Genomic DNA, 115,343 nt, shown 5'->3' on the forward strand with positions numbered 1-115,343 from the left:
GAGTCTATATTATATTCGTATTGAAATTCAATTACAAAATCTTGGAAACTTCCTTACAAAGCCATTCCAGCAATTCACGATCTTCGCTTGTGAATGGGTCAACTGTATGAGAATCAATATCAATTTGACCAATATTTATTCCGTCTTTAAAAATAGGAACCACTATTTCTGCTTTTGTATCGATTGAACAGCTTAAATAGTTGCTTTCTTCATGCACATCAGGAACTACGAATGTTTCATTGGAAACCGCAACCTGACCGCAAATTCCTTTTCCGTAAGGAATAATGGTATGATCGGTAGGAGCTCCCACGTAAGGGCCTAGGATCAGTTCCTCTTTATCTCCGTTTTTGAAATAGAAACCTGTCCAGTTGAAGTAAGAAATCTCCTGGTCCAATAGGTGGCATACTTTTTCAAGTTTTTCTTCTGTATTATGCTTAGGACTTTCAAGAATTGAGGAAAGTCTTTTCTTTAATTCTGACATTGTATATATTTTTTAAGAGAATTGTTTTAACGAAAGTTCTTCTTTATATCCAAACATTCCGCGCTCTTTGATCATTTCTGCAACTCCTTCCGGAACTTGGCTTTCCCAGCCTTTCACACAACATGCTATTTTTCTCAGTATTTCTCTGGAATAAATTTCCAGGAACTCCGGATTATAGTTCGTAATATCTACAATACGATTGTTGTGTTTGAAATATTTGTATAATTCTTTCAGGTTTTCTTCTACTTTCAGGTTTGAAGAATCCAGTAACTGGTGCGTTTCAGGATCTTTATAAGGATACAGATACACTCTCATTCCGTTTCTGAAAAACTTCCCGAATGCTTCAAGAATTCCTCCAGACATGTTTTTATAGTATTTCTCGTCAAATACCATCAATAGGTTATTTACCCCCATTGCGACTCCGATATCCCCACTTGTGTAAGAAGCGAAATAATCGATCAGTCTGTAGTACTCAGAGAAATTTGAAATAATAACTGTGTATCCCAATTTACCCAAAATATCTACTCTATCCAGGAAATCCCTTTCATCAATATCTCCGTCTGCTCTCAGATTGGAGATCGTGATTTCGATAAGAACTTCTGTTTCTTCATGGGTACAGATTGCATCTTTCAAAAACATATCCATACCGTTTTTAAGCATATCAATGTTTACTTTCGTTACCGGTCTGAAACTTCCTCTTACCGCGAAAATATTTTTCTTGTACAAAACATCTGCCGGAAGCATATTATTCCCCTCTGAATTGAAGATCACCGCATCGGTCATTCCATTTTTCACCAATTGAAGAGACATCAGTCTGTTATCAACATAGGCAAAAGCAGGTCCGCTGAAGTCTATCATATCAATTTCAAGGTTGTCTTTTGCAATATCGTCGTATAGAGATTCTACTAAAGTTCTTGGATTGTCAAAGTAATTGAAAGCCCCGAAAATAAGGTTTACCCCAAGGTTTCCTAAAGTTTCCTGTTGAAGGGTAGCATCATTTTCTTTGAATTTTACATGGATTACGATCTCATTGTAATCTTCATTTTCTTTGGTCTGAAAACGGATTCCTACCCAGCCGTGGCCTTTTACAGTTTTGTCAAAATTGATGGTTGTTACCGTATTGGCGTAAGAAAAGAATTTTCTATCGGGATTATTATCTCTGGAAATTCTCTCTTCAATCAAAGCGACTTCATATCGAAGCATTTTGCGAAGCCTGTTTTGGGTAACGTACCTGTTTTTTACTTCTTTTCCGTAGATGGCATCACTAAAATCCTTGTCATAGGCAGACATTGCCTTTGCAATCGTACCGGAAGCTCCCCCTGCTCTAAAAAAGTGGCGAACAGTCTCCTGCCCTGCTCCAATTTCTGCGAAAGTACCATAAATAGCAGGATCTAGATTAATTGTTAATGCTTTTTGTTTAGGAGTTAGTTTCTGATACATTAGGACGTGAAATTTTTCGTAAATTTACCAAAATTAAACCAACCTCAAAAGAAAATGAAGTTGAAATTTTTAGGAACTGGTACTTCTCAAGGTGTACCCGTTATAGGCTGTACATGTGAAGTATGTACTTCCGAAAATCCAAAAGACAAACGTTTGCGCTCTTCCGTGATGATAACTACGGAAGAAAATAAAAAAATACTGATCGACTGTGGTCCGGATTTCAGACAGCAAATGCTTACCAACCACGAACATAACGTAGATATTGCGTTGATTACTCATGAGCATAATGACCATGTAATCGGGTTGGATGATATGCGTCCACTGATTTTTAAAAGTGGAAAAGATGTTCCACTCTACTGCTATTCAAGAGTTGCTCATGAAATAAAAAACAGATTTCCTTACGCCTTTGCTGATGTAAGATATCCCGGAGCGCCCGCTTTTGAGCTTCATGAGATTGAAAACAAACCGTTTCATGTTCTCGATACAGAAATCACTCCTGTGGAGGTAATTCACTATAAAATTACCGTTTTCGGATATAAGTTTAAAAACCTTGCTTACATCACAGATGCCGGCTTTATTTCAGAAACGGAAAAGGAGAAACTGAAGAATCTGGATGTTCTGATATTAAACTGCATCAGGAAATTTGATCCTCACCCTGCCCATTTTATCCTTCCGGATGTGATCAGGTTGTTTGAGGAACTAAAACCTAAGCAATTATTTCTCACTCACATCAGCCATCATTTGGGACTGCATGATGTTGAAGATAAGGAGCTTCCTGCCGGAATACACCTTGCCTACGATGGTTTGGAACTTAATTTTTAAAAAAAATCTTCAAAAAGCTTTTGAAGATTGAAAAAAGTTTATATATTTGCACACCAATTTGAAACAAACATTACGTTTGGACTCAACATCAAGCCCAGGTGGCGGAATTGGTAGACGCGCTGGTCTCAAACACCAGTTCTTAGGAGTACCGGTTCGATCCCGGTCCTGGGTACAAAAAGCCTCTGAAATCATTTGATTTTCAGAGGTTTTTCTTTTTAGATGGTCAAAAAAAAAGACTTAATTTAAATCAATTGCAAATTAAGGGACTAGCGATTATTTAGTTATATCCATACTTTAGCAGAATCAATAAAAACTCATTACACCTTTACAAAAGTTCAGGTAAAATAATGACATTCAACATTCTGTTTTCTCAAATTTGGCAGCTGGTCATCATAAATGGAAACTCCAAAAGCTTCTCTTACCCTACTCTATTCTCATTTTACTTCTGTAGATATTATTGTATAAAAATGCAGTATTTCTACGTATCGTATAAATTTCAAAATTAGAATAAATTTGTGCTCTTGATTTACAGATACTTACTGAAATACATTTTCTAAAAACACAATTCAATTAAAAATAATTACAAGAAAATTAAAAACTAAATAACCAGCGCCATGAAAATCAAACAATTTTATTCCCTGATCGCATTATCAAGCATAGCAGTGATTGCACATGCACAGGTGGGGATTAATACACCCAATCCACAAGCCACTTTAGATGTTACCGGATCTACAAATACAAGCATGAAAGATGGTATTCTGCCTCCTAGAATTTCTAAACAACAGTTAGCAGATAAGGATCCGGGAACTTACGGAATTGCACAAACAGGAGCCTTCGTTTATATCACAGACATCACTGATCCTATCGGTGTACCCCCACCTCCAAGTGTAGCAGAGGTTGGCAGTATTCATAATATTGGATATTACTATTTTACCGGATTCCAATGGGTTCCCTTTTCAATGAACCTTTATAATATAGACGGGAGTCTTTCAGGAAACAGAGTGGTGACACAAGATGCCCATTCTCTGGCATTCACTACGACGGCTATTAACGGTTTTTCAGTTGGCGGATCTACGTTTTCTGTGGATGGGGCCAATGACAGAATAGGAATAGGAACTGCTGCTCCTCAGACAAAATTTCACGTAGTTTCTACTCTTCCAAGTTTAAACCGATATAATCTGATTGATGCTACAGCCGGAACAAACCAATACGGAATTGTAGCTTTAAGAAACACTTCTCCTTTGGCTACAGGAAATTATTCGTTGCTTGGTTTTACCAATAACGGACCTTCTTCGGGAGGAGCCAATTGGGCAGTAGGATCTGTCCGTACAGGGGCAACACTCACTAATGGTTCAGAAGAGCATTTCTATATTGGAAACTCTGTTGGTGGAGGTTTAGTCGAAAGAATGAGAATCAATCCTATATCAGGAAATATTGGAATCGGGACTTCCGCTGCAACCAATAAACTTCATATCAATGCTATCAACCCTATAAGACTTGAAGGGCTGCAGGGATCTTCAGGAACTGCAGGAACTTTAACAATAAACGGTACCGGCGTTGTACAATTACAAAACTCAGCGACCATCAGTGCTGCAAGAGGTACCGGAACAGTGTCGATTACATTAAACAATACTTTTACCAATACGGTCCCTTCAGCTAAAAATTTTGACAATCTTAATGAAATGATGGGAAATACTTTCATAGCGTCTTCTACGGGATTGTATAAGGTTGATTTTAGCATTAATTATCCTCAAAGAGCAGCATCAGAAGATGGTGGGGACGGCTATTTAGGATATGCTCAGATCAGTTTGGACGGAGTTCAGCAGTCATTTACCAATACCAAAGTTACTTTACCTGAAGCCACCGGAGCTGCATCATTCGTTACCTGTATTAATTCTACTTTAGTAAAAATGAACGCAGGCCAGGCTCTTTCATTTCAAGCCTTATCTTTCGGGTCAACACCAAATTCAACGAATATTCTAGCTCCTTTTACAATTAATGTAGTTCGTATTGATTAATCATTCAAATTAAATAAAACAGGTAAAAAGTTCCCATTTACCTATTACTAAGTAAATTCTATCAACACAAATAAAAAAGTAAGAACACTTGCGCTTTGTAAGTGTTCTTATTTCTTTATATAAATAATCTGTGTAAATAGAAATACCCTTTTACATGGACAAAATAAAATTTACTTCTCATTCATCTCTTTAGTCTAGTCCTTTCAAAACCCTCTCAAGCTCAAGATCCTTTTTCTTAATAATATCATCATCAGAATACTTTATATATTCATTGATTCTTACTCCTACTTTCTGGGTTTGGGAACCATCGTAATAGAAAATACCATTTCCAGTAAATTCAAGATCATAGCCTCCGGGAAGTTTTATCGTTTTGATATCACCATCTGCTCCTGCTGTTCTTTGACCAATAGTTTTGGCCTGAGGGAAAATATTCTGAAGATTCATTGTATTCCACTCACTCATGCTAAGGGTTTCTGGATTGACGATTATAAAAACTTTTCCTTTATAAGGATGAATGGTTTTATTTTTAAAATCAGGATAGTAAGTTCCACCTCCTTCATAACTGATGGGAATATAAGTTCCAATATTTTTTGGATTGGGTTTATAGTATTTCCCAAAACGGTTTTCCACAGGGGAGAAATACTTGTAGACAGAATGAAATACAAAACCACCCCAGTCCGGATATCCTCTCATATCAAAGACCATAGCCTTTTTCGATGATGCTTCTTTGAAAATAGAATCCATATGCTCATCCAGCTTATCATCAGGAATATTATTGATGAAAGCAAAAACATCATGTATTTTAAAGTAGACAATATCTTTATGCTCTATTTTATACTGCTGCTGCAAACGGATTTTGTTCTGGATATATTCCGTCACGATGGCTAGCTGTTGTTTATTTGAAAAATTTACAAATTCTGTGTCTGCAAGATAGGTTTTACTATCCTTTGACTGTATCTCTAAATTTTTACGAGCCAGATCATCAGGCCAGATCAGATTTTTCTGAAAATCCGAAATCAGATACAAAAACGTTTCAGGGTTGGACGTGGAAAATAGTTCTCTCTTTTCTTTAATAATCTCACGGATGCTTTTACCATTGACCTTCGTTATTCTATCTCCCACATGGATATTCGCTTTGGAACAGATTTCTGGTAAAAGAATATGGGTAATCAATATATGATCATTCATGATCACATAGTCGAAAGGAGGAAAATACAATCTGTGGAAAATTGCATTTTTATAATTCAGCTGATCATAAAATCTGAAAGAATGGGTGTCTTCCATTTTAGAAACCACTTTTGCCAAAATGATCTCAAAGTCTTTTCTTGAAGTACAACGGATAGTCTGATCCACCAAATCCGAGAAATAGGTTTCAGCATTTTTATCCATAAGATACTTGTGGGGATACAAATAGTCAATAGTTCCCTGTAGCTTTGCTAATGCCAGCAAGCGGTAAGCTAATGGCAGATTTTCATCTTTTTTGAATTCGTTTGTTTTAGAATCAGCTATTTTATCTTTATTTTCAACCTCAGCAATGAACCTATGATGATAGATATCATTCAATAATGTCCTATTTTCCGAGCTGATCTTTTTATTTTTTTGATACCATTTGAAATTCTGGTTGATAGACAGAATATCTTTTGGATTATCAGTAATTGGAGTGCTAGAAAACTTATTATTCAGATTTCCTGACAAAAGAGTAATGATTGAACTTTCATTTGTTTTTTCATTCACTTTCCCAACAGTTTCCAAAAACAGACTGTCAGCATCTTTTTTGCCGCCAGCAATATCAGGGTGATAATATTTTATGAAATTCCAAGTCTTCATAAAATAGGTATAGTTATCTTTTTGGCCGTAAATCGTCGCATGAATAGCCATCACAAAAAACACTATAAAAATATTCTTCATTTACTTGAATTTGTGATGTAAAATACACTTTTAAAAGAATATTTTTCACATTTAGTTTGAATTTTATTGCAACCATTTTAATTCACTTAGTCTTTCGTCAACCGTTTTTTATACTGTGGTGCAATAAATTTCTCAATTTCTTTCCATTTGAAAGAAACTGAATATCCAGGATAACCGCTATTGGTTCTGTTTTTCTGATCATAAAAAATAAAGTCTATGCATGTTATATTCCCTGCTACACCTGTATCTATTTTGTATTGACTGAGATTTTTTATCGGAAAGGACATGTCATTATTTTCTTTATTTTTTTTGCGACACAGCTGCAGAAGTATCTTTTTGTTTATGAATAAGTTTTCTCCAACTTCTGTATCATTCTTTTCATCAAAGAAATAATAGATTGTATCTTCCCACGGGGAACCATAAGACTGAATGTGTACTGATATGTTCAGCAATCCATTTTTATTCAAAAAAATCTTATATTTTTCAAATCCAAATTGGTTGTCCCGTAACGAGTTTGTTGAAATTAAGTTTTTTAAAGTATCTTTTTTTGCATTCAATCTTTTCTCCGGACTATCGAAAAAAGTACCATTAAAAAGGTCATAGCTTTTCTGAATTTTCTTATAAATTCCGGTATTCTTAGTGTCTATTTTTAATTCCTGCAACTCAAAACATTCTTTAGAAATACAGACCGAATCTTTTAATATAGAGACCTTTTGAGCATATGAAGATAGGCTAAACAAAAAAATAAATAATATATTGAATAGGTATTTTATCATTTTTTAATAGTTCTATCAAAAACATCTCTTCTGTTAACATTGATACAAATAGAATTTCATCAAAATATCACCTTACCATCATTAATCCATCTATTTTTGAAAATAAAATTCTGTTTAAAATTTATTCAAGATTTTGTTTTGAACATTTTACCAAATATTTCTTGTTATCCAACAACTTTTCTTGAACATTGTCAAAGCTATTTTTTTTCAAAGAAAAATTCATATTTTTCGGTACTTTATACTGACAAATTTCTGTCATTAATCTTTCGCTTAAAGGATTGGTTCGGGAACTTAAAATATCAATCAAAAACCAATCTTTTTTTAACTTATCATAACTAAAACTTAATAAATCAAAATCAAGGTACTTTGGTGCATAAGTAAATTTAACAGTAATAATATTTTTCACTATTTTGAAATGCAAACTTCCTGCTTCAGCATTATAATTAGAGAAAAAAAATATTGAATCTTTCTTATTTCCAGATGATTTACCGTACTCAAAAATTAACTTATTTGTAAGTGAATCTTTATAAATAATATCCTGTTTTTGATCTAAATTCAAATCCTTTTTTGCAATAATCTGATATTGTGCATTGCTAAGCAAAGGAATTAGCACAAGCCAAATTATGTTACTTTTTTTTAGAAATACACAATTCATCATATTTAAAAAATAATTTTAGATTTTTCGTAAATTCTTTTCTTTCTTTCATTCCATAAGGATTTTTTACTTTTCCATTTATACATTGTGACACCTTTAAAACATCATCCTTATCTGCAACAAGATTAATATTTTCTCCTGTTGGTACTGTTTTCCCAAGATTCTCCCAAAACCATCCTGCTGAATCAAAAGCAAAATGTAAATTACTTGCAATAAGCGAGGCAGAGTCTACATCTATGATTTCAATAACTTTTTCTTTAATCGGTTTTCCTTTTGTATTTAAAACCTTCTTACCTTTATCATCAATTTTATCCTTATAATAAATATATTTCTCTTTGTAAAGAGGCTTCCGATCAAATAGCTCATCTATTTTCTTGTTATTTAATAGTCCTGGTTCTTTTTCTAAAACATATGAGAAATATTTTTTTTGAGTTTTTCTCCAAGTTAGCTGGATTATTCCCCTACCTTTATATCTTGGACCATCGCCCTCAACAGTATGTTCCATTCCCTTTGCGTCACTATGATTTCCTGGATTATATTTCTTACCAGAAGAATATTCTAATGTAGTGCCATATCTTGATGATTCATGATAAGATTGTGCTAAAAAATGAATTTTCCTAATACAAGTGTTAATATTATGCTTTTTCATCATACTATTAAGTTCTTCACATAATCTTTTATAAGTCTTATCAGATTCAGGTAATGTACAGTTCTCATCATAAAACAAGGAAGTTGTCTTTATCTTCTCTGTTTCTCTAAGCTTCTTAATAATTGTTTTTATATCATCTTCTGTAAAATCTCTATTACAAAAACACTTTTTATCATCCTTCTGCTCTGGCACCGGAGCCCCCTTTGGATCAATACTTTCCGGAGCATTTACCTGCCCGGAGGTTACAAATTCTATTTTGCCTGTTTCGGGAGGTATATTTCCCGGCATTTTACCTGTTCCCGGTAAAGTAGACTTTTTTAGCAGCACATAATTTTCCTGAACTTTTGCAGTTCCAAAATCCTGCCATTCTGTAAGGGAAATCATCTGAAAACCATCATCAAAGATAAAGTTGGGTATTTGTTTTTCTACAACAGTTCCTGTAAGTTTATCCTGTGTTGTCGGTACATTATTTAATACTTTAAATTTTCCCAAATGGGCATTGAATTTTATTCTGGCACCGTCTATTGCCAATAATAAACCTTCGTCTTTATTATCTTTCTCCTCATTTTCAGCACGTTTCTCCTCCATCTTCTGCTTATTATCAGACTTCATTTTGTCAGTATCCTGTGCCGTATTTTGAGTTTGAGTTTCCGGAGCATTTCCTTCTCCTTCGTTATTTAACCTATCCATAATAATGAATGTTTTAAATGAAAATTCTGTTTCTTTATTTCTATAAAACCTTCTTCATATTGGTTTCCTTTGCAGATAAATATTCCTTTGAAATCATCTATTTCTGATTGTTCTAAGTTTTGGGCAGAGACTTTTAAAATCATTTTCTCACCATCCTTTTCAGGAGTCATAATTTCTGTAAATCCGTCCGGAGATATTCTTTTTCTTTTGGTATCGAATGACTCCAGCAAACCGTTGAAGAGCAAACCGAACATATTATAACCTGTCAGAAAATCAATCAGCTTTGCTTCATCTTCTAATATACTGCTGATCTGATTGAAATAATTATCTATAGCTTCACCTTTATGTGTTTTTGATAATTCAGATTGAATTTTGCCCCATCTTAACCGTAGGAAAAGCAGATTATCTACTGCGGTAATATTGCCTTCGTTATCAACCCTGCATTCCAGTTCATCAAACAGATAACTTATTTTTTTTATAAATTTTCCCAGGGCAGTATCCTGATCCGAAAAATCGAACTCAACCACCAGAATCTGAAACTTATGATCTTCTTTATTTTTTCCAAGATAATACACTTCAATCTGCCGGGCATAGCTTTTTGTAATAGCATAAACCGGATTTCTTTGCTCCTTTACAATGGTTTCAAGCCTATATATTTTCTGATGAAGATTTTCAAGTAGCGTAAACATTATTTCAGGGGATATACTATTCTTTCATAATTACTATTGGGATCCATTCCCATCCAATCTCTGTTTGCCGACCAATGAAGATATTTGTTACGCATAATTCTCAATAAGGTCTGAGGATGATAGGCGGTAACCACAACTTCCTGCAGTGTTTTTGTTTTAATTTTATTACCGTCTTTATCAATCACTTCATCAGGTATGGGCGCTTGTACCGGTTCTGGATTTTCCAATCTTTCTCTTGCTCTTTCCTGTTTTTCTTTTTCAACTACCTCATCTGTTTTGAAATTCCATTTTTTACCATCTTCAAAGACATAATGGTGCAAAAGATCTTTTGCTGAAGGCAGATATTGGTCGTGTTCTATAGAATAGCTTATTTCTGTTTTTGCAATCATCTGATGGTCATAATGGTTTTTACCTTGTTCTTCCATGAAATGGAGCGGAATATAGCTGTATTCTTTCCTCAGGAAACGGATTCCTGTGATTTTACGGTATACACTTCCCATCGTAATAACATTGAGGAAACTATTGTTAATTTCAATTTGGTCCTTATTATACCAATGTTCATCAATCAATTGCTGTCTGCGCTTGTTTAAGAACCATACCGGTTTATGATTAGACGTTTCTATTTCATCTACTGTTTCTTTTCCGTTTTCATAAGCTCCGCCGATATCACAATGTACTCCCGGAAATTCTTTTTCAATACTGCCCGGAAAGCTGGTTAATGAGAAATTTTCCCGATGTTCATTGCCTGCTGTAAAATGAACTGCTTTAGAATAAGGTCCAGGATTCAGCAACTGTAACTGTTCGACATCATCTCCAAAATTGTAACTAGACCCTAACGTAGAATGCTTCATTCCTTCCCATCCCACACGTCTCAATCCTCCCATATCACCATATTCTTCATAAGAAGATACGGTATCATACGCCCCAATAAAACGTACATACAGTTCTAGCTCTTCCAATTCTTCTTTGGTCACTACATCTTTACTTAAAAGATAATATCCCAGAAAACCAAATTTCGGAAGCTTTCCATCAATAAGATAATTAGGATCTACCTCTATTTTATCCTTATCTATCCACATATCTCCATATTCGGGAATCGTAATCGGCCCTTCGGAAGAATCCATCTGCGTATATCCTACTATCTTACGGGATTTTTTTATCTCAACATCTACTGTTCTTTTTTTACCATTGACTTCGTAAGCAAAATTCCTTGCGGCTGCAGCTCCACGGCTGAATCCGAAAGTATCTATATATATTTTTGTAAATTGTTTATCCGCATTTAAGCTATCTCTGATTATTACTTTAATTCTATCCGCCAGCTTTTCACATCCTTTTCTTACTTTTCCTCTTACCCCTGTGATACCAGATCCATATTGGAAGCCGTCATCTACATCTCTGCGGTTATCCAGCGTCCCAATACCTTCTATATAAATAGCATAATTAGTCTGTTCACAACACTTATACAATCTGGCAACATTGGTAAAGTCGTTGCTAAAACTATTATCAACCCCCATTCTATCTAAACGGCTCCTGTGAATCCCTTTAAGATACTGCTCATATTCGGAACCGGCATCTGGCTTTTTTTTATCATCTAAATCATCATACTCATCTTCCTGTTTTTCAGTCGTATCTTCTATCGCTTTTTCTTTTCGTAAAATTTCCTCTTCAGAATCCGTGCTTTCAATTTTGTTTTTGCCATCCTTATATTTTTGGCGGAGCTCAGTATTTTTAAGATTATTCAAAGTTCCGTCAAAGAAAACACCTACCTCCAAATGCAGTTCGTCAATAGGAGGTGCATAATTTCCAGTATTGTACACAAATGTTTTTCCCATAATCCTAAATTTGAGGCTTCTCTTAATTTTTCTTTTTCGACTTAAATATTTCTAATTTATCTGTCTTAATAAAAGCTTCTTTCCCATTTTCCCCTTTTAGCTTTACCGTAAAAAAGCTAAACGCCTCATTCACTTTTATGACTAATTCTGCTTTGGTACTTTTGGGATTATCTCCAAAAACACTGTTAAAAGCATCAAAGCTGGATTTTTCGTCCAAATTACATGCTGCTCCGTATCTATTATTATCTTTATCTAATACTGACATTGAGATTGAACCAGGGATTGTTCTAAAGTCATACTCTGACAAAGGATTTTTTGCAGCATCAAATTGTTCTTTTTCACCATTTATCATAGTAATCCCAACATCTCTTAGCGGGTTTAATTTTGCATTTTCCGGGAGTTCAAAAACGGCTTTCCAACTAAACCTTGTTCTATAAACATCCCATAAACCAAATGGTATAGGCTTTCCTTTGTTTTCTTCCTGTATCTTTTTTGGAATAATCTGTTCTCTTGAGTGTACCATTTCCAAATAATCTTTGCGCCAAAATCGGTTTTCATGACTGTCGAGCTTAGCAATTTCTGATTCCGGAATGGTTACTTTTTTACCCTGATATCTCCCTATTTCTTTTTGCCAGCCAATTCCAGCCACCCAAACAACGACCACTCCTCCGGGTGCCATCCCTACAGCAATAACATCGTAGTTTAAATGTTGTCCTTTCCCGCTTGCTCCTTTTATTTCAAACCCTTTGCTAAAATATTTTCTTACCATTTCGGTATCAATATCTGTATCTATCTGGTAAAACTGATTTTCCATATAAGACATCCAGATAAAATCTAACCGCTTTGGCAAGCTTTTGAAACCATTACTCATGCCATTATTAATGGATCCCCAACCATGATTTCCAGGTACTATCCCAAAACTTAATCCTACCCATTCTCCGCCTTCACACTCTATTCCTCCTTTATATACTTCCATAGGATATCCTAAGGGGGCAGAAGTTCCTTCAGTCCATTCGTATTTTGTCATAGTTTTAGTTTTTTGATGTTCTTTCTTTTCCTGACACGAGATCTGGGTGAAAAATAAAACGCTTAACAGGTATTTTATTATTTTATTCATTATTAATATCTTACAACCTTAAAAAAATTACGGGTCATTACTTCTACACCGCTAATAAAGATGAAAAAAGGGAAATCAACAATTTTTTCAGCATCCTTATCCTTTGTTCACTTTAGCATCTATTTTACCCAGCATTTTGGCTACCCCTGAACTCTGGAGTAAAATATCTCCGTTTTTCGCTTTATGAGTAGTTGTTGAAGTGGTTTCTTTAAGATCACCTGTCACATTGATCGTTTTATTTTCGTTGACCGTCTGCTTATAGTTTTTTGAGGAAAACTTATGATCATTGATAATATTAATGGCATTATCATTTCCTACACTTGTTTTCATATCCTTTCCTACATTGATCGCGAGATCTTCTCCTACATTAAAGGTCATATTCTTAGGAGCAGTAACGGTAATATTTCCTTTTCCATCCATAAAATAATTGTTCCCACTTGGATCTATAATGTTTACACTTCCTTCGGTATCATTCATTAAAATTCGGATTCCGCTTCTTGTTTGTATTGATTTCAAATGGTTATCTACCCCACCTCCCAAAGCAGTCTCTCCATGAAACATTCCTCCCATTACGAAAGGACGGTCCGGATGATGGTGAACAAAACCTACCATCACCTGATCTCCCACCTCTGGTATTGCTACATAGCCTCTGTTTTGAGTGATTTGATCTGTACCTCCCGCATCTGGGGACATCATTCTGATAAAATTGGTTGTATCATGCAGCTGCCAGTCGAATCTTACAGTAATCCTGCCCTGCCCCAGCGGATCAGTATTAGAAATTACTGTGGCGATCTGCGGCTGTGCAATGGGCATGGTAAAATCGGGGGTTGGAATATATCCCGTGTCTGAAGCAATGGCTTCAAATCTTCCTGTGTAACGTCCCAGAGTATCCACTTCATGGATTACTTCTGTCATCATCAGCTTGGTGAAATAAGCGGTTTTATTGGTATCGGTTCTCCGCATATTGATATCAGCAACACATCCGGGATATAAAAACGGAATAGTAGTTCCTCCGGAAACAGTAAAAACCTCTACAGCCTTGCTGCCGGCAGTACTCGTTTGGGAAATGACTACATCCATATCGGTTGCTGCTTTCATAGGAGCTACCTGCAATGAAGGTGTTTTGAATATTCCTTCATTATTTTTATAAGCGGTTTGGGCAAGGTTGCCAACATGTTTTATAGGGGTATCCCCGGAAATCAGTTTCGTATTGGAGCTGCTGTTATATCCATAAAAATGGGGTTTGATGTGTACTGCTTTCAGTTCTACACTCACATCAGAAACATTGCTTCCGTATATTAATTCAAGGGATTTGTTCTGAGGGGGCATATTCCCGAAATGCAGTATTTCACCGTCATAGTAAAACTGCTCGCCATAGGCTTCTGCCATTCTGCAGAGGTAATTGTAGTGGGTCTCATTATACTGGGCGCTGTAGAGAATCTGGGAAGATGCTTTTGCATTCACCTTTACATCAAACTTACTGCTTTCTATTCCCTGTTTGATAACCTCCTCAGCAATAATACCCATATTGACCGGTTTATCACCGCCAAAACTTTGAGTATGCAGTGCAGCATCCAATAAAATAGTAGGACTGTACCCTTTCAGTACAATATTTCCAAGATTATGATTTTCCTGACTGAATCCTACTTTTGTAATGACTCCTACAAAGGTTCTTTCCGGACTTCCTTCTACGTTTTTATATTTAAAAACAACAGTTAATCGTTTTCCTAAAAACTGCTGAGCCTCTTCCAGATCATGATTTTGTACCCCGTCTAGAGTATCATGGGCTAATGTAAGTTCAAAATTATGGTGTTTCTTTACGCTTTGCTGTAAACGGAAATGCTTGAAGTGCTTTATCATCTTGCCTTCAATCACAATATCCAGTTTCACCACACGGTTGATTCCAGGAATATGATTCTCCGAAATCTTCTCGGAATTCGAAATGTTTTTATTCATATTATGTAGAGTGTTTGGTGATCGTTTTATTTTGAAAAAAATCTAAAAATAAATGGCTTTCCTATAAAGTTATCAATTTTTCACAATATAAAATTCACATTATCAGCTTTATTTTTTAATCTTAGTGTAATCATCATTCCTTATTATAGGAAACAATCATTGACGAAAAAACAGAATAGCGATCCTTTTGACGGATGTACCATTCTGTTTTTATAGGTGGGAATGTTAAAGGATTTTATCCCTGAGATCCAGGCCAAGCTCCGTCATAAGATGAATTTCCAAGCTCGATCTGTTCTGCACTTATCACAAAACTGATGTACATACTGTTTTCATCTACAGCATCGAAATCTACTTCATGCTGGATGACATAACCGTTTGTCCATTTCAATGTCGTTAAAGTACCTTCTTCGTGAGATTTGTTGAAAGTTACCTCTCCTACTGTAGGCTTGTATTTTCCGTTCAATAAACTTTCAAGAATGTCAGATTTTTCAGTAGCTTCTACTGTAATCTTAAGAAGTGCATTGGAAGGATCTGATGCTACACGTCCTGATACATCTGTAGCTCTTGATACGCTATAGTTCAGTTTTAACAGCTTTTGTCCTTCGCCGTTGTTGAATTTTAAGATTCCTCTTGAATTTCTTTCTGCCATGATGGTAAATTTTAATCGTTAAATATTTATGATTTGATGTTTGTTATATCACCAAATTTAGAAGTATTGATCATAACAAAATAAAATTTAAGCATAAATCTGAAAAAGTGTAGTACTTTTACGACTAACACTTGTTAGGCAAAATACAATCTGTAAATCAAAACATTACCATTAACAAAGCAAAAAACCGAGCTATTAAAATAGAGAAAAAACCACCTATTTTTCAAACAAGGAGATGTTTTATTCAGAAGAATACTGTTACAATTTTTAGGCTAAATTTACTCCAAAAACACGTCCTACAAGAGCTGTAATTCCCATGGCAACGGTTCCCCAGAAACAAATTCTTAACACCGCTATTTTAATACTGGAACCTCCTGCTTTGGCAGAAACAGCTCCTAAAAGCATTAAAAATATGATCGAAATCCATATTGAAAGTATACCATCAGTTTAATAGGAGCTAAAAGAGAAACAGTAAACGGCAATAATGCCCCCACTGCAAATGAACTGAACGAAGCCATTGCTGCCTGTAAAGGTTTTGCCTGTGTGATTTCATTAATTCCCAATTCATCGCGGGCATGCGCTCCCAATGCATCATGTTCTGTAAGTTCAATGGCCACCTGCATAGCAGTTTCTTTAGTACAACCACGATTCTCATATACTTTGGCAAGTTCCTTAAGCTCTATTTCCGGCATTTGTTCAAGCTCATATTTTTCACGAAGCAGATCTGCTTTCTCTGTGTCTTCCTGTGAGCTTACAGAAACATATTCACCCGCCGCCATAGACATTGCTCCGGCAATCATACCTGCCAGTGCGGCAAGAATAATGATGTGACGTTCCGGAGCTGCCGCAGCAACCCCGATAACAATACTTGTGGTAGACAATAACCCGTCATTTGCGCCCAGTACAGCCTCCCGAAGCCAGCCTATCCTGTTTACATAATGTTTCTCCAGCTGATGATGCATAACTTTTGTTTTGGTAATAGGCTAAAGTTACCAAATGTTTCATCAAGAATCATTTTAAATTAATGGTGTTTTGACCGCTTTAGCTTATAGCCGATACAGGGTATTCGTTTTTGAATCTGATAAAATCTTCTAATGAATATTCAGGGCATGCTCCTTCCTGTGAGGTAATAAATGCTCCGAGAGAAACTGCCTGAGCCATCATTTCATGAACCGTGCTTCCTTTTTCTAATTTTTTGGAAAGAAATCCTGCTAAGAATGAATCTCCGCTCCCCACTGTATCTTTTACTGTAACTGGTATGGTAGGATACAGATAAAAATCATCGCCTTGAGCGTATAAGGCACCTTTACTTCCTTTTGAGACCATAATTTCCTTAAGATCAAACTTATCCTGCAGATATTTTATGCTGTCTTCTTCGGTGGTATAATCTTTTCCTAAAAAATCCAGCATCATTCGCATTTCTGCTTTATTGAATTTGGCAAGATGTGTTTTGTGAAGTAAATCTTTTATCATTCCGACCTCATAATACGGTTCTCTGAGGTTGATATCAAAAACATTATAATCGCTGAGTTCAAGCAATTGGAATAATGTGTTTCTGGATTTTTCATTTCGGGCTGCCAATGTTCCGAATACGAAAGCATCTGTTGTTTTGAGGATTTCCTTGTTTTTTACAGTTGTTTCAATAAAATCCCATGCTACCCCCTCCACAATATCATAATGAGCATCGTTATTTTCATCCACTGTAGCAATTACTGTACTGGTGGGATACGCCGTATTGACCTGAACAAGATCTACAGGAATATTCCAGTTGTTCATTTTATCCAAAAGGTCATGCCCGAGCTTATCATCACCGACACTGCTTATCATATTGACCTCTACCCCCATTTTGGAAAGGTGATAAGCCACATTAAAAGGGGCACCTCCCATTCTTCGCTGCTCTCCCGGAAAAATATCCCAGAGCACTTCACCAAAACAGACTGCTTTATTTTTTTATGTTCCATTATATAAAAGTAATTAAATGTATTGAGTTTTTTAAAGGTTTAGTATTTTGAATTTCCTTGCTTCAGAATGAATAAGCCTGCACAGAGAACTGAAGAAATGCATTATTGTTGACCGGATTCCACATTCCCCAAATCCCGATGGGAATTTTATAGCCTTCAATGGTAAAGCTTTTTGAAATGATAAGACTTATTTCATTGAATCCTGATTCTTTAGCAAAGAAATTATTCTTTTCACCATGGCTGTCTAAAGTAAAAGCATAACCTATTCTTCCTCTTACTTCAAGATCATTCTTTCTGTACACTGGATATTCTCCCGAAACAAAAGATGAATATTTATTCCCTGTATTTTCGCTGTTTCTGTCTCTTCCGAAAACCACAGTATTCCAACTGAGCACCAGAGGAAATTTATCGCTTATGGCATAATAAGATCTTAGGTCCCAAAAACGTCCGGTTTCTTTCCCAGAATAGTTAAAAAATTCCTTGTTGTTATAGGTCGCACCGGGTGAAAAGTTATAAATATCCCATAATTCCAGTGTAAGATGCTTGTTTTTGTATCCTACATAGTTATTGAATTCTTTATAGGAGCCATCAAAATTGCCACCCGCCCAGAATCCGGCGTAAAAGTTCTTATAATCAAGATGCAGGTCTCCGGTATAAATAAATCCTGCAGAGACTTCAATTCCTCGCCACAAATGGCTGTTCCGAAGCTGTAACGCAGAATGTAGTTCCTGTGCACCTAAACAAGTTCCAATGACGGAAGACAAAAGCAAAAAGTAGTTTTCTAACATGATTCAAGTGTTTTTTAAGGCAGTAAGTATCCTGTATCCAGCAATAGTCTACAGGATAGTTACATTGATTAAAAGAAAAATATATGATTAGTGAATGAGGTCTTTTTCTCTTATACGCGATCCAAACAACGCGTAAGTCAACATCAGTAATTCACAAATTACCGTAAGCCACCACGTCCATCTCCACGAGCCTAAAATATCTGCCAAACCTCCCTGAATAAGGGTAAATACCGCTCCACCAAATACGGCAGAAATAAAAATACCGGACGCTTTTGAAGTGTACTTGTTCAATCCTTTTATGGAAAGCGTGTAAATACAGCTCCACATGGATGAATGCAGAAGACCGATGGCGACAAGAAACCATAGATTTTGAGTAACCATAGACGTTACCGCAAGCACTGTGGCCAATATTGTGGTGGTTATCAACTGATTTCTTGCAGAAATATTACTGAAGAAACTGGATATTGCTCTTCCTACAAGAAAACCTCCCCAATACAACGTAGATAATAGGGCATGAATTCCCAGATCCATTCCTCCGACAATGATATCTGTTTTTCCGAAAAATGTAATAGGATGACCGGAATCTACCAATTCAAAAGCATACAGATTAATATTAGCGCCTATGGCAACTTCGGTTCCTACATAAAAAAAGATAGCCACCACTCCCAATACAAAATGCCTGAATGACCAGACGCTCCTGTCGAGCTTTTCCTCTCCTACGGCCCTTGTATGAGCAAGATCAGGAAGGTTAAGTCTTTTCGTAATTATCATCACGGTAAGTATACAGATGATGAGTACAGAAAGCGGAAGCAGCAACTGTCTGATTTCTATATTTTCAATGGAAATTCCGCTGAACATGACTACCGTGACAAAAAAGGGTGCAGAAGTAGTTCCGATAGAATTGATCGCTGTCAGAATATTCAGGCGCTGTACCGGCTGTGTCCCTTTAAGCTCGTATGAAGCTGCATAAGGATTTACAACCACCTGAATGATGGCTGCTGAGGTCCCCATTAAATAAGAACCGATAACAAAAACGATAAATCCAACAGGAATAACGGCATCTTTTATACTGAATTTCAGATCGGGATAATGATCCCCAACCCATGATGAACACAGATACATGAAAAGACCGGAAATCATAAAGAAAAGCCCTCGTAAAATCGTATTTTTATATCCAAAGGCATTTACCCATCTGCTTCCCAGTGTTCCATTCAGAAGATATCCTAAAAAGAAGAAAAAGGAAATCAAAGTAGTAAATGTGTTTTTAAGACTGCCTGCATGGCTCAGAAAAGTAAATTTCAGAGGTGCCTGCAGCTGCTCATTCACTGTGGTCAGAAAACCTACAATAAAGTAAATAAAGGTTATGATCGCAAACGGCAGTATAGGATTGTTTGTCTTATTGTCTGAAGAGGTTATACCTGGATTGATCTGCATGGCCTAGTTATTTTATGATTGATTGTAAAACCGAGGCGGTTCCTGAGTTTTTTATGTCTTCTACAAAACTGTTGTATAATTTTATGAACTGTTCAGAGGTTTTTAACTGAACTCCTTTAAAAGCTGACAATTCCAGGAAGTCCTGTGGATTTTCACTGGCAATAAGTTTCTTGTCGGTCTCCGTAATCCAGGGTTCTGCTGTTTCAAAAGTATTTCCCTGATCATCTGTTTTATATTTAAGATAATGTCTGTAGGAAGCGATAAGAAAAGCCGTTCTGGTAAGGTCTTTCGCTCCTTTTATCATTTTATCAAGATTAGGAATGATATATACCGGAAATTTTGAAATCCCATCGAAACACAAACGGCTTACCTGATCACTTACACTGTGATTGGCAAATCTTTCGATCAATATTTGTTTATATTTTTCCAGGTCTGTATTTTCTGGGGCAGGAACAAAAGGGGTAATGTCTGTATCCATAAAATCCCTGATGAATTTCACAAGATTTTTGTCTTCCATTGCCTGATCCACTTTACGATAACCCATTAAGAATGCCGGATAAGATAATAAAGTATGGGAAGCATTCAGCAGGCTTAGTTTCATATTTTCAAATGCGGTTACATCATTCGTGAATTCTACGCCTACCCTTTCCCATGCCGGTCGTCCTGCGATAAAGTTCTCTTCTATAACCCATTGTGTAAAGTCTTCACAATATACAGGAGCGCGGTCATCTGTATCATTCCGTTTATTTAACCTTTCAATATCTTCCGGAGTTGTGGCGGGTGTAATACGATCCACCATACTATTTGGGAAGGTTACATTTTCCTTTACCCACGCTGCCAGTTCTGCATCCTGAGCTTCTATAAATGATGTAAAAGCTCTTTTTGCTGTATTTCCGTTATGCTGAAGATTATCACATGAAAGTAGAGTCAATGCAGCTCCATTTTGTGTTTTTCTTTGGCGCAACCCTTCTGCAACAAAGCCAAAAACAGTTTCAGGGTGGGAAGGATTCTTCAGATCATGCTGGATTTTTTCATCACCAAGTACAAACTCTCCAGTCTCTTTATCAAGATTATAACCCCCTTCTGTAATTGTCAATGTGATGATTTTAATAGAAGGGTCTGCTATTTTCGCGATTACAGCCTCCGGATCTTCTATTCCCCAGATCAGCTCCTTTAAAGAGCCTATTTTATAAACCTCATCTTTTCCATTTCTGCCACAAATAGTAAGAGAATACTGAAGATTCTGAGCTCTTAAATTCTTTACGATTTTTTCATCTGACGGTAGCAGACATACTCCACAAATTCCCCAATCTCCCTGCCCTTCTTCATTGAGCAGCATATTGGTATAAAACTGCTGGTGAGCTCTGTGAAAGTTCCCTACTCCGATATGTAAAATTCCTGTGCGGATTTTCGATACATCATAATTGTAATAAATCATACTCATAAACATAAAATTGTTATCATATTAACCAATTCGTTAAAACTATATTAACAAATGATTAACAGGATACTTTTTTTGCAAAATTCAAATTGGGAACGTTCCCAAAAATCAGGGAACGTTCCCAATTGACTATTTTTTTATTATTTTTAGCCAAAAAACAAGGCTGATGAGACGTATTACGATTAAAGATCTGTCCAAATTTTTGTCATTATCCACCTCTACCATCTCCAGAGCGCTGCTTCATGATAAAAATGTGAATGAAGAAACAAGAAAAAGGGTATTGGATGCTGCGGAAAAATTGGGCTATAAACCGAACCTTACAGCTTTGAATTTACAATCCGGACAATCCCGGACAATAGGGTTTGTGGTACCGGAAATGATTACTCCTTTTTCTTCGAGTGTTCTCAAAGGAATTCAGAATATTCTTTATCCGCTGGGATATCGTATTATCATCACCCAATCTGATGAAGATCCTCTTATAGAAAGGAAAAACCTTCAGCTTATGGAAGAATTTAATGTGGATGCTATTATTATTAATCTCTGTCATGAAACCCACAATAATGATCTCTATCAAAACATTATGGATCAGGGAACTCCTTTAATATTCTTTGACAGAATTCCCCACAAGTCTTTGGATGTATCGAAGGTAATTATTGATGATTCTATTAAAGCTTCATTGATGGTGGAATACTTGATAAAGACAGGAAGAAAAAGAATTGTCCATATTATGGGGCCTTCCACAATCCGAAATGCTGTAGAAAGAGTAAACGGTTATAAACGCATTCTCATGAAATACAATATTTTTGATGAAAACCTGATTATTCAGACGGATGGAATGACTTTCGAACATGGAAAAAAAGCAGTTAAGCAACTATTAAATAAGAATATAGAGTTTGACAGTATTTTTGCTTTTAGTGATACCTTAGCCATGGGAGCGATGAATTTTCTTCTTGAACAAAAAGTAAGAATACCTGAGGAAATATCTATAGCAAGCTTTTCGGGCACGGAGTTATCATCTATGGTATATCCTCAGCTGACCAGCGTACAGCAGCCTTTGGAAAAAATGGGTGAAGAAGCTGCAAAACTGGCATTGGAAAAAATAAAAAACAGCACAGCCCCAAGCCAATCTATTCTGATGGATGCAGAATTGGTTTATAGGGCTTCTACCTAGCCGTATTTCAATTTTCAATATGGTAAATTGACTGTTATTTAAAAAAGAAAAAAATTCATAAACTCCTTTAAATCAATTAATAAATTCTCAATACTGTACCATCCTGTTCAGAAAATCCTATTTTCTTATCTTTGCAGCAATGAATTTATTATATATCAACTGGGACATTAATCCCGAAATCGTCAATATTTTAGGACTTCCTATAAAATATTACGGCTTGCTTTTCCTTGCCGGACTTGTTTTATCATTAAATATTTTAAAAAGAATTTATAAAAAAGAAGGGCTTAGTTCACAGGCCCACGAAGCTTTGTTCTCCTATGCGCTTATAGGAATTCTGGTGGGAGCCAGATTGGGACATTGTCTTTTTTATGATTTCGATTATTACTCCCAGCATCCGATTGAGGTATTTTTACCCATTCAGAAAGGCGCAGATGGAATCTATCATTTTACCGGTTTTGCAGGACTTGCCAGCCACGGTGGTGGTATCGGATTGGTCATTATGCTTCTTTTGTATGCAAGAAAATTTTCTATCCCGTTCATGACGGTATTGGATGCGATAGCCATTGTACTTCCTTTGGCTGGTACTTTTATCAGGCTGGCGAACCTTATGAATTCGGAAATTATAGGAATTCCTACAGATGTTCCATGGGCGTTTGTATTTCGTCAGGTGGATGATCTACCCAGACATCCTGCACAGCTCTATGAGGCCATTTCTTATGCTGTTATCTTTTTCATTATTTACTTTATTTATAAGAAAAATATTTTCAAAATCGGAAGAGGATTTTATTTCGGTATTAGTATTTTATTAATCTTCATCATGAGAATCCTGATTGAATTCATCAAAGTAGACCAGGTAGAATTCGAACACGGAATGAGCCTGAATATGGGCCAGCTTCTCAGTATTCCTTTTGTTCTGCTTGGATTATTCTTTATTATCAAAAGTATATTGGAAAAAGGAAAGGTTAAAACCACTTAATTTTCTTATTCCTTTAAAAATAAAAAACTCACTGAAAGCTATTTTCAGTGAGTTTTTTTTATTCTATCTTACAATATATTATCTGGTTGTATATCCTCCATTGGCAAAGATCGTCTGCCCTGTGATCCACCATCCGTCTGTTACCAGGAATTCTATCAGCGGAGCAATATCTTTGATATCTGTAAGCCCTCCTAATGCTGATGCTGATTTATGATAAGCCACGGCATCATCACTTTCCTGCCCGTAGAAGAAAGGGGTATCCATTGGACCCGGCGCTACTGCAGTCACAGAAATTCCTCTTGCTCCAAATTCTTTGGAAGCAGCTCTTGTAAAATGCTCCACCGGAGCTTTGGCTCCTGCGTAGGTGGAATATAAGCCGGTATAAGCCGCCAGCAATGAAGTAACAATCGTACAGATTTTCCCTTGATCGTTCAGTTTTTTACCGGCTTCCTGCAAAAAGAAGTAGGCTGATTTTGAATTGACATTGAACATCGTGTCATATTCTTCTTCTGTAGTTTCTGCAAATGGCTTTTTCAATACCATTCCTACTGTATTGATGGCAATATCCACGCCTCCGAAACGGGAAATTGTTTCATCAAAGAACTTCGTGATATTATCTACCTTGGTAAGGTCTCCCTGGAACAAAAACGCCTCTGCGCCTAATGCCTGTACCTCAGCAAGTGTTTTTTCACTTTCTGCCTTAGAGCTTTCACTGTTATAATGGATCGCCAGTTTTGCTCCTTTTGCTGCAAAATCTCTGCTTAATAATCCTCCCAGGTTTTTACCTCCTCCGGCAATCAAAACTACTTTTCCTTTTACATTTTGTGTTGACATTCTTCTTATTTTTAAATGTTTATGAGACAAAGATGGATAATAAAAGTCATCCCAACATGGTGAAATTTTCGGAAATTCCATTAAAATCAAAAATAAATAGGGACCTTATTTTTACTTCATCTGTATAAATTGAAATAAAAAACATTTATATTTTTAAGTAAACAGTATTTTTTCAATAGAGGGCTATTTACCAAATAGATACGGATTGAGATACTCCTTTTTTATTAAACAAGCTGATATAATTCCCAAATCCGCACCAATTTTAGGCATAACATTTGATGCGTACCCATCCGTATTATACACCACTTCATTTTTATAATATATTTTTTTATAATCCTCAGCTTTCTGGGGATTTTTTTATAGACTGACTAAATATTTTTTTATGCTCTTAGACTCAGAGCATAAAACGTACTACAAAAACCATTTCTGATAATCAATCATTTAAAACCGGATTATTCATTTTATTGTTGTATATTTGTACATTATTAACTAAGTCATCACTTTGTTTTCTGTAACGACCTGAATATTTTTATTCAGTCTTTGCTTTCTGAGCAGTCATATTTTTAACTTTTATTTTTCTATTAAGAACAAATACTTGTCGGAATTGTAAGCTCTGTATGATTGGAAAACTCCAAAACAGGAAACATCGGCAGGCTTTATAAGGTCTACAACGGACCAGATTGAACCAATTAATTTATAGAAACTAAATACTAAAAATAATTTATGGCAGATTCTTTTTCTAAAAAGGAAAATTTCAAGAAAAAAATTCAAAAGCAAAAAGAAAAGGCGCTAAGACGCGAAGATCGTAAGACGAACAACAACAAAGGTGCGGAGGATGTCTACATGTATGTAGATGAATTCGGAAGATTAACTTCTACTCCACCTGAACAAAGACAGGAAGTAAACCTTGATGATATTCAATTGGGAGCAGCTCCTATTATTGAGGAAGATCCAAGAAAAACTGGAATTGTTACTTTCCTTAGTGAAAAAGGGTATGGCTTCATCACTGAAGACAATAGCAAAGAAAATATCTTCTTCCACAACAACAACTGTGTGGAGCCGGTAAAAAAAGGAAACAAAGTATCTTTCGAAAAAGAGAAGTCTCCTAAAGGATTTTCAGCTGTTGAAATCCAGATTGTTAAATAATATTTACATCTAAATAACTCTGCCTATAAAGCAGATTTATTTTAAGAAACATAGAAAGAGACTGTCCTAAAGACAGTCTCTTTTTTGTTGATTACCTTACCATTCCAAAAATACACAGAACTTGATTACAATGTAAGAGGTAAAATAAAAGAAGCCATCTAAAAAGACAGCTTCTTTCATCGTAAAAAAAAGTAAAAAATTAATCCAGTTTCCCTCCCAGTGCTTTAAACAGCAGGACGTTATTTCTGGTATTCTGGTGCTGAAACTGTAATAGATCCAGTTCAGCAGTAAGTTTGCTCTTTTGAGAGTTGATCAGTTCAAAATAATTGGCGTATCCTGTCAGATACAGATCATTGGAAACCTCTACCCCGCGGTCAAGAAAACCTACTTCTTCTGATTTCAGTTTCAAAACACGTTCATAGATCTTTGTCTGTTTCAAAATAGACTGAAGTTCGTTAAAAGCATTTGTAATACTTTTCTGATAATTTAAAAAAGCAATCTCCTGCTCCGTGCTTGCTACTTTAAATTCATATTTCAGCTGTCCTTTATTGAAAACAGGAACCATTAATCCTCCCAACAACTGCCCTGCCAGTGAACTTGGCTTGAAGAATGTTTCTATAGAAAAAGAATTCATTCCAAAGCCGGCACCAAGGTCAATCTTGGGATAAAAAGCAGCTCTTGCAGCCTTTGCATCAGCCTGAGAAGCTTCCAACACATAATAATTTGCAGCTACATCCGGTCTGGAGTGTATCACATTTTCTACATTAATGGTTTTATTTAGAACTTCCATATTAGTAGGCATCAGTATTTTCCCGCGTTTCACATCTCCACCGTAGCTTCCTGTTAAAGTAGTGATCGCCTGTTCTACCGTAACGATTTCCACTCTTATGTGCTCAATCTCTGCGAGCCAGTTGTTGTTCTGAGCCTTGAACTGCTGTACCGCCAATTCCGTAGCTTTTCCCACTTCACGTTGTGCCAGAACAATTTCAAAAGCTCTTTGCTGAAGCTTATAATTCTTCTGATAAATAGCAAGACGATTGTCTAAGGCTACCAACTGATAATACAGATTTGCAATATCCGTGAAAAGTTCTACCTGTAATAATCTCAATCCCTCCGTGGAAGCCAGAAATTTCTTCTGGGCAGCTATCTTTTTATTTTTCAGTTTGCCCCAGGCATCAATTTCCCAGCTGCTTCTTGCTCCTACCCAGTAATTAGGCGTAAAATCTCTGTTGATTTTCTGGTTTTCTGTAATATTAGGTGAAAGATTGGTATCATAGTTCCCAACACCTTCCATCGTATACTTTCCGTATCGGTTACCTGAAGCCTCTACTCCTACTTCAAGAGAAGGCAGCAAATCCATCTTTGATCTTTGAAGGAAACTGTTGGCAATCTCCACTCTTTGCTGTGCAATCTGGAAATCCGGATTAGCCTGAACCACTTTATCAAAAAGTTCAAGCAGATATGGGTCTGTAAAATATGCCTTCAGATTGATCTGCTGAAATTCATCCAGATTTTTATTTTTATCAGTTTTGATCATTTCATCAGGGAATTCCTGAGCTTTCTTCAACTCTGTTACCTTGGGAACAGCACATGAAACCAGGCTCAGTGATACAATCCCATACACTATATATCTATGATTTAATCTTTTCATTTTTCTTCTTATTTTCAAGTTTTGCAAAGAATATATACAGTCCCGGAATCACAACTAATCCGAAGATTGTCCCAATCAGCATTCCTCCTGCTGCAGCCGTACCAATAGAACGGTTACCAATTGCACCAGCTCCTGACGCGATACACAACGGAATAAGTCCTGCTACGAATGCGAAAGAGGTCATCAGAATCGGTCGAAGACGCTGTCTTGCTCCTTCAATAGCTGATGAAATGATATCAAATCCCTGTTTGTTTCTTGCCACTGCAAATTCTACGATCAGAATAGCATTTTTGGCGAGAAGACCAATCAACATGACCAATGCCACCTGTGCATAAATATTATTATCCAGCCCTGCCAGCACCAGTGCGATATAAGAACCGAAGATTCCCATCGGAAGGCTTAATAATACAGGCATCGGAAGAAGGAAACTCTCGTATTGTGCCGCTAATAAGAGATATACGAATAGAAGACAGATCAGGAAGATATAAACCGTCTGGTTTCCTGATAAAATCTCTTCCCTGGTCATTCCCGACCATTCAATATCGAATCCTCTCGGAAGTGTCTCTTTGGCTACACGTTCTACAGCTGCAATAGCATCTCCGGAACTGTAACCGTCAGCAGGTTCTCCGTTGATCATGGCAGACATATACATATTATACCTCGTAAGTACTTCAGGTCCGTATACTTTTTCAATCGTGATGAATGTTGAAAACGGAACCATTTCCCCTTTGTCATTCTTTAAATATAAATTCAGAATACTTTCAGGGGTATCTCTGTGCTCAGGGCTTGCCTGTACCATCACTTTATACATCTGACTGAAACGAATAAAATTGGTGGCGTAATACGATCCCAGCATGGTCTGTAATGTAGACATTGCGTTGTCTACCGATACTCCCTTCTTCGCTGCCATATCGTAATCTACATTGATCATATACTGCGGGAAAGTAGCATCAAAACTGGTAAAGCTGTTTTGCAGCTCAGGAGCCTCATTCAGTTTTTTAACAAAATTCTTGGTGATTTTATCCGTATTCTCGATGGTTCCTCCGGTTCTGTCCAGCAAACGCAGTTCAAAACCACTGGTATTCCCAAATCCGGGAACCGTTGGCGGTGCAAAGATCTCAATCTGGGCATCTGCAATACTTTTTGTTTTTTCTGAAAGGTCTGCAATCAGATCGTTCACTGAAATATCTCTTTCTTTCCAGTCTTTAAGGTTGATCATTGCCATTCCATAAGATGAACCTGCGATTTCCGTTACAATGCTATAGCCGGCAAGAGTAGTCACGTTTTCTACTCCTTTAATTTTCTTCGCAATACCTGTCACTTCATCCAGCACTTTTTCTGTTCTTTCTACCGTTGCCCCCTGTGGAGTGGTTACACTTACATACACCATTCCCTGGTCTTCCATTGGAATAAACCCTGTTGGCAGGAATTTACTGGTCACAAAAGTCAGTCCGACAAATAAAAACAACAGTCCAAAAGTAACCGTAGTTCTAGTCGCGAATTTTGATAAAATACCTACGTACCCATTAGTCAGTCTTTCAAATCCTGTATTGAAACTCTGGAAAGCCCTGTCTATGATTGTTTTCTTCTTCTGATGATTATGAGGTTTTAAAATAATCGCACAAAGCGCCGGAGTAAGTGTCAATGCATTCACCCCTGAAATCACAATACTGATGGCCAGCGTTAATGAAAACTGACGGTAGAATACTCCTACCGGACCATCAAGGAACGCTACAGGGATAAATACAGCAGACATTACGATGGTAATAGCCACTACCGCTCCTGCAATTTCTTTAGTGGCACTGATAGTCGCATCCATTGCATTCATGCCTTCTTCCATTTTAACATGGACAGCTTCAACGACGACAATCGCATTATCGACGACAATTCCGATGGCAAGAACCAGGGCAAAAAGAGTCAGAAGGTTTACTGAGAAATCAAGCATATTCATGAAAGCAAACGTTCCTACCAATGCTACCGGAACTGCCAGTACAGGAATCAATGTGGAGCGCCAGTCCTGAAGGAAGATAAACACTACAATTCCTACCAGGATAAAGGCTTCAATAAGAGTCGTGAGTACTGCACTGATGGAAGCATCCAGGAATCTGGAGACATCATAAGCCATATTGTACTCCATTCCGGGAGGGAAAGAAGTGACTTTTAATTCATCCATTTTTGCTTTTACGCTTTCAATTACTTCGGAAGCATTGGAACCGGGACGCTGTTTCATCATGATGGATGCAGAAGGCCTTCCGTCTGTTTTGGAAACCATTCCGTAGTTCATCGCTCCGAATTCTACTTTAGCAATATCCTTCAATTTTAAGATCGTTCCGTCAACATCAGATCTGATGGGAATTTCCTCGTATTGCTTGGGCTCAAAAAACTTCCCTTTATATTTGATTACATATTGAAGCTGGCTGGACGTTTTTCCGGATGTTTCTCCTACTTTTCCGGGTGCTGCCGAAATATTCTGTTTTTGCAGCGAAGCAATCACTTCATCAGCTGAAATATTGTAAGCCGCCATTTTCTGCGGATCCAGCCATACTCTCATCGAGTACTCTTTCTGGCCCATGATCTCAGCACGTCCTACTCCATCAATACGCTTTAGTTCCTGAAGGACATTAATATCTGTAAAGTTATAGATGAACTGTTCATCCTGGCTCGGATCTGTACTTGTGATGTTGAGGTACATCAGCATACTGTTTACCTCTTTTTCAGTGGTAACTCCAGCCCTGATTACCTCTTCAGGAAGCTCATCAAGGATTGTTGTCACTCTGTTCTGAACGTTTACCGCTGCTACATCAGGATCTACTCCTACTTCAAAAAAAACCTGAATAAGGGTAAGACCGTCATTCGATGTTACTGTAGACATGTACGTCATCCCTGGCACCCCATTGATGGCACGTTCCAGAGGAAGGGCTACAGCATTGGCAGACACTTCAGCATTGGCACCGGTATATTTCGCCGTAACGGTTACTGACGGCGGTACGATATCGGGAAACTGGGTAATTGGCATCTTCAGTAACGCCATAATTCCCAGCAGGACAAATAATATGGAAATAACCAACGAAAGAACCTTTCGTCTTATAAACATTTCTACCATAGTAAATTGATTTAAAGATTATGAAAGGTTAATACTTCTTTTTGATTTTGATAATATCACCATCCTTTAAAGACTGAGTTCCTTCATAAATGATTAAATCTCCTTTTTTAAGACCGCTTTCCACGATATAAGAATCTCTCAGTGTGGCCCCGATCTTAATGTTGGTCATTTTCACTTTATTCTGCTTATCCACTGTAAAAGCATAGGTCTTATCCTGGATAGAGAAAGTCGATTTTTGTGGAATAAGGATCGCATTAGCCTGATGTTCGGAAATAACAAGCTTCCCGGAAGTACCGTGCTTGATCAGACGGTCCGGATTTGGGAAAAGCACTTTATAACGAATAGAACCTGTCGTCCTGTCGATTTCCCCTTCTGCGGTTTTTAAAGCTCCGTTGAACTGATAATTGACTCCGTTAGGCAGCGTAAGTTCTATCTTTTGATGACTTCCAATCTTATCATCAGCCAAAAGCTCAAAATATAAGTTTTCAGGAATCGAGAAGTATGCATAGACTTCATTCAATTGAGACAGTGTGGTCAATAGCGTTCCATTTTCCACCAAACTTCCGTCCTTAAAAGGAATTACATCAATGACCCCATCAAAAGGTGCTGTAATTCTCGTAAAGTTTATTTTCTGGAAAACGGTTTGTTTTTCGGCATCAGCAAAGGCATGTTTTGCTTTCGCGGAAGAGAGCTTTGCCTTTACCAGTTCCAGTTCATTGTTGGCTACAAATTTTTTAGCATGAAGACTCTGAATCTGCTTCAGTTCTACTTCTGCAATACGTACATCTGCTTCGGTTTGCTTTAATGCCGCATTTGCCTTCAAAAGTTCCATCTGCAGCTCGGCATCATTGATTTTAAATAAAGCCTGCCCCTGATGTACAAATTGTCCCTCGTTCACATAGATATGCTGTATAATGCCTCCGATTCTGGATCGCATTTCAACATTCTTTTTAGCCTGGATATCGGTGACAAACTGGTTGCTCACCAATGTATCTTTTTCTTTGATTTCCAGTACGGGAACTTCTTTTTCTTTTGGGCTGTTTTTTTCCTTGTCTTTACTGCATGACACAGCGAATAATGTTGCAAGAATGCAAATTATTACGTTTTTAAAATACATTTATAAATGTTTAAGTTATAAGATTTCCGTTAAAATGATTTGGTTTTCAGAAACTTAAACTTAGTACAACTGGAGGAGATGGAGAAAGGACTTAACTCCGCAAATAGTAGATAGAGCAATCTTCGGAAGGGTAATTTTTGGGATCACTTTTAAAATCCCTGAAAAATCCGAAGTTGAATGGTCGTTTTTTCTGGCTAATTGTTTTACAATTTTGGAAACAGAAGGCAACGCATGCGTATTCATGTCTGCTTCTTCGTAAACATCCAGAACATGAATGTTATTTACAGGAGGAATATGAGGGATATTATGCAGCGATTTTTCTGCCCAATTCGAATTGAAAAGGGTAAAAACCAGTATAATATAAAATAAGAAAAATGACCTCAGACCTGCCATGTCAATCAGAACACATTAGTTTTTCAGTAAAAAACGATAATCCCGCAAAAATAGCGATTTTTACTGGGAATTCAGGCCGTTGAACTGTTAAAAAAGCTTAAAGAATGGATGAATAATTCTACAAATTGGTATTTGGATTCCCACGGAATGACAAAGAGAATGCGAAGTCTATTGATGCATTCTGTTATCCTGAAGGTATCTAACTAGAATCGTTAAAAGTTTTGGCTAAAGCCAATAGAATTTTGGTTATCGTTTTTATTGAATTATTAAAACAACTTACTCAGGACCCTGAAACGGTAATCGAAGATATATTCCAGTTTTTTTCTGATGAAAACGCGATGTGCAATTTCGCCTAAAAACCCCATTGGAAGTTCATAATCTATGGTATCTCTCATCAGAACACCTTCTTCGTTGGGAATAAATTCATGATGATGATTCCACAATTTGTACGGACCTTTTTTCTGGAAATCGATGAAACTTTTCTGAAAGTCAACGTGGATAATCTCAGTCTGCCATTTCATTTTAATTCCGAATAACGGAGAAACGTAATAATCGATGATCATTCCTTCATAGATTTCATCATCTTCCATTTCCGTCAATACAATAAAGCCCATGTCTTTCGGGGTAATTTCTGAAAGGTTATTGGCTGAAGAAAAGAATTTCCAGGCGGTTTCTATATCACAGTTGAGCTGCTGTTCACGGAAAAGCGTATGTTTCATAGGATGAAATCAGTTTACATAATGATTATGAAACAAATGTATGACAAAGATTTAATTATAGATCCACATCAGTACAGGTTTTCCGGATTTCTGAATCATCGGATCTATTTCTTTCATTGCATTGTTGGAAACCGTAGGACATCCCCAGCCTTCGGGTGAACCTTGGGGAAATACTTCAGTATCACTCATCATATTCCAGGAATGAAAGACAATAAATCTTTTTAACGCATTGCTGTTGGTTTCTTCAAGGCCATGCATCAGGTATTTTATATTGATTCCCCAATCACTGTACCCTCTTCCTTCGAGTTTATATTTTCCCAGAGATGAAAGGTGGCTTCCATCTTCGTTACTGAATCCCGGATTTGCTTTAGAATTATCTTTACTCCATGAATTGGAGCCACAACCATGCCCTACGAGATATTCTTTTGATATCTTATTATTTTTAAAATCCCAGACAAAAAAGCGCTTAATTCCGGAATGAAGGCTCATATCAATCAGAATACAAAAATCACGGTTAAGATTCTTTGAAGTACAGAATTTCAAGGCTTCTTCCGCTTTTATTTTCAGCTTGGAAAGCTCTACTTCAGGTTTCTTTTCTGCAACGATGGCAGGCTCAATGATGTTTCTTATATTATCTTTTTTCTCCTGAGAGCAGGAACAAATCCAAAAAACGATAAACAAAAGGCCTATTTTTTTCATTCTTATTTATAGTGCTGAAAAATTCCGAAATCAGTAGGAGTCCAAAGTGCGGCTTTTTGTCCGGCAGCTTTTAAAGCATTATTTGACCATGTATTGCAAGTGTAAAGAAAGCTGTAAGTACCTTTAGCGTCATAAAAAGCATCATTATCACTGTATACAGCGTTTGTAGGGATCAGCATAAAGCTTCCGTTTTGATCTCTGTCAAATTTATCTTCTACAAATTTCACCAAATTCTGATACTGGTTTCTGCTGATCATGATCATTTTACAGTCATCACCTTCTTTCATCGTATTATAATAAGTACAGTGCATGGCAGAATCGCTTAGCCAGAATGCGGCTTTCACAGCTGTTGAAAATTTCAGGTCAGCCCAGGTCGGAGTGTCAAGATAAAAACCTTTGTCGCCCCATCCTATTCCGATATATTGATAATCTGTCTTTTTGGATTTTATATTGGCAAAAGGAATTTTCTGGGCCCAGTCCTGCAAATCGTTTTTCACAGGCATTACGATGTCGGTATGCACTCCGTTGGTATAAATATAGATTGGAATTTCTTTCTTCTCACCATCCTCTTTGGCTGAAACCGGAATATAGGGAATCAATAACCCAAGGATTACATAAATAACTACAATTCCCAAAATAATTCCTACCACTTTGAGGAGATACAATAATATCGTTTTCACAGTCATGTTTTAATAAAATTTAATCTATAATTTTCCGTAAAAGTATTTGTTTTAATCGAAAAAAAGGCTATATTTAGTTACGAAATATTCACAAATATGCGTAAAAATATCAAATCCCAAAAAAGATTTAAAGTAAGAGTAAAAACAGCTCCTAAAAGAGTACAAAAAAAACGTTGATTTTCGGTGAGATTCTGATCTCCTGAGAATCAATTTTTCTTTATAGGAAAAGTTTTTCAAGAAATTTACTGTCGTAAATCTTTACTTCCTTAAAGCATAAAATTTGAGGAATGGTCGACTATCAGCTCTGGTTTGGAACTTCAAAAAATTCCAAAGGGGGAATTGTCACCGAAAGTTCAGGGAAAAATCAGTCAGAAGACCTTTGCAGAAACTCAATATTTCTCTTCAGCCCTGTAAATTTGGTACGTTTTACGGGAGACTTTCTGAAGATTTCAGAGAAAATTTCCTGGGTAAGTTCTTTCCATTCTCCTTTTTTGAAGTTTTTCAAAGTTTCATTGGGCTTGAAGCGGCTTTGTTTATTGGGTGCTGAGAAACGGTTCCAGGGACATACATCCTGGCAGATATCACAGCCGAACATCCAGTCTTCCATTTTATCTTTAAAATAATCCGGAATCTCCTCTTTCAGTTCTATGGTTGCATAAGAAATACAACGGCTCCCATCAATGATTTTTTCAGAAACAATGGCATCTGTAGGACAGGCATCAATACATTTCCTGCATGTTCCACAATGATCTGTAGTCGCATGATCCGGTATAAGCTCGAGGTCACAGATAATTTCGGCAAGAAAATAAAAAGATCCATTTTGTCTGGTAATCAGGTTGGCATTTTTTCCTACCCAGCCCAGCCCGGATTTTCTGGCCCAGCTTCTTTCCATAACCGGTGCAGAGTCTACAAAAACCCGGAATCCAAATTCTCCTATTTCTTCCTGCAGCTCGGCTACCATCTCACGGAGTATTTCTTTGATTACTTCATGATAATCTTCTGCATAAGCATATTTTGAGATCTTATAATTCTCTAATATTGAAATTTTTTCTTCAGGAAAGTAATTATAAGAAAGTGAAATAACAGACGTGGAACCCTCCACCAAAAGCCTGGGATCAAGTCTTTTGTCAAAATGATTTTCCATGTACTTCATTTCGCCGTTATAATTATTCTTCAGCCATTTTTCAAGATGGGGAGCATCTTCCTCGAGAAAATCTGCTTTGGAAATGCCACAACTCTGGAATCCAAAACTTTTTGCCTTGGATTTTATCAGTTGAGAATATTTTTCAGCGCCTGCATTCATAAATTTCACAATGCAAAATTAAGATTATTTTACCAATCTTCTGATTCAGTTATCAATCTCTTCTTCACCCTCAATACTATGTGGTTTCCTAAAATTTATGTTTTAATTAGGATTTTTTTCAAAAAAAAATTGCGTAATTTCGTTTCTAATTTAATGTTTAAAACAAACAACTATGTCTTTAATAGAAGTAATACAATCCGGAAACTATGAATTGATCGACGTTCGTGAGCCAATGGAGCTTGAAATGGACGGTAATATAGATGGTGCTAAGAATATTCCTTTAGGTGAGGTGGAAGATAGACAAGACGAAATTCTTTCTGTTGAAAAACCTGTTATCTTATTCTGCAGAAGTGGAAACAGAAGCGGAAAAGCATTGGAATATCTTAACACTCAAGGATTAAAGGACGGTTATAACGGCGGAGGCTGGGCTGATCTGAAGGCTGTTCTGGAAGCAAATCAGGGAACTTTTTAAAAGTTCCTTTTTTTATCTCTTTATTTCTATGAATCTGAAAAATCAATTTGAACAGCTTTGTTCTCCTTTCACAAAAGATCAGCAGTTAATGAATGATCTGTGGAACGAGATTGAAACCAGATATTCTGAAAAAGGCAGGCATTATCACAATCTTCATCATCTTGAAAATATGTTTCGGGAACTTGAAGAGGTGAAAGTGAACCTCTCGGATTTTACAGTGATTTCCTTTTCAGTATTTTATCATGATATTATTTATGATGCAACTTCCAAATCCAACGAGGAAAAAAGTGCGGTTACTGCTGAAAAAAGGCTTGCTGAACTTCATGTAAACAAAGACAAAATTTCAATAATTTCTGAGCAGATTCTTGCTACAAAAGCTCATCAACGGTCTGATCATGGGGACACCAATTATCTTTTAGATGCTGACCTTTCTGTATTGGGTAAAGATTTTAAAACCTATTTAGAATACACTCAGAATATAAGGAAAGAGTATTCTATTTATCCTGATTTCCTTTATAAACCGGGACGAAAAAAAGTACTCAAGCATTTTCTGGAACTTGAAAGTATCTTTAAAACAGACTATTTTAAGGATAAATATGAAACTCAGGCAAAGGAAAATATTGCGGCTGAACTTCGGTTGCTGTAATGAAAAGTTCTATTTTACTGATTTTAGCAGGCTAATTTCAATTATATTATTGTCCTTTTTTACTCTTTCTTTAGTCTGCTGTTCTACTTCCCGAACAACTTCTGCTCCTGTTCGCAAAAGTCCTGAACCATCCTGCTGATCAGGTATTTTACCTTCTATATAAAGCTGTTTTATTGCAGCAGCAGGATCTTTTCTGTATTTAATAAAGGACTCTTCAAATTTTTGTTGAGTTAAAGCCAATTCGTTAGCTCTGGAATTTAAATTAGGAAACGGTATTTCTTTTGGTAAGTTTTTAATTCCAATCAGCTCATAGATGTGATTCTTCGTAGCATCTTCTATCTTTACAATCAGCCCTGGTAGTCCGGAAAATTTGTAAGGACCATCCTGTATTGGTATATCTGTGGTAAACCAGGCTGTCCATTTTCTCCCTCCAAAATCTGTAGTTGCTTTCTGAGCATTATATTCTCCAATCTTTTGCTTTTCAGATTCTATTTTCCAGGTGATTTTTCTATTATCCTCAACCTTTATTTTCCCTAAGCCATAATCATTCGTCAGAAAGAAGGTTTTACCATTCATTTTCTCCACTCTGTATAAGATAGGAGCATTTGGAATATAAAAGTTCTTTTTTTCGGCTTCTGCAATTGAAGTAGAATCTTCAGTAAACTTCATGCGGCTATAAAACAAAGATCTGTTGTTCGCTGTATCCAAAAACATAAGGTCTTTAGCGGTTTCTGTATTGGTAGAATCCGGAATGTAGGTGTATTGATATATAAACCTCTTATTCTGTCCCAAGACAACCTGAGTAAAAAGAAGAAGAAAAAACACAAGATATTTCATAAACCATATTTTGATTTGGTGAAGATCAATATACATTTAAATTACTAAATATTAATAATTTACATAAAAAAAATAAATACGCCTATAAAAAACGTATTTATCCATATTTTATATTAAGAATAATTTTTCACGAATTCTGTGGTCTTTTTCAATACCATCTCAGGAACTTCTTTATGCGGAGTATGCCCGATACCGGGAATAATATATTTCTCAGTACTTCCACTCACCTGCGAAATTGTTTTTTCAACCTGATCCAGTGTACCGTATTCATCAGCTTCTCCCTGAATAAATAGTAATGGAGCTGTAATGTCTTTCAGCAGATATTCAATATTCCAGGTTCTGTAATCGTCCCGCGTCCAGGTTTCTGTCCATGCTCTGAAAAGCATTTCTACTTTATCACCGTGATACTTTTGTAAACGTTCAGCAAGATTGGTCGTTTTGTAGGCTTCCCATGCATCGTAAACTCCTTTTAAAGTTACATCTTCCACAAAAATATGACCCGCTTCACAAATGACTGCTTTCACTTTTTCCGGATATTTTGCAGCGGTGATTAAAGCGATTGTTCCTCCATCACTGTGTCCAAACAGAATGGCATTATCAATATCCATTTCAATCAATAAATTATTCAACAGATCTGCTTCCAGTTCCATATAATTTACCGGTCTTTCATGAGTAAACATTGGATATGATTTTCCATAACCTAAACGGTCATAGGCAAGGATATTACATTGCGCAGTCTCAGATAATTTGACTGGAAGGTCTCTCCAAAGTTGTACTGAACCAAGTGAATCATGCAGAAAAACAATAGTAGGCCTGTCTTCAAATGAATTATGGTGTTCTATATATAATTTTTTACCCTTTACATCAATTATTCTTCCCTCCATTGAATACAATTATATTTAAAAAGTAGGCATTTTCGTTTCTTCAAACTCCTTTAAAAGTTGATTGAAAACTGCTTCCACCGGAAGAACTTCATCAATCAGAGCAGAAACCTGACCTATTTCCAGTTCTCCATCTTCCATATCTCCTTCAAACATTCCACGTTTTGCTCTGGCTCTTCCTAGTGAAGTGTTCAAAGCTTCTTTATTTCTTCCGTTCTGGTAGATATCTTCCAGTTCATTGAAGAATTTATTTTTAACCATTCTTACAGGTGCCAATTCTTTAAGGGTAAGATGGGTATCTCCCTCCTGTAATTCTGTGATTTTCTTTTTCCAGTTTTCATGAGCACTTGCTTCTGTAGTAGCAGCAAATCGGGACCCTATTTGTACACCGTCTGCACCAAGAATCATAGCCGCTTTTATCTGTGAGCCCAAAGCAATTCCACCTGCGGCAATTAACGGCTTAGAAATATGTTTCTTTACATTCGGAATAAGACAGAAAGTAGTTGTTTCATCTCTTCCGTTGTGTCCTCCTGCTTCGAAACCTTCCGCTACGATAGCATCTACTCCTGCATCTTCACATTTTACAGCAAATTTGGTAGAAGAAACTACGTGAGCGACTGTTATTCCTTCTTTCTTAAGGGTTTCTGTATAAGTTTTTGGGTTACCTGCAGAGGTAAATACAATCTTTACACCTTCTTCCAGAATGATTTGAATGATTTCTTCAAGATTAGGATACAGCATCGGTACATTCACTCCAAAAGGTTTATCTGTAGCCTGTTTGCATTTTTGGATGTTTTCTCTTAGGATGTCAGGGTACATACTTCCCGCCCCAATTATCCCTAAACCACCGCAGTTGGAAACTGCAGATGCCAGTTTCCATCCTGAATGCCAGATCATACCTGCCTGGATAATTGGATATTTAATATTGAAAAGATGTGAAATTCTATTTTGTGCAGCCTCCATATCACGAAGCTTTTTTGCAGTGTTGAAATCTATAAAATTGCTCATATGTAAAAATACTAAAAACAACGATTATCAGAACCTTCTATTGACTAAAAATATATAGAAAAACCTAATATTATCATTTCTTATATTGCTCCAAAACGTTGTCAATAATAGGGCTTATTTTCAAAAACCGTTGAGCAAGTTCATGTATATCTTTTTCTATATCATCTTCTTTTAGCGCCACCCAGCCTTCCATTAATGTTAGTGGTCCATAATTTACACTCACATTAGGCCATTCTTTCTGGTATTTTAAAAATTCTTTCCTGAAATCCTGGGCAAAACTTCTGCTGGTTATGGTATAGCCTTTCAACGTTCTTAGCTTCAGAGCATGAATATTGTAATAAATTTTTCTTTCACTGATAGACTTATCGTTGATCCAAACTGAAAAGAAGATCCGCCCCTCAGCATCTAAAGGCGACTGAGGATTTCCAGACCATTCCGGATGATAAACCTTAAGTGCAACAGATTCCAAAACGATCTCTACAGACAATTTCAATCCTTTATTGCTAAGCATTTTCTCAGGAATTTCAGTGGCTGCCGAATGAAATTTTCTAAGGTAAAAAGTATAGTCCATACTCTTAGTTTTTGTAAATATATTAAATACTTCCTTCAGATATAGAGAAGAAAATAATAAGTTTTAGCCGGTACCTTATTTTTTTGAAAATTTAAATGTATCAATAAAAAAAGCCTTCAGAAGTTCTGAAGGCTTTTTTTTATTTTTTCATGGATTGTTTCTTCCAGTTCGACTTAAAGTTACAGTTGTCATAACGTCCGTCAATTGAAATAAAAGTTGTAGGTAACTTAGAGTTAACAAACTTTTCAACCATTTCATTTTTCTTTTTATTCAGCGCCATCTGCTTGATTCTGCTGAAGTCTGTTTCCAGAGTAATCTGGTGAGAAGGAATTACATCATCAATTTTGATGATCTTGATCTGCTTTCTCTTGTTGTCTTCATCTTCAAAAGCAGTGGTAATATCTCCTTTGTTCAAACCTGCTAATTCGTAGCTGATTGTTCCCGGGATACTTTCTCTTTCGATTTTATCAGAACCATCAGCACCAGGAATAATCCCTGCATTGAATTTTGTTCTTTTATCATCTGAAAATTTAAAAGCAGCATCTTTAAATGTAATTTTACCATTCTCAATAAGACCTCTGATACTGTCTAATTTTGCTTTTGCTGTTTTCAGCTCATCATCAGTAGGTACCGCTTTTAGTAAGATATGTCTTGCATCATATACTTTACCAGATCTTTTCAGTAATTGGATAATGTGGAATCCGAATTCAGATTCAATAGGATCTGAAATTTCATTTTCCTGAAGGTTTAACGCTGCAGCTTCGAATGGCTTAACCATCTGCCCTTTGTTAATATTTTTATACAAACCTCCATTAGCCGCTGATCCTTCATCTTCAGAATAGATTCTAGCCTGGCTTTCAAAGGTTTCACCTCCGGCAATATCCTGCTTGATCTTTTTCAATCTGTTGATAAGGTCCTGCTTATGAGCTTCCGTTAATGTAGGATAGATCATAATCTGAGCCAAAGTAACCTCGTCTTTTATCTGTGGCAACTGTGTTTTATACATATTGTAGAAGTCAGTTACCTCATTTGGTGTTACGTCAGCTTTATCAGTAACTCTCTGGTATTTTGCCTGTCCATAATACTGGTCTGTGTCTATCTTTTCGATAGCGTTCTTCATTTCATAACCATTTCTGAACTTATAAGCGGCAAGCAATGTTTTTTCATCCGGAAATTGAGAAAGCAACTGACGGTATTTTGCGTTAGCCTGTTCCTTGATTGCTGCAGAACGATTTTCAATTAAGGTATCTTTTTTTGCTTCGTATACAAGAAGCTTATTGCTGATAAGGTTTTCCAGGAACTCACATTTGTCTGTGTTTGAAGCTCCCTGCTGTTTCCCATAATTCATCTGCTCATTCACATCAGATTCCAAAACAATCTCATCCCCGATAACAGCGGCAATACCATCCACCAAATCTCCTTGTTTTAGCTGGGCATGCATCATGTTTGAAGAGAATATCATGATGAAAATCCCAAGAAGAAAAGTGATTTTTAGTTTATTTGTCATTTTACTATTTTAACAAGTTGCAAATTTAGAATTCTTAACGAATTTCACTCAATTTTTTATTATAAATATTTCTTAAAAAGACTTATTTACTGCAGTTCGATATCAAATGTCGTCAATTCTTTGAATTGTCTCAATCTGCTGAACATATCCGCCTCGCTTACTTCTTCTATTCTTTCTGTTCCGAATTTCTCTACCGTGAATGAAGCCATTGCAGATCCTACGATAAGAGCAGACTTCATAGTTTCGAAATCAATTTTCTCTTTTTTAGCAAGATAAGCAGCAAAACCTCCTGCAAATGTATCTCCAGCTCCAGTAGGGTCGAAAACATCTTCCAACGGAAGCGCCGGAATAGCAAATACTTTATTGTCATGGAAAAGTAACGCTCCGTGTTCTCCTTTTTTGATGATCACATATTCAGGTCCCATTGTGTGGATCTTTTTAGCAGCTTTTACTAAAGAATACTCTCCTGAAAGCTGTCTTGCTTCTTCATCATTGATGGTAATTACGTCTGTTTTCGCAATCATATCCATTAAGATATCCCATGCAGAATCCATCCAGAAGTTCATCGTATCAAGGATTACAAGCTTAGGACGGTTGTTCATTTTTTCAAGTACTGATAACTGAACTCCAGGGTGTAGGTTTCCAAGCAACAAAATTTCGGCATCCTGCATTGAATCTGGGATTTTTGGATCAAAATTCTCCAACACGTTTACTTCTGTAACCAAAGTATCTCTTGTGTTCAGATCATTGTGGTATTTTCCAGACCAGAAGAATGTTTTTCCTTCTTTTACGATTTCAATTCCTTCGATGTTTACATCTCTGTCTGTGAACATATCAAGATGTTCTTGTGGAAAGTCTCCTCCTACTACAGAAACAATTCCGGATTTAACGCCTAAAATTGATGAAGTGATTCCGATATAAGTGGCTGCACCTCCTAAAATTTTGTCCGTTTTACCAAATGGTGTTTCAATTGCATCAAATGCAACACTTCCTACAACTAAAAGTTTCATATATTTTTCAATGTATATTAAAAGTAATTATTTTTTCCATTCAAAAGAGTCCAGCAGGTGCTTCATATCATTTTTGATATAGTTCACTGCAGGAGCAAGAGAGTCCGGTTTCGGTCTCGTATTAAAGTATAAGTAAGCAGTAACGAAGTGTTTCGTACTGTCTGTAATGTAAAACTGAAGATTGGAAGCACTCTGCCCTTTCAGTTCATAGAAGTTCCCGTATACTTTCTTTTCAGGGTATTCAAAAGATTTTGTATCTATAGAACTGGCTTTGATGGTATGCTCATATACCATTTTTTCAGCTTCCTTGATATGATCTGCAAAGTCATTCTGTATCGGGTAATAGGTAACGAAAAGCTTGGCCTTCATTTTAGGATAGTTCAAATAGAACCAGCAAGGCTTTTTTGCGGGTGCAATAGAAGCAAACTCCGAATATTCAAAGGTATAGGCACAGTCGTTTTCAAACTTTTGATATTTCGGTGCCGGATACTCAAGACGCAGTTCTCCATAAGGTTTCGGAGTAGTGTCTTTTCCGCACGAAATTAAAAGCAGTGATACAAAAATAAAAATGACTTTTTTAATCATTTTGCAAAAGTACAAATTAGATTTCAGATTTCGGAAGACAAATTTCAGTCTTTCAGAGAGTTTTGAATGTAATTTTCCAAAGGCTTCGGAAACGATTTTTCATGAGAACCCTCAACATCGGTAATCAGGTATTGATTTTCAGCGATAAAATCATTCCATATCTTCTCAGAAGTAACCTCAACATTAAATATTTCAATGCTTAAATTCTTGTGAGTCAGTTTATGATTGACTGTTTTTGAACCTGTAATGAATGTTTCCATATTCGAAGAAATGGCATCAGGAAATTCAAATAATTTTTTCCAGATGAAGTCTTCTTTTCTCTGGCGGATCAGAAATTGTCTGTTTCTATGGACAAAATAATAGGTCAGAGCAAGGTCTTCAGCTTTTACTTTTTTCGTTTTTACAGGGTAATCTGAAATTTTCTGTATAGAAAATGCCAGGCAGTCTTCATTGACAGGACATTCTCCACAAAGTGGATTTTTAGGCTTGCAAATCTCTGAGCCTATATCCATCATCGCCTGATTAAAATCTCCGACATTTTCAGGCATCACCAAAGCTGCCAGCTCAGAAAAGTAAGTAAATGCTTTTGAATTCGAAATATCAAAATCATCGGCAAAAAGACGGCTTAAAACACGGTAGAAATTCCCGTCAACAGCAGGCATTCTTCCCCCGAAACAGATACTTGAAACGGCTGCGGCGGTATATTTCCCGACTCCTTTTAATTTTAGAATTTCTTCGTACTGATCCGGAAATACTCCATGATAGTCATTCATGATCTGCTGGGCAGCTTTATGAATATTAATGGCTCTGGAATAGTACCCTAACCCTTTCCAATACAGCAAAACCTCATTTTCTTCAGCTTCTGCCAATGTTTTTACATCCGGGAATCTTTTAATGAAATTATTATAATGATTCAATCCCTGATTGATCCTTGTCTGCTGAAATACAATTTCACAGATCCAGATCTTATACGGATCTTTTGTCTGTCTGAAAGGCAGGTCTCTTGCATTATTTTTATACCATTCAAGGATTTTACTGCCAATATGCAGAAACTCTGAACTTCGGTTATCCTTCTCCAAAAAATTTTGTTTTTGCTTTTTAATTGCTTTTTGAACTGTTTCCGTAAACGTTCACTTTATATAGCACTTGCAAAGATAAAATTTATTTACCAGCTTTCACAGAATATACAGGAGCAGCCTTTAACCACTGGTATTTCAGGTTTCTGTCTTTAGCTATAAAACGGTATCCTTCCAGTTTTTTCAGGTAAACATATATCGAATCAGTATTTTTTATCTTCAATTTATAAGGAGATAAAAACATGAATGGAGTATCTACCGTAGAATCTCTTACCGTTTTTAATACTTTTCCTGATTTTACTTTATAAAGAAAGAATGATTTCCCGCGGCCTTTGGAGCTGTCTGCCAGTTTTACGGTTGAGCTTGCAATAACCAGTTCACTGCCATCAAAGCATTCAGCTTCATTCATGATGTATGCCTTTCCTTCCTGACGTTCGTCTGCAAAAAGATCATTCTCATAATGTCCGGGACTCTGGTATTTTTTTTCACAGCTTATCAAAAGTGTCATCACTATGGCTGGTAAACCAATGATAAGTTTTTTATTCATATTAAATTAGGTGTTGGTTGAAAAAAAACCGATGTAAAATTGCATCGGTTTTTGTTATTTAAGGTAAGTTTATTTTACTCCTGAGCATATTCTGCATCCCATTCGTTACCATCATCTCCTTTGTGTCCGTCCAATTTAATAACGAAACTTTTTGTAGGGAAATAAGGGGTCATACGGATATCAAGCCATACTCTGTCTTTGTTTACTCTATCCTGCTCGAAACGAACAATTTTGAATTTTTCGATCAATTTGTCCGGTCCTTTGATATTGTCAAGGAATGTAACGATCTGTCTTCTCAAATCGTCTTCGTTTTTAGCATTCCAGTTTTCGAAAGCTCTTCTGTTTAGGAAGTCCAGTAATACTTTGGTTACATAGTCGAATACACGAACTACGGAATATGTCTGAAGACCGATATTGTCTCCTGTAAATAATGTCTTCGCAGAGAAGGCCATAATTTTCCCGTACTCGTTAACCATTGGTACCAGACCCATTTTTTCCAACTGAGAAATTTCACTTTTCTTCAATTCGAATTTTACAGCGTCTACTTCGTTGATATTTCCATGTTTTTTACCTGCTGCTACCTGAGACATCAGGGTTTTGTGAATTTTTCCTGCTAATGAAGTGGAAGGTGGAAGTTCTACATTATCTTCTTCTCCTACTTCTTCAGCTTTACCACGTCCTACCAGCCAGTTGCACGTCATAATAACGTTACTTCTGTGAAGTTCTCCTCCTGTAAGGTTTGCAGAGTGGAATAAATCTACTACGTCATCCGGCTTATCAAGGTTGGCGAAGTCTGTAACCATCATTACTTTGTTTTCGTTACAGATTTTTGCCCATTTCTCGATTACTTTATTGGATCCTAAATATCCTGGTATTGCAAGGATTGAGTAGTTATCTCTAAGGTCAAGACGGTCATAGTAATTTTTGAATTCTTCTGAGATGGCATCGATGAACAAAGGGTTATCCAGGTCGGAAACCTGTTCAAGGCTTGCATTTACGATGCTTACATTATCCACTTTATCCAATTCTGTATTTTTATAGAATTGCGCTACTGTTCTGTAGTTGGTTTCCAACATACGAACGGCATCCAGTGTACTTTTTAAGTTTGTTTTTAAGTTCTGATCGGCTTGTTGTGCTTTAGTTTTGCACGTTTCAGCCATTTTATCTGCTGATTCACTACCTTCTAAAAGGCTTACCCAAAGATTGATCTTCTGAAGAAGTTCTTTTCTTTCGTCTGCTTTATTGCTGTCATTCAGGAAGATTTCTTTTCTTGCCTTTCTTGTTGGGTTCATATTGGCAATACCGTCTACGACGGATTCAACAAAGCCAAATCCTCCCATTTTATTGAGTTCTGCAAGCGGGTTGCCTTTCGGCTGTCCTGCATGTTGCTGCTGCCCCTGCTGCTGACTTTCTTGTGCCTGTAATTTGCTATCCATGATTTAATGTAAGTCTTTAGTTATTTTTCAAGTTCTTGTCCCACTTCTTTCAATACTTCTATGAACGCCGCTCTTGTCTGATCGTTCTCCAGCATATTGCGTAGAATTTTGTTTGTTTTCAGCTGACGTACTATTTTATTGTACTGCTCCTGTTCTACACTCAGCAACTGCAGATAATCTGACTTCTGAGTAAGGCTTTTAGGGGTAAAGTCTCCAAGGTTTTGAAATCGGAATTCTTCTTCTACCATTCCACCGTCTTCCGTTTCGTGTTGTACCGATACTGAAGGCTGGAAATGTTTGAAAACGTCTTCCACTGTTTTTAATCCTGTTACGATTTCAGGAGTATAAGACTCGTCTGTTGTAAGCTGGCTTACTATCAGTGACTTATTTTCCTGAATTTCCTGAATAGCTTCATTAGCGTCTACTTTTACTTCGTTTCCGCCAACACCATAATTAAACATTGCCATATTATTGTTATTTTGAGATTTATTAATTTGGTTTGGGCCTGTCTTTGAGTAATTTACAGATGAATCAAATAAATTACCAATCCAGTGTTTAAATTTAAAAAAAAACTGTAACATACAAAATTTTACTAAGATTTTTCTTGAATTACCTCTTTCTATTTACATTTATTCAACATAAAATCACGATATTACGATATCACTAAGCTATGAAAAAATAAATAAAAAAATTCAAGAAAAAAATAAATAAAATTTTTGTCCGCTTTACTCTTATCCAAAAGTATGTAATGGATATTAAAATGGGAATTCCTCAGATATTACAAAAAAATATTCTTTATATTTAAACAAAGTGAACCGTGTCATGAAAGATGTAAAAATAGCGTTTAGAAAACCCATATTTCCAGTTTCAGAAGCATTACAGCAATATTTGGAAAAATATAACAGAACGACCAAGATTAGGTTTCTGTATGAAGACCTTCTCAGGTTTAGCGACAGTGTGAATATTCTGGATAAAGAGGGCAAAGATACTTTGTGGCTTGGGGTATTATATTCTGAATATGAGTTTAAAGAAATAGAGGCTAATTTAAATAAGATTTATACCCTCCTTCATTCTGATGGGGATATCGCTACTCTACCTTATCTGAAAGTAGATACAATTGACTTTTGTACGTTTGGAAACTCTAAACCTTTCCGGGTTCGGGTGAGAAATATCCTTAATGATAACTACACTTATTTTTATATTAAACAGGCGGATGCTTCCCGGATATTCGGGCTAGAACTTGAAGATCTGCTTTCTCCCAACCGAATTAACTTTCTGGTGTATAAAAATACGTTGATTGAGGAGCATATTTTAGGGATTCCGGGAGATGTTTTTATTCAGAAACATCTATTCAATTGTAATGAATTGGAAAAGGCACAGATTTCCAAGGAATTTGTAAAATTCAATGAGCGGTGCCTCATTGGGCTTCTTGGTGACATGCGTTCTTATAATTATGTTGTGATTCCAATACATGATTTCGACCAGGTTATTTACAGAATTCGTCCCATCGATTTTGACCAGCAAACTTATGAGGGAAATCTGAAAGTGTATCTTCCACAGTATTTCAAAGAAAACAGTCAAATGGTGAATATGGTGCTGGAAAAACTGAAGCCCAGCTCTATAGAACAATACCGTAAGGAAGTACGTTCACAAATTGTAAAAAGAGTGACCAGCAGCCAAAACAGATTCGATGAACTTATTTCTATTATGAAAAAAGACAATATCGCGCCGGAAGCCAATGTTATAGAACTAAAGACCGCTTTACAAAAACTTACCTACGATGTCAATTTCAAGTATTGTAAATCTATGGGAGATATTATAGAAACCGGAATCAAGTTTGTTCTCCGGAATTATAAGAAAGAATATTAAAAAAGAGAATCCGCCTCAATGTGAGACGGATTCTTTCTTTTCTAACAATTTTTTATGGTAAAATTACCAGATTTTTATTCTGTCCTGAGGAGCTTTATACAGTTTATCTCCTTGTTTGATATCAAATGCTTTGATGAATGAATCCTGATTTACCAATGGTCCAAAAGCTCTGAACATTCCCGGAGAGTGTGGATCTGTTTTCACCTGATTGATCATATACTGATCGGTAGCTTTCGTTCTCCAAACGGTTGCCCAGCTCATAAAGAATCTCTGATCCTGAGTAAATCCACTGATCTTGCCTGGGTTTCCTTTATCTTTTAAATACATCTGAAGAGCATCATAAGCAACAGCTACTCCACCTAAGTCTCCAATATTTTCTCCACTTGTAAATTTACCGTTTACAAAGCTTCCTTTTACAGGTTCATAAGCACTGTACTGAGCGGCTAACTGACCAACTTTTGCATCAAAGTTTTTACGGTCTGCATCCGTCCACCAATTATTCAGGTTACCATCACCATCGAAACGGGAACCACTGTCGTCAAATCCGTGAGAAATCTCGTGACCGATAACGGCACCAATACCTCCGAAGTTCACTGCTGCATCAGCTTTAGGGTTATAGAAAGGGGGTTGAAGAATGGCTGCAGGGAATACAATTTCGTTGTTTGATCCGCTGTAATAAGCATTTACAGTTTGTGGAGACATTCCCCATTCTGTTTTGTCAACAGGCTTTCCTACTTTGTCTAAACTCCTTTGATATTGCCAAGCAGATACATTCTGAAGATTAGAATATAGTGTTGCTCCTTGTTTTGGAGATTCTACTTTCAATTGAGTATAGTCTTTCCACTTATCAGGATAAGCAATTTTCACTGTAAATTTGGATAGTTTTTCCTGAGCTTTTACTTTGGTTTCAGGGGACATCCAGTCCATATTAGCGATATGGGTTTTGAATGACTTTAAAAGGTAGTCAATATAAGTTTCCATCTGCTTTTTAGCTTCAGGAGTGAAATATTTGTCAACATATAGTTTACCAAAAGCTTCTCCTAAAACACCATTGACAAGGGTAAGACCTCTTTTGTCCATTGGACGCTGTTCTTTTTGTCCCTGCAAATATTTAGCATAAAAATCAAACCTGATCTGCTCTAAGTTTTCATCTAAATTGCTTGCGTTTCCATTGATGATATGGTACTTCAGATAATCTTTCAGTAAAGGAAGGTTTTTCTGTGTTACAAACTGATCCATATTCTGGTAATATTTCAGTTCTCCAATGATCACTCTGTCTGTATTGACTCCTGCATCCTTAAGATATTTTGCAAGGTCTACATTTTTAACCAAGCCTGATAATTCAGATACGTTTTTAGGATTGTATCTTAAATTAGCATCTCTGTTCTGCTCAAGAGTTAATAAGTAATTGGCAAGTTGTTTTTCAAAGTCTACCACATTCTTTGCAGACTGAGTAGAGTTTTTATATCCTAACACTCCAAATAGCTTCCCAACGTATGTTTGATATTCTGCTAATGTTTTAGTATTGGCTTCATTTACTTTTTGGTAATAGTCTCTTCCTAAACCAAGATCAGGCCCACCAAGATATACCGCATTCATGTTGGAATTCTTCATATCGGCACCCACTCTCCATCCATAGAAAGAATTGTCGCCTAATCTTGTTGCTTCCAAAAGGTATTTCTGAAGGTCACCAAGACTTTTAATAGCATCTACTTTGGCAAGATCAGCTTTGATAGGAGCCAAACCTTCTGCATTTCTTTTATTGGTATCCATAAAAGAGGCATACAAATTCTGGATTTTCTGTCCTTCTGATCCAGCTGGATAGGTTTCTGTAAGGATTTTATTCAATATATCTAATGAAGCATCATCCACATTTTCTCTCAAAGCATTGAAAGATCCCCAGTTTGCTTTATCGGAAGGGATCTGAGTTGTTTTCACCCAATTTCCATTCACATAGCTAAAAAAGTCATCCTGCGGACGGACACTTGTATCCATATATGATAAATTGATCCCCTCCTCTTTTGCTTCTTCTTTTATCGGTTCAGTAACTTTAGCCGTAGCTTCTGTTTTATTCTCTGTCCCTGCAGTCTTTGCTGCACCACACGAATTGAGAAATACAATACCCGAAAGGGCAAGTATTCCAATATTTAGCTTTTTCATTAAAAAATAATTTTTGATTTTACACAAACTTATCAAATATACAAACTTTAATGATACGTAATGAATGATAATTGGTATATGAAGTGGAAAATTGATGATTTAAGATTAAAAATTTAAAGTTTACAGGGTGTCTTTTGAAAATATAAATGAGACTGGAATTTATGGGGAGACCACCCCGTCAAAAATTCTTTGAATTTTCGCCACCCCTCCAAAGGAGGGGAATGATGGAAGTCGTTATTACAAAGAATGTCTTCCAATCCTTAATCCCTATTACCTTTCACCTATCATCTGCTACCTGCTACCTAAAAAAACAAAACCGCCCATTGCTGAGCGGTTGTTATTATTACCAGATTTTAATTCTTTCTTCTGGAGTTTTGTATAGTTTGTCTCCTTTTTTCACATCAAATGCTTTGTAGAAGGCATCAACGTTGATCAACGGACCGAAACTTCTGAAATATCCAGGAGAGTGCGGATCTGTTTTCACTTGGTTAACCATATATTTCTCACTTGACAATGTTCTCCAAACTGTAGCCCAGCTTAAGAAGAATCTCTGATCCTGAGAGAATCCACTGATTTTCCCTGGATTTCCTTTGTCTTTTAGATACATCTGAAGAGCGTCATAAGCGATGTTTACACCTCCTAAGTCAGCGATGTTTTCACCGTTTGTGAAAGTTCCGTTTACAAAAGTTCCTTTTACCGGCTCGTATTTGTCATACTGAGAGGCAAGAGCTTTTGTTGCTTTTTCGAAATTGGCTTTATCTGACGGAGTCCACCAATCTACCAAGTTACCATCAGCATCGAATTGTGCTCCTGAATCATCAAATCCATGGCTCATTTCGTGACCGATAACGGCACCGATACCTCCGAAGTTTACAGCAGCATCAGCGTTAGGGTTGAAGAATGGCGGCTGAAGGATAGCAGCAGGAAATACAATCTCGTTGTTTACCGGGTTATAGTAAGCATTAACAGTCTGTGGAGTCATTCCCCATTCTGTTTTATCAACTGCCTTACCAATTTTAGCCAAGTCTTTGTTGTACTGCCATTCACCAATGTTCTGAAGGTTTTGATACAGGTTTCCACCTTTAGCCTCAGAAACAATATTTAATTTTGAATAGTCTTTCCATTTGTCCGGATAAGCAACTTTTACCGTGAACTTATTCAGTTTCTGCATTGCTTTTTCTTTAGTCGTTGCAGACATCCAAGCTAAGTTGTTGATATGAACTGCGAAACTTTTCTTTAAATAGTCGATCAATTCTACCATCTGAGCTTTTGCTTGTGCAGGGAAGTATTTCTCAACATACAATTTTCCAAAAGCTTCACCCAAAGAACCGTTGATCAATTCGTAACCTCTCTTGTTAAGGGCTCTTTGTTCCTGTTGTCCTCTAAGGTATTTACCATAGAAAGCAAACTTCATATTTCCTAAGTTCTCACTTAAGTAAGAAGCACTTCCGTGGATCATGTGGAATTTCAGATAATCCTTAATCACAGGAAGATTCTGAGCATTTACTAATTTATCGAAGTTCTTATAGAATCCTAATTCACTGATAATTACTTTATCAGAACTTACTCCTACTTTTTTAAGGTAACCTGGAAGGTCAACATTTTTTACCAGAGCAGAAAGTTCAGTCATCGTCTTAGGATTGTACTGAAGCGTGTTATCACGGCTCTGTTCGTTGGTAAGGTAAGTATTGGCGATGCTTTTCTCGTAATTAACGATACCTTTTGCTGCTTCATCAGCATTTTTGTATCCTAATTCTTTTAGCATTGAAGCTACATATTTCTGATATTCAGCAATAGCTTCTGTATTTTTTTCGTTTACTTTCTGATAGTAATCTCTTCCTAAACCTAAAGAAGCGTTTCCTAAGTAAACGGCATTCATTTTAGAATCTTTAAGGTCTGCATCTACTCCCCATCCGTAAAAAACGTTTTCACCTTCTTTTGTTACAGAAGTAAGATAGTTTTGAAGATCAGTCAGGTTTTTTATAGCATCAATTTTATTCAGATTTTCCTGAATAGGCTTTATTCCGTCTGCATTTCTCTTCTCCATGTTCATGTAAGTAGCATACAGATCCTGGATCTTTTTCCCCTCGCTTCCATCAGCAAATTTATCTTTCAAAAGAGAGTTAAGGATCGTCATGGAATTGTTATCCGTATCGTCAGCTAGTTTGTTGAAGCTTCCCCAAGTTGGTTTATCCGATGGAATTTTGGCTGTTTTCATCCAAGTTCCACTCACATAGTTGTAGAAATCATCCTGAGGACGCACCGAAGTGTCCATCAAGCTAAGGTCTAAACCTTTGTCTGTGTTGTTCACTGCTACTTTAGCAGCTTTAGCTTGTGCGCTCATGGTAGTTTGAGTACAGATCCCTGCTATTAAAAACAAAGAAAGCGTTATTTTTTTCATTATGATAACAATTTTTAGAATATGTATGATTTATTTCGTATTTGTTACGTTTTAAGAAAACAAATTTAAACAAATAACGTCATAGCATAATAAAAATTTACAAAAGATGGAAGATGGAAGAATGAGGATGGAAGTATTGTATGATTTTCATAACTTCCAGCTTCCTCCCCCAGCTTCCCAATGTCTTAAGAAGTGGCTATCTCTTTTACATTTCCAGTTCTTTTCAGGAACCCCCAGGACTGCATTTCGCCTTTCAATGCCTTTCTTAAACTTTTAAACAATACAATATACATCAGCCATCTATACCCGAATCTCTGCGGAATAATATACAACAGATTGATTAATTTCTCCCGCTGCATCATGAACGCAATTAAAGCTAATGAAGCATCCACCAAGAGGAAGATCAGATAATAGGTGAATATTTTGTCTCCGTTTCCGGATAGAATTCCCAAAAACATAATCACATCTGCCAGCGGCGAGAAAAATGGAATAATGTATTGGAATAATAAAATATTCGGCATCGCCCAAAGCCCCAATCCTTTATATTTGGGGTTAAGGAAAGTCTGTCTCTGTTTCCAGAACATCTGCATGATTCCATATGTCCAGCGGAAACGCTGTTTCAAAAACTGGTTCGTGGTTTCCGGAGCTTCAGTAACTGCAACCGCTCTGTTTTCATTAGCAACCGTATACCCTGCTTTTAAAATTTTCACAGTAATATCACAATCTTCTGCTAAAGTATCTGATGAATAGCCTCCAGCCTCAATGATCACAGATTTTTTAAATGCTCCAATAGCTCCTGGAATCACTGTAATGGCATTAATATGGGCATAGGCCAGTCTGTCAAAATTCTGACTTGTTGTGTATTCTATAGCCTGCCATTTGGTGAGCCAATTGACTCTGTTTCCCACTTTCACATTTCCTGCTACAGCGGCAATTTTCTCTTCCGGATCTGCATTTAAGAATCTTGCAATCAGGTATTTTACAGCATCCTGCTCAAGTTTGGTATCTGCATCAATACATACTACATATTCAGCATCCGTTTCCGAGATTCCAAAGTTTAAGGCAGTTGCCTTTCCCCCATTTCTTTTGGTGAAAATTTTCAGTTTCGGATGATTCGGGAACGCCTCCAATGCTTTTTCATACGTAGAATCTTTGCTTCCGTCATCTACCATAATAATGTTAAAATTCGGATAGGTCTGTTTCAGTAAATTCTGTAACGAAGAAATAATATTCACCTCTTCATTATAAGCAGGCACAATAATGGAAACTTTCGGATAAGATTCCAGCACTGGAAATTCTCCTAGTTTTTTCTCTTTTTTTCTTTCTTTAAAAGCCCAGTACGCCATCAGCAATAGTCTGATCAGCCCCAATACAATGAAAATGGTAAATAAAGCAACCAGAAAATGACTTATTCCATAGATCGCTGTAGCTAACACAAGGTTAAGCTGCATGATGTAGTAAGACTTTGTTTTGGGAACTTCAGGCATCAGTTCGCTTCTGCTTTTGTGCAGAATATTCGTCAGGTTCGTAAAATGGTATCCTTGTTTCTGAAGAGTCGGAATAAGGATTTTTAAAGCTTTCACCGTTTCCTCTCTGGTATCTCCACCTGCATCATGAAGGAGAATAATATTTCCTCTCTCATGTTTAATTCCGGCCATTACACGTTTTACAATTTCATCTGCTTTTATTCCAGGCTGCCAGTCTTCGGGGTCTATATTTTCCCCGATATCCAGATAGTTTTGCTGTCTTGCCAATGCTACAGGAATAATCTCTTCTGATGTGGTAGGCTCAGAGTCTGCATTATAGGGCGCTCTGAACAAAATGGTGCTGTGGCCTGTGATACATTCGATCAGCAGTCTTGTCAGTTTCATTTCAAGCAAAGCCCTTTGCGGACTTACTTTTGCTACATTTTCATGAGTAAAGGTGTGATTTCCTATTTCGTGTCCTTCACGGTAGATTCTTTTAACAAGAGGTAGATTCTTTTCTGCATTTAATCCTACCAAAAAGAATGCTGCCGGAACATGATATTTGGATAAAATATCCAGTACCTGCGGAGTGTAGGTTTCATCCGGACCGTCATCAAAAGTGAGGACGAGTTCTTTCTGAGGAGCACTTCCGTATTTTTTCACTTCATAAGAACTTGGATAGGTGATGTAATTTTCATCTGTGATAATTTTCTCTTTTGGATCAATTTCCAGTGCAATTTTTCCATCATGGGGGGTATTCAGAACATCCAGTACTTCTCCGTCTCCGATATAATCCACCATGGTCTGCCCTTTTACATTTTCCAGTGTTTTCAAATTCAATTTGGAAAGGCCTGCCCCCGTAAGGTCTTTATCATAAAAATTCCAGATTCTGCTGTCTTCACTTCCCAGTCTCCAGAGTGCAGTTCCAGCCAATGGATATTCTGATGAGAAACGCATCGTATTAAAAATAGAGGCGGCATCATTGAAAAATACCGTATGGGTAAGATTTTTAGAATCGGTGTAGGAATAATTTAAATTAAAAGTATTGTCATTAAAGTCAATTACAGCTTTACTTGCACTCGCTTTTGTAATCGCCTGCATGTAGGTAACCGAAGTATTGTCATCTTTATTGGAACTCCAATCATATCCATAAGCACCCAGCCCAAGAATGATTTTTTGAGGAGAGATTTGTTTTACAATTTTACCCGTCTGTTCTTCTATCCATTTTTGGGAAGAAACCGGACCGGCATCACTTCCTGCAGAATATTCATCATAAGCCATCAGCACAAAGTAATCTACATAAGGATTCAATCTTGGGATATTGTAATCATCATTATCCGTCATAATATCCATTGTCACCAACAGCTGATTCTGCTTGAACGTCTCTGAAAGCTCTTTCATAAAGGCAATCAGATTTTCATCAGAATTCAGATTCATATCTTCAAAGTCAATATTAATTCCTTTAAAGTGGTATTTTTTACATTGTTGGGTGATCTTTTGAATCAGATGGGTTCTTTTCTGCGGATCGTTAAGAACTTTTACCAGCCCTTCTGAGCGGAATTGCCGGTCAGAGTTATTACTCAGCATTGGCATGGCAGCAATTCCTGTTCTTTTGATCACTTTATATCCTTCAGGATCTACATTGGTTTTCAGATCTCCTGTTTTAGGATCAAGGAAAAACCATTCAGGAAAAACCAGATTGATGTGTCTGATGTTTCTTTTCAGAGACATCAGAGACTGGGCATCCCAAGCCACATAAAATGCAGACCGGATTCCTCCCGGAAACTGAGCCCAGTTTCGGTTCTGATTTTTATATCTTTCTGCTCTTGCCTTCTCAATTTTGTCAAGGCTGGTATGGATTGTTTTTTCAGAAATAAAGCTTCTGAACCCTTTATATTCTTTAGAAATTTTATTCTCCTGAAGGTAAGGTTTGTTGGCTGTAATGACAGCTTTATAATCTTCTTTAAAAGGAATTTTAGGACTTCTGTCCAGAGTCATCATCAGACCTAAAGCAAGCAGAAGCAGTATTCCTATAAAAATAAAAACACGGCTTCCCCATTGTACGCTTTTCCAACGCTTTTTGCTGCTGGTCTGAAAAATCTGTTTGGAATTTTCCACGATTTTTGAAATTTATTGAAGGGCGCTCAAAAAGTGTGAAAAACTATACTAAAATTAATTAAAAAAAAATTAAAAAGTATGAATTGCATTTATCTGTCGATAAGAAGGCTTACCAAATCCTGAATCACTTTTTGGGAAACAAAATTCATAAAATCTACTCTTTCCAGGTGGGGCATGTATAATTTGGAGGTTGTCTCCTCATCATTAATTCTTATGGTGTAATAAACTGTTCCAATATCGTTACCATCCTCTCCTTTTCCAGGACCGGCAACACCCGTCGTAGAAAGGGAAATATGAGTCTCAAACAATTCCTGACATCCTTTTGCCATTTCCTGAGCCACCTGCTCGCTTACCACGGTAAACTGATCTACGGTTTCTCTGGAAACATTTAAAATTTTAATCTTTCTTTCGGTAGCATACGGCACTATTCCGCCAAGGAAATATTTTGAACTACCGGAAACTGAAGTGATCATTTTTGCCAGCTCTCCTCCAGTACAGCTTTCTGCAGTAGAAATCGTTAATTTTCTTTCGGTAAGCATTTCTGCCAGAATATTTTCGATTTTATCTTCAGATACGGCAATCACATGACCTTCTACCAGAGGAAGCAGTTTCTGGATTTCCTCTTCTGTTATCTTTTTCAGCTCTTCTTCATGATCGCCAGAAGCTGTCAGACGAAGCTTTACACGGGTTCCCACCGGAAGATAAGACAAAGCAATATTTTCAGGAAGTGCCAGTTCCCAATCTTCAATGGTGTCTGCAAGAATACTCTCAGGAATTCCTACTACAGAAACAATTCTGGTATGTATATAATGAAGTTTGAATCTTTGCTGTAAATAAGGAATAATCTGATCTTTGATAAGCGGTTTTACCTCGTAAGGAACACCTGGAAGGCTGTAACACAGTTTTCCGTCAAGTTCCATCATCATACATGGTGCCGTTCCATAATGATTCTGAAAAACAATGGATTTGGTAGGAACAAAGGCCTGTTCTTTATTTCTTTCCAGAATATCGGCTCGTCCTCTTCTTTCCATATAACCCTTAAGGTGATTGAAAGTGACCTCATCCAGGGCAATTTCATCATTGAAAAACTCTGCCAGGGCTTTTTTGGTTTTATCATCTCTCGTTGGTCCCAATCCTCCTGTTGTAATGACTAAGTCTCCTCCTTCAAGAGCAGTACTCAGTGTATTTTTAATAGTTTCAATTTCGTCTGAGATCGTAAGAATCTGAGTCACTTTGATTCCTATATTTTTAAGTTCAGCAGCAATAAAATTAGAATTGGTATCTACCGTGTTTCCGGAAAGGATTTCATCCCCGATAGTAATCAGAACAGCTTTTTCCATATGTTTTTTTGTTGAAAAAAATTCTCTGCAAATGACGGAAATTTCTGTGGCCGCGGCAATATAAATTGATTTTTTCTATTTTTGCCGAAATTATCTAAAACTACAATACGAATTATGTCTAAATATGATGATGCTTCATGGCATTATGGTGGTGATTTTCCCGAAGAACTTCCTCAGAAAAACGGAGCAACCCATACAGGAATGTTCCTGAACTGGTGCATTCACAACAATATGATTTCTGATGAACTGAAAGAAGATAACGAAGAAGAAATTGAAAAGTTAAAAAGAAGAGAAATCACTGGTGCAGACTTTATTATGGATTCTTGTGACGGAAAATTCTCTGAATATGATCTGAATGAGCTTGGAAATCTTTTTGCAAAGGATTACTATGCAGACGATACCGATTTCGGAAACAGATCCAGTTCATTTGCTGATGATTACGTTAATATTTTTGATGCTAAAGCAGAGGAAAACGACTATCAGTATGAAACTTTCTATCACATAGAAGATACCTATGAAAACTATGATCTGATGAAGCAGGTGATTGATCATCGTTTTGAGGAATGGAAAGAGTATATTAAAAACTAAACAGCAAAAGGGTAAAATCATAGAAACCTATGTTAGCTTTTCTGTGATTTTGCCCTTTAACTTTTTTATTGATTATGCTTCACCCAGATAAGTTCATCCGTATTATAACCGATTTTTCTTGCTTTCTGAATGAAACGCTGACGGATACTTTCAGGAATAGTAGTGGTTCTGGACAGAATCCAAAGATATTTTAAGCTGCTTCCTGCCACCAAAGCATATTGATAATCTTCATCAATATCAATGACATTATAACCGGCCCAGATAGGTTTAAAAAATGAAACTTTCAGGCGGGCTTCCGTAGGATCTTTTACAAATTTCGCTTCACCAATAGATTCATTCCATACTTTTTTACTATAATCGTAGCCTTTATTTTTAACCTGAATGGTTCCATCAGGGTTTTCTGAATATTCTGCAGTGACATTATCCATATTTTTTTCGAATCTGTAATCGAAACGGGCCATCTCGTACCATCTGCCAAGATATTTTTTACTATCAAAATTCTTTACAGCCGATGCCCCTCTGGGAATTCTCACAGAATATGAATTGAAAATGATAAGACCTAATGCTCCCAATGAAACGGGAAGGATAATTTTATGAATGGTTTTCATGACTGGAATATTTGTGTGATTAGGGTGAAAACGTCAAAAATAATGCCTTTAAGCTGTTAAGGAACAATAAATTCTATGAAAAAACCTTCAGGAAATTATCTTTAAAGCTTCCTGAAACCTCAATTTCAGTGTCGTCAGACAACATTACCGTTCCGCTTTTATGATAGGATTTTACAAAACCTGTATTGATAATATGGGAGCGATGAACTCTTACAAAAGGGTTTTCCAAAAGATCATCAAAGTGTTTTAGAAAACGGCAAACCATTTTCTTTGAACCATCGGTAAGATACACCTGTGTAAAGTTTCCATCAGCCTGAAGTCTTACAATATCTTCGGTCTTTACCACATCAAATCCCTGTAAAGTAGGAAGAATGAGCTGCTGTTTTTCGGGTTTTAATTTCAGGTTTTCAAGGAGAACTTTATTCCGGTTGAGTTCATCTTTTTTCTCAAGACTTTCTGCTACTTTGTTGACTGCCAGAATGAGTTCCTGAATATCAATAGGTTTTAAAATATAATAACTTGCTGATTTATTTAAAGCCTGTAAAGAGTATTGTGAAAATGCAGTAATGAAAATGGTTTCATAGGAAAAATCTTTGGTTGCTTCCAGAACATCAAAAGCGTTTCCAAAAGGCATTTCTACATCCAGAAAAACCAATTGAGGCTGCATTTCGGCAATTAACGGAACGGCATCTTTAATGTTTTCAGCTTCACCAAGAATCTCCACCTGCGGGCAGTATTTGGTAAGATAGCTTCGTAAAACTTCTCTTGCTATGAGTTCATCATCTACAATGACAGCTTTTATTTTCATTCAGGTTAGATATTAGGTGGCAAATAATAGGTTTCAGGTGCAAATTAGGAATATTTAGCCAACCCTACAATCTTAGCATATCTACGTTTCTGTAAAGCCTATACTTTTTTCCAGCTCCAGGCATATTTGACGATCAATATTGTAATAATGCATTCTACTATGGCTAGAAAGGTATAAAACAGATACCAGTCTGAGAAGGAAGTAACCCCGATAAATAACATGACCAGAGTAAAAAATGATCCAAAGATGATATTAAGAATCCTGTTGAATGCAGGTTTTAGGATCAGAGAAAGAAACACCATTACAGCAGGAATCGCCAAAACGACTGAAGCAAGAAATAATTTCGGAGGGGAATCTAATAAATGGGTTCCTTCCACAAGCCCCTGTGTCTTTCCGGGAGTATACAGCTCAAAATAATCCCCGTACAGATAGCATAAAGTAACCGAAGCCCAAAGACCGGCAAGTATGATTTTTACATTGACCTGTATATCTTCAAATTTTGTAGAATTGTTCATGGTTTCTATTTTTAATGTTGATTTACTTTTTTATTTCTTACCCCAACCACCAGCAGCCACAAACAGGTTCCTATCTCTCCTATCGTAGCAAATAATGTGATATACTTTGATATTGAATACTCCGAAAAATGAGGAACCGTCGTTCTTCCCAAAACGTTAATCACATATCCCACACAACCGAGCATTAAAAAAACACCTAAAATTTTGGGCAAAAATCCGGATCTGTACACAAGATAACCAAAGGGAAAAAGCCATAAGCCCCAAAAAACCTGAGCGATTAAGATTCCTTTGTTATAGTTGCTCAGCAACATCATCATTTGAGCCTGCAGCTGCTTTACATCAAAGACTTTTAGATAATCTGTTCCTTCAATAATGGTAAGGACAGAAAATTTGCTTTGCAGATTGATAAAGGAAATAGGGATACTGATAAGAGCTAGAATGACCATCAGTTTTGCATAATTTCCATTCACATCTTTCAACAGTTGATACAAAGCCAAAGGAAGTAAAGTAAAAGCGATATAACAGATGATACTGCTGGCTATACTTAGTCTGAACAATTGTACTGAAGAAGAAATATTTTGAAAGGTCAAGGTAGGGTTTTCCCAGACAATCAGTTTTGATGGAACGTACATTAAACTGAAAAATCCGGTTATTATAACAATGAGATAAAAAAATCCCGCGAGTCTGGCTTTTTTACTGGTAGTAGTCATTTTGGGTTACGTTTTTATCTTTAAGACAATTTCTGTTTCAAAATGGTTACAGGATTTTTCAGGTGGCAGGTGGCAGATAGAAGGTAAAAGGTGTTATAAAAGTAAATTTTTCGGTGTTTACAGGACTTTAATAAAATTAATGCAGGATTAAATAATTACTATTTTTTTATTAATTTAGGCTTTACTAAAAACTATAATCATTTAAACCCAACAAAAACAACATGAAATCAAAATTTCTTATCCTAATCTGTATGACTATTTTCAGTCTTTCTTTTTCACAAATAAAAATGTCGGAAAGAGAAGATATCAGCAAGATCAATAAAAACTGGAGACTGACAAAAACCAATTCCAGAACCTATGGGATTTCGGATAAAAGCGGGAAAGTTATCGTGCAGCCGGTATATTCAAAGATTAATACGTTTGGTGAATATGCAGAAGATCTGGCGCTGGTAAAAAATATAACGGGAACTTATGGTTTTATCAACCGTTCAGGAGCTGAAGTCATTCCGGCTTATTATGAACTGGAGGAGATTAAAACCAACTTTTCAGCTTTGAAGAAAAAGTATATTAAATAAATGAATTTAATTACCAATTTATAAACGAAATGCATTAACCTTAGCTAAGGTTAATGCATTTTAATTTTTATAGTAACCAAAACTCCGTTGGTATTTTCTTTATCTTTTGCAGAACAGGTAATATCTTTTTTGTACAAATCGTTGAGCAGCTGAATTCTTTCCAGGGTATTCTTCATCCCTCTACCCTCTCTGGTCTTTTGATGATGGGTTTTCTGCCTTTTGCTTTCTTCGATTCCTATTCCGTTGTCTTCGATGAGAATTTTCAGATCAGATCCATTCTTTTCAAAGCTTAATTTTAAAAGCCCTTTTTCTGTTCTGTAGCGGAGTCCGTGCCAGATTGCATTTTCCAAAAACGGCTGTATCAGCATTCCCGGAATCTGCAGATTCTGCATATTGAGATCTTCATCTACTTCAATTTCATAATCGAATTTATCAGCAAAACGGGTCTTTTCCAGAGCCAGATAGTTTTGAAGAAGATCAAGCTCCTGCTGGAAAGGTATAAAATCCTCTGTGGAATTTTCCATCACCCCACGCATCAGTTTTGAGAATTTCGTCAGATACTGATTGGCTTCCAGTTCGTTATTGGTCGCGATAAAGTGATTGACACTATTCAAACTGTTAAAGATAAAATGCGGATTCATCTCCCTGCGAAGCGACTGAAGAGCAATTTTCTTATTTTTCGTCTGAACTTTCTTCAGTGTTCTGAAAATAAAAATAATCAATCCAGTAAGCAGAATAAGAGCTCCAACCAAGCTATAATTGAAGACATCCTTTTTTCTGATAAGCTCGTCTTTCAGCTCCTTTTCTTTTTCCAGCTGTGAAATTCGCTGTTCGGTATCTTCCAGAATTTTATTATCGATCAGACTTCTATCTTTAGAAACGAGATTCGGGAGTTTTCCCAGGAAATCTCTGTACAGCTGAACTGAAGCATCAATATTTCCTGAAATTGCATAAAGGCTGTCCAGCTTTTTTACACTTCTCTGAGCTTCCAGCGTATGTCCTTTGTCTAAAGCAATTCCGTAGGCATTTCTCAGCAAATCCACCGCTTCTTTCGGATCATTTTTTTTAATATAAATATCCGCCAGTTCCTGAATCTGATTGACTTTTTCCTGTGAATTATCTTTTACAAAATCTTCTTTCAGAACCTTTTTTTTAGCTTCAATAGCTTTATCATAATTTTTGTTCTCAACGTAAAGATCAGCCAACTTTTGATTGATTGCCAATGCTTGTTGAGGAGCTTCTTTTTTAGAAATTTTATAGGCTGTATTCAGGTTTTCTTCGGCACTGGAAACATCTTTCTGCTTTAGATTAACATCAGCCAATTGACTATAGCTTTCCGCAAGATCGCCTTGTTCATTTTCTTTTTTACTCAGATTAATATTATTCTGAATCGCTTCGGCCCTAAGCTCTGGTGTGGGAGAAGAAAGTCTCGTAACGTCATTAGAATTGACTGCTTTACTTTTTTCACTGTATCCCATTTGCGCTACCCTGCTGTAGTTACTGATGGCGGGGGTTATTTTGTTCTGTTTTTCCTGTGACTGAGCCAATCTTCGGGTTGCTTTTTCAATATTAGGCTTGTCATTCAGTTTTTCATACAAATTTTTGGCTTTTGTGTAATATTCTTCACTTTTGGGAAAATTTCCGCCATTGAAAAATGTTTCGCCAATACTATAATAAGAATCGGCCTGGGCGGGTTCATTCTTAGTATCAATTGCTTTTTTCAGTTTCTTTGTTTCTACCTGAACTTCTTCCACAGCAGCACTGCTATTATTCGTGGTTTGGGAATGTATTATATTTCCCAGGAACACCAATAAAAAGATTGTAAAGAGTTTAAGCATTTTCATAAAACAAAGATATACATATATATAGTCTGCTCAAAAACTATTCACCAGGTGAAATTCCCCTTCCACCAAGTTTACCCATTGATAATGTGACCCTAAGATTAAGTTTGCGTCATAATTCAAATTTAAAAATCATGAAAAAACTAACATTTACATTTTTATTCTTCATCATTGTTTCATTCTTACAATTTTCAAAAGCACAGGTCGGAGGAAACCAGATCTACAAAGACAAAAATAATTACGACTATTCCCCTCCTCAGAAGCTACTTGAATATAACAACACCAACAGTTATTTCACCAACGATTCTACATTGATTGTGAGTGTAAAAGTATTGATGAACAAAACTGCAGACCGTTACAAACTTACACTGGGTTTGAATGAAGAGGCTCCCACTCCCAAAATTGCCATTGAAAATATCAACAGAAGGATTAATGGTTTTATAAAAAGGATATCATCAATGGGAATCAAAAGCGATGATATTTTTGTGGATTTTATATCACAAACTAAAATCTATGATTACAATATTAATAAAGAAGCACAGGTTGCCACTCAGAAAATGGACGGTTTTGAAACCAAGAAAAACATCATTATTACGGTAAACAAACACGCTATGATTGAAAAACTGATCTCCGAGGCTTCAGATTTCCAGATTTATGATGTTATTAAAGTAGAGTATATCAACAATGATATTGATAAAATCCAGGAAAACCTTCTCAAGGAAGCGTATGCTGTTTTTGATAAAAAGAAGGAAAATTACTTTAGCCTGTTTAAAAAGGAAATTATTGGAAACCCTATTGCTACTTCAGGTTTTACGTATGCCTTTCCTAAAAACCAATACCAGAATTATGTGGCTTTTGAAAGTGCCAATGTTACCTATGGATATGACAGCAGATATGTCAAAAAGGAAGAAAGGAAATCAAGGACTTTTTATTATGACGGTACAGATTATACCGGTTTTGATAAAGTGATCAATAATGCTGATCCTGAAGTGGGCATACAATATATCATGAACCTCAGTGTAAAATATGATCTGAAGAAAAACAAAGAGAAAACAAAGCGTTAAGAAATTGAATAGATTAAGTAGAATTAAGCCTCTTGATTCTGCTTATATATAAAAGAAGCCTCTCTTCATAATCTTAATAGCTTAAAGGATCTTAATGGTTCAAAATAACATTTTTCGGAACAATTTTTCTTTTTCCACAGGCTCACCAAGTGAAAGCTCCATTTCACCAAGTCTCCCAATTTCCAGTATCTGATGTGCGTAATTTTACATCAGAATTTAAAATCAAAAACAGGAAATTATGAAATTGAAACATTTTTTATTAATCGGAATTTTAACTCTTGGAAGCTTTGTAAATGCTCAGGAAGTAAAGAAGAACGCAATTGAAGTAACAGGCGTTGCCGAAATGGAAGTAGAACCGGATGAAATTATCTTCAGCGTCGGAATAAAAGCAGATAACAAAAATGATCTGGCTGATAATGAGAAGAAGTTATTTGAAACCTTAAAGAATGCCGGGGTAAAGAACGAGGATATCAAGTTCAAGTCGATGTACCAGAATATCTATTCTAAAACTGCTAAGTTTTCAAAGAACTATCAGTTTAAGGCCAGTACAAAATCAAGTCTTAGTAAAATTTTTGAAGATTTGAACCAAAAATGGGTAACCAGTCTGAACATCGCAGAGGTAAAAAGTACTAAAATTGCAGATTTCAGAAAAGCAGTGAAGATCAACGCTTTGAAAGCCGCTAAAGAAAAAGCAGATTACTTGCTGGAAAGTATGGGTAAAAAGACAGGAAGTGTCCTTGAAATTGTAGAAATAGAAGACTACACCAGCGATATGATTATGCCGGCCGCTTATAAAGGCAGAATGAACAGTGTACAATTGGAAATGGCTGATGCCCCGGTAGATTATTCTTTTGATAATATTGAAAACATCAAGCTGAAATACAGCATCAAAACACGATACGAAATCCTTTAAAAATAACAGATTTAAAAAGACAGTTCCTTTGGGAGCTGTTTTTTATTTTTTACCTGTGACAAACTCACCAAGTCAAACCACCATTTCACCAAGTTTCCCGATTTTCAGCCTTAAATAGGGATAATTTTACTTTAGAAATTTAAAATAATAAACGATGAAACGTTATCTTTTAATATTAATTACATTTTCTGTTTCCTTTATCAAAGCACAGGAAATCAAAAAAGAAATTGAAGTAAAACAGGCCACCGTATTTCTTCAGGGGCAAAGGTTTTTGGAACTACCAATGTAAGCCTTCAGAAAGGCAGAAATACAATAAGAATCGTCAATCTCCCCAATAATCTGGACGAGAATACGTACAAAATCAATCTTGAAAAAAATACAACACTTCTTTCCATTACTCCTCAAAATAATTTTTTGAAAAATGATGAATTGTCAGACAATGAAAAGAAACTTGAAACAGAGACCAAAAAACTTCAAAGACAAGTCAGCCTTCTGAATATTCAGATCAAAAACCTGACAGGGGAACAACGTATCATTAATGATAATTTGAAAGTGTCTACTAACGATAAATCTACTCCGCAGGAACAGCTTATTAAACTTACTGAGTTTTATAGAAAACGAATGCTGGAAATCGATAATCAGATATTTCTCCTGGACGAGCAGAAAACAGTTCTGGATGAAAGCATTGCAAAGCTCAACAACCAGTCTGCTGAAGAGCAAACTCATAAAAATACCAACCGCAGAGAACTTTTGCTTGAAATTCTTGCAGACAGTGAAACGAACCTGAATCTTGGGGTAAGCTACATCGTTTCCGATGCCGGATGGGTTCCTTCCTACGACTTGCGGGCTCAGTCTGTAAAAAAACCTCTTGAAATGGTTTATAAAGGTAAAATTTATCAGAAAACAGGACAGGACTGGAAAAATATAAAGTTGTTTGTTTCTACTTATAGACCATCATACAATCAGGACAGACCTATTTTATCTCCGCTGTATGTAGCTGAATATACGTCATACAATTCCCAGATGGAAGTAGCAGCCTATAAGGTTAAAAAGGAAACTTCAGCGGCTAATGCGTATCAGATGAGAGAAGACATCGCCGCAAAACCAAGTCAGATTCCTATTGCTTCAGTTTCTGACAGCCAGATGAATGTGATCTATGAGCTGAATTATAACCAGACTATTGTAAGCCAGGAAAAGGAACAGTATGTTATTCTGGATAAAAAACAGATTGATGCCACTTACAAATACCACACGGTTCCGAAACTTAATAATCAGGTATTCCTGATGGCTTTTGTAAAGAACTGGCAGAACCTCAACCTTATCAATGGAGAAGCTAATATTTATTTTGAGGATAATTATATCGGAAAAACGAATATTACCAGCAATTATGTGAAAGACGAATTCCCAATTTCTCTTGGAGTAGATGAAAGAATTACGGTAAAAAGAATCAAGCTTGAAGATAAAACGTCTCAAAAGGCTATGAATTCAAACAAATGGGAAACAGAGTCTTATCAGATCAGCATCAGAAATAATACAAAAGAAAGTATTGAGCTGGAGGTTCTTGATCAGCTTCCGATCAGCGAAAATTCTAAGATCCTGGTAAAAACACTGAACCTTGGTGATGGAAGCCTTGATGATAAAACAGGCAGCATCCTTTGGAACAAGAACATCGGTTCAGGAAGTTCAGAGAAGATCACATTCTCCTATGAAGTAAAGTATCCGAAAGAGATGCAGATCCAGTATTACAGCAGATAATGTAAAAGAATATTTTCATAAAAGGTACAAAGACTCCGGCAAATTGTCGGAGTCTTTGTATTAATAATATGATCTCCAAAATTTTGTTTTATTTGCTTAAAAACCGCCTCATGTGAAGCGGTTAAAACACATTATAAATCTGGTCATAATTAAAAATGCCAGATAAAAAACTTAATGAAAAAAAAGATTGTAATTATTTACTGCTATTTATAATAACAAATATATTTAAACTTGTTAATAAAAAGCAGATAAAGTGAAGTTTCAAGTGTTTATTAACAAAGGATAATTAATTTTTAGCATAGGTTAATAAATAGAAAACAGCCATAAATATTAATAAAAAAACATCTTATTTTATCATTTTTTGTGATTTATTAGACATAAATATTGGATAAACTCATAAATTAGTAGTACAAAAACAACAAATGATAAAATCCAACGAATTCACTAAAATCTATTTCGAGCAAAATGATTTTCTCGAGGATAGAGATCGAGAAAAGTTACTTGAAATGGTTCAATTTGTAACCTTCCCAATAAATAAAATTGTACTGCATCGGGGAGAACAAATAGGCCATGTGGGAATTGTGATCACTGGTCTGATACGGGTTTATGATAAAACTGTTTGGTTTATTTATGAAAACCAACCTTATGGTTCAATAGATGTACTCGTTCATCAGACTCCTGCTACACTAACTCATGAAACATTAGAAGAAACTACAATGTTTTTACTTGATTATTTTAAGCTAGAACAGGCAATTAAAGACTATCCTAATATAGGAAGACTTCTTTTAATGTATTGGAAAAGTACAGCAATGGATATGTATAAAAACTTTTATTCTTTTGTAAGTTTAACTCCCGAAGAAAGATATTTACAATTGCTTGATCAGGACGCTAAATTAATTTTACGGGTAAAATCTAAAGATCTGGCCACCTATCTGGGAATGCATCCGGTATCGTTGAGTAGACTGAAAAAAAGATACTTTATTCAGAATAAATAGCCTTCATCAAAAGAAAAAGAGACTTAATTACTATCGTTTAAATTTAAAATATCTTGATAATGGATGTTTTTTGTTCTTCATAAACAAAGAAGCCATTTTCATCCCTGTTGCTGAAAAAGTAATCCCGTTTCCTCCAAAACCTAATACAAAATAGGAATTTTTGAATTTTTCATGGGTACCAATATAGGGAAGTCCGTCTTTGGTTTCTCCAAAAGTTCCGGCCCAGACAAAATCTGTATAAAAGGGATAATCAGGTTTTATTTTCTTTAGATTTTTAAGAATCTCTTTTTCTTTTTTATTGAGGAGGGCGTCCCGTTTTTCAGCGTTATAAAAGTCTTCGTCTCCTCCTCCGATAAGAATCCTTCCGTCATCGGTAGTCCGCATGTAGAGATAAGGATCATCAGTATTCCAGACCAATGTACTGCTGATATTTTTAAACTTGTCCTTGTCTATTTCAGAAACAACCGCATAGGTGCTTTTTAAATTAACGAAGTGTTCTTTCAGCAGATTTTTACTTTCATAACCAATGCAGTAAATGATCTTTTTTGCTTTGATCTGAAATCCGCTGTCTACCGTCACCAGATTAAACCCTTTATGCTCCTCCACTTTTACCATTTCGGTCTTATCAAAGATCTTCAATCCTTTTCTTACATTATGCATAAAAAGTTCATGAGCAAACTGAAAGGCATCAATACTAGCCCCTTGTTTTGACAAAATACCGCCATAGGTATTCTCAAATTCAAACTGTTCCAAAATCTTGTCTGATTCCAGCCATTGTACTTCAAATCCGTTTTCTTTTCTCGCTTTATATTCTTTCTTCAGCCAATCAACATCTTTCTTTTTTGAAGCAAAATACAAGGATTTCTTTCGTTTAAAACCTGCGTCCGATCTGATCAGTTTTGAAACCTTTTCTATCAAGTCAATCGCATCACTGCAAGCTTTATAACTTAAAACAGCACCCTTTTCACCTATTTTTCCTATCAGTTCATAGAGAGGAACATCTATTTCATATTGCAGCATTGAAGTCGTAGCAGAGGTGCTTCCATTGCAAAGTTCCCGTTTATCAATAAGAATCGTATCATAGCCGTCTTCTATCATCTGATGGGCAATAAGACTCCCTGTGATCCCGCCTCCTACAATAAGAACTTCACATTCTTCATTTGATTTTAGAGACGGATAGGATTTCATTAATCCGTTTTTTAAAAGCCAAAAAGGTTCATTCGATTTGAGATTCATATTAATATTTTACACTAAAAACAACAATATTTATACCTTTTTTAACAATATCCCATCAAATTATGGTGTAGTTATTGTTAGTTTTTAAAATCAAACCACCAAAAAATATTCATTATGATAACAATTATTCCAGAAGCCCCGGAGAATGTTGCGGCATTCAGTGCAACGGGAGAAGTAACGAAAGAGGATTTTGAAAAACTTGTAATTCCGCGCGTAAAAGAGAAGGTAGAGCAGTTTGGTGAGCTGAATTATTTATTGTATTTGGATACCGATCTGGATAATTTTACCATGGGCGCATGGCTTGAAGATTTGCTGTTAGGATTAAAAAACCTTACCAATTGGAATCGTTCAGCCATTGTTACGGATAAAGAAGGTATACGTAATTTTACCAGTATTTTCAGTGTTCTGATGCCGGGAGAATTTAAATCTTTCCCGAAAGAAAACTTATACAATGCCCTCTACTGGTGCAAAAACGGAGATGAAGTAGAGGTATAAAATTTATTTGATACAAAAGAGCCTGTTTTCAGTGAGAAACAGGCTCTTTTTTTATTTTAAAGAATGTCAACTTTCTTATTTGTCACATGACACACATTCGGCAGCAACTTCTTGTTCTTTTTGAGCTCCCGAGCCATACAAATAGATATATCTTACACTTACAATCACTCCTATAAAGGTCATCCCCACTCCTACCAATGATGGATATTTGAATGAATACCCGTATTCTAAAGGAATTCCTCCCAGGAAAGCTCCCATCGCGTTAGCAATATTAAAACCTGCCTGCATAAAAGCAGCTGCCATCATTTCGCTTTTTGGAGCGGCTTTCATCATCATAATGTTGATGGGTGATGCAATCGACATGGATAAAGCACCACACATAAATGTCAGTATAAGAGCAATATTCTGATGTTCTGCCAGGAAGAAAACTCCTCCCAAAGAAATCATCATCAGGAAGATCAGCAGAGCACAGGTTTTTTCAGGTCCCAATTTGTCTGAAACAATACCTCCAACCAGATTTCCAACTACCATTCCGGCTCCGGCAAGAACCATAACATATGCCATCTGACTGCTTTTAATTCCGGCAACCACCGTCATTAAAGGGGTAATATAGCTCAACCATGTGAAAAGTCCTCCAAACCCAATCGCCGTAATGGCAAGTACCAGCCACGACTGTTTGTTTTTAAGGAACTTCAATTCTTCCATGAAGTGGGTATTTTGGTTGGATTCCATTGCAGGAAGCCACAGTTTTAAAAATAAAATAGCGAAGAGACCGATGACCGCTACGATAGCAAAGTAAAACCTCCAGTGGAAAGTATGCCCAATATAAGTGACCAGAGGAACCATAGCAAGGTTGGCGACCGTAAGCCCGGTAAACATCATGGATATATAAAATGCTTCTTTTCCTTTTCCGGCCATTCTTGAGGCTACCACCGTTCCTACTCCAAAGAACGCTCCGTGAGGAAGCCCAGACAGGAATCTTATCGCCAGCATACTGTTGTATCCCGGAGCAATAGCGGAAAGTCCATTAAATATGGTAAAAAGGATCATAAAAGCCATCAAAACTTTTTTCGGGGGAAATTTTACAGAATACCCAATCAGGATAGGTGCTCCGATAACTACTCCCATCGCATACGCAGAAATTAAATGTCCTGCCTGCGGGATCGTGATCTGTAACGTTTTTGCAATATCCGGCAACAGTCCCATTACGGTAAATTCCGTAGTTCCTATTCCCAAACCACCGATGGCTAGTGGTATTATTCTTTTATCAATCTTCATTGTATCTAAATCTTTTTTCTGAATTAATTTCTTTCAATATAAGAGTGTATCAGCATCTCAAATTGAAAGTGCAAAAATCGAAAGAAAGTTTGAATTTCACACCTCTTTGAATGATAAAAATTTGCTCCATATTAACCTTTTTATTTAATTTTATATTCATAAACAATCAAATCAGAACAAAATGAAAATCCAGAAAGAAATTATTGAATTTGAAAAGGGGAAATCATTCAAGCTATTTGCTCCTTCTCTGAAAAACTGTTTTTTCTGGCATTATCATCCGGAAATTGAGTTGGTATATGTAGAAGCGGTGAATGGAATCCGGCACGTTGGGAAAAACATTTCCGGCTTTACAGACAGTGATCTTCTATTGATTGGCTCTAATGTACCTCATCTTAATTTTGATTACGGTATTCAGACCGAATGTAAACAGCTGGTGTTGCAGATGCGGGAAAGTTTCCTTCAGGATATTATTCTTCCTGTTCCTGAATTTGAGAATATTAAAGCGCTTTTGGAACGTTCCTATCTTGGCTTGTCATTTTCAGGGGAAACCAAAAATACAGTGGTTGAAAAACTTCAGGTGATTAAAGACAAAAACTCCTTTGAATCTTTAATGGGGCTGATTGATATACTACAAATCCTCGCCGATTCAACCGAAGTAAAAGAACTCAATAAAGAAGACACCCGGATTAAATGGTTTTTGAATGATAAAATCAGAATGGGAACCATCTACGACTATATTCACCAAAACTACGACCAAAAGCCTAATGTGAATGAAGTGGCAAAAGTTGTGAGTCTGAGTACTCCTGCTTTCTGCCGTTATTTTAAAAAGCAGACCAATATGACCTTCACTGATTTTGTGAATAATTACAGGATCAATCAAGCTAAAATATTCCTGCTGAAAGATTATTCTGTGACAGAGGTTTGTTTTCAGGTGGGTTTTGAAAGCCTTTCTTATTTTAATAAATTATTCAAACAGCATACGGGAGAAACTCCTTCCGAATTCAAGAAAAAACATTTCAGACCTATTGAAGTCAATGGACGGATTGGGGTAATTACTAAGGAAACAGCTTGTAATAAATAGGATGAATTTGTAGTGTGTACAAAATAATGCTGCACTTTAGGTTTCGGCTAAAGCCAAATTATTTTTAATCCTATTATAAGCGGACTAAAGTCCACTTCTATTGATGTAATATATATTGTAATACTTTATAACCACCCCGTCAAAAATTCTTTGAATTTTTGCCACCCCTCCAAAGGAGGGGAATGATGGCAGATACTTATGACAACTAGAGGTCTTCATTTCTAGCAGCACCTAATTCCTGCAACCTGCTACCTAATCCCTACACCCTAAAAAACAAAAAACCGTTCATTTCTGAACGGTCTGTATTTTAATGAATATGTTTTTCTGCGTGGTAAGAACTTCTTACAAGAGGCGAACTTTCAACGTGTCTGAAACCTAAACTTCTTGCAAAATCTCCAAACTCATCAAACTCTTCCGGAGTGATGAATTTTTTTACAGGAAGATGTTTTTTAGTCGGCTGTAAATATTGTCCCATAGTAATAACATCTACGTTAGCATTTCTGATATCTTCGATGGTTTGGAAAACTTCATCTTTGGTTTCACCCAATCCCAGCATTACTCCAGTTTTTGTTCTTCTTTGTCCTGCTTCTTTCAGATATCTCAAAACTTCAAGACTTCTTTCGTATTTAGCCTGGATTCTCACTTCTCTTGTCAAACGTTTTACGGTTTCCATATTATGAGAAATCACTTCCGGAGCTACGTCTACTAATCTGTCTAGATGTTTTGTAAGTCCCTGGAAATCCGGAATCAGAGTTTCCATGGTCGTTCCCGGAGAAATTCTTCTTACAGCATTTACTGTTTCTCCCCAAAGAATAGATCCCATATCTTTCAGATCATCACGGTCTACAGAAGTAAGGACGGCATGTTTGATCTTCATTAATTTGATTGATCTTGCTACTTTTTCAGGTTCATCCCAGTTTACATCCAGCGGTTTTCCTGTTTTTACGCCACAGAATCCACAGCTTCTTGTACAGATATTTCCTAAAATCATGAAAGTGGCTGTACCTTCACCCCAGCATTCTCCCATGTTCGGGCAGCTTCCGCTTTGGCAAATGGTATTTAATTTATATTTATCAACCAAAGTTCTCAGCTCTCTGTAATTCTTTCCGGTAGGAAGTTTTACGCGGATCCATTTTGGTTTTTGAACGGTAGTGTCTTGAACTAAATTTTCCATTTCTAAAATTGAAGTTCAAAGTTAAGGATTTTTTAATGGAAACCATCAACCGGAAATATTGATGAAACTAATAATTCAAAATTTCATTTGTATATTTAGGTCTTCAAAATATCTTTATGAGAAAAACATTCTGCCTTTTGTTTGCAGCATCCGGAATATTCTGTCTGGCTCAAAAACAATTTCAGCCAGCAGGTTCTACTATCCTCGAAACGGTAGATGGAGATCTTGATGGGGATAAAATTCCTGAAAAAGTAATGATATACACGACAAAAGATGAGGGCGAACTGGGAAAAATCCGTGAAATTCAAATTTTGAAAAAAGTGAACGGAAAATGGACCGTCCTGGAAAAATCAAGAAACGCTGTTATGGAAAGCAGTGCGGGAGGTATGATGGGAGATCCTTATCAAAGCACTGGAATTGAAAAAGGGATCCTAACAATTATACAAGCCGGAGGAAGCAGCTGGAAATGGGATGTTACAGATAAATATAGATTTCAGAACGGACATTTTGAGTTAATAGGAACCTCTACCTCTTCTGGAAGGCCCGGAGATTACTGGAAAGATATAGATTTCAATCTTTCTACAGGACAACTGAACTATACAAAAGAAGTAGAAAATACAGCTGAGTATGGAAAATCATTAAAGGAAACTTATATTCAGAAAGGATTAAAAATTAATCTTCAAAACAGGAATCAGGAAAAACAACGAAAAATCATACTTCCGAAAACAAAGGAGGAGGTTTATTTCTAATTAATGTCTTCTAAATTTAAGTTTTGGCTGAAGCCAATTGTAAATTTGAATTTCCAGTAAACAGGCTAAAGCCCATTTCTATTGAATACCATTAACTTATCTGAAGTTTAATTATCATCAAACTCGTTATTCTTCAAGAGTTCGGCTAAGACTTTTTTGGCACGCATTACCCGTACTTTGGTATTGGCAACGGAGATTCCCAGCTCTTCAGCAATTTCTTTGATGCTCTTTTCTTCAAAAAACCTCAATTTGATGATGTCCTGATAATTGGCATCCAGGGATTCTATGGTTTTGATGATTTTCTTTTGTTCTTCTTGAGAAATCAGAAGTTCTTCAGGAGATTTTGCATATTGATTTTTAACCTCATCTAAGTTTTCAACGGCATCTTCATTGTCGCGGTTCTTCTTTCTCCAGAAATCGATTACTGTATTTTGGGCAATAGTGAGTACCCAGGTTTTAAACTGAAAATGAGGATCGAACATATCCAACTTCGACAATACTTTTGAAAAAACATTCACGGTGATTTCATCGGCATCATTTTCATCTCTCACCTTTTTCATCACAAAAGAGAAAACGTCCACCCAAAAAACATTAATGAGTTTAGTCTGGGCCTTCTGGTCTTTATCTTTGGCCTTCTGTATGAGCAGGAATAGCTGTTCGTCGTTCATTAATAACAAATATAGATTATTTGGGGTGAAAAAGCAAAGGGATAAAAAGGTTCCGCCATTCTATTTTCAAAGTGACCGGCTGGAAAGTTTTTATGATATTCTTATTTTACATTCCTACCCTATCGTCCTTTCGCTTTTTTACCCTTAATCTTTCTGAATTTACTATCTTTGCAACTTAAAATTTTAAAGTTAAAAATCAATGAATTCCTTTATAGAAGAACTTAAATGGCGTGGTCTGTTTGCCGATATGATGCCAGGAACCGATGAACAACTGAATAAAGAGGTAACTACTGCATATATTGGTTTTGATCCTACTGCCGATTCTTTACATATCGGAAGTCTTATCCAGATTAAGATTCTAGCTCACTTCCAGCAGCACGGGCACAAACCGATTGCTTTGGTAGGAGGTGCTACAGGAATGATCGGAGATCCATCCGGGAAATCTTCTGAAAGAAATCTTCTGGATGAGGAAACTCTTCTACACTATGTTGATTGTTTAAAGAACCAGCTTTCAAAATTCTTAAATTTTGATGGAAATGAGCCTAACAAAGCTGAGTTGGTGAACAACTATGACTGGATGAAGAACATTTCTTTTCTTGATTTTGCTAAGAATGTCGGAAAGAATATCACCGTCAATTATATGATGGCTAAAGATTCAGTAAAGAAAAGACTTTCCGGAGACGCAGGTGTTGACGGAATGAGTTTTACCGAATTTACCTATCAGTTAATTCAGGGATATGATTTTCTTCACTTATACCAAAATAACAATGTAAGGCTACAGATGGGAGGTTCTGACCAGTGGGGAAATATCACTACAGGAACAGAATTGATCCGTAGAAAAGCTCAGGGTGAAGCTTTTGCATTAACAGTTCCTTTGATCACAAAAGCTGATGGTTCCAAATTCGGAAAGTCTGAAAGCGGGGAAAACTATTGGCTTGATAAAAAGAAAACATCTCCTTATAAATTCTACCAGTTCTGGCTGAATGCTACTGATGATGATGCCGAAAGGTTCATCAAGTTCTACACTTTCTTAGGAAAAGAAGAAATTGAAGCATTAATTACAGAGCACAAAACAGCGCCACACGAAAGAAAATTACAAAAGAAGTTTGCGGAAGAAGTAACGATTTGGGTACACGGAAAAGAAGAATATGAAAAAGCTCTGAAAGCTTCTGAAATTCTTTTCGGACGTTCTACAGCAGAAGATCTTGTAAGCCTTGATGAGGAAACTTTCCTTGAAGTTTTTGACGGAGTTCCTCAAAAAGAAATTGTAAGAACGGATGTTTTAGCAGTAAATATTGTTGATCTTCTTTCTGAAAAATCAGGGTTCTTAAAATCTAAGAGCGAAGCACAAAGAGAAATCAAAGGAAACTCAATCTCTGTGAACAAACAAAAAGTAAATGATACTTTTACAGCCAATGAAACGGATCTTATCGACGGTAAGTTTTTGTTACTTCAAAAAGGTAAGAAAAGCTACTTTATTGTAAAGGTAAATTAACATCTTATAATATATAAAAAAGCAAAAAAGTAATCCTGGAAATCAGGATTACTTTTTTTTTATAATAGATGCATTATTTAATTTAATTTTCTTCAATACCTTTCCTCCGATTTGTAATCCTTTCCTTTTTTTAAATTAGTATTAAGTTCATAACGAGTTTCAGCGTTAGGAATCAGCCCTAAATCTTTTACTTCTTTTATCAAAACACCATCTACATAAATTAACACTTTTATTTGTACCATTTACTTTTGCCTTAATATGCATAGGTATACCCATTTATGCTTTCCCGGAACTGCTATACTTGTTTCAGAGAATTCACCACTCGCCCATGTAGTGCCACTAATTCCATTAATAGATATATTCTTTGTTTCTCCCGAATATAGAATAGAAATCTGAAATAAACTTTGTGTTATTTATAAAATTCATTAAAAATATATTTACATAAACACACACACCTAATTAGTAAACATTATAGAATATTAAAAACACAAAACACGATTATAATCACGTTTTGTAATATAACTAAAGCCGTGAAACATATTCACAGCTCGGTTTAGAAAGCTATTATTTTTAAAACTCACAGTCATTACTGACACAAAATAAAGGCTTTAATAAAAATATAGAAAATACAACCAAAAGTATGGGGATTCCAAAATCTGAAAAACAGGGTCAACTATTTGAAAGGGAAAATGGAAATACATTGTGATCATCAGGAAACAGCAATTAATATAAAACTTAAGATTCATGGAGAATGAAAAAATAAATATCGTCATCAAAGGAGCTCTTTCCGGAGATATTGTTTTCTCAATGAAACAAAACAGATCATTAGCCATCTTTCTTAAAATGACATGTAGATTCCCCGGCTCACAAACAGGAAAAAACGAGTAATATAATTGCTGAAGAGTTGTTTCTGAGCGTTCTTACTGTGGACATTCACCGTAGGAATCTGCTTCAGAAATTTCAGACAAAAAACTCCACAGAGTTTATTAACTGGCCTTTACAGCAACAGATGATTTAAGAATAAACACCAAATTAAAAACTGTTCTTCATAGTAAGTATTACACTGATAATCAGAGCTATTTAATTTTACAAGTATTTTATTTGAATTTGATATTATATTTTGCGGTAACTTCAAGGTTTTTACCTGTACACACCTCTTCTTTTTTCAAAACTCCATCTACATAAATCTGAACTTTTAAGGTAGAAGATTCATTAAATCCTATTGCTTTTACAGTTGCGTTTTTGATATGATTAATAACTTCGCCTACAGATAATTCTTCTGTATGAATATATTCTGGACTTATCCAAATGTTACCTTCAAAAGTACTTTCATTAGTTGCACCATCACCATTATCAACAACATATGTAATATTTGATCCTGCAGATACTTCTGCTTTAAACATTATTTTATGGTATACATCATATTCCTCTTCACCAAAGAAATTACTAAGGAGAATATTCCTATGATTTTCAGAAATATTTTTTTCTATTTTATCATTTAGCATAGCATCGTTCATTTAAATTATCCAAGCTATTGTATTAATTTTTGCCTCTCAAAAACCTATAGATTATAATACGTTTCCATTTCGTGAAGTCTTATCTTTTTGATTTTGCAATCTTATTAAGATATTTCCATTAGTGCAAAAAAACAGCTATTACATAGGTATTACAGAAGCTTAACCACTGTGTATCAATCACTAAACCTTCTTAATAAATTAAAATTTCAAATATGTTATACTTTAACTGTAATTAGTCGGAGCTATGCAATACTTGTATAATATATATAGAATAAAAAAATCCGTCTCATAACTGAGACGGATTCTTTATATCAATAATTAAATAATTTTATGGCTCTAAGAAACTGTAATCGATAGAAGCAACTAATACACCTTTACCTTTTTTCTTCACAGTTCTTGCAACTTCTCCATCTATGTAAAGATTGATAGTCAATTCGGAGTTGTCATCCGGCATTGACGCGTTGGCATCAAGATTCAGCTGTGCCTGGCTAGAATTTACAAAGAATTCTCCACTTGTCCAAGGCGAAGTTACAGGTGATTGCGGAGTATTGTATATAGTATTTTGCGCTGTACCAACCTGTGTTACAACACTTATAATATTTCCTCCGGCAGTTGTCTTCACTTCGAATTGAACCACATGATCCTTAAATTCCTCATCGTCATCTTTTTTACAAGAATTCACGACGGTAATTATAGAAAATAATAAAACGAATAAAAAAGAAAGTCTAAGTAAACTTTTTGAATTGTAAAATTGCTTCATTTCTCCAAATAGATTTTTTAATGTTTCAAATATAAGTTTTTTATTAATATAAAAATAACTTTTATGAAAATTTTCCAACAAAAAATTACAAATAATATCAAATCAATAAAAAGGAAAACTATTCTCAAAATTCAAAAATATACCTCAAAGAATCAATCATTAAACATACAGCATTATAGTGATGAAGTTCGTTGTACGAATAATAAAAGTTAAAATTCTGAAGGTAAATTAAGTATATTTGCTGTATGAATTTAGATTATCTAGTAAGAGAACCGGAAACGATTACACCAAGCACCCCTATTCTTTTTATGCTTCATGGCTATGGCAGTAATGAGCAGGATCTTTTCAGTTTCAGAGAAACTCTTCCTAATGACTGGATCATTGTAAGTTTCAGAGCTCCACGTGATACTCAGTTTGAAGGATATTCCTGGTATGATATTAATTTCAACGATCCAGAAAACTTTATTGATGTCCCTCAGGCGAAGGAATCTTTACATGCAGCACTGGAAAGTATATTAAAGATCATCAACCATTATGGATTGACGGAAAGTAAGGCTCATCTGTGTGGCTTCAGCCAGGGAGGAATATTGTGTTATGCTTTGGCTTTGAAACATCCTGAGCTTTTCAATTATGTTGCCTGTCTAAGCAGTTATCCTGAAGATAAAATTTTGGATGGTATTGTAAAAGATAAAAAGAAACTGGAAGGACTTCGTTTCTTCATTTCTCATGGTACTGATGATGCTGTAATCCCACTTGAATGGGGAAGAAAAGCAGCAGACCTTCTTTATGACCTTAGCTGTTACTTCACATTCAGAGAATATATGAGCGGACATGGTGTCAATCAAAAGAATTATATGGATCTGATGGAATTTTTCTCCAAATAAAAAGAATTCAATTTAAAATAAATTCAACAAATACTACTACTTCATTGTAGTTTATACAAACATTCCAGCTTTTGGAATGTTTTTTTGCTATTATATAGATAAATTCAGTAAATTCAGTAGATGAAATTTAAATTGCTTTTACTGGGATTATTTCTAAGCATTTTTGTAAGTGCCCAGAATTCTTTTGAGTTGATTAATACTAAAAAAGCGGTTATTCCTTTTCAGTTTATCAACAACCTTATCTTTATTCCTATTAATGTCAACGGTGCAGAGCTTACCTTTCTGCTTGATACAGGAGTATCGGAGACCATTCTTTTCAGTCTGGAAAATAAGGAACTCAAACTAAGCAATGTTGAAAAAGTTAAATTTTCAGGTCTTGGAGGAAGCTTAAGTATCGATGGCTTAAAATCTGACCGCAATTTGGGAAAAATAGGAACCGAAATTGTCAATACTTCCATGTCTCTCTATATCATTATTGATGAAGAATTTAATATTTCTCCTCACGTAGGAATTCCCGTAAATGGAGTAATCGGATATCACTTTTTCAAAGACCATCCTATTTACATCGATTATGCCTCAAGGAAAATAACGGTCTATGAAAATTCTGATCTTATCAAAAAGAAAATCAGACCGTTTGAAGAATTTCCAGTGACCATTGAAAAAGATAAACCTTATCTGTATGCTGGTGTAGAAATGACGAATGAAAAGAAAGACTCAAAACTGCTGATTGATCTTGGTAACAGTGATGCTATCTGGCTCTTCCCTACTCTTATTAAGGATTTCGTTTACAACAGACCCAATATTGATGATTTTCTTGGGCGTGGTTTCAATGGAGACATTTATGGCAAAAGAAGCAGGATTCATAATTTTTATCTTGGAAGTTTTAAGTTTGAAAAGCCTCTTACTGCTATGCCGGATGAATTTTCTATTCAGCATGTGAAATTGGTGGAAAGCAGAAAAGGTTCTGTGGGAAGTGAAATTATGAGAAGATTTACCGTAGTTTTTGATTACCCTAACAAAAAGCTGTATTTAAGAAAAAACAGATATTTTGACGATCCTTTTCATTTTAATATGAGCGGACTGGACTTCAAACAAGACGGATTGGAATGGCAGGAAGATAAGTTAAAAATTGAAACCCAAAAATCTACCATGGTAGCCACTGAGGTTTATAAAGATTCTTTCCAGTATAAGTTCAGTTTAAAACCTATATTTTCCATTGCCGGAGTAAGAAAAGATTCTCCCGCTGATGTAGCAGGCCTGCAAAAGGATGACAGAATTCTAAGCATCAATGGGGAGCAAACTTCAAATATGACTCTGGAAAAAATTGTAGAATTGATGAAATCTAATGAAGGCCGAAATATCAACATGGTTATCCAAAGAAAAAATCAAAAACTGACGTTGAGTTTCGCACTGGAAGACCCAATCCCTTATCAAGAATAACAATATGAATACTGAAGAAAGCACCTTAGACAGAATAAGAACAAGACCCAGATTTAAAATGTTTACTCATCTTACAAAAGAAGAGTATGCTGAAAGTTTGAAAAAATATATGGAAGATCATAAAAATGAATTTTCCGGGAATATCAATAAGGAAATTGCAACGATCTGGGTGAAAACAGAATATGATAATTACTGGAAGCCTCGTCTTGCTTTACGGATAGAAATGGAAGATGAACATACGGCAATACGTGGCGTATTTGGTCCCAGTTCTGCAGTGTGGACCTTCTTCATGTTCCTGTATTTTTCCTTTTCTATTCTCTGGATGACCTTTTTCACCATGTATTACGTAGAAAAGCAAATAAAAAGCGCTGAATACCCTTGGGCACTAAGCGCTTCTTTTGTGATGTTATTTTTTATTCTTCTTACTTATATTGCTGCAAGATTCGGGCAGCATAAGGGTAAAGATGAAATGATTAAGCTGAGAAGGTTTGCTGAAGAATCTACTCTACAGTTTGAAAAGAAAATTAATTAGACTGTGATTCTACAGGTTTTTCATTCTGAATCGGTGTCGCCATCGCTCTTACCGCTTTGATAGAATCTGCTACTTTTTCTCTGTTGCTTTGTTCTTTCAGCATTTTGGGAACATCCGGTTCCAGAAGTTTCGTAAGTTCTTCAACGGATATATTGTTGGCATTCGGATCTTCCAAAAGTTTTCGCCATGGTTTTCTTCCACCCCAATTATAATCCCCGAATACCATTACTGCCGTACCTTTGGCTTTGGTAGTAGCTCCCCCCGGATTCAGAATCCAGGTATCTGCGTAGGAATATAGCCACTGGGCATCTTTCCTTAATAGTCGCAGACATGAGTGTGATGCAGGATATCCCGGAAGGGTATATTCATGCCATCCGATTCCTCCAATATTGTGAATATTAAAATTATAAGGAAGTTTCCATTCGCTACTCACGGTAGAAATTGCCAATTGCTTTTTCCAGTTCGCAAAAGTAAGTCCTCTCGTTGTCTGAGCCGCTTTTTTTCCCATACTTGTAGGTCCCCATTTCACAAGACTTCCATTGGAATATACTGCAAAAGCCTGTATAGGATATGAGAAAATAACAAACTTTTTCACCCCGCTCAGGACATCCAATTGCATTGGAAATGGTGAATAAGCCATTAATGTTGTATCTATTTTCGCAGGAACTACCAATGTATCGGAATTCCATTTACTTTTAGAATCGAGTCTGTTTAAAGCTAAAATTGCTGTACGCTCTCCCACACTGAATTTCTTACTGAATTCTGCATATACAGAATCCCGCATCTTTTTATCTTTTGGAAGAACAAATGCATTATAAAAGCCATTCTCCTGCATGGCAGGCGGAATAGATTCTTTCTTCACTACAGGAACAGAATCTTTCTTTATAGAATCTTTTTCTGCCTCCGGTGTTTCCGAAGCAGAAACTGTATCTTTAAAAGTATCGCTTATTTTCTCTATTTCTTTTTTACAGGAAACAAGGAAAACGGCGCATAAACATGCATAGATAAAGGACTTTTTCACAGATATGTTTTTCATAAATAAATTGGCCATCTAGTTTGGCTACCCAGTACAAATATCAGACCTAAAATTGAATCATAAAAATCATTCTTAAAAATACCGTAAAAAAACGGATGCTTTATCATTATAACTGAGAGGTTGTATCTGATTGATTTTATAAATATTACAGCCACAAGGAGGTTTCAGGACTTTTACAGGTAAAATTATTATTCCGTCTGTTCTTTAGTGGCCACCCATTCTAAAGTTCCCTTTTTACCAAAGCGGTAGATATCCTGATGCCATCTTGCTCCCCCTCTGCATCCTGTTGTTAAAAGCTTCTTCTCTTTTTCTACAGCCACATCACAGAGACAGGAACAACTTGAACGGGAATAATCCGGTTCTTTAAGCTTTTCAAAGCGCTTGCTTCCCGGATTATACAGGTAAATATCAAATATTCTGTAAACGCCCATTCCTTCATCAGGAACAGAAAATGCAATATCCTCATACCCGTCAAAGTTGTAATCTGCTACAATACTCTGTCTGGCAAATGAAGGGATATCCGGAGAAGGGAGCTCTATAGCTGTTTTTTTACCATCAGGATAATGAATAGTGAAATGATTGTTATAAAAATGATTAAAGGCAAGCACAGCACCGTGAAGCAGATATTTGTCACTTCCATCATATTTCTCATCTTCAACCATTTCAAGCTTAAACTTTCTGTTATCTTTTCCTCTTGTATAGCTAATGTTTGAAGCAGTATGATTCATTATTTCAAACCTGTATACTCCATTTACCTTTCCACCAATCATTTCATTCCAAGTATAATAATAGATATCCGGTTGTCCGTCATTTCTCCCGTCTTTATCAACTTTAAAGCTTTTTATCTGCAAAGGAATGATGTCTTTCTTCCCTGAATATTGCACGAAAGCTCCCTTCCCTTCTGATCCGTAATAAAGGGTAAGCGTAAACTCTTTCGCTTCTCCTAACGATTTCAGGGTAAACGGCTGTGCAGAGATCATTGCAGAAACCATTATGATACAGAATAAAAACAGGTTTTTCATAACGACCAATTTACATAAACAGGTTCAATACAAATCTTACAATCCATAAAAAAACGATTAAGAGCAGTATTGAAAACTGAACTTTATTGACATTCTTATTCCCGAACTTCCATACCAGAATTCTATCTATGATAATCACCAGCAACACCGGAACTAAGCTGAACAGTAAATACATTCCGAATAATCCATCCGCTGCAGAATTTCCTGTAATGAGGACAATAGAAGTAATCAATCCTGCAATTATAGCAATGATTCCTGCAATAAAGAAGAGCGTCCAGTTTTGAAATTGTTTTTTCATGAAAGTCATATCATTAGTCAGTTATATTGAAACGAGTATTCAATCTGTAATAGTAAAATATCCAAAAAGCCAGCCAGGGTAAATTCATAATCAGGAAAATCACCGTTTCTTCACCGTCTACCTTTCCATTTGTAATGGAAAAAAAGGAAAAAACAGAAGCTATTGCAGGCAGCAGAAACCAGCATAATATGGTTTTAATTTTCCCATGGAATGATTTTAAAAGAGAAAGCAGACTGCTTAAAGAGAGTATGCTAAGGAATAATATCCAGAAAACTATAAAAACATAAGCAAGACCGCTCATATCACAATTCCTCGGCTCATCTCTTACTTCTTTGGTTGCATTTAAAAATAAAATCAAAAGCACTATGGAGATTATTGTAGAAATCAGCCAGGTTTTAAGTATTGAGAATAAAATAAATTTTCTTTTGGACATTCGATTGGTGCTTACTAGCTAAAATAGGAATATCCGCTCAATATACAAAACCGGAAAATCCCGGAAAAAGCTTATTAAAATTTACATATTAATTACTCCCTATTTTTCTGAACTGATATTTAATAATTTGTTAAAGATGCTATGCCCATATTATCTATAATTTTGGCAAAATATCAGTTATCATGTTATACATCATTATGGTAGTTGTACTACAGGCACTTATCACCCTTACTTTACTCATTTCTCTTATCAAAAACAGGGAATCTGTACTGAATATGTTACTATTATATATCGGAGTGGTCACACTGGATATGGGATATGAATATTTCATCATTCAAAAATTCGGTTACGAATCTGTTCTGTATGAAATTCCGGGAAGCCTCCGCGTTTTTAAAGGACTTATTTTCTTGTATATTACAACGTATTTAATTCATGCCAGGTGGAGAGACAAGCTCAAATACCTGATTGCTCCGTTAACGTTGGTTGTTATTCATCATGCCATTGCGCTTTCTGCAAAGATGCTGGACCTTTCCTGGGCAGATTTGGCGATCAGAACTTATAAATCCTACTTCGTTTATTACACTTATTATTGGATTGCATGCCTGGTTTTATGTATTTACTTACTGACCAAATACCACAAAAACATTACCCATCCAGTAGCCGGTAATTTCCGTTATCTGGTTTGCTATGTATTGATGGGGGTTATAGTTTTCTGGACGGTCTACCAATTGGGCTGGGATACTTTGATCTATCAGAAGATCTACAGCCTTCTGTTTCTGTTCCAATTCGGGTGGATTTTGTACGTTTATATTTTAACGTACCAGCACAAACTCCAGCAATCGCAAACACCGGCTCTTTTTTCTACTCCAAAAGAAACATATCAATATAAAGACCTTTCAAAAATAGATTTTGATGCTGTACAAAATGCCATCACCTCTTTTTATCAGAAAAGTAATGTCTATCTGGATGAGGAATTTACATTAGATCAGCTCTCCGGTCATCTGAAAATAAGCAAAGCGGATTTAAGCATCACTTTTAGCAAACATCTTCATTCCAATTTCCACGAATATACCAACAGAAACCGGATACAGCACTTTAAGCAGATCTTATCAGAAGATCCCTCTGCCAGTGTAACGGATCTTGCGTTTCAATGTGGTTTTAAATCCAAATCTACTTTTTATAAATATTTTAAGAAGGAATTCGACTGCCTTCCCTCTCAGCTTGTTCATTAGTTACAATTATTTAATATTAGCAACTTGCTGATTTGCAATGCGGTTCACTTCAAATTCAACAGATACAGTTGTATAAAATTTAAATGAACCAAAACTTTTGAAGGAGCTGACATCTTTGCACCAAACTTTATAAGGATGTCACGAGAAAGACTTTTTTTAACAAAAGCAGCATTTTTTCTTCTTGGGCCTCTGGCCTTTGCTCAAACCACCATACACGGAACTGTAGTGGACAGTCAGGGAAATCTTCCCAATGCCCTGGTTTATATTGAAAACAGCGGACAGAAGGTAACTTCCGATACCGATGGTTCTTTTGTTCTTAATAATGTTTATGACGGAAGTTATAAGCTTGTTGTAGAATACAAAGGATATGATAATGTTTATATTCCTTTTACGATTACGGATAAAAAGGAGGTAGATCTTGGATTAATTAAATTTGGAGCTAAGTTTAAAGAAAACAGCCTTCAGGAGGTAGTCGTTACCAGTATGTATAAAGCATCACAGGCTAGGGCGATTACCATGAAGAAAAACTCCAATACAATCACGGAAGTACTTTCTGCTGATGCCATCGGAAAACTGCCGGACCGTAATGCTGCTGATGCCGTACAGCGTATGCAGGGTGTATCTATTGAAAGAGATATGGGTGAAGGACGTTTTGTAGCCGTAAGGGGAACCCCTATACAATGGACCTCTTCTACCCTGAACGGTAACAGAATGCCGAGTGCTAGTGGTGATAATGCCAACCGTGGAGTTCAGATGGATATCTTTCCTTCAGAACTTATTCAGAATGTCCGTTTGTCAAAAGCCCTGACTCCGGATCTTGATGGTGATGCCATTGGAGGAAATGTGGATTTTATCACGAAAACCTCCCCCAATAAGGAGACTTTGGCTGTAAGTATGGCTACAGGATACGTCAATATGTCAAAATCCCCCAGTTACAACACGTCTATTGTCTACGGAAATAAAATTACTGATAAGCTGAAATTCATTACCTCAGCAGTGATCTGGGAGCGCTCCACCGCTATTGATCAGATGAGGAATATTTACAACTATGGACTGAAAGATAAAACAGCTTCTTATTCGATCAATCAACTTCAGCTTCGTGATTATCTCGCGAACCGGAGAACGCTGGGATTCAATTTGGGATTGGATTATGAGATAGACAGCAGGAATAAGCTATATGCAAAAGCGTTATACAGCCAATATAAAGACGGTCAGTCGGTAAGGGAAACCTATTTTAATTTTGACAGTAAAAATGTCATGCTGCAAGCCCGTCATGCAGATTATCTTACAGATCTGTATTCTATACAGCTGGGTGGTAACCACCAGGTAGGACAGCGTATGCAGGTAGATTGGTCTTTATCCAAAGCACGTTCTGAGTTTAAGTTCAATTCTCCGGATAATCTTGAAAAGGATCAAAGAGGCTATCCTATCATTAATTTCGTACAGCCTATGACCTATGGAAATTTATCTGCTGACGGAAGAAAATATATGGCAATGGATGCTCCGGACGGTACTGGTGATACCGGAAGATATATCCTTCCGTATAATCAGCAGGCAATAGCGGCAGATAAACTCAAATTGAATCAGATTATCCTAAGCCAGAATCATAACAGTGAAACCGATCTTAGAGGACAGATTGATATCAAATACAAAGCAGCGGATAATTTTGAGATTAAATTCGGAACAAAATACAACAACAAGAATAAAATAGTTGACAGCTCGATATTGGTTTGGATGCCTAAATCATCATTGGGAATTCCAGGATCTCCGGTAACCTATCTAAGCCAGCTTGAGCGTGAAGGTTTTCCATACAAAGGAGGTTTCATGAATCCTTTGGGCAATCCTTATAATGCTGTGATCATCGATCAGATTACCAACGCTCAGATCGACCAGATGTACAATCCAGGTACACAAAATAGTTTAGGGCTGATGCAGGTAAGCAGTAAAGACAGCAATTCTAATATTACAAGTTCCTATAGAGGTACTGAAAACGTATGGGCCACTTACCTAATGGGAACATGGAAAATTTCAGACCAGCTTCAGATATTGGGAGGTTTCAGAAATGAATATAATGACGTTACTTTCTGGGGCAAAAAAGTAGTCTCTGATAAGGATAATAAAACCGAAGATATTAAGGATACAAAAACCTACAATGTAGTGCTTCCGATGTTCAATATGAAATGGAATATCAGCAGTGACCGTATCCTGAGACTTGCTTATACCCGCTCTTTTGCAAGACCGGATTTCAACGACCTTAATCCCGGAACCATTGTGAATGATATCACCAATACCATTACTCAGGGAAATACCAAACTTGATCCTACATTTTCAAACAATTTTGACCTTATGTTTGAGAACTACTTCGGAAAACTGGATCTGATAACAGCCGGAGTATTCTATAAAGATATTACGAATCTTATTTACAAAGATCAATCGGTGGTAGATCTTGCAGGGAGAACGTATACGTTTACAGCCCCAAAAAATCTGGAAGGTGCTAAGCTCTTCGGTTTTGAATTCGGAATCTCCAAACGTTTTGAAAATCTTCCCGGATTTTTGAAAAACATAGGTTTTGAAGGAAACTATACCTACATCTCCTCTAAAATGGATATGCCGGTGTACGAAAACGGCAAACAGACAGGAACAATGACTACCACAATTCCCAATCAGGCAAAACATATTTTCAATACGATTCTTTTTTATGAAACCAGCAAATTGATGGTACGCCTTGCAGGGAATTATAAAGGAAAGTATGTAAGTGAAATAAGAGCGGCAGCAGGGGCAGATCATTATCAGTATTTTGATAAAAACTTTACCATGGATCTTTCTACTTCTTACAGCATTACAAAGAAAGTCCGTCTGTTTATAGAGCTTAACAATATTCTTAATGAGCCCAACCGCTATTATATGGGAACAAAAGATCGTGTAGAAAACATTTCTTACTCAGGAATACGCGGACAGCTGGGGTTCAACTTCAATTTTTAATCAAACGTTTTTATTCATATGAAAAAGTATATATATGGAGCTGCATTGTGTATGACAGCACTGGTACAGGCACAGGATAAATGCCAGAATGTAAGAATCAATCAACTGCAGATTGTAGGAACTCATAATTCATATGCCCAGCCGGTAGACCCCAAAGTACTGGATCTGGTGACCCCGATCATCAACGGAATGATGCAGAAATACAGCAGCATGATGTCTGAAGAACAAAAAGCTAAGTTCAAAGAATACCATCCATACGGAATGGATCTGAAGGAAGGCCTGAACTACAATCATCCCGACTTTACAGAACAGCTCAATGCCAATCTCCGAGGACTGGAAATAGATGTTTATTATGATCCGGAAGGCGGCAGGTTCACTCATCCGGCAACCTACGAGGTACTAAAAGCAAAAGGAGTAACTGATCTTGCTCCCTTTAATACGAAAGGACTGGATCAGCCAGGTTTCAAAGTGCTGCATATGGCAGATATCGATTTCAGAACTCATTATCCTACTTTAAAAGATGCGCTTACAGCTCTTAAAACATGGTCTGATCAACATCCCGGACATACTCCGGTTTTTATGATGATCGAAGCAAAAGATTCAGGTTTCCCGATTCTTGAAAACAGTACGAAAGTATTGCCTTTTGATAAAAAAGCGTATGATGATCTGGATGGAGAGATTGTAAAATACCTTGGAAAAGATAAGATTATCACCCCAAAAGAAGTTCAGGGGAATTACAAAACACTGAAAGAAGCTGTAACACATAATAACTGGCCCAAACTGAATGACAGTAAAGGGAAATTTATTTTTATGCTGCTTCCCGGCAGTGCCGGAACGTTGTCTTCTAAAAACAATCCTTATCTGATAGAGGGCTCATTAAAAGAAAGAGTAATGTTCCTGAACAGCGAGCCCGATGATTCTTTCGCCGGATTTATATTGCGGGATAATGCCATCGTAAGGCAGAAAGAGATACAGGATCTCGTGAAACAAGGTTTTATGGTCAGAACAAGATCAGATATTGAAACGTATGAGGCTAAAACCAATGATTTCACAAGAGCAAAAGCAGCATTCAGCAGCGGTGCACAGGTTATTTCCACAGATTTTTTCCACTCAGGAAACACCTATGGAACGCCTTACTTTGTACAGCCGCCTCAGCAGAAAGATTATCTTAATAATCCTTTAAACTCTTCATGCAAATAAATAGTAAGCCGGTTCTGTTGAGAACCGGTTTTTTTATTTTACTATCTCTATTTTATGAGAAAATCTCTTAAATTTTTTATACCAGTCTCTCCAATTGCTGGAAAATAGGAATCAATGATTTTCCTTTTTGGGTAAGATAATATTCTATGTGTAAAGGTTTCTGTTTGATGACAACCCTTTCCAGTAAATCCATTTCCTCCAATTCTTTCAATGCAGTGGATAATGATTGCTTATTGGCTCCTTCTATTTCTCGTAACAGCGTACTGAAACGTAAAGTTGATTTAGCTGCCAGACTAAATATTTCTAGTCTTAGCTTACCTGAAAGTACTTTCAAAAGTTTTTTTGCAGGACATATCTCCTCACTCTCTATCGAGTTTGGGTTAGTCATATTTTTTTGACTCATTGTGTGTTTTTTTTAATATCGTATATTTGCAAACATAATGGTTATTAACCAATTAATACAACTTTACACCTATATTTGATAAGAAACATTGCAAAAAGCGTAAAAAAATCAATAGAAAATTCTTATTAATATAATATTTATTTTATGATATTTCTTCATAATTGTCCTGATTGTAAGTTGGTATAATTGCAAAAGTTGATTATCAATTATTTTTATAAAAACTAATACCTAAAAACACAAACATGAAAAAAAAGACCTTTATTCCCAATCTGGGCTGTACTATTTTCTATTACATCAGCCAATCCTTCTTCATAGAACAACACGAACTGGTATCCTTACAATAGACATACTTAATTGGAAAGTTACATTCTAGTGACAGCCTACAATGATGATTCAAATTTTCATCTTGTAACTTCGATTTCATCAACGAAAAAAAGAGCAATCGTAATGGATGTTCAGTTCTGGAGATCTCCCACAAGAAGTAACATCCTGATTTCTGTGTAGTTGCTATTTTACAAAAGTATATCTGCTGTATTGTATTTCTTCCCATTTCTATGATTGGGACACTTCAACTGTAAAATGTGAATACAAGCTATTCATTAAATAGAATCGAATAATAACCTAAAAAAACATGCGCATGAGAAAAAAAACTTTCTTATCAATCTGGGCTGTATTATGCTCAGCGGCATCCGTTTATGCTTCTCCACGAGGCGATACGGATTGGCATTTTCGCAATGCCCCCATTATTTTGGGGAGTTACATTCCTGTAACGACCTATAATTTTGATCTGGATCCTCTGATTGTAATTTCACAAAACGTCAATCAAAAAGGAGCGGTTGTTATGAGTGGCCAGCTCAACAAACCTGTTACCACGAGTGATGTTTTGGTTTCAGTAAAATATCAGAATGCTCTGGGAGAATGGATCAGTGCATGGTGCAAAACATTATATGCCAATAATGTGTATAATGAAAATCTTAATGCCTCTTTTGAATTACCTGCCTCTGCGAGCAGCGGTACCTATAATTTAAAAGTTGAGCTAAGTTCTGAAACCAATAATTTCACCGGTATAACATGGAATAAAGCGGTAAGTCATTATAAGTTTGGAGATTATTCAGCAAGTGCCTGTGAACTGGATGAAAATGAATATACAATACTATTCACCCCGAAAAAGAATGGTACTGTATTGTTTAATCCTAACGGAAGTGTTTCCGGCGTAAAAGACAGGGTAAAGTCACAGCATTTGACGAAGAAACTGGATGATATTGTTTTATCAGTCAATGCAAACGGTACATTAGATAACACAAATCCCAATGCACCTGTCATCAACATTGAAAATCCTAATAATCTCGGTACGATTGCCAGCTCACAGAAATTTATCTACCAGGGCAGTGATACAAGCCCTTTTGAGTTTTCTTATCATGATCCTGTTTATGTATTTGCAGGTAAGTTTTCAAGTTCGGGCTTCTTTATTAACTTCAGTAACTGGTTTTTACCTCCTGAGGAGGGCGGAGAACCCTGGGGTAGAGGATATTTGGATTTTACAAACCCTAATGCTTTAGTTAACAGGTATTACAACCTTTACAATTACATCAACGAGAAACTGACCGACATTATTTCGGATCAAGAGCCTGTCGTTATTGTTGTAAGCAAAATAACAGGTTTCAGGGTATACAAATCTACCGGACAGTATATCACCGTCAATGCATTAAGCAATTATAATACAGTGAATGATTTCGGTTACCCTCCTTTATATGATAAACAGAGAGGTCCCGGATCTGAAAATTTCTTTCTGAGCAATACTCCTAAAGCTTCTTTATATGGTATTGGAGCCATCAGAAACAGAAAAGTACGCGCTGACTGGAACGGACCGATGAGACCACTTCCGGAAGTAGAAGCTGAGATTAAAAAATTCATAAAATACGTAGGTATTTTTGGAAATTCAACAGCATTTGATTCACCAGATTGTTCAAGCACCTGTTTTATAATTAATGCCGGAGCACTGCCTGATAATACAATAGCAGACTGGACCAAAGCTCCTAACAGTTATATTTTCACAGGTAAGGATAATGATGGCAATAACGTAGACGGACTTTACATTCCTGTAAAAAAAGCCTATGAAATGTGGCACAACGGGAATTATATAAAAGGGATCGACGTGCCTTCCGGAACCATTACAGCTGATGTATTGTGGGAAGATAACATGGGATTGATAAAGTCTAAAGAAAGTTATACTTTGGATATTATAGGTTCAGGTGAAAATGCAAAAATAAAAGTTCCTGTAAACAAGGTTAAAAAAGGAAATGCCGTAATTGCCTATAAAGTAAATGGAGAAGTTTTCTGGTCATGGCATGTTTGGGTAACAGATGACCCAACAAATGGCTCTACCTACAAAAGCTATGATGACGTAAAGAGACAATTGAGTGACGGAACTGTAGAAACTATTCCTAATTCTGAATGGGGATGGATGGACAGAAACCTTGGTGCCATCGGAAGTACCCTTAATGGAAATGGCTGGCACAAAAACGGAGGACTTTTATACCAATGGGGAAGAAAAGATCCGTTTCCATCATTAACTTATACTGATGCCAGTTTTTATCAGGTAACCGGAAGCATAGGAAAGGTAATTTATGATGATGCAATACCGAGATTAAGATTTGCCAACAGTCCTTTTAATGACTATAAGAATTTTAATGAGCTAAGGCTGTTTGTGAATAAATCAGCGGCTAACATCACCAATAATATCAGAGCATCAGTTAAAAATCCATTAAGTTTAATTTATGTAAATGATGATAATACCACTACACCTTCTATATATGGTAATGCGAGTGGTCTTCCTTACTATTACAACTGGTTTGGACAGGTACCGGGATTACAAACCAATGAGTTGAGTAAAGTTAACTTATGGTCAGATAACTCCCAGGGAGTGCAGGCAGCTGATATTTCAGTTCCACAGCCTTATAGAAATAAATCTTCTTATGACCCTTGTCCTAACGGATGGAGATTGCCTTCCGTATTGGTGGCCTCATCAACAAAAAATGTAAGAATGGATTTTAGTCCTTTCGGAGCTAAAGTAAATAGTCCATTGTCAGCTTTGAACGGTGTTCAATCTAATATTCCACCGGGATTATCTAATTTAAAACCTTATCTGGCCGGTATAAAAATATACCCTCAGTCTGGTTTTGATATGACAAATGTAGGAGGCAACAATATCGGTATCTTCCCTGGAACAGGATGGATAGGAAGAGGAGCTGCTACAGATGGCAGATATCACACTAAAGCAACTTTTACAGACCAGCTTGAAACCTATCTATGGACTGCAACGATGACTACTTTTGGAGATTATTCATCAGTAGCCAGTGCATTAAGATTAATTCCGGCTGCGGATCAGATCCTCAATAACTATCGACCAGATGCTGCTAATTATCCTAATGTGTATGGTTTGTACAGTTATAAACCTTCTGATGATTATTCGACCAATAATGCCAATGCATGCAGATGTATCAAAGACCCGTTGTTTGTAAAAAATAACTATAATTTTGAAACGACTTTCTTTACTGAAACTGAAACCTATAAAACAGGATTAGATAACCCTAATACTTATATGGTTACAAAATCTACTGCTGATCAGGTAATTTCAGTACCTGTAAGTAAAGCTTTTTCTGTACAAAGTAATTATTTAGGGAATACTCAGATTCTGAATACGACAAGCTTTAATGATTTAAAAGCGAATATACTTTGGACAGACAACCCTGCTTTGGTAACACAATTAACACTAGATAATACAGCTTCTAAAGATGCTAATATCAACGTGAAGGTGAATGCCAATCAGTCTGGAAATGCTGTAGTTACCTTACATAATGGTTCTATCAGTAATCCTGTATATTGGAGCTGGCATATTTGGGTAACCAATAATTCTGTCAATTCTTTTACTCACGTAAATGATACGCCTATCACAACTGATAATTATGTAAACTATACTCCATATGGAACCATCATGAAAACAACCATCATGGATAGGAACTTAGGAGCTGCTGAGGCCATGCCAAGTCCATATAACCCAACTGTACCAGCACAGGTAAGCCAGCTCAACAGTTCGCAGGGATTACATTATCAATGGGGAAGAAAAGATCCTCTACCTATATTCAATAATATAAACGGTTCTAAATACAATGTATTCTTAGGAACCAATAATAACGGGGTTGTAACCTATTCAGCCTTTACAGAAGCGAATTATAATTCAAGTAATATCGTGAATTATAATACCTATAAAAGCAGCATTACTGCAACTGATAAAATAGATGTAAGAATAGAAAAAATTCTTGGATATTCTGTTGCCAATCCATTAAAGCTAATGATGCCCGCTACTGCATATCCGTATCGCGGTGATAATACCCCTCATTATACTCTTGCTTCAGACTGGTTGTTTGATACTCAATACCATAGTTTATATGACGAAAGATGGGGCATCGGTGGTAAAAAATCAGTATTTGACCCTTGTCCTAATGGGTGGAGAATCCCGGAAGTTCTTGGTAAAGGAACGACAAAAACGTCTCCATGGAGTCTTAAAAGTAATCCTGAAGCCCTTAGAACTATTGATGGAACAGAAGCTGGTTATTATGGAACCCCGATCTACAGTGTAACTGCACCAAGTTTTTGGGGGAAAACAGTCGGTTATTCATTTACTAACAGCTTGTATAACATCGGAAATTATCCAAAAGCCGTTAGTAGAGGAAGCAGAAGTGTAATGTATGCCGCTGCCCTAAGTACCGCTGTTGGTGCATCAGGAGGAGTATGGTATGCGAATCTAAATGGTGAAATGACAGGAAGATCTACTTATATGTATTTTGATATTTATAGTAGAAATAATGTAAAAAATACCGATATAGATCCTTTTGCATCTCTAAGCTGCAGATGTGTAAAACAAGAAGATAACGGGATTCCTAGAGGTCCACTTCCAGGGATTCCTGTAACACCCAATACAGGAATTCAAGCCAGAACTGCTTTCAGTAAAGTAGCTATCGAGGAAAAAGTAAAAGATGATAAACTGGTTCTTTATCCTAATCCTGTAAAAGATATCCTATATATTGAAGCAAAAGACGATAAGGACTACTATTATCAGATTTATAATATGTCCGGACAGCTTATGAAAGAAGGTAAATTTATCAATAAGCAGACAGATGTCGCTTCATTGTTGACCGGAGCTTATCTGGTAAGAATTAACAACTCTGAAACGATTGTAAAAATTATTAAAAAGTAATTATAAAAACACTGCTTAATACCAATGATGGCCGGAATTTCTTCCGGCCATTTTTTATGTTGAACAGATGATAGACTGCAAAAATATTCAGTATTGTAATAATCAGGTGAATCTAAAGTCTGTCGTCTTTTATCAAGAATCCTATAAACAAAAAAAAGTCTTCTATTTCTAGAAGACTTTTTGCGATCCGGACGGGACTCGAACCCGCGACCTCCGCCGTGACAGGGCGGCATTCTAACCAGCTGAACTACCGGATCTAATTTTTTTTAAAAGTAAATTGAAAACTTTTGCGATCCGGACGGGACTCGAACCCGCGACCTCCGCCGTGACAGGGCGGCATTCTAACCAGCTGAACTACCGGATCAATTTTTTTTAAAAGAAATTGACAAAACTTCTGCGATCCGGACGGGACTCGAACCCGCGACCTCCGCCGTGACAGGGCGGCATTCTAACCAGCTGAACTACCGGATCAATTTTTTTTAAAAGAAATTGACAAAACTTCTGCGATCCGGACGGGACTCGAACCCGCGACCTCCGCCGTGACAGGGCGGCATTCTAACCAGCTGAACTACCGGATCTAATTTTTTTTTAAAAGTAAATTGAAAACTTTTGCGATCCGGACGGGACTCGAACCCGCGACCTCCGCCGTGACAGGGCGGCATTCTAACCAACTGAACTACCGGATCTAATTTGTAAAGAACTTCCTTTCTTTTTCGTGGTTGCAAAATTACACCTTTTTTCGGTACCTGCAAATTATTTTCAAAAAAAATGCCTCCCAATCATGGAAGGCATTCATTATCAAACTTTATTTTTTATAAGTGAGCGCTTAATTTTTCAGCGATTACCTCTTTTGGAGCCACACCTACTAATTTGTCTACTACTTCTCCGTTCTTAAAAATAAGAACTGTAGGAATATTTCTGATACCATACTGCATAGAAATCTCCTGGTTGTTGTCTACATCTACTTTCCCAACTACTGCTTTTCCTTCAAAATCTGATGCTACTTCTTCGATGATTGGTCCTAAAGTTCTGCAAGGTCCACACCATACTGCCCAGAAGTCTACTAATACTGGTTTATCTGATTTTAAAACCATATCCTGAAATGAGCTGTCTGTAATTTCTAAAGCCATTTTGTTTCTTTTATTTTAATTAATATTATTTTTCTTTTTTATCCTCTATTGGATGTTCAAAATTACGATTTTTAGAGCATAAGACTATCTATGCTCAACATTAGTTTTTTCTATAGTGTAATCGCTTGAAATTTCCTTTAGAGCCTTCGCCAATGCGTCAATTTCTGCCTTTGTAGTCATATGACTGAAAGAAATACGTAATGGTGTACAGTGATCCATTTCATCTTCAGAAAGCACCATCATCATGACCATTGAAGGTTTAGATGCACCGGAAGAACATGCACTTCCTTGAGAAATTGCAATTCCTTTCATATCCAGCTGAAGTCCGATCAACGGATTTTTGTAGGGAAGCAATGCACTTAAAACACTGTCAACACTATTATCCATTTCTCCACTTCTTCCATTGAATTTAATATTGGGAACCTCTGCAGATAATTTTTCGATAGCGTATTCTTTAATTTCTCTGATATGACCAGCATACGCCTCCATATTGTTGATGCAAAGCTCTAAAGCCTTACCTAACCCTACGATACCAGCAACATTTTCAGTTCCGGCTCTCAGGCTTCTTTCCTGAGGTCCACCTGTAATAATTCCTTTCAAGCCAGTAGCTTTTCTAATAAAAGCAAAGCCTACCCCTTTTGGACCATGGAATTTATGAGCACTGCAAGAAGCAAAGTCTACAAGGATATCTGAAAAATCAAATTTCATATGAGCCATTGTCTTCACCGTATCGGAATGGTAAAGAGCATTATTCGCTTTGCATATTGCTGCAATTTTTTTAATATCAACGATATTTCCGATTTCATTATTGGCATGCATTAAGCTTACCAATGTTTTTTTATCTGAAGCTTTTAACAGCTCTTCTAATTTATTCAGGTCAATATCTCCTTTTTCATTAGGGCGGATGTAGTTTACTTCTACTCCTTTTCTGCTTTTCATATCCAAAATACTTTCGGAAACACATTTATGTTCCAGAGGAGAGCTTATGATTCTTTCTACACCAAGGTGTTCTACCGAGGATTTGATGATCATATTGTTGGATTCTGTTCCACAGGAAGTGAAAATGATTTCTGCAGGACTTACATGAAGATAGTCTGCAACCTGTCTTCTCACATTTTCAATAAGGATTTTTGCTTCCTGGCCAAAGCTGTGTGTTGAAGACGGGTTTCCGAAATTCATCTTCATAGTGCCAACCATTGCATCTATAACTTCTTCTGCAAGCGGTGTGGTTGCGGCATTATCTAAATATATTTTATCCATTATTATTTTGAATATTTTAATTCTACGGAGGTAAATTGGTAGTCTGCAGGAACAGTGAAAATAAACCATGGGTTGGAAAGCACCTGAATTTCCATTCCACCGGAAGGTTCTCCCGCCGGAACTTCTACATACAGAATGTTATTTTTCACAGAGATCCCTTTAATTTCTGAGATACTGTGACTTCCTGATCTGAAACCACCTAAATTGTAGAGAACAACCTTCTTATCTTTAGGAAATTGCGGGTACTTGACATAAGATCCATCATCTCCTGTCCCTAGAATGCCAAAACTTCCTTTGATGGTATTGCGAAAATCTTTTTCTTCTTTAATGATTCTAAAGCCTGCCTTTTCTGTGCCTCCCTGTGACTGGGAAACAATAAGTTCTGTATTTTTCTGCATATCAGGAGATTTCTGAGATGATGTGCTTGCACAACTCATAAAAGTGAGTGCAGATGCAATTAACAAGCTTTTCATTTTCTACAATTTTATCTCCCAAAATTAATGAAAAAATTGGTAATGTCCCTCATTTGCCCACTTCAACATTGGACGATCTCCTGAAGTATCCCCAAAAGCAATAATTTTATCGTACTTAGAGTCGTTGATTTCTTCTTTAATTCGTACCAGTTTTTCTTTCCCGTTGCAGTTTTTTCCTACAAAATTTCCTGTGAAAACTCCGTTCTTAAACTCTGCCCGCGTAGAAACAAGCTCCATTTTCAGTTCTTCGGCAAAAGGTTTTACCCAGATATCCAATGAAGCGGTCACCAATAAACTCTGTATATTATTCCTATCGATATTTTTTATAAAGTCTAATGCATTTTCCCTCACAATTTTAGGATAATGCTGCTCAAAAAATTGTTTAGACTTCAATTCTATCTTTTCCTGAGTCTGTCCTTTCAAAATAGAACCGATAAAGCTTTTTTTCACTTTTTCCGTTTCAGCGAGTTTCAGCTTCAACAGAATAAAGAGCGGTACATGTCTTAAAAATTGTATCCGGTATTTTGTAGAATCGTAGAATTTAAGATACATAAACATGGTATCTTTATACGTCAGGGTTCCGTCAAAATCAAAACAATACAATTTTTTCATTTTTCTTAAAGCTTTAATTTTTTGAATATAAACTCAGGGATATTCCTGATAATCATCATAATAATACTCCAAACCGGCAAAACATATGCCACATTTTTCTCCTTTTTGAAGGCTTTATAAATACAGGCCGCTGCTTGTTTCGGTGTTGCCGTCAGTTTTGGATTTAAAGGCAGACCTTCTGTCATCTTGGTCGCCATAAACCCTGGCTTTATTGTAAGAACATGTACTTTTTTATCAAAAAGATAGTTTCTCAAACCACTCAAATAAGCTGTAAAAGCAGCTTTTGCACTTCCGTAGATGAAATTACTCTGTCTTCCCCTATCCCCTGCTACTGAAGAAAGTCCGATAATCGTTCCGGATCTTCTATTTTCAAATTTATGGGCAAAATAATTCATCACCGGAACCAGTTTTGAGTAATTGATATCTATGATACGTTCTGTATTTCTGTTATCATACAACCCTTCTTCTGTTCCTTCGCCCAAATATCCTACGGCACAAAATAATACATTTGAATTGATATTATCAAATCTATTGTAATCTATTTCTTTTGTCAGGTCCAGTTCGATAACTTCCGCCTGCTGCAGAAACTTCACATCAATATGCCTTGCAAATCGTTCTGTAGTTTCTTTATTTGAGGTAAAAAGATAGATCTTTTCAAATTTTTCTCCTTCCTGAAGTGCTTTTTCCACAAAAGCCTGTGCCACTTCAGATGTGCTTCCCAGAACTATCATTATGAATTGTTGTTTATGATTCTTTTGTGCTGTAAAGACACAAATTTAGGATTTTGAATATTTTTCAGATAATTGGTCAATGATGATCTGCTCATGCTGTCTTTGGTAAGATAAATTCTCCCTCCGAATTCCTGAACAATGCTATCAAGCTGATCTACCAGTTTTTTCAGTTTTGAATTGACCTTAAAATCCAAGGCCAGTGTATACCCTTCTACAGGGAATGAATTATACGCCTGAGGGTTGTCTTTTCCAAAGAGTTTTAAAACAGCTAAGAATGATCCGTTTCCACTATTGGCGATCGTTTCAAGGATTCTTTTCATCCCTTCTTTTCCTGCTTCTTTAGGAATTACCATCTGATATTGTATAAAACCGGATTTCCCATAGATCTTATTCCAGTCATTAATGGCATCCAGAGGATAGAAAAACGTTTCGTAATCAATGAAGTTTTTCACTTCTTTTTTAGATTGCTTTTTATAGTACAGCCAGTTGAAAATTTTCACGGTAAGTGCATTCAATACAAATCCCGGAAAATAAAAAGGAACTGTAGGCTGTAATTTTTTCTTTAATCTTAAAGGAGTTTTTGCAAAATTCTGGGGAAGCTCATGTTGAAAAGCATGCTCCCCTCTCATCAGAATACTTCTTCCGATATCTTTTCCTTTCTGAAGACAATCGATCCAGGCAACCGTGTAGGTCCAGCTTTCACTTTCTTCAAACAGTTTAAAAATTTCATCCAGATTTTCCGCTTTAATGCTTTCCTGACGGATATAAGCGGATTCTATATTTTTAAGCTTAAACTTCGCTGTAAGAATAATTCCTGTAAGTCCCATACCACCGATAGTAGCCCAAAACTTCTCAATATTTTCTTCTCTGGAACAGGTAATAATCTCCCCTTTCTCAGTCATGAGCTTAAATTCAATCACATATTCTGAAAAACAACCTTCTGCATGATGATTTTTTCCATGAACATCAGAAGCAATAGCACCTCCTATTGATATAAATTTTGTCCCGGGAGTAACATACAGAAAGTATCCCTGTGGAACTGCTATTTCCAGAACATCTGAAAGCAGTACACCGGATTCACATTCTATCACTCCGTTTAAACGGTCAAAATTGATGAATTTATTTAATTTTTTTGTTGAAAATATAGATTCTCCCAACGAAGCATCTCCATAGCATCTTCCGTTCCCTCTTGCAATAATTTCGTTGTGATTGAGTACAAATTCTTTTATTTTTTTGAAACTGTCCTCAGATCTCATTTCTTTCTCCACTACCGGGAAATTTCCCCAGTTTGTAACTTTCTGTATGAAATTAGGCTTCATTTCTTAAAATAAATTTGAATTAAAAATGCAGCTACCCAAAGTAATAGGGTAACCTGTATGTATCGGTCTCTGTACACAATTTTTGTAGGAGATTCCGTTCTGTTATAAACCAATGTCTGCTGAAGATACCTCAACAAGGCAAAGACTACGAAAATTACCGTATAAAAAACTCTCTCATGGAATCTTTCCTGAACTTCCGGTGACAGGGTAAACATCAGATAACACACAATAGCCAGCGTAATAGAAATGGATAATGCAATATCTGCGAACTGAACGTTATACCCATCCAGTGCCCGTCTTGTTTTTCCTGAAACCTGCGCATTGATAAGCTCTCCTCTTCTTTTCCCGATAGCCAGTACTAGTGCCAATACGAACGTTAACAGGATTGCCCATTGTGAAATACTGATTCCGGTAATATACCCTCCAGCCAGTACACGCAGTACAAATCCTATGGCAATAATGAAAATATCAATGATTGGAACATGCTTGAGTCTGAAAGTATAGGCAAGATTCATCACCACATAAAATCCTATGATGGTCGCAAACTTCCAAAGCAGTTCATGGAAATAGATCTTTGTAAAAAATACAAGAGCAATATCTGCAATGACAAGCCCCATAAGAATTCCTATAGCTTTTGATTTTGAAATAGCGCCACTCGCCAACGGCCTTCTTCTTTTTTCAGGATGCTTTCTATCTGCTTCTATATCATTGTAATCATTCAGAATATACACAACACTTGCCGCGAGGGAAAATATAACAAATGCGAAAATGCTCTTGAGAAGCAGATCTATGTTGGTAATATTACCCGAAAAGAATAGAGGGACAAATACAAAAAGGTTTTTCACCCATTGCTCCACACGGAGCAGCTTTAAATATTTCTTCATTTATGTTATTTCAAGTACAAAAATAATAAATTCAAAATTTATAGCATAAAAATACAAAAAAAACCGCCGGGGCGGTCTTTTACGAAAATATTTATATATTAAATTAACTATTGCCCTTGTTTGGCTTCATTAATCATTTTTTCATTTGCTGTAATGGCAAACTCAACTCTTCTGTTTTTAGCTCTTCCTTCGTCAGTATCATTGCTAGCAACCGGCATATTTTTACCTTCTCCTTTTGAGAACATTCTGCTAGACGCAATTCCTTTTCCTACTAAGTAAGCTTTTACAGCATCTGCTCTTCTTTGAGAAAGCGCCATATTGTAAGCATCTTTACCTACGCTGTCTGTATACCCGTAGATATTGATATTGGTATCTGCGTTGTTTACCAATACTGTAGCTAATTTGTCAAGGTTAGTCTGAGCAACAGAAGTAAGGTTTGAAGAGTCGAAAGCAAAGTTTACAATACTTTCATTCATGGTCACTTTAATACCGTCACCTACTCTTTCTACCTGTGCTCCTGGTAAAGTTTCTTTAATATCTCTAGCCTGCTTATCCATTTTATTACCGATAACGTTACCTGCAACACCACCGATAATACCTCCTAATACAGCACCAATAGCTCCGTTTCCTCCTCTTCCTACATTGTTTCCTAAGATCCCTCCAAGAACAGCTCCTGAAGCAACTCCTACAGCTGTACCTCTTTGTTGGTGATTTGAATTCTGAACCGCCTCACAACTTGTCAATAATAATGCTGATGACAAGAAAAGGGCTCCTACGTATGTTTTTGTAAATTTCATTTTTTTTGATCTTTTATGTTGATATATTATTTCATTCCTGCTCTCTGGAAGTTGTAAACTACTTTTACATTACCTCCTTCAAAAGGAACATCTTGCTGAAGTGAAAACTGATCTGTTGTCTGATTGATCAGGGTAAGGCTATATCCTACAGTATTTTGTTTTGCTTTCGTACCTCCGGCAATTTTTTTAAACATAAACGTGTTACCGTCTTTTATTTCAAACTTGATGGGCTGTGTAATTGCCGGGCAATCTCCACCTCCGTTCAAAGTATACGCTCCTGTCCAGTTATTAGGAATCAATCTCCAGTGGCTTCCTACGAAGCACTGTGCATCTGCACCTTCGTCAAAAGGTTTGATTTTATACCCTTTTTCGTAATCTATGCTCACAATCTGCCAATCTCCTTTCATTTTAAGGAAATCAGCTCTTTGATTTTGAGATGTAGCTGCTTTGTTAACAGAGGAACACGACACTGCAAAAAGTGATGTTCCCAACATCCCTGCAAGTAGTAACTTTTTCATTTTGTTGTTTATTATTTTGTTACTATAAAGTTACAAAAAACCGTGCCAAAATTTAAAATAAAAAATAAAAAGTCCGAAAAAAATTCGGACTTTTTATGACTTCTCCTTAAACACAGGGAGATAAATTATTTTTTAACAGCCTTTTTTACGGATTTCGAAGGCTTAGCAGTGCCTGCCGGCTTTCCTTTGTAGAAATTGGTATAAGCATACTCTGCCGCTTTTTTCAGGTCGATAACTCCACCTGCCTGAGATTCATCTGCAAATCCGTTTTCTGTACTTGGATTGCTGCTTTTCACAAGAGCTTCAATGATCTGATAAGGTTTCAGATCTGGCATATATGCTAATAAAACAGCTGCTCCTCCGGCTACCACTGGTGATGCCATAGAAGTTCCCTGAAGATATTTATATTCGTTTTTCGGAACGGTAGAATAGATTTCCTCACCCGGAGCGAAAACATTGACCATTTTTTTATTGAAGTTAGAAAAATCTGCTCTCAAAGCACTGTTTTTATTGGTGCTTGCTCCTACCACAAGAACGTTGCTTACAAATGGTTTTTCATCTGTAACATTTTTAAAGTTGGTAGGATATGCCAAATGTTCTGCTACATCTTCATTTTCGTTACCTGCAGCTTTTACTAAAAGAACGCCTTTATCTTCGGCATATTTAAAAGCATCCCAAACTACATTCTTACCAGGAGAAACAGGTTTCCCGAAGCTCATATTTAGAACTTTCGCACCGTTATCTACTGCGTATCTTATTGCATTGGCAACGTCTTTATCTCTTTCATCTCCATTCGGAACTGTTCTTACAGACATGATTTTAGCCACTTTGGAAGCAACCCCATACTGAACTTCTTTTCCTTGTGGAAGTCCTGCAATAATTCCTGCTACGTGAGTTCCGTGTTCTGCATCTGCCCCTTCATAATGATTGTTCCCATAACTTTTTTCAGAATAGTCATCGTAGTTATCTCCTACTATTTCTTTTCTCGGGTCATATGAAAGGTCGTATTGTTTTGCTGCCGGAGCAAAATGATCTATAGCCTCTTTCATCTCCTCTTTCATTTTTTTCTCAAACTCAGCAGATGATTTTCCTTTGAATTCCGGACTTTGAGAAATCTGACCTAAGAAATCCAATGCAATAGCATCTTTCTGATCTGTAGGCGCTTTAATTGCTGAAATGGTTTCACCAGTTACCGGCTTACCTCCTAATAATTTCACCATATTAGGAATCAGCTCGTTCAGCATAGAATACGTCTGGAAGTTTTGTTTTGCCTCGATACTTTTTTTATTAAACATCTCTTTGGCCTTCATATACATATCAAAATCCTCCTTCATCTTAGCCTGGTTGGCTTTGTTCTTTGCAGAATCATCTCCTTCGAAAATAGGTTTGTATTTGGCTACGACTCTTGTCACCTCCATATTATCGATATCAATATCACCGTTTTTGCCTCCTATGAAGTTCCATCCGTGTACATCATCGATATATCCGTTTCCATCGTCATCTTTACCGTTGCCAGGAATTTCATTAGGGTTTGACCATAGGTTTTTTACCAATCCGGGGTGATCTACCTGTACTCCACTGTCTAAAACTCCAACGACCACGGTTTTAGGCTTCAGTCCTTTAGATTCTAAATATTTATAAGCATTTGCCGTATTTACACCATATACTTTTGAAGTCGCAAAATCCTTATGATACCATGTCATCAGATCTTTGTCTTCACTAGGATCAATACTTTTAGCTTTAGATTCCTGTGCAAAAGAGAAACTAAAACCTGCTAAAAAAACTGCAGCTAATAATACCTTTTTCATATGTTGATATTTAATTTTTTAAAGCAATATGTCAATCACCACCTTCATCTGCCGTATGCTGAAAATTTCCTGAATAGTGATTGTATGCTAATATGATTGTTTTATATTTTTTAAATACATGAGTGATTCCGGGCCTTTATTACAAATAAGGTCAAGAATCGACAAGTCTTCCAAAAACCCGAATTTATCCGAAAATGTCTGGTAATATTCTTCCATTTGAAATTCTGAAGGAACCTTTGCCGAAAATTTTTCTCTGAAATTGATTTCTTCAGGGTTTTTGATATATTCTTCATTCAAAGACTGTGCCTTTTCTGTTTTCAATATCTGTTGGATAACTTCTATCCCTTTAAGGTTAAAATCAAGAAGAAACTTTTCATTAAGCTCAAATATTTTTCTGAGCTTATCTTCATAATATTCGAAATAAGGAGAACTTTGATAGGCTGTTTTGATCGATTTCCAATGAAGAGTCCTCCAGTCTTCACGGTAAGAGATTTCAATGTCTTTAAATTCTCTTTTTCCGTTATGAGTGATGGGAATGATTAATGATAATTTTCCGTTAGCCCCATATATATTGGTTCTACTTCTATAGGTCTGTTTTGGAAAGCTTTCAAACTGCTCAAATACAATATCATTCGCAGGGTTCACAAACACTGAAAACCATGAAATCGGGGGCATATAAAATGCCGGCAATAATACATTCTTCATATTCATAATGCAAAAATGAAGTATTTTTTCAAATACTTCATTCTATTTTAAGTTTAATTTTTTTATTAGTTGTCTTCAGTTTTTTTCTTTCTGAACAATTTCTCGAAATACTCCCATCCGAAGAATAAGATAAGGATCATCGCTGCAATCCACCAGTAAGAGGTTTTATTAGCTTCTCCTGTATTGGTTGCTTTGAACATTCTGTCCCAACGAACTTTAAATGGCGCCTGGTAAGTAGAACTGCTATCTGAGAAAGCACCCTGAAGACTCATCCATGTAAACATAGGTTTTCCTACAATATTTTCTTCAGGAACGAAACCAAAGAATCTTGCATCTAAAGACGCATCTCTGTTGTCTCCTATCATCATATAATAATCCTGCTGAATAGTATATTGGCTGGCTTCTTTTCCGTTGATCAAAATCTTTCCGTTCTTTTTCTCTAAGCTGTTGTGCTCGTATTCAGAAATGATCCACTGGTACATAGGCAGTGTTTCCTGATTGATGGCAACCATATCTCCTTTTTTAGGAATTCTTACCGGACCATACCAGTCCTGATTCCAAGGCTTGTTGATTGGGAAGATAGATTGTGTCGTATCAATTTTAGTTTTAGCTTCGTCTCTGTAATATACTGCGGCTTCTCCTTTTGGAGACACCTCTTCTTTCATATCCAGAACCTGAGACATTCCTTTAATTTCTTTAGCCGTTTTATCTGTTAGCCCCTGAAAAGCATAAAGGTATCCTTTTTCAGTCTGTAATTCCTGAACCGGTAAAAATCCGTAAGTATTGTATAATGAAGGAATATCCAACTGACTTCCTGTTGTTACAATATATCTGTGCTGTACTTCCTGATCTCCTAAAACAGTTTCCGGCTTTCCGTTAACGAAAAGTCTTCCGGCTCTCATTTCAAAAGTATCACCTGCTGTAGCTACACATCTTTTTACATAAGGATCTTTTCTGTCAATTGCTGTATGCACAGAATCTCGAGGATAGTTGAAAACTACCACATCATTTTTCTGTGGCTTATCGAATTGTAAGATTCTTGTATAAGGAAGTTTCACTCCATCTACGTAAGATTTCGGATCATCTTTAGGGTTTCCTTTTTGTCCTGTATCCATAATCGTTCCCTGAAGGAAAGGTATTGCTACCGGACGCATCGGAAGTCTGTATCCATAGCTCCATTTGTTTACAAAAAGGAAGTCTCCCACCAATAATGTTCTTTCCATAGATCCTGTAGGAATCCCGAAAGGCTGTGTTACAAAAACGTGGATGATCGTTGCAAATACTACTGCAAAGGTAATAGAACCAACGAATGTATCTTTCTTTTTGTCATTTTTCTCTTCGTCTGTAAGAAACAGGTCGTTTGCGTTTTCATCTTCTAACTCTACATCTTTAGAATAGTTGATCACCGCCATATAAATAAACGGTAGAATCACGGTAAGAATCTGATCTTTAAAAAGTGTCTTTCCAAACTTTTTCACTAAGTAAAGGTGGAAAACAGACATCATGATAGGCCCTACAATCGGAAGATAAGATAGGATTGCCCACCATTTCGGATGTTTTGTTTCTTTCAGAATGATGAAATAGTTATAGAAAGGGATAAAAGCAAATAAAGGGCTATAGCCCATTTTCTTGAACAGTTTCCAAGATGAAACCCCCATTAATACGGATAATATGAGGACATATACTGTATAAGTTAAAAAATAATTCATAAATTTTTGTGCCTATTCTTATGATATAAATGATAAAATGATGAGTAATAAATGATAACAGCCATCCGCTATTTACAATTCACTATTCATCATTTTCTGTTTATTTGTCTGCAATTTACAGAATTTGTTACAAATTAAAGCCCCAAAACGTCTTTCATTGCGAAGTTTCCTTTTTTATCTTTAATCCATTCTGCGGCTACTACGGCACCCAGTGCAAATCCGTTTCTGTTGAAAGCGGTATGCTTGATTTCGATTTCGTCTACTTCGCTTCTATAATACACGCTGTGAGTTCCCGGTACTTCATCTTCACGTACCGCAAAAATTCCCAGCTGCTTGCCTTCTGTTTCTTCCAGTTTCCAGGCGTCAAATTTTGGGTTGTTTTGGATAATTCCTTCCGCGATAGAGATAGCCGTTCCACTTGGAGCATCTTTTTTATGGATGTGATGAATTTCTTCCAACTGGCAAGAGTATTCATCTACATTTTTCATCAGACCAGCCAATTTTTCGTTTAAAGCAAAAAATAAATTCACTCCTAAACTAAAGTTGGAACCATATAGGAAAGCTGTACCATTTTCTACAGCCAGTTTTTCTATTTCAGCTTTTTGATCCAGCCAGCCTGTTGTTCCGCAGATCACCGGAATTTTGTTTTCAAGACAAGCTTTTATGTTTTCAAATGCTACTTCCGGTAATGAGAATTCAATCACAACATCCGGATTATTAAGATTTTCAGCAGTTGGGGTTTCCTTCAGACGGGCAACTACTTCATGACCTCTCTTCTGTGCGATCTCATCAATGATCTTCCCCATTTTACCGTAACCAACTAATGCTATTTTCATATGATCTTTTTATTTTTTTACTACTGCATTCAATCCTAAGATCTTTCTGCAGTATATTATATTTTAAAATCTGTAACTTAAACTGAAGCCTGTTTTTGGAGCGCTGTACCCATATTGATCCTGAATAACTGTTGGTTTAAAAACCAGATCCGGGTCATGACGGCTTTCATAAAGATGTGCATCTACTACTGCATCTACAATATTCAGGATATAGATCAATCCTGTAATAGCAATCGCATAATCTCTTTGTCTTTTGGCTCTGTCCTGAGCATTCCCCAAAGCTTTTTTATCTAAAAACGGATGACTGTCTACAAACTCATTCGGGGTCCCGTTCAGTTTTGCTATATAATATTCGCGGTATTTTCTATATTGATTGTCATTCCAGACTGCAATACCAACTCCCGCTCCTACTGCCCCCCAAACAATGGGAATCTTCCAGTATTTTTTATTATAAAACTGTCCCAATCCCGGAAAAACGGCAGAATACAATCCTGCTCTGGTAGGATTCAGTTTTATGGTTTTTACTGTCGGGCCATTTGCTTTTTCAAGATCTTCAATGATCTTTGCTTCTGTTTTGCCTGGCTTTACCACACGCGGTTCTTCTTTCGGAAGAGTCTGCATCCGAACGGTATCAATAGGTTTTACTTGTGAGTAAGCCAGTACAGCAATACACAAGAAAAATGTGAAAAATATTTTCTTCATTTATTTAATATGGGATAGAATATATTCCAGCTCTTCTTCGTTTTTGAAGTCCAGAACAATTTTACCTTTTTTACCATTTCCAGAAGCTTTGATCTCCACTTTTATATCCAGGATATCTGCGATGGTCTTCTGGGCTTTTTTATAGTTATTGGAAAGCTCCACGTTGGCTTTTTTTGCAGCGGGAGACTTTGGGTTCTTCAATGCGGCAGCTGCCTGCTCTGACTGACGAACATTTAATTTTTCTTTGATGATAAGACCAAATAAAACCTGCTGATCTTCTTCACTTTCAAGACTGATAATGGCTCTACCGTGTCCTGCAGAAATCTCACCACTTCTGATGGCATTCTGAATATCCGGGTTTAGTCTTAATAGTCTGATGGAGTTAGTGATGGTACTTCTGTCCTTTCCTACTCTCTGGCTCAGGTTTTCCTGAGTAAGACCTATCTCTTCCAAAAGTCTATGATAAGTCAAAGCAATTTCGATGGCATCAAGATCTTCTCTCTGGATATTCTCAACAAGAGCCATCTCAAGAAGCTCCTGATCATTTACTAAACGGATATAGGCAGGAATAGTCGTTAACCCGGCAATTTTAGTTGCTCTGTAACGTCTTTCCCCGGAAATGATTTCAAATCTTTCTCCGTCTTTTCTCAGGGTAATCGGCTGGATTACTCCCAGGTTTTTGATCGACTGCGCGAGTTCGTTTAATGCTTTTTCATCAAAATAAGTTCTCGGCTGCGTCGGGTTCGGATAGATATCTTCAAGCGCAACTTCTACAATGTTTCCTACAAACTTATCTGCTCCTTCATCAGTAGCTGAATTGACAGTTGCTTTAGATTCTGCACTTAAAATGGCGCCCAAGCCGCGTCCCATAGCTCTTTTTTTGTCCTTCATAGATATAATTGATAAATGATGTTTGATAAGTGATGGCTAGCATTCACTTATTGGCCATTTATTATTAATTTAGTTCTTTATTAAGTTTTCATTTCTCAAAAGAACTTCTTCAGCTAACTGAATATACTGAACAGCTCCTTTACTTTCGGCATCATAATTCAGGATACTTTCTCCAAAACTTGGTGCTTCACTCAACCTTACGTTTCTGCTGATAATGGTTTCAAAAACCATTTCCGGGAAATGCAGGTTTACTTCTTCCACTACCTGATTTGACAGTCTTAAACGGCTGTCGTACATCGTTAAAAGAAGACCTTCTATTCCCAGATCTTTATTGTGGATCTTCTGAACATTTTTCACGGTGTTCAAAAGTTTCCCAAGTCCTTCTAATGCAAAGTACTCACACTGGATCGGAATGATTACAGAATCTGCTGCAGTAAGAGCATTTACGGTAATAAGACCTAAGCTTGGTGCACAGTCGATGATGATATAGTCATAATCGTCTCTTACGCTGGCCAATGCTTTTTTCAGCATATATTCACGGTCCTCCTTATCTACCAACTCAATTTCCGCAGCGACCAAATCGATGTGTGACGGAATAATATCAAGGTTCGGAGTGGCAGTTCTTTTGATACAAACTCTTGTATCTGCACTGTGCTCCAGTAGATTATATGTAGAATACTGAACATCTTCCACTCCCAGACCGGATGTAGCATTCGCCTGAGGATCAGCATCAATGATCAATATTTTTTTCTCCAATACTCCTAATGCTGCTGCCAAATTTACGGCGGTAGTTGTTTTACCAACACCCCCTTTTTGATTAGCAATACCTATGATTTTTGCCATTATTAGAACTTTAAGTTTCAAAAATACACTTTTTTCTTTGCTCTCGGTGAGTGGAGAAAATCAAAATTGAGTTAAAATATTGTTAATAAGCAATTTAACGATAAAAAAAATTATCCACAAAAAAAAATCTTTGTGGATAACTATTTTAAATTTGTTTTTCCGTATTAATTATCAAACTTCATTGAGATTGGAAATTTGAAATAACTTCTTACGAATTCTCCTTTTTTGTTTTTGGCAGGAATCCATTTTCCTTTGCTTGAGATGTTTTTGATTGTTCTCATTGCCTCACTATTAAAATCGGCGTTGGTTCCATTAGCTTTTACCCCTGAAATTGTTCCGTCCATTTCTACAATAAAGGTAACTGTCGTTTTTACAACATCTTCTGATTCAAATCCTGAACCATCAAAGTTGTTCATTACTTTATTTCTGAAGGAGTCTATTCCTCCTGTGAAATTAGCTTCTACCCCAAGTTCTCCAGATTCTGCAATTTTATTTTTATCTACAGGATCAGAAATTACTGGAGGAGGCGTAGTAATTACAGGACCTGTTCCTACTGATACATTGGGAACATGTGGTGTATTAGGTATCACCGTTTCTCCTTTAAAGTTGTTTGTAAAACCTGCTACAGCATCATCAGGAACGGGATCTTTTTTCACGTTATCCTGAGCTGTACTCGATGGTGTAGGCACTGTGCTGTCAAATGTTTTCGCATTTGAAGCGACTTCAGGCTTTACCGGAGTAATTTTCACAGGTGGCGCAACCGGATCTTCGGGAATGAATACTGGTGGAGGAAGTACATAACCTCCGCCTGTTATAGTGTCTGTTGTGTTGAATGCAGAAATTACAAACGGTGTAATGGATACTGCAGCCATTAAACTTGCGCCTATAAAAAGGGCTTTGGTTAATATTCTATCTGATTCATTTCTTAACGCATAGGCACCATATTCTTTATTGCGGTGCTCAAAGAGAACCTCGTTAAAACGAAATTCCTGGTTTTGATTATGTTGTTTCATCACTACTACTATTTAAACTGTTAAAAATTTTGATTATTAGTTTGATTAGTTCTTATCGATAAGCATTGTTTCAATAACAAAACATCTGCCAAAATTTTATCAAAACAACATAATATTAGAAAATTTTATGATAATGTTTAAATTTTAACATTTCCAAACAAAAAATCTATACAAGAAAACGGTAGTATTTTTCATGAAAATAGATAAGAATAAAATAGACAAATAGCAGAACAGGAGCGTAGTAGATATACTTAAATGTGATCCTTGTCAAGGTTTAAAACCTTGACAAGGATTGATAAACCAGATAAAAGAAACTAAAAGCTATTTTATCAAGTCTCATTAATTTTTAAACAAAAAAAGAGACCATCAAATGATGATCTCTCTATTATTTATAATCTAAGAATATTAGAATAATTCTTTTCTGATGATGTTCTGACTTCTTTCAGGACCTACAGAAACTAAGTATACATTGATTCCTAAGTATTTCTCAATAAACTCGATGTATTTCTGAGCATTGTCAGGAAGTTCATCATAGCTTCTTGCTTTTGTAATATCTTCGTTCCAACCTGGTAACTCCTGGTAGATGGACTCGTAGTTATATAATTTTTCTGTAGATGAAGTGAAATAATCAATAATTTTTCCATCTTCAGTTTTGTAATGAGTAACGATTTTAAGGTTTTCAATTCCTGTAAGAACGTCAAGCTTAGTGATCACAAGGTTGTTGATCCCGTTGATCATACAAGCGTGCTTTAAAGAAACAAGGTCTAACCAACCTGTTCTTCTTGGTCTTCCTGTAGTCGCTCCGAATTCACCTCCGATCTGTCTGATTTTTTCACCCAGTTCGTTATCTAATTCAGATGGGAAAGGTCCGTTTCCTACTCTTGTACAATATGCTTTCGCTACTCCGATTAAGTTCTGAAGTGAAGTTGGTGGAACACCAGCCCCTGAACAAACTCCTCCTGTAGATGGAGAAGATGAAGTTACGTATGGATAAGTTCCAAAGTCAATATCAAGCATTAAAGCTTGTGCTCCTTCGAATAAAACATTTTTACCGTCTCTGATCGCTTCGTTCAGCTCTAATTCAGTATCAACGATTCTGTCCTGAAGCTGTTTTCCGATTGCTAAATATTCGTTGTAGATTTCTTCAACGTCTAACGTTGGTTTTCCATAATATTTTTCAAAAAGAGAATTCTTAACTTTTAAGTTTTTCTCGATTTTGTCTCTTAAAATCTCAGGATTTAAAAGGTCTACCATTCTGATTCCAACTCTTGCTATTTTATCTTCATAACAAGGTCCGATTCCTTTTTTGGTAGTTCCGATCTGAGTCCCTCCGTGTTCCTCTTCACGGTAAGTATCCAAAAGGATGTGGTAAGGCATGATAACATGCGCTCTTCTGCTGATAAAGATATGATCTGTTCTCAAGCCTTTGCTTTCGATCTGACCAACTTCTCTAATAAAAGACTTAGGGTTTACCACTACTCCGTTCGCAATGATACATTTCCCTTTGCATTGAAGAACTCCTGAAGGAAGAAGGTGCAAAACGAATTTTTCTTCACCCACATAAACCGTGTGACCAGCGTTGTCTCCACCCTGGAAACGTACTACATAGTCCGATTTAGCCGATAAAACATCCGTGATTTTTCCTTTGCCTTCATCTCCGTACTGAAGACCTACAACTACATAAGTTGACATATTTTACTTTTGTTTTTAGATTCGTGCAAAATTACTTTTAAAAAATTGGGTGGGCAAATTTGAGGGGAATTTTATTTTTGGGTTGGGGTGAAAATCATGAGGTTGAATATGACTTTATTCCTGGTGTTTTTACTTTCACACCTATATAAAATGGATTATATTTACTCTAAAAATTATTCGAAATGAAATTTAAAATTCTGATTCTACTTTTAATGGTTCCTCTGTTTTATATAAAAGCACAAAATAAAGTAAATGATTATCTAAGTGTACCCGGACCTATTAATTTGAATCAAAAGGAATATAATTTAGCCTGGAGCTCTCATCCCAATGAAAACTATTTCAAGCAGGAATATTTGAGTCCAAAAGAAAACATCAACCAATACAACAGTATGGTTTTAATTGAGTTTGTAAAAGGTAATTTCACTCTTAAAGATATTATTGATCAAAAAATAGGAGAACTTCAGAAAGCAAAAAAAACTAACCCTGTTATCAATTATCAGATTCTTGAAAATAATGGAGAATATATTTTGGATTTTCTTATTAGTGAAAACTCAAAGGATGGCAAGGAAATACTGATTGCAGAAAGGAATATTTATCGTTATAAACTTATTAATAACAGCAAAAATAAAGGAATCCTTCTTTTCGCAGTAAGTGAAAGAGGATACGAGAAAAATATGGATGATTTCTTTAATAATTTAAAAGCCAACTCTTCTCAATTAATTGAAATTGTTGGAAATTTCAAACTTCCTGACATTGAGATAAAATAATACAAAAACCCAATTTATCATGCCAATACCCCAAAAATCATCATACCTCCCATCAATAGTAAACAGAGAGTCCCAACTTTACTACACTATATTTTCGCCCGAAACAGTAAAAGCTACTTTGTTAATTGTTCACGGCATGCAGGAGCACAGCGGAAGATATTCAGAAATTGCAGAATATTTTGCAGCTCATGGGATTGCTGTATTGACGTATGATCATTTGGGACATGGAAAATCTGTGAAAGAGAAAAAGGATATCGGTTTCTTCCAGCTTGAAAAACCGGACGAAAGACTTGTCGCAGATGCAGAAATGATGGCTGATCATCTTGCTGAACAGTATCCGGAAGTTCCCCATTTTATTTTGGGACATTCTATGGGATCTTTCATTACCCGTTGCCTTCTTCAAAAGGCATGCAGTAAGTTTGCAGGAGCTATCATTACAGGAACTGGCGGACCTTTACCAGGAATAGATTTGTTAAGAACATATTTATCATTAACCAATGCAATTGCTCCTCGTCATCGTACTTTCTTGAATTCAGTTTTTACGAGCGTCAATAACAAACATTTTAAAAAAGATAAAGATTTCAGTGATACCAGCTGGCTCAGTGTAAACCCTAAAAACAGAAAAGCTTTTGAGCAGGATGAATGGTGTGGAATTCCGTTTACCCACAATGCTTTTTATACTTTGTTTACTATTTATAAAAAGGCTACGGCAAGAAATTGGGCTACTTCTATTTCTCAATCTTTTCCCTTCCTTTTTGTAAGTGGGCAGAATGATCCAATCGGTGATTTTGGAAAAGGGGTGATGCATACAGTGGATAATTTAAAAGCTGACGGCTTTCAAAATGTAGAGGTAAAGATCTACCCGGAGATGCGTCATGAGATTCTGAATGAGGAAATACGGGGAAAAGTGTTGAAGGAAATTTATGACTGGATTTCAAAATAGAAAGAATCTCTCGCAAATTTTACAGATTTCGCTGATTTAATACACTTAAAAATCATGAGAATACATATTTTCGGAGCTTCTGGTTCCGGGGTTACTACTTTAGGAAAAGCATTGTCTGAGAAACTCAATCTTGAATATTTTGACAGTGATGATTTTTTCTGGCTTAAAACCCAAATTCCTTTTACAGAAAGGCAACATCCAGAAATAAGGAATGCCATGGTTTCGGATAAACTTCATATTTCTGAAAACTGGATTTTTGGCGGTTCAATCATTCATTGGGGTAACAATGTATTTCCAGCATTCGATCTGATTATATTCCTCTACCTTCCTTCTAAAATAAGAATGGAAAGATTAAAAAACAGAGAATTGGAAAGATATGGAGATCAAATCATCAATGATCCGGAAAGATCCAAAAAATTCCAGGAGTTTATGGATTGGGCTAACGATTATGACCACAATACGGGCATTGCCAACAGAACTTTAAAGGCTCATCTTGAATGGCTGTCTTCTATAAATACACCTTTGATTGAAATCTCAGGCGATTATGAACTCCATCAAAAAATGGATATTATTCTTGATACAATAAAACAGGGGAACTTACAGGTGAAATAGAGATTGCTTCATGAACCATGCTCGAAAGCTTTCTGCTTTTATCCGCAACGGCTGGTGTTTTCAAAAGGAATTATTATTTTAGAACACTGAAAAAAAAAAAAAAAATAATCACCATGACCTTAGAAGAGCTTATCAAAGACAAGACTGTAAAATCAAAAGAGAAGGTTGACATCATCAGCAAATGGATTATTGATACTTCTTTACCGACGGATGAACTTATCGCTTTTTCCGAAAAATCAAAAGATCCTGTAAAAGCAACCTGCATAGAAGCATTGGAATATGCTACCAAACAAAATCCCAATCTTGCGGATGAAACAGTGTTTTCTTTTGTCACTAAAACCCTTATTGAAAAAGCATCCAGGATAAAATGGGAAAGTGCCAAAGTGATAGGCAACACGGCTCATTTGTTCACTGAAAATCTGGATCAGGCCATTACCAGCCTATTGGACAATACAAAACATGAAGGAACTGTGGTACGCTGGAGTGCTGCATTTGCATTGGGTGAAATTTTGAAATTGAAGACTAA

Annotated in this window: 105 protein-coding genes, 6 tRNA genes and 1 pseudogene (1 of these 112 only partly in view); 34 read left to right on the top strand and 78 right to left on the bottom strand. The window is 36.4% G+C overall.

Going from position 1 to position 115,343, the window contains the following annotated elements; genetic code table 11:
* Positions 1–31: 31 nt before the first annotated feature.
* Positions 32–481: a GAF domain-containing protein gene (locus tag LF886_RS18235; protein WP_103235133.1), complete on the bottom strand. Its 450-nt coding sequence runs from the start codon at positions 479–481 to the stop codon at positions 32–34.
* Positions 482–493: 12 nt separating this feature from the next.
* A complete protein-coding gene (locus LF886_RS18240) occupies positions 494–1,921 on the bottom strand; it encodes a TonB-dependent receptor (protein WP_236851024.1) in 1,428 nt (475 codons plus the stop codon).
* Positions 1,922–1,975: 54 nt separating this feature from the next.
* Here LF886_RS18240 and LF886_RS18245 point away from each other — a divergent pair, with 54 nt between their 5' ends.
* From LF886_RS18245 to LF886_RS18255, 3 genes are all read left to right on the top strand, one after another.
* A complete protein-coding gene (locus tag LF886_RS18245) occupies positions 1,976–2,743 on the top strand; it encodes an MBL fold metallo-hydrolase (protein ID WP_236851025.1) in 768 nt (255 codons plus the stop codon).
* Positions 2,744–2,835: 92 nt separating this feature from the next.
* Positions 2,836–2,915: transfer RNA gene (locus LF886_RS18250), tRNA-Leu, on the top strand.
* A 442-nt stretch (positions 2,916–3,357) separates the two neighbouring features.
* A complete protein-coding gene (locus tag LF886_RS18255; protein ID WP_236851026.1) occupies positions 3,358–4,761 on the top strand; it encodes a hypothetical protein in 1,404 nt (467 codons plus the stop codon).
* Positions 4,762–4,950: 189 nt separating this feature from the next.
* Here LF886_RS18255 and LF886_RS18260 read toward each other — a convergent pair whose 3' ends face one another.
* The 14 genes and pseudogenes from LF886_RS18260 to LF886_RS18325 form a co-directional block, all read right to left on the bottom strand.
* Positions 4,951–6,669 carry a S41 family peptidase gene (locus tag LF886_RS18260; protein ID WP_236851027.1) on the bottom strand — a complete coding sequence of 573 codons (1,719 nt, stop codon included), beginning with the start codon at positions 6,667–6,669 and terminating at the stop codon, positions 4,951–4,953.
* Between the two features lie 86 nt (positions 6,670–6,755).
* A complete protein-coding gene (locus tag LF886_RS18265; RefSeq protein ID WP_236851028.1) occupies positions 6,756–7,331 on the bottom strand; it encodes a hypothetical protein in 576 nt (191 codons plus the stop codon).
* A 235-nt stretch (positions 7,332–7,566) separates the two neighbouring features.
* Positions 7,567–8,103 carry a hypothetical protein gene (locus LF886_RS18270; protein WP_236851029.1) on the bottom strand — a complete coding sequence of 179 codons (537 nt, stop codon included), beginning with the start codon at positions 8,101–8,103 and terminating at the stop codon, positions 7,567–7,569.
* A complete protein-coding gene (locus LF886_RS18275; protein WP_236851030.1) occupies positions 8,072–9,439 on the bottom strand; it encodes a hypothetical protein in 1,368 nt (455 codons plus the stop codon). Before LF886_RS18275 ends, LF886_RS18270 begins: the two co-directional genes overlap by 32 nt.
* On the bottom strand, positions 9,427–10,128 hold the full coding sequence (locus LF886_RS18280) for a hypothetical protein (protein WP_236851031.1): 702 nt from the start codon (positions 10,126–10,128) through the stop codon (positions 9,427–9,429). The genes LF886_RS18275 and LF886_RS18280 overlap by 13 nt, the downstream gene beginning before the upstream one ends.
* On the bottom strand, positions 10,128–11,960 hold the full coding sequence (locus LF886_RS18285) for a phospholipase effector Tle1 domain-containing protein (protein ID WP_236851032.1): 1,833 nt from the start codon (positions 11,958–11,960) through the stop codon (positions 10,128–10,130). The genes LF886_RS18280 and LF886_RS18285 overlap by 1 nt, the downstream gene beginning before the upstream one ends.
* Positions 11,961–11,982: 22 nt before the next feature.
* On the bottom strand, positions 11,983–12,987 hold the full coding sequence (locus tag LF886_RS18290; protein WP_236851033.1) for a DUF2931 family protein: 1,005 nt from the start codon (positions 12,985–12,987) through the stop codon (positions 11,983–11,985).
* Positions 12,988–13,173: 186 nt separating this feature from the next.
* A complete protein-coding gene (locus tag LF886_RS18295; RefSeq protein WP_109738812.1) occupies positions 13,174–15,033 on the bottom strand; it encodes a type VI secretion system Vgr family protein in 1,860 nt (619 codons plus the stop codon).
* A 235-nt stretch (positions 15,034–15,268) separates the two neighbouring features.
* The gene (tssD, locus tag LF886_RS18300; protein WP_109738811.1) at positions 15,269–15,682 is read right to left on the bottom strand and encodes a type VI secretion system tube protein TssD; all 414 of its coding nucleotides are present in this window, start codon (positions 15,680–15,682) and stop codon (positions 15,269–15,271) included.
* Positions 15,683–15,949: 267 nt separating this feature from the next.
* Positions 15,950–16,644, bottom strand: a pseudogene (locus tag LF886_RS18305) (VIT1/CCC1 transporter family protein).
* A gap of 79 nt (positions 16,645–16,723) precedes the next feature.
* Positions 16,724–17,605, bottom strand: a complete 882-nt coding sequence (locus LF886_RS18310; RefSeq protein WP_317207639.1) for a carbohydrate kinase — start codon at positions 17,603–17,605, stop codon at positions 16,724–16,726.
* Between the two features lie 100 nt (positions 17,606–17,705).
* Positions 17,706–18,431, bottom strand: coding sequence for a hypothetical protein (locus LF886_RS18315; RefSeq protein ID WP_236851034.1), 726 nt, complete (start codon positions 18,429–18,431; stop codon positions 17,706–17,708).
* Positions 18,432–18,518: 87 nt separating this feature from the next.
* On the bottom strand, positions 18,519–19,865 hold the full coding sequence (locus tag LF886_RS18320; RefSeq protein ID WP_236851035.1) for an MFS transporter: 1,347 nt from the start codon (positions 19,863–19,865) through the stop codon (positions 18,519–18,521).
* 7 nt (positions 19,866–19,872) lie between these two features.
* The gene (locus LF886_RS18325) at positions 19,873–21,309 is read right to left on the bottom strand and encodes a mannitol dehydrogenase family protein (RefSeq protein ID WP_236851036.1); all 1,437 of its coding nucleotides are present in this window, start codon (positions 21,307–21,309) and stop codon (positions 19,873–19,875) included.
* Positions 21,310–21,472: 163 nt separating this feature from the next.
* On the opposite strand from LF886_RS18325, the gene LF886_RS18330 reads away from it, so the two are divergent.
* Both LF886_RS18330 and lgt read left to right on the top strand, forming a co-directional pair.
* The gene (locus LF886_RS18330) at positions 21,473–22,477 is read left to right on the top strand and encodes a LacI family DNA-binding transcriptional regulator (RefSeq protein WP_236851037.1); all 1,005 of its coding nucleotides are present in this window, start codon (positions 21,473–21,475) and stop codon (positions 22,475–22,477) included.
* A gap of 139 nt (positions 22,478–22,616) precedes the next feature.
* Positions 22,617–23,453, top strand: coding sequence for a prolipoprotein diacylglyceryl transferase (lgt, locus tag LF886_RS18335; protein ID WP_236851038.1), 837 nt, complete (start codon positions 22,617–22,619; stop codon positions 23,451–23,453).
* A 78-nt stretch (positions 23,454–23,531) separates the two neighbouring features.
* Here the strand turns inward: lgt and LF886_RS18340 are convergent, their stop codons facing one another.
* Complete coding sequence (locus LF886_RS18340; protein WP_124530466.1) at positions 23,532–24,287, bottom strand: SDR family oxidoreductase; 756 nt, start codon at positions 24,285–24,287, stop codon at positions 23,532–23,534.
* A gap of 723 nt (positions 24,288–25,010) precedes the next feature.
* Here LF886_RS18340 and LF886_RS18345 point away from each other — a divergent pair.
* On the top strand, positions 25,011–25,433 hold the full coding sequence (locus tag LF886_RS18345; RefSeq protein ID WP_236851039.1) for a cold shock domain-containing protein: 423 nt from the start codon (positions 25,011–25,013) through the stop codon (positions 25,431–25,433).
* Between the two features lie 199 nt (positions 25,434–25,632).
* On the opposite strand, the gene LF886_RS18350 is transcribed toward LF886_RS18345, so the two are convergent.
* The 8 genes from LF886_RS18350 to queG all read right to left on the bottom strand — a co-directional run bounded on the left by LF886_RS18350 (position 25,633) and on the right by queG (position 35,098).
* On the bottom strand, positions 25,633–27,084 hold the full coding sequence (locus LF886_RS18350; RefSeq protein WP_236851040.1) for a TolC family protein: 1,452 nt from the start codon (positions 27,082–27,084) through the stop codon (positions 25,633–25,635).
* Complete coding sequence (locus tag LF886_RS18355) at positions 27,065–30,187, bottom strand: efflux RND transporter permease subunit (RefSeq protein ID WP_236851041.1); 3,123 nt, start codon at positions 30,185–30,187, stop codon at positions 27,065–27,067. Before LF886_RS18355 ends, LF886_RS18350 begins: the two co-directional genes overlap by 20 nt.
* Before the next feature lie 28 nt (positions 30,188–30,215).
* Positions 30,216–31,304: an efflux RND transporter periplasmic adaptor subunit gene (locus LF886_RS18360; RefSeq protein ID WP_236851042.1), complete on the bottom strand. Its 1,089-nt coding sequence runs from the start codon at positions 31,302–31,304 to the stop codon at positions 30,216–30,218.
* A gap of 60 nt (positions 31,305–31,364) precedes the next feature.
* Entirely contained in the window at positions 31,365–31,697 is a 333-nt protein-coding gene (locus LF886_RS18365; protein ID WP_124530470.1) for a hypothetical protein, read from the bottom strand.
* A gap of 266 nt (positions 31,698–31,963) precedes the next feature.
* Positions 31,964–32,416, bottom strand: a complete 453-nt coding sequence (locus LF886_RS18370) for an SRPBCC family protein (protein WP_124530471.1) — start codon at positions 32,414–32,416, stop codon at positions 31,964–31,966.
* A 51-nt stretch (positions 32,417–32,467) separates the two neighbouring features.
* Positions 32,468–33,115: a murein L,D-transpeptidase catalytic domain-containing protein gene (locus LF886_RS18375; RefSeq protein WP_236851043.1), complete on the bottom strand. Its 648-nt coding sequence runs from the start codon at positions 33,113–33,115 to the stop codon at positions 32,468–32,470.
* A 2-nt stretch (positions 33,116–33,117) separates the two neighbouring features.
* The gene (locus LF886_RS18380) at positions 33,118–33,801 is read right to left on the bottom strand and encodes a TIGR02117 family protein (RefSeq protein ID WP_236851044.1); all 684 of its coding nucleotides are present in this window, start codon (positions 33,799–33,801) and stop codon (positions 33,118–33,120) included.
* Between the two features lie 358 nt (positions 33,802–34,159).
* Positions 34,160–35,098 (bottom strand): tRNA epoxyqueuosine(34) reductase QueG, encoded by a 939-nt coding sequence (gene queG, locus LF886_RS18385; protein WP_236851045.1) that lies wholly within the window; start codon positions 35,096–35,098, stop codon positions 34,160–34,162.
* 172 nt (positions 35,099–35,270) lie between these two features.
* Between queG and LF886_RS18390 the strand changes: the two genes are divergently transcribed.
* Complete coding sequence (locus LF886_RS18390; RefSeq protein WP_236851046.1) at positions 35,271–35,570, top strand: rhodanese-like domain-containing protein; 300 nt, start codon at positions 35,271–35,273, stop codon at positions 35,568–35,570.
* 28 nt (positions 35,571–35,598) lie between these two features.
* Positions 35,599–36,216 (top strand): hypothetical protein, encoded by a 618-nt coding sequence (locus LF886_RS18395; RefSeq protein WP_236851047.1) that lies wholly within the window; start codon positions 35,599–35,601, stop codon positions 36,214–36,216.
* 9 nt (positions 36,217–36,225) lie between these two features.
* On the opposite strand, the gene LF886_RS18400 is transcribed toward LF886_RS18395, so the two are convergent.
* The 11 genes from LF886_RS18400 to LF886_RS18450 form a co-directional block, all read right to left on the bottom strand.
* Positions 36,226–37,053: a GLPGLI family protein gene (locus LF886_RS18400; protein WP_236851048.1), complete on the bottom strand. Its 828-nt coding sequence runs from the start codon at positions 37,051–37,053 to the stop codon at positions 36,226–36,228.
* Positions 37,054–37,166: 113 nt separating this feature from the next.
* Complete coding sequence (locus LF886_RS18405) at positions 37,167–37,937, bottom strand: alpha/beta fold hydrolase (RefSeq protein WP_236851049.1); 771 nt, start codon at positions 37,935–37,937, stop codon at positions 37,167–37,169.
* 15 nt (positions 37,938–37,952) lie between these two features.
* The gene (locus LF886_RS18410; RefSeq protein WP_410685110.1) at positions 37,953–38,942 is read right to left on the bottom strand and encodes an NAD(P)H-dependent flavin oxidoreductase; all 990 of its coding nucleotides are present in this window, start codon (positions 38,940–38,942) and stop codon (positions 37,953–37,955) included.
* Between the two features lie 73 nt (positions 38,943–39,015).
* A complete protein-coding gene (locus tag LF886_RS18415) occupies positions 39,016–39,513 on the bottom strand; it encodes a hypothetical protein (RefSeq protein ID WP_236851050.1) in 498 nt (165 codons plus the stop codon).
* Positions 39,514–39,652: 139 nt separating this feature from the next.
* Positions 39,653–41,020 (bottom strand): peptidylprolyl isomerase, encoded by a 1,368-nt coding sequence (locus LF886_RS18420; protein ID WP_236851051.1) that lies wholly within the window; start codon positions 41,018–41,020, stop codon positions 39,653–39,655.
* An 86-nt stretch (positions 41,021–41,106) separates the two neighbouring features.
* Positions 41,107–42,030, bottom strand: coding sequence for a PfkB family carbohydrate kinase (locus LF886_RS18425; protein ID WP_103235604.1), 924 nt, complete (start codon positions 42,028–42,030; stop codon positions 41,107–41,109).
* A gap of 27 nt (positions 42,031–42,057) precedes the next feature.
* Entirely contained in the window at positions 42,058–42,615 is a 558-nt protein-coding gene (gene gldD / locus LF886_RS18430; protein ID WP_124530482.1) for a gliding motility lipoprotein GldD, read from the bottom strand.
* A 44-nt stretch (positions 42,616–42,659) separates the two neighbouring features.
* Positions 42,660–43,694, bottom strand: a complete 1,035-nt coding sequence (gene mutY, locus LF886_RS18435; RefSeq protein WP_236851052.1) for an A/G-specific adenine glycosylase — start codon at positions 43,692–43,694, stop codon at positions 42,660–42,662.
* An 82-nt stretch (positions 43,695–43,776) separates the two neighbouring features.
* The gene (locus LF886_RS18440; protein ID WP_236851053.1) at positions 43,777–44,238 is read right to left on the bottom strand and encodes a hypothetical protein; all 462 of its coding nucleotides are present in this window, start codon (positions 44,236–44,238) and stop codon (positions 43,777–43,779) included.
* Between the two features lie 74 nt (positions 44,239–44,312).
* Positions 44,313–45,674 carry a DUF5458 family protein gene (locus LF886_RS18445; protein ID WP_236851054.1) on the bottom strand — a complete coding sequence of 454 codons (1,362 nt, stop codon included), beginning with the start codon at positions 45,672–45,674 and terminating at the stop codon, positions 44,313–44,315.
* A 20-nt stretch (positions 45,675–45,694) separates the two neighbouring features.
* Positions 45,695–46,141 carry a type VI secretion system contractile sheath small subunit gene (locus LF886_RS18450; protein ID WP_165835346.1) on the bottom strand — a complete coding sequence of 149 codons (447 nt, stop codon included), beginning with the start codon at positions 46,139–46,141 and terminating at the stop codon, positions 45,695–45,697.
* Positions 46,142–46,496: 355 nt separating this feature from the next.
* On the opposite strand from LF886_RS18450, the gene LF886_RS18455 reads away from it, so the two are divergent.
* Positions 46,497–47,543, top strand: a complete 1,047-nt coding sequence (locus LF886_RS18455) for a hypothetical protein (protein WP_236851055.1) — start codon at positions 46,497–46,499, stop codon at positions 47,541–47,543.
* A 63-nt stretch (positions 47,544–47,606) separates the two neighbouring features.
* Here LF886_RS18455 and LF886_RS18460 read toward each other — a convergent pair whose 3' ends face one another.
* The 4 genes from LF886_RS18460 to LF886_RS18475 form a co-directional block, all read right to left on the bottom strand.
* Complete coding sequence (locus LF886_RS18460; RefSeq protein ID WP_236851056.1) at positions 47,607–49,703, bottom strand: M13 family metallopeptidase; 2,097 nt, start codon at positions 49,701–49,703, stop codon at positions 47,607–47,609.
* A 343-nt stretch (positions 49,704–50,046) separates the two neighbouring features.
* Positions 50,047–52,104, bottom strand: coding sequence for a M13 family metallopeptidase (locus LF886_RS18465; RefSeq protein WP_236851057.1), 2,058 nt, complete (start codon positions 52,102–52,104; stop codon positions 50,047–50,049).
* A 185-nt stretch (positions 52,105–52,289) separates the two neighbouring features.
* Complete coding sequence (locus tag LF886_RS18470) at positions 52,290–55,688, bottom strand: polysaccharide deacetylase family protein (protein ID WP_236851058.1); 3,399 nt, start codon at positions 55,686–55,688, stop codon at positions 52,290–52,292.
* Between the two features lie 89 nt (positions 55,689–55,777).
* Complete coding sequence (locus LF886_RS18475; protein WP_236851059.1) at positions 55,778–57,028, bottom strand: CinA family nicotinamide mononucleotide deamidase-related protein; 1,251 nt, start codon at positions 57,026–57,028, stop codon at positions 55,778–55,780.
* A 114-nt stretch (positions 57,029–57,142) separates the two neighbouring features.
* Here LF886_RS18475 and LF886_RS18480 point away from each other — a divergent pair, with 114 nt between their 5' ends.
* On the top strand, positions 57,143–57,616 hold the full coding sequence (locus LF886_RS18480; protein WP_236851060.1) for a hypothetical protein: 474 nt from the start codon (positions 57,143–57,145) through the stop codon (positions 57,614–57,616).
* A gap of 65 nt (positions 57,617–57,681) precedes the next feature.
* Here LF886_RS18480 and LF886_RS18485 read toward each other — a convergent pair whose 3' ends face one another.
* The 4 genes from LF886_RS18485 to LF886_RS18500 all read right to left on the bottom strand — a co-directional run bounded on the left by LF886_RS18485 (position 57,682) and on the right by LF886_RS18500 (position 60,257).
* Positions 57,682–58,224, bottom strand: coding sequence for a lipocalin family protein (locus LF886_RS18485; RefSeq protein ID WP_124530491.1), 543 nt, complete (start codon positions 58,222–58,224; stop codon positions 57,682–57,684).
* A gap of 73 nt (positions 58,225–58,297) precedes the next feature.
* Positions 58,298–59,032 (bottom strand): LytR/AlgR family response regulator transcription factor, encoded by a 735-nt coding sequence (locus LF886_RS18490; RefSeq protein ID WP_236851061.1) that lies wholly within the window; start codon positions 59,030–59,032, stop codon positions 58,298–58,300.
* Positions 59,033–59,130: 98 nt separating this feature from the next.
* Positions 59,131–59,547 (bottom strand): DUF6326 family protein, encoded by a 417-nt coding sequence (locus tag LF886_RS18495; RefSeq protein WP_236851062.1) that lies wholly within the window; start codon positions 59,545–59,547, stop codon positions 59,131–59,133.
* An 11-nt stretch (positions 59,548–59,558) separates the two neighbouring features.
* Positions 59,559–60,257: a DUF4386 domain-containing protein gene (locus LF886_RS18500; RefSeq protein WP_236851063.1), complete on the bottom strand. Its 699-nt coding sequence runs from the start codon at positions 60,255–60,257 to the stop codon at positions 59,559–59,561.
* Positions 60,258–60,478: 221 nt separating this feature from the next.
* Between LF886_RS18500 and LF886_RS18505 the strand changes: the two genes are divergently transcribed.
* Positions 60,479–60,832, top strand: a complete 354-nt coding sequence (locus LF886_RS18505) for a WG repeat-containing protein (protein WP_236851064.1) — start codon at positions 60,479–60,481, stop codon at positions 60,830–60,832.
* Positions 60,833–60,882: 50 nt separating this feature from the next.
* Here the strand turns inward: LF886_RS18505 and LF886_RS18510 are convergent, their stop codons facing one another.
* Positions 60,883–62,676, bottom strand: coding sequence for a histidine kinase (locus LF886_RS18510; RefSeq protein WP_236851065.1), 1,794 nt, complete (start codon positions 62,674–62,676; stop codon positions 60,883–60,885).
* Between the two features lie 131 nt (positions 62,677–62,807).
* Here LF886_RS18510 and LF886_RS18515 point away from each other — a divergent pair, with 131 nt between their 5' ends.
* The 5 genes from LF886_RS18515 (at position 62,808) to LF886_RS18530 (ending at position 67,400) form a co-directional block, all read left to right on the top strand.
* On the top strand, positions 62,808–63,737 hold the full coding sequence (locus tag LF886_RS18515; protein WP_236851066.1) for an SIMPL domain-containing protein: 930 nt from the start codon (positions 62,808–62,810) through the stop codon (positions 63,735–63,737).
* A 238-nt stretch (positions 63,738–63,975) separates the two neighbouring features.
* Positions 63,976–64,650 (top strand): SIMPL domain-containing protein, encoded by a 675-nt coding sequence (locus tag LF886_RS18520; protein WP_109738797.1) that lies wholly within the window; start codon positions 63,976–63,978, stop codon positions 64,648–64,650.
* A 154-nt stretch (positions 64,651–64,804) separates the two neighbouring features.
* Positions 64,805–64,939: a hypothetical protein gene (locus LF886_RS23955; protein ID WP_262913030.1), complete on the top strand. Its 135-nt coding sequence runs from the start codon at positions 64,805–64,807 to the stop codon at positions 64,937–64,939.
* Positions 64,940–64,962: 23 nt separating this feature from the next.
* Entirely contained in the window at positions 64,963–66,405 is a 1,443-nt protein-coding gene (locus LF886_RS18525; protein ID WP_236854336.1) for a mucoidy inhibitor MuiA family protein, read from the top strand.
* Positions 66,406–66,911: 506 nt separating this feature from the next.
* Positions 66,912–67,400 (top strand): Crp/Fnr family transcriptional regulator, encoded by a 489-nt coding sequence (locus tag LF886_RS18530; RefSeq protein WP_236851067.1) that lies wholly within the window; start codon positions 66,912–66,914, stop codon positions 67,398–67,400.
* A 30-nt stretch (positions 67,401–67,430) separates the two neighbouring features.
* Here the strand turns inward: LF886_RS18530 and LF886_RS18535 are convergent, their stop codons facing one another.
* Positions 67,431–68,588 carry an NAD(P)/FAD-dependent oxidoreductase gene (locus LF886_RS18535; RefSeq protein ID WP_236851068.1) on the bottom strand — a complete coding sequence of 386 codons (1,158 nt, stop codon included), beginning with the start codon at positions 68,586–68,588 and terminating at the stop codon, positions 67,431–67,433.
* 162 nt (positions 68,589–68,750) lie between these two features.
* Here LF886_RS18535 and LF886_RS18540 point away from each other — a divergent pair, with 162 nt between their 5' ends.
* Positions 68,751–69,131 carry an STAS/SEC14 domain-containing protein gene (locus tag LF886_RS18540; RefSeq protein WP_236851069.1) on the top strand — a complete coding sequence of 127 codons (381 nt, stop codon included), beginning with the start codon at positions 68,751–68,753 and terminating at the stop codon, positions 69,129–69,131.
* Between the two features lie 75 nt (positions 69,132–69,206).
* Here LF886_RS18540 and LF886_RS18545 read toward each other — a convergent pair whose 3' ends face one another.
* On the bottom strand, positions 69,207–70,409 hold the full coding sequence (locus LF886_RS18545; RefSeq protein ID WP_236851070.1) for an MFS transporter: 1,203 nt from the start codon (positions 70,407–70,409) through the stop codon (positions 69,207–69,209).
* 181 nt (positions 70,410–70,590) lie between these two features.
* Between LF886_RS18545 and LF886_RS18550 the strand changes: the two genes are divergently transcribed.
* Positions 70,591–71,490, top strand: coding sequence for an AraC family transcriptional regulator (locus LF886_RS18550; protein ID WP_236851071.1), 900 nt, complete (start codon positions 70,591–70,593; stop codon positions 71,488–71,490).
* A gap of 307 nt (positions 71,491–71,797) precedes the next feature.
* Here LF886_RS18550 and lipA read toward each other — a convergent pair whose 3' ends face one another.
* Positions 71,798–72,664, bottom strand: coding sequence for a lipoyl synthase (lipA, locus tag LF886_RS18555; protein WP_103233544.1), 867 nt, complete (start codon positions 72,662–72,664; stop codon positions 71,798–71,800).
* A 116-nt stretch (positions 72,665–72,780) separates the two neighbouring features.
* Between lipA and LF886_RS18560 the strand changes: the two genes are divergently transcribed.
* Complete coding sequence (locus tag LF886_RS18560; protein WP_236851072.1) at positions 72,781–73,413, top strand: hypothetical protein; 633 nt, start codon at positions 72,781–72,783, stop codon at positions 73,411–73,413.
* Positions 73,414–73,520: 107 nt separating this feature from the next.
* Here LF886_RS18560 and LF886_RS18565 read toward each other — a convergent pair whose 3' ends face one another.
* The gene (locus LF886_RS18565; RefSeq protein WP_103233542.1) at positions 73,521–74,081 is read right to left on the bottom strand and encodes an RNA polymerase sigma factor; all 561 of its coding nucleotides are present in this window, start codon (positions 74,079–74,081) and stop codon (positions 73,521–73,523) included.
* A gap of 199 nt (positions 74,082–74,280) precedes the next feature.
* Here LF886_RS18565 and tyrS point away from each other — a divergent pair, with 199 nt between their 5' ends.
* From tyrS to LF886_RS18580, 3 genes are all read left to right on the top strand, one after another.
* A complete protein-coding gene (tyrS, locus tag LF886_RS18570; RefSeq protein WP_236851073.1) occupies positions 74,281–75,576 on the top strand; it encodes a tyrosine--tRNA ligase in 1,296 nt (431 codons plus the stop codon).
* Positions 75,577–76,320: 744 nt separating this feature from the next.
* Positions 76,321–76,464 carry a hypothetical protein gene (locus LF886_RS18575; protein ID WP_236851074.1) on the top strand — a complete coding sequence of 48 codons (144 nt, stop codon included), beginning with the start codon at positions 76,321–76,323 and terminating at the stop codon, positions 76,462–76,464.
* Positions 76,465–76,501: 37 nt separating this feature from the next.
* The gene (locus tag LF886_RS18580; protein WP_236851075.1) at positions 76,502–76,594 is read left to right on the top strand and encodes a hypothetical protein; all 93 of its coding nucleotides are present in this window, start codon (positions 76,502–76,504) and stop codon (positions 76,592–76,594) included.
* A gap of 79 nt (positions 76,595–76,673) precedes the next feature.
* Here LF886_RS18580 and LF886_RS18585 read toward each other — a convergent pair whose 3' ends face one another.
* The gene (locus LF886_RS18585) at positions 76,674–77,093 is read right to left on the bottom strand and encodes a hypothetical protein (protein ID WP_236851076.1); all 420 of its coding nucleotides are present in this window, start codon (positions 77,091–77,093) and stop codon (positions 76,674–76,676) included.
* A gap of 328 nt (positions 77,094–77,421) precedes the next feature.
* Positions 77,422–77,775, bottom strand: coding sequence for a hypothetical protein (locus LF886_RS18590; protein WP_236851077.1), 354 nt, complete (start codon positions 77,773–77,775; stop codon positions 77,422–77,424).
* 323 nt (positions 77,776–78,098) lie between these two features.
* Here LF886_RS18590 and LF886_RS18595 point away from each other — a divergent pair, with 323 nt between their 5' ends.
* The 3 genes from LF886_RS18595 to LF886_RS18605 all read left to right on the top strand — a co-directional run bounded on the left by LF886_RS18595 (position 78,099) and on the right by LF886_RS18605 (position 80,709).
* The gene (locus LF886_RS18595) at positions 78,099–78,737 is read left to right on the top strand and encodes an alpha/beta hydrolase (protein WP_236851078.1); all 639 of its coding nucleotides are present in this window, start codon (positions 78,099–78,101) and stop codon (positions 78,735–78,737) included.
* Between the two features lie 120 nt (positions 78,738–78,857).
* The gene (locus LF886_RS18600; RefSeq protein ID WP_236851079.1) at positions 78,858–80,177 is read left to right on the top strand and encodes a PDZ domain-containing protein; all 1,320 of its coding nucleotides are present in this window, start codon (positions 78,858–78,860) and stop codon (positions 80,175–80,177) included.
* Positions 80,178–80,181: 4 nt separating this feature from the next.
* A complete protein-coding gene (locus LF886_RS18605; protein WP_236851080.1) occupies positions 80,182–80,709 on the top strand; it encodes a hypothetical protein in 528 nt (175 codons plus the stop codon).
* On the opposite strand, the gene LF886_RS18610 is transcribed toward LF886_RS18605, so the two are convergent.
* From LF886_RS18610 to LF886_RS18620, 3 genes are all read right to left on the bottom strand, one after another.
* Positions 80,702–81,730: a L,D-transpeptidase gene (locus LF886_RS18610; RefSeq protein WP_236851081.1), complete on the bottom strand. Its 1,029-nt coding sequence runs from the start codon at positions 81,728–81,730 to the stop codon at positions 80,702–80,704. The two genes, LF886_RS18605 and LF886_RS18610, sit on opposite strands and share 8 nt — an antisense overlap.
* 203 nt (positions 81,731–81,933) lie before the next feature.
* A complete protein-coding gene (locus LF886_RS18615) occupies positions 81,934–82,767 on the bottom strand; it encodes an XAC2610-related protein (protein ID WP_236851082.1) in 834 nt (277 codons plus the stop codon).
* Between the two features lie 10 nt (positions 82,768–82,777).
* Positions 82,778–83,065 (bottom strand): hypothetical protein, encoded by a 288-nt coding sequence (locus LF886_RS18620; protein ID WP_236851083.1) that lies wholly within the window; start codon positions 83,063–83,065, stop codon positions 82,778–82,780.
* A 134-nt stretch (positions 83,066–83,199) separates the two neighbouring features.
* Between LF886_RS18620 and LF886_RS18625 the strand changes: the two genes are divergently transcribed.
* The 4 genes from LF886_RS18625 to LF886_RS18640 all read left to right on the top strand — a co-directional run bounded on the left by LF886_RS18625 (position 83,200) and on the right by LF886_RS18640 (position 88,912).
* Positions 83,200–83,352 (top strand): hypothetical protein, encoded by a 153-nt coding sequence (locus tag LF886_RS18625; RefSeq protein ID WP_236851084.1) that lies wholly within the window; start codon positions 83,200–83,202, stop codon positions 83,350–83,352.
* Positions 83,353–83,680: 328 nt separating this feature from the next.
* Positions 83,681–84,730 carry a helix-turn-helix transcriptional regulator gene (locus tag LF886_RS18630; RefSeq protein WP_236851085.1) on the top strand — a complete coding sequence of 350 codons (1,050 nt, stop codon included), beginning with the start codon at positions 83,681–83,683 and terminating at the stop codon, positions 84,728–84,730.
* Positions 84,731–84,865: 135 nt separating this feature from the next.
* Positions 84,866–87,712 carry a TonB-dependent receptor gene (locus LF886_RS18635; protein ID WP_236851086.1) on the top strand — a complete coding sequence of 949 codons (2,847 nt, stop codon included), beginning with the start codon at positions 84,866–84,868 and terminating at the stop codon, positions 87,710–87,712.
* A gap of 18 nt (positions 87,713–87,730) precedes the next feature.
* On the top strand, positions 87,731–88,912 hold the full coding sequence (locus tag LF886_RS18640) for a phosphatidylinositol-specific phospholipase C domain-containing protein (RefSeq protein ID WP_236851087.1): 1,182 nt from the start codon (positions 87,731–87,733) through the stop codon (positions 88,910–88,912).
* 76 nt (positions 88,913–88,988) lie between these two features.
* Here LF886_RS18640 and LF886_RS18645 read toward each other — a convergent pair whose 3' ends face one another.
* On the bottom strand, positions 88,989–89,315 hold the full coding sequence (locus LF886_RS18645) for a winged helix-turn-helix transcriptional regulator (RefSeq protein WP_236851088.1): 327 nt from the start codon (positions 89,313–89,315) through the stop codon (positions 88,989–88,991).
* Between the two features lie 637 nt (positions 89,316–89,952).
* Here LF886_RS18645 and LF886_RS18650 point away from each other — a divergent pair.
* Positions 89,953–94,572, top strand: a complete 4,620-nt coding sequence (locus LF886_RS18650) for a T9SS type A sorting domain-containing protein (protein ID WP_236851089.1) — start codon at positions 89,953–89,955, stop codon at positions 94,570–94,572.
* A gap of 183 nt (positions 94,573–94,755) precedes the next feature.
* Here LF886_RS18650 and LF886_RS18655 read toward each other — a convergent pair.
* The 23 genes from LF886_RS18655 to LF886_RS18765 form a co-directional block, all read right to left on the bottom strand.
* Positions 94,756–94,829: transfer RNA gene (locus LF886_RS18655), tRNA-Asp, on the bottom strand.
* Between the two features lie 33 nt (positions 94,830–94,862).
* Positions 94,863–94,936 (bottom strand) — tRNA-Asp (locus tag LF886_RS18660).
* 33 nt (positions 94,937–94,969) lie between these two features.
* Positions 94,970–95,043: transfer RNA gene (locus tag LF886_RS18665), tRNA-Asp, on the bottom strand.
* 33 nt (positions 95,044–95,076) lie between these two features.
* A tRNA-Asp gene (locus tag LF886_RS18670) sits at positions 95,077–95,150 on the bottom strand.
* A gap of 34 nt (positions 95,151–95,184) precedes the next feature.
* Positions 95,185–95,258 (bottom strand) — tRNA-Asp (locus tag LF886_RS18675).
* Positions 95,259–95,384: 126 nt separating this feature from the next.
* Entirely contained in the window at positions 95,385–95,702 is a 318-nt protein-coding gene (trxA, locus tag LF886_RS18680; RefSeq protein WP_103231720.1) for a thioredoxin, read from the bottom strand.
* An 84-nt stretch (positions 95,703–95,786) separates the two neighbouring features.
* Positions 95,787–96,962 carry a cysteine desulfurase family protein gene (locus LF886_RS18685; protein WP_124530533.1) on the bottom strand — a complete coding sequence of 392 codons (1,176 nt, stop codon included), beginning with the start codon at positions 96,960–96,962 and terminating at the stop codon, positions 95,787–95,789.
* Positions 96,963–96,964: 2 nt separating this feature from the next.
* On the bottom strand, positions 96,965–97,435 hold the full coding sequence (locus tag LF886_RS18690; protein WP_236851090.1) for a hypothetical protein: 471 nt from the start codon (positions 97,433–97,435) through the stop codon (positions 96,965–96,967).
* 24 nt (positions 97,436–97,459) lie between these two features.
* Entirely contained in the window at positions 97,460–98,047 is a 588-nt protein-coding gene (locus LF886_RS18695; RefSeq protein WP_124530535.1) for an HAD family hydrolase, read from the bottom strand.
* Between the two features lie 5 nt (positions 98,048–98,052).
* Complete coding sequence (locus LF886_RS18700; protein ID WP_077415689.1) at positions 98,053–98,778, bottom strand: SDR family NAD(P)-dependent oxidoreductase; 726 nt, start codon at positions 98,776–98,778, stop codon at positions 98,053–98,055.
* Entirely contained in the window at positions 98,778–100,097 is a 1,320-nt protein-coding gene (locus LF886_RS18705; protein WP_236851091.1) for an FAD-binding oxidoreductase, read from the bottom strand. The genes LF886_RS18700 and LF886_RS18705 overlap by 1 nt, the downstream gene beginning before the upstream one ends.
* Complete coding sequence (locus LF886_RS18710; protein WP_236851092.1) at positions 100,094–100,981, bottom strand: decaprenyl-phosphate phosphoribosyltransferase; 888 nt, start codon at positions 100,979–100,981, stop codon at positions 100,094–100,096. The genes LF886_RS18705 and LF886_RS18710 overlap by 4 nt, the downstream gene beginning before the upstream one ends.
* Before the next feature lie 107 nt (positions 100,982–101,088).
* Positions 101,089–101,778 (bottom strand): OmpA family protein, encoded by a 690-nt coding sequence (locus tag LF886_RS18715; RefSeq protein WP_103231726.1) that lies wholly within the window; start codon positions 101,776–101,778, stop codon positions 101,089–101,091.
* A gap of 26 nt (positions 101,779–101,804) precedes the next feature.
* A complete protein-coding gene (locus tag LF886_RS18720; RefSeq protein ID WP_103231727.1) occupies positions 101,805–102,296 on the bottom strand; it encodes a lipocalin family protein in 492 nt (163 codons plus the stop codon).
* A gap of 125 nt (positions 102,297–102,421) precedes the next feature.
* A complete protein-coding gene (locus LF886_RS18725) occupies positions 102,422–104,104 on the bottom strand; it encodes a S8 family serine peptidase (RefSeq protein WP_236851093.1) in 1,683 nt (560 codons plus the stop codon).
* An 87-nt stretch (positions 104,105–104,191) separates the two neighbouring features.
* Positions 104,192–104,815 (bottom strand): WbqC family protein, encoded by a 624-nt coding sequence (locus LF886_RS18730; RefSeq protein ID WP_410685123.1) that lies wholly within the window; start codon positions 104,813–104,815, stop codon positions 104,192–104,194.
* 59 nt (positions 104,816–104,874) lie between these two features.
* Positions 104,875–106,518: a signal peptidase I gene (gene lepB, locus LF886_RS18735; protein WP_236851095.1), complete on the bottom strand. Its 1,644-nt coding sequence runs from the start codon at positions 106,516–106,518 to the stop codon at positions 104,875–104,877.
* A gap of 134 nt (positions 106,519–106,652) precedes the next feature.
* Positions 106,653–107,354: a 4-hydroxy-tetrahydrodipicolinate reductase gene (gene dapB, locus LF886_RS18740; protein ID WP_109738788.1), complete on the bottom strand. Its 702-nt coding sequence runs from the start codon at positions 107,352–107,354 to the stop codon at positions 106,653–106,655.
* Positions 107,355–107,417: 63 nt separating this feature from the next.
* Positions 107,418–108,056, bottom strand: coding sequence for a DUF5683 domain-containing protein (locus tag LF886_RS18745; protein WP_236851096.1), 639 nt, complete (start codon positions 108,054–108,056; stop codon positions 107,418–107,420).
* Entirely contained in the window at positions 108,057–108,947 is an 891-nt protein-coding gene (locus LF886_RS18750; RefSeq protein ID WP_236851097.1) for a ParB/RepB/Spo0J family partition protein, read from the bottom strand. It lies immediately after the preceding gene.
* Positions 108,948–109,016: 69 nt separating this feature from the next.
* On the bottom strand, positions 109,017–109,790 hold the full coding sequence (locus LF886_RS18755) for a ParA family protein (protein WP_103231733.1): 774 nt from the start codon (positions 109,788–109,790) through the stop codon (positions 109,017–109,019).
* Between the two features lie 164 nt (positions 109,791–109,954).
* Positions 109,955–110,803, bottom strand: a complete 849-nt coding sequence (locus LF886_RS18760) for an energy transducer TonB (RefSeq protein ID WP_236851098.1) — start codon at positions 110,801–110,803, stop codon at positions 109,955–109,957.
* Between the two features lie 405 nt (positions 110,804–111,208).
* Positions 111,209–112,495: an adenylosuccinate synthase gene (locus LF886_RS18765; RefSeq protein ID WP_124530544.1), complete on the bottom strand. Its 1,287-nt coding sequence runs from the start codon at positions 112,493–112,495 to the stop codon at positions 111,209–111,211.
* Positions 112,496–112,677: 182 nt separating this feature from the next.
* Here LF886_RS18765 and LF886_RS18770 point away from each other — a divergent pair, with 182 nt between their 5' ends.
* The 4 genes from LF886_RS18770 to LF886_RS18785 all read left to right on the top strand — a co-directional run.
* A complete protein-coding gene (locus tag LF886_RS18770) occupies positions 112,678–113,262 on the top strand; it encodes a hypothetical protein (RefSeq protein WP_236851099.1) in 585 nt (194 codons plus the stop codon).
* A gap of 19 nt (positions 113,263–113,281) precedes the next feature.
* A complete protein-coding gene (locus tag LF886_RS18775) occupies positions 113,282–114,205 on the top strand; it encodes an alpha/beta fold hydrolase (protein ID WP_236851100.1) in 924 nt (307 codons plus the stop codon).
* A gap of 54 nt (positions 114,206–114,259) precedes the next feature.
* Positions 114,260–114,817: an AAA family ATPase gene (locus LF886_RS18780; RefSeq protein WP_236851101.1), complete on the top strand. Its 558-nt coding sequence runs from the start codon at positions 114,260–114,262 to the stop codon at positions 114,815–114,817.
* A 113-nt stretch (positions 114,818–114,930) separates the two neighbouring features.
* Positions 114,931–115,343, top strand: partial view of a hypothetical protein gene (locus LF886_RS18785; protein ID WP_236851102.1) — the 5' portion only. Its footprint extends 106 nt past the window's final position; only the first 413 of its 519 coding nucleotides appear in the window; it begins with the start codon at positions 114,931–114,933; the stop codon falls past the right edge of the window.

The organism is Chryseobacterium sp. MEBOG07 (genome assembly GCF_021869745.1).
Lineage (GTDB): Bacteria > Bacteroidota > Bacteroidia > Flavobacteriales > Weeksellaceae > Chryseobacterium > Chryseobacterium viscerum.

Coding starts and splice junctions, on each gene's coding strand:
- LF886_RS18235 (WP_103235133.1), bottom strand. CDS start 481: ATGTCAGAATTAAAGAAAAGACTTTCCTCAATTCTTGAAAGTCCTAAG.
- LF886_RS18240 (WP_236851024.1), bottom strand. CDS start 1,921: ATGTATCAGAAACTAACTCCTAAACAAAAAGCATTAACAATTAATCTA.
- LF886_RS18245 (WP_236851025.1), top strand. CDS start 1,976: ATGAAGTTGAAATTTTTAGGAACTGGTACTTCTCAAGGTGTACCCGTT.
- LF886_RS18255 (WP_236851026.1), top strand. CDS start 3,358: ATGAAAATCAAACAATTTTATTCCCTGATCGCATTATCAAGCATAGCA.
- LF886_RS18260 (WP_236851027.1), bottom strand. CDS start 6,669: ATGAAGAATATTTTTATAGTGTTTTTTGTGATGGCTATTCATGCGACG.
- LF886_RS18270 (WP_236851029.1), bottom strand. CDS start 8,103: ATGATGAATTGTGTATTTCTAAAAAAAAGTAACATAATTTGGCTTGTG.
- LF886_RS18275 (WP_236851030.1), bottom strand. CDS start 9,439: ATGGATAGGTTAAATAACGAAGGAGAAGGAAATGCTCCGGAAACTCAA.
- LF886_RS18280 (WP_236851031.1), bottom strand. CDS start 10,128: ATGTTTACGCTACTTGAAAATCTTCATCAGAAAATATATAGGCTTGAA.
- LF886_RS18285 (WP_236851032.1), bottom strand. CDS start 11,960: ATGGGAAAAACATTTGTGTACAATACTGGAAATTATGCACCTCCTATT.
- LF886_RS18290 (WP_236851033.1), bottom strand. CDS start 12,987: ATGACAAAATACGAATGGACTGAAGGAACTTCTGCCCCCTTAGGATAT.
- LF886_RS18295 (WP_109738812.1), bottom strand. CDS start 15,033: ATGAATAAAAACATTTCGAATTCCGAGAAGATTTCGGAGAATCATATT.
- tssD (WP_109738811.1), bottom strand. CDS start 15,682: ATGGCAGAAAGAAATTCAAGAGGAATCTTAAAATTCAACAACGGCGAA.
- LF886_RS18315 (WP_236851034.1), bottom strand. CDS start 18,431: ATGTTAGAAAACTACTTTTTGCTTTTGTCTTCCGTCATTGGAACTTGT.
- LF886_RS18320 (WP_236851035.1), bottom strand. CDS start 19,865: ATGCAGATCAATCCAGGTATAACCTCTTCAGACAATAAGACAAACAAT.
- LF886_RS18325 (WP_236851036.1), bottom strand. CDS start 21,309: ATGAGTATGATTTATTACAATTATGATGTATCGAAAATCCGCACAGGA.
- LF886_RS18330 (WP_236851037.1), top strand. CDS start 21,473: ATGAGACGTATTACGATTAAAGATCTGTCCAAATTTTTGTCATTATCC.
- lgt (WP_236851038.1), top strand. CDS start 22,617: ATGAATTTATTATATATCAACTGGGACATTAATCCCGAAATCGTCAAT.
- LF886_RS18340 (WP_124530466.1), bottom strand. CDS start 24,287: ATGTCAACACAAAATGTAAAAGGAAAAGTAGTTTTGATTGCCGGAGGA.
- LF886_RS18345 (WP_236851039.1), top strand. CDS start 25,011: ATGGCAGATTCTTTTTCTAAAAAGGAAAATTTCAAGAAAAAAATTCAA.
- LF886_RS18350 (WP_236851040.1), bottom strand. CDS start 27,084: ATGAAAAGATTAAATCATAGATATATAGTGTATGGGATTGTATCACTG.
- LF886_RS18355 (WP_236851041.1), bottom strand. CDS start 30,187: ATGGTAGAAATGTTTATAAGACGAAAGGTTCTTTCGTTGGTTATTTCC.
- LF886_RS18360 (WP_236851042.1), bottom strand. CDS start 31,304: ATGTATTTTAAAAACGTAATAATTTGCATTCTTGCAACATTATTCGCT.
- LF886_RS18365 (WP_124530470.1), bottom strand. CDS start 31,697: ATGGCAGGTCTGAGGTCATTTTTCTTATTTTATATTATACTGGTTTTT.
- LF886_RS18370 (WP_124530471.1), bottom strand. CDS start 32,416: ATGAAACATACGCTTTTCCGTGAACAGCAGCTCAACTGTGATATAGAA.
- LF886_RS18375 (WP_236851043.1), bottom strand. CDS start 33,115: ATGAAAAAAATAGGCCTTTTGTTTATCGTTTTTTGGATTTGTTCCTGC.
- LF886_RS18380 (WP_236851044.1), bottom strand. CDS start 33,801: ATGACTGTGAAAACGATATTATTGTATCTCCTCAAAGTGGTAGGAATT.
- queG (WP_236851045.1), bottom strand. CDS start 35,098: ATGAATGCAGGCGCTGAAAAATATTCTCAACTGATAAAATCCAAGGCA.
- LF886_RS18390 (WP_236851046.1), top strand. CDS start 35,271: ATGTCTTTAATAGAAGTAATACAATCCGGAAACTATGAATTGATCGAC.
- LF886_RS18395 (WP_236851047.1), top strand. CDS start 35,599: ATGAATCTGAAAAATCAATTTGAACAGCTTTGTTCTCCTTTCACAAAA.
- LF886_RS18400 (WP_236851048.1), bottom strand. CDS start 37,053: ATGAAATATCTTGTGTTTTTTCTTCTTCTTTTTACTCAGGTTGTCTTG.
- LF886_RS18405 (WP_236851049.1), bottom strand. CDS start 37,937: ATGGAGGGAAGAATAATTGATGTAAAGGGTAAAAAATTATATATAGAA.
- LF886_RS18410 (WP_410685110.1), bottom strand. CDS start 38,942: ATGAGCAATTTTATAGATTTCAACACTGCAAAAAAGCTTCGTGATATG.
- LF886_RS18415 (WP_236851050.1), bottom strand. CDS start 39,513: ATGGACTATACTTTTTACCTTAGAAAATTTCATTCGGCAGCCACTGAA.
- LF886_RS18420 (WP_236851051.1), bottom strand. CDS start 41,020: ATGACAAATAAACTAAAAATCACTTTTCTTCTTGGGATTTTCATCATG.
- LF886_RS18425 (WP_103235604.1), bottom strand. CDS start 42,030: ATGAAACTTTTAGTTGTAGGAAGTGTTGCATTTGATGCAATTGAAACA.
- gldD (WP_124530482.1), bottom strand. CDS start 42,615: ATGATTAAAAAAGTCATTTTTATTTTTGTATCACTGCTTTTAATTTCG.
- LF886_RS18440 (WP_236851053.1), bottom strand. CDS start 44,238: ATGAATAAAAAACTTATCATTGGTTTACCAGCCATAGTGATGACACTT.
- LF886_RS18445 (WP_236851054.1), bottom strand. CDS start 45,674: ATGGATAGCAAATTACAGGCACAAGAAAGTCAGCAGCAGGGGCAGCAG.
- LF886_RS18450 (WP_165835346.1), bottom strand. CDS start 46,141: ATGGCAATGTTTAATTATGGTGTTGGCGGAAACGAAGTAAAAGTAGAC.
- LF886_RS18455 (WP_236851055.1), top strand. CDS start 46,497: ATGAAAGATGTAAAAATAGCGTTTAGAAAACCCATATTTCCAGTTTCA.
- LF886_RS18460 (WP_236851056.1), bottom strand. CDS start 49,703: ATGAAAAAGCTAAATATTGGAATACTTGCCCTTTCGGGTATTGTATTT.
- LF886_RS18465 (WP_236851057.1), bottom strand. CDS start 52,104: ATGAAAAAAATAACGCTTTCTTTGTTTTTAATAGCAGGGATCTGTACT.
- LF886_RS18475 (WP_236851059.1), bottom strand. CDS start 57,028: ATGGAAAAAGCTGTTCTGATTACTATCGGGGATGAAATCCTTTCCGGA.
- LF886_RS18480 (WP_236851060.1), top strand. CDS start 57,143: ATGTCTAAATATGATGATGCTTCATGGCATTATGGTGGTGATTTTCCC.
- LF886_RS18485 (WP_124530491.1), bottom strand. CDS start 58,224: ATGAAAACCATTCATAAAATTATCCTTCCCGTTTCATTGGGAGCATTA.
- LF886_RS18490 (WP_236851061.1), bottom strand. CDS start 59,032: ATGAAAATAAAAGCTGTCATTGTAGATGATGAACTCATAGCAAGAGAA.
- LF886_RS18495 (WP_236851062.1), bottom strand. CDS start 59,547: ATGAACAATTCTACAAAATTTGAAGATATACAGGTCAATGTAAAAATC.
- LF886_RS18500 (WP_236851063.1), bottom strand. CDS start 60,257: ATGACTACTACCAGTAAAAAAGCCAGACTCGCGGGATTTTTTTATCTC.
- LF886_RS18505 (WP_236851064.1), top strand. CDS start 60,479: ATGAAATCAAAATTTCTTATCCTAATCTGTATGACTATTTTCAGTCTT.
- LF886_RS18510 (WP_236851065.1), bottom strand. CDS start 62,676: ATGAAAATGCTTAAACTCTTTACAATCTTTTTATTGGTGTTCCTGGGA.
- LF886_RS18515 (WP_236851066.1), top strand. CDS start 62,808: ATGAAAAAACTAACATTTACATTTTTATTCTTCATCATTGTTTCATTC.
- LF886_RS18520 (WP_109738797.1), top strand. CDS start 63,976: ATGAAATTGAAACATTTTTTATTAATCGGAATTTTAACTCTTGGAAGC.
- LF886_RS23955 (WP_262913030.1), top strand. CDS start 64,805: ATGAAACGTTATCTTTTAATATTAATTACATTTTCTGTTTCCTTTATC.
- LF886_RS18530 (WP_236851067.1), top strand. CDS start 66,912: ATGGTTCAATTTGTAACCTTCCCAATAAATAAAATTGTACTGCATCGG.
- LF886_RS18535 (WP_236851068.1), bottom strand. CDS start 68,588: ATGAAATCCTATCCGTCTCTAAAATCAAATGAAGAATGTGAAGTTCTT.
- LF886_RS18540 (WP_236851069.1), top strand. CDS start 68,751: ATGATAACAATTATTCCAGAAGCCCCGGAGAATGTTGCGGCATTCAGT.
- LF886_RS18545 (WP_236851070.1), bottom strand. CDS start 70,409: ATGAAGATTGATAAAAGAATAATACCACTAGCCATCGGTGGTTTGGGA.
- LF886_RS18550 (WP_236851071.1), top strand. CDS start 70,591: ATGAAAATCCAGAAAGAAATTATTGAATTTGAAAAGGGGAAATCATTC.
- lipA (WP_103233544.1), bottom strand. CDS start 72,664: ATGGAAAATTTAGTTCAAGACACTACCGTTCAAAAACCAAAATGGATC.
- LF886_RS18560 (WP_236851072.1), top strand. CDS start 72,781: ATGAGAAAAACATTCTGCCTTTTGTTTGCAGCATCCGGAATATTCTGT.
- LF886_RS18565 (WP_103233542.1), bottom strand. CDS start 74,081: ATGAACGACGAACAGCTATTCCTGCTCATACAGAAGGCCAAAGATAAA.
- tyrS (WP_236851073.1), top strand. CDS start 74,281: ATGAATTCCTTTATAGAAGAACTTAAATGGCGTGGTCTGTTTGCCGAT.
- LF886_RS18575 (WP_236851074.1), top strand. CDS start 76,321: ATGGAGAATGAAAAAATAAATATCGTCATCAAAGGAGCTCTTTCCGGA.
- LF886_RS18585 (WP_236851076.1), bottom strand. CDS start 77,093: ATGAACGATGCTATGCTAAATGATAAAATAGAAAAAAATATTTCTGAA.
- LF886_RS18595 (WP_236851078.1), top strand. CDS start 78,099: ATGAATTTAGATTATCTAGTAAGAGAACCGGAAACGATTACACCAAGC.
- LF886_RS18600 (WP_236851079.1), top strand. CDS start 78,858: ATGAAATTTAAATTGCTTTTACTGGGATTATTTCTAAGCATTTTTGTA.
- LF886_RS18605 (WP_236851080.1), top strand. CDS start 80,182: ATGAATACTGAAGAAAGCACCTTAGACAGAATAAGAACAAGACCCAGA.
- LF886_RS18615 (WP_236851082.1), bottom strand. CDS start 82,767: ATGAAAAACCTGTTTTTATTCTGTATCATAATGGTTTCTGCAATGATC.
- LF886_RS18620 (WP_236851083.1), bottom strand. CDS start 83,065: ATGAAAAAACAATTTCAAAACTGGACGCTCTTCTTTATTGCAGGAATC.
- LF886_RS18625 (WP_236851084.1), top strand. CDS start 83,200: ATGGAAAAAAAGGAAAAAACAGAAGCTATTGCAGGCAGCAGAAACCAG.
- LF886_RS18630 (WP_236851085.1), top strand. CDS start 83,681: ATGTTATACATCATTATGGTAGTTGTACTACAGGCACTTATCACCCTT.
- LF886_RS18635 (WP_236851086.1), top strand. CDS start 84,866: ATGTCACGAGAAAGACTTTTTTTAACAAAAGCAGCATTTTTTCTTCTT.
- LF886_RS18640 (WP_236851087.1), top strand. CDS start 87,731: ATGAAAAAGTATATATATGGAGCTGCATTGTGTATGACAGCACTGGTA.
- LF886_RS18645 (WP_236851088.1), bottom strand. CDS start 89,315: ATGAGTCAAAAAAATATGACTAACCCAAACTCGATAGAGAGTGAGGAG.
- LF886_RS18650 (WP_236851089.1), top strand. CDS start 89,953: ATGAGAAAAAAAACTTTCTTATCAATCTGGGCTGTATTATGCTCAGCG.
- trxA (WP_103231720.1), bottom strand. CDS start 95,702: ATGGCTTTAGAAATTACAGACAGCTCATTTCAGGATATGGTTTTAAAA.
- LF886_RS18685 (WP_124530533.1), bottom strand. CDS start 96,962: ATGGATAAAATATATTTAGATAATGCCGCAACCACACCGCTTGCAGAA.
- LF886_RS18690 (WP_236851090.1), bottom strand. CDS start 97,435: ATGAAAAGCTTGTTAATTGCATCTGCACTCACTTTTATGAGTTGTGCA.
- LF886_RS18695 (WP_124530535.1), bottom strand. CDS start 98,047: ATGAAAAAATTGTATTGTTTTGATTTTGACGGAACCCTGACGTATAAA.
- LF886_RS18700 (WP_077415689.1), bottom strand. CDS start 98,778: ATGATAGTTCTGGGAAGCACATCTGAAGTGGCACAGGCTTTTGTGGAA.
- LF886_RS18705 (WP_236851091.1), bottom strand. CDS start 100,097: ATGAAGCCTAATTTCATACAGAAAGTTACAAACTGGGGAAATTTCCCG.
- LF886_RS18710 (WP_236851092.1), bottom strand. CDS start 100,981: ATGAAGAAATATTTAAAGCTGCTCCGTGTGGAGCAATGGGTGAAAAAC.
- LF886_RS18715 (WP_103231726.1), bottom strand. CDS start 101,778: ATGAAATTTACAAAAACATACGTAGGAGCCCTTTTCTTGTCATCAGCA.
- LF886_RS18720 (WP_103231727.1), bottom strand. CDS start 102,296: ATGAAAAAGTTACTACTTGCAGGGATGTTGGGAACATCACTTTTTGCA.
- LF886_RS18725 (WP_236851093.1), bottom strand. CDS start 104,104: ATGAAAAAGGTATTATTAGCTGCAGTTTTTTTAGCAGGTTTTAGTTTC.
- LF886_RS18730 (WP_410685123.1), bottom strand. CDS start 104,815: ATGAATATGAAGAATGTATTATTGCCGGCATTTTATATGCCCCCGATT.
- lepB (WP_236851095.1), bottom strand. CDS start 106,518: ATGAATTATTTTTTAACTTATACAGTATATGTCCTCATATTATCCGTA.
- dapB (WP_109738788.1), bottom strand. CDS start 107,354: ATGAAAATAGCATTAGTTGGTTACGGTAAAATGGGGAAGATCATTGAT.
- LF886_RS18745 (WP_236851096.1), bottom strand. CDS start 108,056: ATGAAGAAAATATTTTTCACATTTTTCTTGTGTATTGCTGTACTGGCT.
- LF886_RS18750 (WP_236851097.1), bottom strand. CDS start 108,947: ATGAAGGACAAAAAAAGAGCTATGGGACGCGGCTTGGGCGCCATTTTA.
- LF886_RS18755 (WP_103231733.1), bottom strand. CDS start 109,790: ATGGCAAAAATCATAGGTATTGCTAATCAAAAAGGGGGTGTTGGTAAA.
- LF886_RS18760 (WP_236851098.1), bottom strand. CDS start 110,803: ATGAAACAACATAATCAAAACCAGGAATTTCGTTTTAACGAGGTTCTC.
- LF886_RS18765 (WP_124530544.1), bottom strand. CDS start 112,495: ATGTCAACTTATGTAGTTGTAGGTCTTCAGTACGGAGATGAAGGCAAA.
- LF886_RS18770 (WP_236851099.1), top strand. CDS start 112,678: ATGAAATTTAAAATTCTGATTCTACTTTTAATGGTTCCTCTGTTTTAT.
- LF886_RS18775 (WP_236851100.1), top strand. CDS start 113,282: ATGCCAATACCCCAAAAATCATCATACCTCCCATCAATAGTAAACAGA.
- LF886_RS18780 (WP_236851101.1), top strand. CDS start 114,260: ATGAGAATACATATTTTCGGAGCTTCTGGTTCCGGGGTTACTACTTTA.